Source organism: Psychrobacillus sp. FSL K6-1415 (assembly GCF_038003185.1).
Lineage (GTDB): Bacteria > Bacillota > Bacilli > Bacillales_A > Planococcaceae > Psychrobacillus > Psychrobacillus psychrodurans.
This window is the reverse complement of the sequence record NZ_JBBOOQ010000001.1, coordinates 115,344-230,686: the sequence shown is the minus strand read 5'-3', so window position 1 is coordinate 230,686 and position 115,343 is coordinate 115,344. Positions and strand designations below refer to the sequence as shown.

At 36.1% G+C, this 115,343-nt stretch carries 119 protein-coding genes (1 of these 119 only partly in view); 35 read left to right on the top strand and 84 right to left on the bottom strand.

The genetic code is table 11. The annotated features are described in order from the left end of the window. Positions 1–179 precede the first annotated feature (179 nt). The gene (locus MKY60_RS01155; protein ID WP_093495349.1) at positions 180–758 is read right to left on the bottom strand and encodes a TetR/AcrR family transcriptional regulator; all 579 of its coding nucleotides are present in this window, start codon (positions 756–758) and stop codon (positions 180–182) included. Between the two features lie 144 nt (positions 759–902). Here MKY60_RS01155 and MKY60_RS01150 point away from each other — a divergent pair, with 144 nt between their 5' ends. Beyond that, on the top strand, positions 903–1,661 hold the full coding sequence (locus MKY60_RS01150; protein WP_093495350.1) for an SDR family oxidoreductase: 759 nt from the start codon (positions 903–905) through the stop codon (positions 1,659–1,661). A gap of 269 nt (positions 1,662–1,930) precedes the next feature. Here the strand turns inward: MKY60_RS01150 and MKY60_RS01145 are convergent, their stop codons facing one another. The 4 genes from MKY60_RS01145 to MKY60_RS01130 form a co-directional block, all read right to left on the bottom strand. Next, positions 1,931–2,407 carry a hypothetical protein gene (locus MKY60_RS01145; protein ID WP_340928265.1) on the bottom strand — a complete coding sequence of 159 codons (477 nt, stop codon included), beginning with the start codon at positions 2,405–2,407 and terminating at the stop codon, positions 1,931–1,933. Between the two features lie 96 nt (positions 2,408–2,503). Next, entirely contained in the window at positions 2,504–2,764 is a 261-nt protein-coding gene (locus MKY60_RS01140) for a hypothetical protein (RefSeq protein WP_269922778.1), read from the bottom strand. Positions 2,765–2,832: 68 nt separating this feature from the next. Then, complete coding sequence (locus MKY60_RS01135; RefSeq protein ID WP_269922777.1) at positions 2,833–3,225, bottom strand: hypothetical protein; 393 nt, start codon at positions 3,223–3,225, stop codon at positions 2,833–2,835. 59 nt (positions 3,226–3,284) lie between these two features. Further along, positions 3,285–3,470: a DUF4083 domain-containing protein gene (locus tag MKY60_RS01130; protein WP_269922776.1), complete on the bottom strand. Its 186-nt coding sequence runs from the start codon at positions 3,468–3,470 to the stop codon at positions 3,285–3,287. Between the two features lie 435 nt (positions 3,471–3,905). Between MKY60_RS01130 and MKY60_RS01125 the strand changes: the two genes are divergently transcribed. Then, positions 3,906–5,144 (top strand): IS110 family transposase, encoded by a 1,239-nt coding sequence (locus MKY60_RS01125; RefSeq protein ID WP_269922775.1) that lies wholly within the window; start codon positions 3,906–3,908, stop codon positions 5,142–5,144. 153 nt (positions 5,145–5,297) lie between these two features. On the opposite strand, the gene MKY60_RS01120 is transcribed toward MKY60_RS01125, so the two are convergent. Together MKY60_RS01120 and MKY60_RS01115 are read right to left on the bottom strand one after the other, a co-directional pair. After that, positions 5,298–5,513, bottom strand: a complete 216-nt coding sequence (locus tag MKY60_RS01120; RefSeq protein ID WP_340928264.1) for a hypothetical protein — start codon at positions 5,511–5,513, stop codon at positions 5,298–5,300. A gap of 195 nt (positions 5,514–5,708) precedes the next feature. Further along, on the bottom strand, positions 5,709–6,233 hold the full coding sequence (locus MKY60_RS01115) for a hypothetical protein (RefSeq protein WP_340928263.1): 525 nt from the start codon (positions 6,231–6,233) through the stop codon (positions 5,709–5,711). A gap of 375 nt (positions 6,234–6,608) precedes the next feature. Between MKY60_RS01115 and MKY60_RS01110 the strand changes: the two genes are divergently transcribed. Continuing rightward, positions 6,609–7,832, top strand: coding sequence for an IS110 family transposase (locus MKY60_RS01110; protein ID WP_340765914.1), 1,224 nt, complete (start codon positions 6,609–6,611; stop codon positions 7,830–7,832). 151 nt (positions 7,833–7,983) lie between these two features. On the opposite strand, the gene MKY60_RS01105 is transcribed toward MKY60_RS01110, so the two are convergent. The 5 genes from MKY60_RS01105 to MKY60_RS01085 all read right to left on the bottom strand — a co-directional run bounded on the left by MKY60_RS01105 (position 7,984) and on the right by MKY60_RS01085 (position 12,063). Continuing rightward, entirely contained in the window at positions 7,984–8,403 is a 420-nt protein-coding gene (locus tag MKY60_RS01105) for a hypothetical protein (protein WP_093496829.1), read from the bottom strand. Positions 8,404–8,602: 199 nt separating this feature from the next. Further along, positions 8,603–9,232, bottom strand: coding sequence for a hypothetical protein (locus tag MKY60_RS01100; RefSeq protein ID WP_093496828.1), 630 nt, complete (start codon positions 9,230–9,232; stop codon positions 8,603–8,605). A 225-nt stretch (positions 9,233–9,457) separates the two neighbouring features. Beyond that, positions 9,458–9,952, bottom strand: a complete 495-nt coding sequence (locus MKY60_RS01095) for a hypothetical protein (protein ID WP_093496827.1) — start codon at positions 9,950–9,952, stop codon at positions 9,458–9,460. Between the two features lie 240 nt (positions 9,953–10,192). After that, positions 10,193–10,414, bottom strand: coding sequence for a hypothetical protein (locus tag MKY60_RS01090; RefSeq protein WP_241600675.1), 222 nt, complete (start codon positions 10,412–10,414; stop codon positions 10,193–10,195). 767 nt (positions 10,415–11,181) lie between these two features. Further along, entirely contained in the window at positions 11,182–12,063 is an 882-nt protein-coding gene (locus tag MKY60_RS01085; protein WP_241600673.1) for an AraC family transcriptional regulator, read from the bottom strand. A gap of 252 nt (positions 12,064–12,315) precedes the next feature. Here MKY60_RS01085 and MKY60_RS01080 point away from each other — a divergent pair, with 252 nt between their 5' ends. After that, positions 12,316–12,585 carry an Atu4866 domain-containing protein gene (locus MKY60_RS01080; protein WP_241600672.1) on the top strand — a complete coding sequence of 90 codons (270 nt, stop codon included), beginning with the start codon at positions 12,316–12,318 and terminating at the stop codon, positions 12,583–12,585. Then, complete coding sequence (locus MKY60_RS01075) at positions 12,585–13,316, top strand: SDR family oxidoreductase (RefSeq protein ID WP_241600671.1); 732 nt, start codon at positions 12,585–12,587, stop codon at positions 13,314–13,316. The genes MKY60_RS01080 and MKY60_RS01075 overlap by 1 nt, the downstream gene beginning before the upstream one ends. Positions 13,317–14,514: 1,198 nt before the next feature. Here MKY60_RS01075 and MKY60_RS01070 read toward each other — a convergent pair. The 3 genes from MKY60_RS01070 to MKY60_RS01060 all read right to left on the bottom strand — a co-directional run bounded on the left by MKY60_RS01070 (position 14,515) and on the right by MKY60_RS01060 (position 16,186). Continuing rightward, the gene (locus MKY60_RS01070; RefSeq protein WP_241600670.1) at positions 14,515–15,198 is read right to left on the bottom strand and encodes a hypothetical protein; all 684 of its coding nucleotides are present in this window, start codon (positions 15,196–15,198) and stop codon (positions 14,515–14,517) included. A 267-nt stretch (positions 15,199–15,465) separates the two neighbouring features. Then, positions 15,466–15,654 (bottom strand): hypothetical protein, encoded by a 189-nt coding sequence (locus MKY60_RS01065; protein ID WP_340928260.1) that lies wholly within the window; start codon positions 15,652–15,654, stop codon positions 15,466–15,468. 286 nt (positions 15,655–15,940) lie between these two features. After that, entirely contained in the window at positions 15,941–16,186 is a 246-nt protein-coding gene (locus MKY60_RS01060; protein WP_211894198.1) for a cold-shock protein, read from the bottom strand. A gap of 347 nt (positions 16,187–16,533) precedes the next feature. Between MKY60_RS01060 and MKY60_RS01055 the strand changes: the two genes are divergently transcribed. Continuing rightward, a complete protein-coding gene (locus MKY60_RS01055) occupies positions 16,534–17,772 on the top strand; it encodes an IS110 family transposase (protein ID WP_269922775.1) in 1,239 nt (412 codons plus the stop codon). A gap of 183 nt (positions 17,773–17,955) precedes the next feature. On the opposite strand, the gene MKY60_RS01050 is transcribed toward MKY60_RS01055, so the two are convergent. Further along, positions 17,956–18,336, bottom strand: a complete 381-nt coding sequence (locus MKY60_RS01050) for a hypothetical protein (protein ID WP_340928258.1) — start codon at positions 18,334–18,336, stop codon at positions 17,956–17,958. Between the two features lie 337 nt (positions 18,337–18,673). Here MKY60_RS01050 and MKY60_RS01045 point away from each other — a divergent pair, with 337 nt between their 5' ends. After that, positions 18,674–19,897 (top strand): IS110 family transposase, encoded by a 1,224-nt coding sequence (locus MKY60_RS01045; RefSeq protein WP_269923041.1) that lies wholly within the window; start codon positions 18,674–18,676, stop codon positions 19,895–19,897. Between the two features lie 135 nt (positions 19,898–20,032). Here the strand turns inward: MKY60_RS01045 and MKY60_RS01040 are convergent, their stop codons facing one another. Together MKY60_RS01040 and ltrA (MKY60_RS01035) are read right to left on the bottom strand one after the other, a co-directional pair. Further along, positions 20,033–20,344 carry a hypothetical protein gene (locus tag MKY60_RS01040; protein ID WP_269923042.1) on the bottom strand — a complete coding sequence of 104 codons (312 nt, stop codon included), beginning with the start codon at positions 20,342–20,344 and terminating at the stop codon, positions 20,033–20,035. A gap of 199 nt (positions 20,345–20,543) precedes the next feature. Next, entirely contained in the window at positions 20,544–21,872 is a 1,329-nt protein-coding gene (gene ltrA, locus MKY60_RS01035) for a group II intron reverse transcriptase/maturase (RefSeq protein ID WP_340928248.1), read from the bottom strand. 826 nt (positions 21,873–22,698) lie between these two features. Here ltrA (MKY60_RS01035) and MKY60_RS01030 point away from each other — a divergent pair. Beyond that, on the top strand, positions 22,699–23,934 hold the full coding sequence (locus MKY60_RS01030; RefSeq protein ID WP_340931056.1) for an IS110 family transposase: 1,236 nt from the start codon (positions 22,699–22,701) through the stop codon (positions 23,932–23,934). A gap of 490 nt (positions 23,935–24,424) precedes the next feature. Here the strand turns inward: MKY60_RS01030 and MKY60_RS01025 are convergent, their stop codons facing one another. Continuing rightward, positions 24,425–24,628, bottom strand: coding sequence for a hypothetical protein (locus MKY60_RS01025; protein ID WP_241600669.1), 204 nt, complete (start codon positions 24,626–24,628; stop codon positions 24,425–24,427). Between the two features lie 154 nt (positions 24,629–24,782). On the opposite strand from MKY60_RS01025, the gene MKY60_RS01020 reads away from it, so the two are divergent. The 3 genes from MKY60_RS01020 to MKY60_RS01010 are packed head-to-tail and all read left to right on the top strand — an operon-like array spanning position 24,783 to position 28,474. Then, the gene (locus MKY60_RS01020; RefSeq protein WP_241600668.1) at positions 24,783–26,258 is read left to right on the top strand and encodes a spore germination protein; all 1,476 of its coding nucleotides are present in this window, start codon (positions 24,783–24,785) and stop codon (positions 26,256–26,258) included. A gap of 4 nt (positions 26,259–26,262) precedes the next feature. Further along, on the top strand, positions 26,263–27,405 hold the full coding sequence (locus tag MKY60_RS01015; RefSeq protein WP_340928256.1) for a GerAB/ArcD/ProY family transporter: 1,143 nt from the start codon (positions 26,263–26,265) through the stop codon (positions 27,403–27,405). Further along, complete coding sequence (locus MKY60_RS01010; RefSeq protein ID WP_340928255.1) at positions 27,380–28,474, top strand: Ger(x)C family spore germination protein; 1,095 nt, start codon at positions 27,380–27,382, stop codon at positions 28,472–28,474. Before MKY60_RS01015 ends, MKY60_RS01010 begins: the two co-directional genes overlap by 26 nt. Positions 28,475–29,922: 1,448 nt before the next feature. Here the strand turns inward: MKY60_RS01010 and MKY60_RS01005 are convergent. From MKY60_RS01005 to ltrA (MKY60_RS00985), 5 genes are all read right to left on the bottom strand, one after another. Beyond that, positions 29,923–30,219, bottom strand: coding sequence for a hypothetical protein (locus MKY60_RS01005; RefSeq protein ID WP_269923044.1), 297 nt, complete (start codon positions 30,217–30,219; stop codon positions 29,923–29,925). A gap of 483 nt (positions 30,220–30,702) precedes the next feature. Continuing rightward, positions 30,703–30,900: a hypothetical protein gene (locus tag MKY60_RS01000; RefSeq protein WP_340928252.1), complete on the bottom strand. Its 198-nt coding sequence runs from the start codon at positions 30,898–30,900 to the stop codon at positions 30,703–30,705. 176 nt (positions 30,901–31,076) lie between these two features. Next, positions 31,077–32,030 carry an SDR family NAD(P)-dependent oxidoreductase gene (locus MKY60_RS00995; RefSeq protein ID WP_340928250.1) on the bottom strand — a complete coding sequence of 318 codons (954 nt, stop codon included), beginning with the start codon at positions 32,028–32,030 and terminating at the stop codon, positions 31,077–31,079. A gap of 96 nt (positions 32,031–32,126) precedes the next feature. Then, positions 32,127–32,738 (bottom strand): TetR/AcrR family transcriptional regulator, encoded by a 612-nt coding sequence (locus tag MKY60_RS00990; RefSeq protein ID WP_340928249.1) that lies wholly within the window; start codon positions 32,736–32,738, stop codon positions 32,127–32,129. A gap of 214 nt (positions 32,739–32,952) precedes the next feature. Continuing rightward, positions 32,953–34,281, bottom strand: a complete 1,329-nt coding sequence (gene ltrA, locus MKY60_RS00985; RefSeq protein WP_340928248.1) for a group II intron reverse transcriptase/maturase — start codon at positions 34,279–34,281, stop codon at positions 32,953–32,955. Positions 34,282–35,100: 819 nt separating this feature from the next. Between ltrA (MKY60_RS00985) and MKY60_RS00980 the strand changes: the two genes are divergently transcribed. Then, positions 35,101–36,336, top strand: a complete 1,236-nt coding sequence (locus MKY60_RS00980; RefSeq protein ID WP_340931056.1) for an IS110 family transposase — start codon at positions 35,101–35,103, stop codon at positions 36,334–36,336. A 134-nt stretch (positions 36,337–36,470) separates the two neighbouring features. Here the strand turns inward: MKY60_RS00980 and MKY60_RS00975 are convergent, their stop codons facing one another. Further along, positions 36,471–36,722 (bottom strand): hypothetical protein, encoded by a 252-nt coding sequence (locus tag MKY60_RS00975; protein ID WP_241598222.1) that lies wholly within the window; start codon positions 36,720–36,722, stop codon positions 36,471–36,473. A 559-nt stretch (positions 36,723–37,281) separates the two neighbouring features. Between MKY60_RS00975 and MKY60_RS00970 the strand changes: the two genes are divergently transcribed. Genes MKY60_RS00970 through MKY60_RS00960 form a run of 3 tightly spaced genes read left to right on the top strand, consistent with a single transcriptional unit; the run spans position 37,282 to position 40,170 of the window. Further along, positions 37,282–37,929: a lysoplasmalogenase gene (locus MKY60_RS00970; protein WP_241600399.1), complete on the top strand. Its 648-nt coding sequence runs from the start codon at positions 37,282–37,284 to the stop codon at positions 37,927–37,929. Between the two features lie 36 nt (positions 37,930–37,965). After that, positions 37,966–39,192 (top strand): peptidase T, encoded by a 1,227-nt coding sequence (pepT, locus tag MKY60_RS00965; protein ID WP_241600397.1) that lies wholly within the window; start codon positions 37,966–37,968, stop codon positions 39,190–39,192. 12 nt (positions 39,193–39,204) lie between these two features. Beyond that, complete coding sequence (locus MKY60_RS00960) at positions 39,205–40,170, top strand: DMT family transporter (RefSeq protein ID WP_241600396.1); 966 nt, start codon at positions 39,205–39,207, stop codon at positions 40,168–40,170. Positions 40,171–40,218: 48 nt separating this feature from the next. On the opposite strand, the gene MKY60_RS00955 is transcribed toward MKY60_RS00960, so the two are convergent. Then, positions 40,219–41,415: an NAD(P)-dependent malic enzyme gene (locus MKY60_RS00955; protein ID WP_241600414.1), complete on the bottom strand. Its 1,197-nt coding sequence runs from the start codon at positions 41,413–41,415 to the stop codon at positions 40,219–40,221. A gap of 704 nt (positions 41,416–42,119) precedes the next feature. Here MKY60_RS00955 and MKY60_RS00950 point away from each other — a divergent pair. Both MKY60_RS00950 and MKY60_RS00945 read left to right on the top strand, forming a co-directional pair. Then, on the top strand, positions 42,120–42,812 hold the full coding sequence (locus MKY60_RS00950) for a hypothetical protein (protein ID WP_241600394.1): 693 nt from the start codon (positions 42,120–42,122) through the stop codon (positions 42,810–42,812). A 79-nt stretch (positions 42,813–42,891) separates the two neighbouring features. Beyond that, the gene (locus tag MKY60_RS00945) at positions 42,892–43,203 is read left to right on the top strand and encodes a DUF3243 domain-containing protein (RefSeq protein WP_090570057.1); all 312 of its coding nucleotides are present in this window, start codon (positions 42,892–42,894) and stop codon (positions 43,201–43,203) included. A gap of 302 nt (positions 43,204–43,505) precedes the next feature. Here MKY60_RS00945 and MKY60_RS00940 read toward each other — a convergent pair whose 3' ends face one another. From MKY60_RS00940 to MKY60_RS00925, 5 genes are all read right to left on the bottom strand, one after another. Further along, positions 43,506–43,859, bottom strand: coding sequence for a biotin transporter BioY (locus MKY60_RS00940; protein WP_420877849.1), 354 nt, complete (start codon positions 43,857–43,859; stop codon positions 43,506–43,508). Between the two features lie 5 nt (positions 43,860–43,864). Then, positions 43,865–44,044, bottom strand: a complete 180-nt coding sequence (locus MKY60_RS21150) for a biotin transporter BioY (RefSeq protein WP_420877848.1) — start codon at positions 44,042–44,044, stop codon at positions 43,865–43,867. 163 nt (positions 44,045–44,207) lie between these two features. After that, complete coding sequence (locus MKY60_RS00935; RefSeq protein WP_090570066.1) at positions 44,208–44,594, bottom strand: DnaJ family domain-containing protein; 387 nt, start codon at positions 44,592–44,594, stop codon at positions 44,208–44,210. Positions 44,595–44,683: 89 nt separating this feature from the next. After that, positions 44,684–45,139, bottom strand: coding sequence for a PH domain-containing protein (locus MKY60_RS00930; protein ID WP_340928245.1), 456 nt, complete (start codon positions 45,137–45,139; stop codon positions 44,684–44,686). Positions 45,140–45,151: 12 nt separating this feature from the next. Next, positions 45,152–46,243 carry an AI-2E family transporter gene (locus MKY60_RS00925; RefSeq protein WP_241600392.1) on the bottom strand — a complete coding sequence of 364 codons (1,092 nt, stop codon included), beginning with the start codon at positions 46,241–46,243 and terminating at the stop codon, positions 45,152–45,154. A gap of 134 nt (positions 46,244–46,377) precedes the next feature. On the opposite strand from MKY60_RS00925, the gene MKY60_RS00920 reads away from it, so the two are divergent. Then, positions 46,378–46,632, top strand: coding sequence for an NUDIX domain-containing protein (locus tag MKY60_RS00920; protein WP_340928244.1), 255 nt, complete (start codon positions 46,378–46,380; stop codon positions 46,630–46,632). Between the two features lie 475 nt (positions 46,633–47,107). Here the strand turns inward: MKY60_RS00920 and MKY60_RS00915 are convergent, their stop codons facing one another. Further along, positions 47,108–48,547, bottom strand: coding sequence for a DEAD/DEAH box helicase (locus MKY60_RS00915; protein WP_241600412.1), 1,440 nt, complete (start codon positions 48,545–48,547; stop codon positions 47,108–47,110). Between the two features lie 13 nt (positions 48,548–48,560). Further along, a complete protein-coding gene (locus MKY60_RS00910) occupies positions 48,561–48,860 on the bottom strand; it encodes a cupin domain-containing protein (protein ID WP_241600391.1) in 300 nt (99 codons plus the stop codon). Positions 48,861–49,063: 203 nt separating this feature from the next. Between MKY60_RS00910 and MKY60_RS00905 the strand changes: the two genes are divergently transcribed. After that, positions 49,064–49,285 carry a DUF2187 family protein gene (locus MKY60_RS00905; protein WP_090570704.1) on the top strand — a complete coding sequence of 74 codons (222 nt, stop codon included), beginning with the start codon at positions 49,064–49,066 and terminating at the stop codon, positions 49,283–49,285. On the opposite strand, the gene recQ is transcribed toward MKY60_RS00905, so the two are convergent. Together recQ and MKY60_RS00895 are read right to left on the bottom strand one after the other, a co-directional pair. Then, positions 49,270–51,036: a DNA helicase RecQ gene (gene recQ, locus MKY60_RS00900; RefSeq protein ID WP_093495376.1), complete on the bottom strand. Its 1,767-nt coding sequence runs from the start codon at positions 51,034–51,036 to the stop codon at positions 49,270–49,272. The genes MKY60_RS00905 and recQ overlap by 16 nt on opposite strands. 28 nt (positions 51,037–51,064) lie before the next feature. After that, positions 51,065–51,310 (bottom strand): hypothetical protein, encoded by a 246-nt coding sequence (locus tag MKY60_RS00895; protein ID WP_093495377.1) that lies wholly within the window; start codon positions 51,308–51,310, stop codon positions 51,065–51,067. Between the two features lie 113 nt (positions 51,311–51,423). On the opposite strand from MKY60_RS00895, the gene MKY60_RS00890 reads away from it, so the two are divergent. Further along, on the top strand, positions 51,424–52,614 hold the full coding sequence (locus MKY60_RS00890) for a class I SAM-dependent rRNA methyltransferase (protein WP_241600390.1): 1,191 nt from the start codon (positions 51,424–51,426) through the stop codon (positions 52,612–52,614). Positions 52,615–52,666: 52 nt separating this feature from the next. Here MKY60_RS00890 and MKY60_RS00885 read toward each other — a convergent pair whose 3' ends face one another. The 9 genes from MKY60_RS00885 to MKY60_RS00845 all read right to left on the bottom strand — a co-directional run bounded on the left by MKY60_RS00885 (position 52,667) and on the right by MKY60_RS00845 (position 62,991). Continuing rightward, positions 52,667–53,092, bottom strand: a complete 426-nt coding sequence (locus MKY60_RS00885; protein ID WP_241600389.1) for a GatB/YqeY domain-containing protein — start codon at positions 53,090–53,092, stop codon at positions 52,667–52,669. A gap of 220 nt (positions 53,093–53,312) precedes the next feature. Next, complete coding sequence (locus MKY60_RS00880) at positions 53,313–53,819, bottom strand: ferritin (protein WP_090570689.1); 507 nt, start codon at positions 53,817–53,819, stop codon at positions 53,313–53,315. 151 nt (positions 53,820–53,970) lie between these two features. Next, a complete protein-coding gene (locus MKY60_RS00875; protein ID WP_090570687.1) occupies positions 53,971–54,792 on the bottom strand; it encodes a squalene/phytoene synthase family protein in 822 nt (273 codons plus the stop codon). Between the two features lie 278 nt (positions 54,793–55,070). Then, entirely contained in the window at positions 55,071–56,255 is a 1,185-nt protein-coding gene (locus MKY60_RS00870; RefSeq protein WP_241600388.1) for an MFS transporter, read from the bottom strand. Positions 56,256–56,427: 172 nt separating this feature from the next. Continuing rightward, on the bottom strand, positions 56,428–57,267 hold the full coding sequence (locus MKY60_RS00865; RefSeq protein WP_093495381.1) for a MerR family transcriptional regulator: 840 nt from the start codon (positions 57,265–57,267) through the stop codon (positions 56,428–56,430). Positions 57,268–57,884: 617 nt separating this feature from the next. Further along, entirely contained in the window at positions 57,885–59,543 is a 1,659-nt protein-coding gene (locus tag MKY60_RS00860) for a hypothetical protein (RefSeq protein WP_340928240.1), read from the bottom strand. Between the two features lie 114 nt (positions 59,544–59,657). After that, positions 59,658–60,887 (bottom strand): MFS transporter, encoded by a 1,230-nt coding sequence (locus MKY60_RS00855; protein ID WP_093495383.1) that lies wholly within the window; start codon positions 60,885–60,887, stop codon positions 59,658–59,660. Between the two features lie 287 nt (positions 60,888–61,174). Next, on the bottom strand, positions 61,175–61,864 hold the full coding sequence (locus MKY60_RS00850; protein WP_093495384.1) for a hypothetical protein: 690 nt from the start codon (positions 61,862–61,864) through the stop codon (positions 61,175–61,177). Between the two features lie 14 nt (positions 61,865–61,878). Next, a complete protein-coding gene (locus MKY60_RS00845; protein ID WP_340928238.1) occupies positions 61,879–62,991 on the bottom strand; it encodes a mandelate racemase/muconate lactonizing enzyme family protein in 1,113 nt (370 codons plus the stop codon). Between the two features lie 90 nt (positions 62,992–63,081). On the opposite strand from MKY60_RS00845, the gene MKY60_RS00840 reads away from it, so the two are divergent. Continuing rightward, positions 63,082–64,323, top strand: coding sequence for a transcriptional regulator (locus MKY60_RS00840; protein WP_340928236.1), 1,242 nt, complete (start codon positions 63,082–63,084; stop codon positions 64,321–64,323). An 82-nt stretch (positions 64,324–64,405) separates the two neighbouring features. Here MKY60_RS00840 and nhaC read toward each other — a convergent pair whose 3' ends face one another. From nhaC to MKY60_RS00825, 3 genes are all read right to left on the bottom strand, one after another. Then, complete coding sequence (gene nhaC / locus MKY60_RS00835) at positions 64,406–65,809, bottom strand: Na+/H+ antiporter NhaC (RefSeq protein WP_093495428.1); 1,404 nt, start codon at positions 65,807–65,809, stop codon at positions 64,406–64,408. A 129-nt stretch (positions 65,810–65,938) separates the two neighbouring features. Next, positions 65,939–67,036 (bottom strand): amidohydrolase, encoded by a 1,098-nt coding sequence (locus MKY60_RS00830; RefSeq protein WP_340928235.1) that lies wholly within the window; start codon positions 67,034–67,036, stop codon positions 65,939–65,941. 30 nt (positions 67,037–67,066) lie between these two features. Continuing rightward, positions 67,067–67,261, bottom strand: coding sequence for a YwbE family protein (locus MKY60_RS00825; protein ID WP_093495388.1), 195 nt, complete (start codon positions 67,259–67,261; stop codon positions 67,067–67,069). Positions 67,262–67,400: 139 nt separating this feature from the next. Here MKY60_RS00825 and MKY60_RS00820 point away from each other — a divergent pair, with 139 nt between their 5' ends. Continuing rightward, a complete protein-coding gene (locus MKY60_RS00820) occupies positions 67,401–67,958 on the top strand; it encodes a DUF488 domain-containing protein (protein ID WP_340931055.1) in 558 nt (185 codons plus the stop codon). Positions 67,959–68,053: 95 nt separating this feature from the next. On the opposite strand, the gene MKY60_RS00815 is transcribed toward MKY60_RS00820, so the two are convergent. After that, entirely contained in the window at positions 68,054–69,538 is a 1,485-nt protein-coding gene (locus tag MKY60_RS00815; RefSeq protein ID WP_340928232.1) for a DHA2 family efflux MFS transporter permease subunit, read from the bottom strand. A 163-nt stretch (positions 69,539–69,701) separates the two neighbouring features. On the opposite strand from MKY60_RS00815, the gene MKY60_RS00810 reads away from it, so the two are divergent. Further along, a complete protein-coding gene (locus MKY60_RS00810) occupies positions 69,702–70,583 on the top strand; it encodes a TetR/AcrR family transcriptional regulator (protein ID WP_093495390.1) in 882 nt (293 codons plus the stop codon). A 573-nt stretch (positions 70,584–71,156) separates the two neighbouring features. On the opposite strand, the gene MKY60_RS00805 is transcribed toward MKY60_RS00810, so the two are convergent. Further along, entirely contained in the window at positions 71,157–73,367 is a 2,211-nt protein-coding gene (locus tag MKY60_RS00805) for a YcdB/YcdC domain-containing protein (RefSeq protein ID WP_340928231.1), read from the bottom strand. A 319-nt stretch (positions 73,368–73,686) separates the two neighbouring features. Between MKY60_RS00805 and MKY60_RS00800 the strand changes: the two genes are divergently transcribed. Next, entirely contained in the window at positions 73,687–74,127 is a 441-nt protein-coding gene (locus MKY60_RS00800) for a peptidylprolyl isomerase (protein ID WP_090570652.1), read from the top strand. Positions 74,128–74,622: 495 nt separating this feature from the next. On the opposite strand, the gene MKY60_RS00795 is transcribed toward MKY60_RS00800, so the two are convergent. From MKY60_RS00795 to MKY60_RS00750, 10 genes are all read right to left on the bottom strand, one after another. After that, complete coding sequence (locus MKY60_RS00795; RefSeq protein WP_340928230.1) at positions 74,623–75,729, bottom strand: DUF1648 domain-containing protein; 1,107 nt, start codon at positions 75,727–75,729, stop codon at positions 74,623–74,625. Continuing rightward, positions 75,726–76,115, bottom strand: a complete 390-nt coding sequence (locus MKY60_RS00790) for a GntR family transcriptional regulator (RefSeq protein WP_090570646.1) — start codon at positions 76,113–76,115, stop codon at positions 75,726–75,728. Before MKY60_RS00790 ends, MKY60_RS00795 begins: the two co-directional genes overlap by 4 nt. A gap of 194 nt (positions 76,116–76,309) precedes the next feature. Further along, a complete protein-coding gene (locus MKY60_RS00785) occupies positions 76,310–77,614 on the bottom strand; it encodes a D-serine ammonia-lyase (protein ID WP_340928228.1) in 1,305 nt (434 codons plus the stop codon). Between the two features lie 14 nt (positions 77,615–77,628). Continuing rightward, positions 77,629–78,075 carry a GNAT family N-acetyltransferase gene (locus tag MKY60_RS00780; protein WP_093495394.1) on the bottom strand — a complete coding sequence of 149 codons (447 nt, stop codon included), beginning with the start codon at positions 78,073–78,075 and terminating at the stop codon, positions 77,629–77,631. Between the two features lie 266 nt (positions 78,076–78,341). Beyond that, on the bottom strand, positions 78,342–79,289 hold the full coding sequence (gene trhO / locus MKY60_RS00775) for an oxygen-dependent tRNA uridine(34) hydroxylase TrhO (RefSeq protein WP_090570639.1): 948 nt from the start codon (positions 79,287–79,289) through the stop codon (positions 78,342–78,344). Between the two features lie 233 nt (positions 79,290–79,522). Beyond that, on the bottom strand, positions 79,523–80,575 hold the full coding sequence (cax, locus tag MKY60_RS00770; protein ID WP_241600372.1) for a calcium/proton exchanger: 1,053 nt from the start codon (positions 80,573–80,575) through the stop codon (positions 79,523–79,525). 237 nt (positions 80,576–80,812) lie between these two features. Then, the gene (locus tag MKY60_RS00765) at positions 80,813–82,180 is read right to left on the bottom strand and encodes an ABC transporter substrate-binding protein (RefSeq protein WP_340928225.1); all 1,368 of its coding nucleotides are present in this window, start codon (positions 82,178–82,180) and stop codon (positions 80,813–80,815) included. A 37-nt stretch (positions 82,181–82,217) separates the two neighbouring features. Next, positions 82,218–83,030 carry a carbohydrate ABC transporter permease gene (locus MKY60_RS00760; RefSeq protein ID WP_093495398.1) on the bottom strand — a complete coding sequence of 271 codons (813 nt, stop codon included), beginning with the start codon at positions 83,028–83,030 and terminating at the stop codon, positions 82,218–82,220. Then, complete coding sequence (locus MKY60_RS00755) at positions 83,027–83,938, bottom strand: carbohydrate ABC transporter permease (protein ID WP_090570628.1); 912 nt, start codon at positions 83,936–83,938, stop codon at positions 83,027–83,029. Before MKY60_RS00755 ends, MKY60_RS00760 begins: the two co-directional genes overlap by 4 nt. Further along, entirely contained in the window at positions 83,935–85,065 is a 1,131-nt protein-coding gene (locus tag MKY60_RS00750; protein WP_093495429.1) for a sn-glycerol-3-phosphate ABC transporter ATP-binding protein UgpC, read from the bottom strand. The genes MKY60_RS00755 and MKY60_RS00750 overlap by 4 nt, the downstream gene beginning before the upstream one ends. A gap of 188 nt (positions 85,066–85,253) precedes the next feature. Here MKY60_RS00750 and MKY60_RS00745 point away from each other — a divergent pair, with 188 nt between their 5' ends. After that, positions 85,254–86,120, top strand: a complete 867-nt coding sequence (locus tag MKY60_RS00745; RefSeq protein ID WP_093495399.1) for a glycerophosphodiester phosphodiesterase family protein — start codon at positions 85,254–85,256, stop codon at positions 86,118–86,120. Here MKY60_RS00745 and MKY60_RS00740 read toward each other — a convergent pair. The 4 genes from MKY60_RS00740 to MKY60_RS00725 form a co-directional block, all read right to left on the bottom strand. Beyond that, positions 86,117–86,569, bottom strand: a complete 453-nt coding sequence (locus MKY60_RS00740; protein ID WP_090570619.1) for a YaiI/YqxD family protein — start codon at positions 86,567–86,569, stop codon at positions 86,117–86,119. The genes MKY60_RS00745 and MKY60_RS00740 overlap by 4 nt on opposite strands. 175 nt (positions 86,570–86,744) lie before the next feature. Next, positions 86,745–87,830, bottom strand: coding sequence for an ABC transporter substrate-binding protein (locus MKY60_RS00735; protein WP_090570616.1), 1,086 nt, complete (start codon positions 87,828–87,830; stop codon positions 86,745–86,747). Between the two features lie 11 nt (positions 87,831–87,841). Continuing rightward, complete coding sequence (locus MKY60_RS00730) at positions 87,842–88,621, bottom strand: ABC transporter ATP-binding protein (protein ID WP_093495400.1); 780 nt, start codon at positions 88,619–88,621, stop codon at positions 87,842–87,844. Positions 88,622–88,625: 4 nt separating this feature from the next. Then, complete coding sequence (locus MKY60_RS00725; protein WP_090570610.1) at positions 88,626–89,447, bottom strand: ABC transporter permease; 822 nt, start codon at positions 89,445–89,447, stop codon at positions 88,626–88,628. A 119-nt stretch (positions 89,448–89,566) separates the two neighbouring features. Here MKY60_RS00725 and MKY60_RS00720 point away from each other — a divergent pair, with 119 nt between their 5' ends. Continuing rightward, the gene (locus MKY60_RS00720) at positions 89,567–90,922 is read left to right on the top strand and encodes a M48 family metallopeptidase (protein ID WP_340928224.1); all 1,356 of its coding nucleotides are present in this window, start codon (positions 89,567–89,569) and stop codon (positions 90,920–90,922) included. Between the two features lie 314 nt (positions 90,923–91,236). Here MKY60_RS00720 and MKY60_RS00715 read toward each other — a convergent pair whose 3' ends face one another. The 5 genes from MKY60_RS00715 to MKY60_RS00695 form a co-directional block, all read right to left on the bottom strand. After that, the gene (locus MKY60_RS00715; protein WP_340928222.1) at positions 91,237–91,833 is read right to left on the bottom strand and encodes a GGDEF domain-containing protein; all 597 of its coding nucleotides are present in this window, start codon (positions 91,831–91,833) and stop codon (positions 91,237–91,239) included. Beyond that, positions 91,773–92,789, bottom strand: coding sequence for a histidine kinase N-terminal 7TM domain-containing protein (locus MKY60_RS00710; protein ID WP_340928220.1), 1,017 nt, complete (start codon positions 92,787–92,789; stop codon positions 91,773–91,775). Before MKY60_RS00710 ends, MKY60_RS00715 begins: the two co-directional genes overlap by 61 nt. 184 nt (positions 92,790–92,973) lie before the next feature. Then, positions 92,974–93,495, bottom strand: a complete 522-nt coding sequence (locus tag MKY60_RS00705; RefSeq protein ID WP_340931054.1) for a nucleoside deaminase — start codon at positions 93,493–93,495, stop codon at positions 92,974–92,976. 281 nt (positions 93,496–93,776) lie between these two features. Then, the gene (locus tag MKY60_RS00700) at positions 93,777–96,857 is read right to left on the bottom strand and encodes an SMC family ATPase (protein WP_340928218.1); all 3,081 of its coding nucleotides are present in this window, start codon (positions 96,855–96,857) and stop codon (positions 93,777–93,779) included. Next, the gene (locus tag MKY60_RS00695; RefSeq protein ID WP_340928216.1) at positions 96,854–98,017 is read right to left on the bottom strand and encodes an exonuclease SbcCD subunit D; all 1,164 of its coding nucleotides are present in this window, start codon (positions 98,015–98,017) and stop codon (positions 96,854–96,856) included. The genes MKY60_RS00700 and MKY60_RS00695 overlap by 4 nt, the downstream gene beginning before the upstream one ends. A gap of 132 nt (positions 98,018–98,149) precedes the next feature. Here MKY60_RS00695 and putP point away from each other — a divergent pair, with 132 nt between their 5' ends. Next, positions 98,150–99,637, top strand: coding sequence for a sodium/proline symporter PutP (gene putP, locus MKY60_RS00690; RefSeq protein WP_340928215.1), 1,488 nt, complete (start codon positions 98,150–98,152; stop codon positions 99,635–99,637). A 176-nt stretch (positions 99,638–99,813) separates the two neighbouring features. Here putP and MKY60_RS00685 read toward each other — a convergent pair whose 3' ends face one another. The 6 genes from MKY60_RS00685 to MKY60_RS00660 all read right to left on the bottom strand — a co-directional run bounded on the left by MKY60_RS00685 (position 99,814) and on the right by MKY60_RS00660 (position 102,073). After that, a complete protein-coding gene (locus MKY60_RS00685; RefSeq protein ID WP_340878709.1) occupies positions 99,814–100,002 on the bottom strand; it encodes a helix-turn-helix transcriptional regulator in 189 nt (62 codons plus the stop codon). Between the two features lie 67 nt (positions 100,003–100,069). Continuing rightward, on the bottom strand, positions 100,070–100,336 hold the full coding sequence (locus MKY60_RS00680; RefSeq protein ID WP_340878708.1) for a hypothetical protein: 267 nt from the start codon (positions 100,334–100,336) through the stop codon (positions 100,070–100,072). A 13-nt stretch (positions 100,337–100,349) separates the two neighbouring features. Further along, positions 100,350–100,757 carry a M15 family metallopeptidase gene (locus MKY60_RS00675; protein ID WP_340931052.1) on the bottom strand — a complete coding sequence of 136 codons (408 nt, stop codon included), beginning with the start codon at positions 100,755–100,757 and terminating at the stop codon, positions 100,350–100,352. A gap of 116 nt (positions 100,758–100,873) precedes the next feature. Beyond that, on the bottom strand, positions 100,874–101,152 hold the full coding sequence (locus MKY60_RS00670) for a phage holin (protein WP_340878707.1): 279 nt from the start codon (positions 101,150–101,152) through the stop codon (positions 100,874–100,876). Continuing rightward, positions 101,149–101,694 (bottom strand): phage holin family protein, encoded by a 546-nt coding sequence (locus tag MKY60_RS00665; RefSeq protein WP_340878706.1) that lies wholly within the window; start codon positions 101,692–101,694, stop codon positions 101,149–101,151. The genes MKY60_RS00670 and MKY60_RS00665 overlap by 4 nt, the downstream gene beginning before the upstream one ends. A gap of 91 nt (positions 101,695–101,785) precedes the next feature. Further along, positions 101,786–102,073 carry a hypothetical protein gene (locus MKY60_RS00660; protein ID WP_340878705.1) on the bottom strand — a complete coding sequence of 96 codons (288 nt, stop codon included), beginning with the start codon at positions 102,071–102,073 and terminating at the stop codon, positions 101,786–101,788. Between the two features lie 280 nt (positions 102,074–102,353). On the opposite strand from MKY60_RS00660, the gene MKY60_RS00655 reads away from it, so the two are divergent. Next, a protein-coding gene (locus tag MKY60_RS00655) for an IS3 family transposase (RefSeq protein WP_340878759.1) occupies positions 102,354–103,702 on the top strand; the annotation gives its coding sequence in 2 pieces (ribosomal slippage) (positions 102,354–102,807 and positions 102,807–103,702; 1,350 coding nt in all). A gap of 106 nt (positions 103,703–103,808) precedes the next feature. On the opposite strand, the gene MKY60_RS00650 is transcribed toward MKY60_RS00655, so the two are convergent. The 5 genes from MKY60_RS00650 to MKY60_RS00630 all read right to left on the bottom strand — a co-directional run bounded on the left by MKY60_RS00650 (position 103,809) and on the right by MKY60_RS00630 (position 106,324). Beyond that, positions 103,809–104,462, bottom strand: a complete 654-nt coding sequence (locus MKY60_RS00650; protein WP_340878704.1) for a hypothetical protein — start codon at positions 104,460–104,462, stop codon at positions 103,809–103,811. Positions 104,463–104,498: 36 nt separating this feature from the next. Beyond that, positions 104,499–105,002 (bottom strand): zinc-dependent metalloprotease family protein, encoded by a 504-nt coding sequence (locus MKY60_RS00645; RefSeq protein ID WP_340878703.1) that lies wholly within the window; start codon positions 105,000–105,002, stop codon positions 104,499–104,501. 448 nt (positions 105,003–105,450) lie between these two features. Continuing rightward, entirely contained in the window at positions 105,451–105,819 is a 369-nt protein-coding gene (locus tag MKY60_RS00640) for a hypothetical protein (RefSeq protein ID WP_340878702.1), read from the bottom strand. A gap of 86 nt (positions 105,820–105,905) precedes the next feature. Next, a complete protein-coding gene (locus tag MKY60_RS00635; RefSeq protein ID WP_340878701.1) occupies positions 105,906–106,028 on the bottom strand; it encodes a CD1375 family protein in 123 nt (40 codons plus the stop codon). Continuing rightward, a complete protein-coding gene (locus MKY60_RS00630) occupies positions 106,028–106,324 on the bottom strand; it encodes a hypothetical protein (RefSeq protein ID WP_340928214.1) in 297 nt (98 codons plus the stop codon). Before MKY60_RS00630 ends, MKY60_RS00635 begins: the two co-directional genes overlap by 1 nt. A 123-nt stretch (positions 106,325–106,447) precedes the next feature. Here MKY60_RS00630 and MKY60_RS00625 point away from each other — a divergent pair, with 123 nt between their 5' ends. The 7 genes from MKY60_RS00625 (at position 106,448) to MKY60_RS00595 (ending at position 112,486) form a co-directional block, all read left to right on the top strand. After that, positions 106,448–107,614 (top strand): tyrosine-type recombinase/integrase, encoded by a 1,167-nt coding sequence (locus MKY60_RS00625; RefSeq protein ID WP_340878699.1) that lies wholly within the window; start codon positions 106,448–106,450, stop codon positions 107,612–107,614. 368 nt (positions 107,615–107,982) lie between these two features. Beyond that, entirely contained in the window at positions 107,983–109,035 is a 1,053-nt protein-coding gene (locus MKY60_RS00620) for a fatty acid desaturase (protein WP_093495406.1), read from the top strand. 86 nt (positions 109,036–109,121) lie between these two features. Then, positions 109,122–110,252 (top strand): sensor histidine kinase, encoded by a 1,131-nt coding sequence (locus tag MKY60_RS00615; RefSeq protein WP_093495407.1) that lies wholly within the window; start codon positions 109,122–109,124, stop codon positions 110,250–110,252. 5 nt (positions 110,253–110,257) lie between these two features. Then, positions 110,258–110,857, top strand: coding sequence for a response regulator transcription factor (locus tag MKY60_RS00610; RefSeq protein WP_090570579.1), 600 nt, complete (start codon positions 110,258–110,260; stop codon positions 110,855–110,857). A 105-nt stretch (positions 110,858–110,962) separates the two neighbouring features. Continuing rightward, complete coding sequence (locus tag MKY60_RS00605) at positions 110,963–111,493, top strand: RNA polymerase sigma factor (protein ID WP_340878698.1); 531 nt, start codon at positions 110,963–110,965, stop codon at positions 111,491–111,493. Then, entirely contained in the window at positions 111,493–112,233 is a 741-nt protein-coding gene (locus MKY60_RS00600) for a hypothetical protein (RefSeq protein ID WP_241600365.1), read from the top strand. The genes MKY60_RS00605 and MKY60_RS00600 overlap by 1 nt, the downstream gene beginning before the upstream one ends. 64 nt (positions 112,234–112,297) lie before the next feature. Then, positions 112,298–112,486: a CsbD family protein gene (locus MKY60_RS00595; RefSeq protein ID WP_241600363.1), complete on the top strand. Its 189-nt coding sequence runs from the start codon at positions 112,298–112,300 to the stop codon at positions 112,484–112,486. Positions 112,487–112,533: 47 nt separating this feature from the next. On the opposite strand, the gene MKY60_RS00590 is transcribed toward MKY60_RS00595, so the two are convergent. From MKY60_RS00590 to MKY60_RS00570, 5 genes are all read right to left on the bottom strand, one after another. Then, a complete protein-coding gene (locus MKY60_RS00590) occupies positions 112,534–113,331 on the bottom strand; it encodes a metallophosphoesterase (RefSeq protein ID WP_340878697.1) in 798 nt (265 codons plus the stop codon). Positions 113,332–113,341: 10 nt separating this feature from the next. Further along, positions 113,342–113,968, bottom strand: a complete 627-nt coding sequence (locus MKY60_RS00585) for an NAD(P)-dependent oxidoreductase (protein WP_241600362.1) — start codon at positions 113,966–113,968, stop codon at positions 113,342–113,344. A gap of 183 nt (positions 113,969–114,151) precedes the next feature. Further along, complete coding sequence (locus MKY60_RS00580; protein WP_241600360.1) at positions 114,152–114,424, bottom strand: hypothetical protein; 273 nt, start codon at positions 114,422–114,424, stop codon at positions 114,152–114,154. 89 nt (positions 114,425–114,513) lie between these two features. Further along, positions 114,514–115,218 (bottom strand): CBS domain-containing protein, encoded by a 705-nt coding sequence (locus tag MKY60_RS00575; protein WP_241600358.1) that lies wholly within the window; start codon positions 115,216–115,218, stop codon positions 114,514–114,516. Positions 115,219–115,236: 18 nt separating this feature from the next. After that, positions 115,237–115,343, bottom strand: partial view of an ABC transporter permease gene (locus MKY60_RS00570; RefSeq protein WP_093495413.1) — the 3' portion only. The gene runs 676 nt beyond the window's last position; only the last 107 of its 783 coding nucleotides appear in the window; the start codon falls outside the window, past its right edge; the stop codon is at positions 115,237–115,239.

The window sequence follows — 115,343 nt, the reverse complement described above, 5'->3', positions numbered from 1 at the left end:
CTAATGATGATTCTTCAAAATTTTGATTGTTCATGTGAGGGAATGAAAGGAATTGCATTAGTAGGAGCTAATCAAGTACTCGAGGAAACGGGTATTAATTAGAACACGTTACAATAACTAGTAGCGGTATTAAGAACAAGAACGCATAGATTTCTTGTTCTTTTTTCTAAATATTATCTTTATCTTCCCGTAGTTACATTTAAAGTTTCAACTAAATGTAGATTCATAACATCTACCGATTCTTCAAAGTCATTTCTATACCATTCAATAATTAATCCTATGATTGCATTTGTCATAAAGGAATATACGAATTTTTTAGATTCATCATATTTCCCTATTTTACTATCCTCCATGAAGTTTGAACGAATCGCATCAAAAAACATATAATAGTATGTTGTCGATACATTATCTGATAAAATGATTCGATAAAAATCTTCATACTTTTTGACATGATGAAAAATACGAACTGTTTTTGGATCTAAATTTTTTAAAGCTGAATTTTTTAATTGTAGTGCAGAAATATATTTGTATGGTTCTTTATAGGATTCTTCTAAATCCACGATTACCTCTTCAAAAAATTCCTTAAAAACATCGCCAACTTCTTCATAGTGAAAGTAAAAAGTCCCTCTATTTATACTAGCTTCTCTACACAACTCTGACACTTTGATATCCGTAAGACGTTTATCTTTCAGTAAATGAGTTAAAGCCTGATAGATAGCTTTCTTTGTCTTCACGACTCTTAAATCTTTTGCTCTCAATAATATCTCCCCTTATCGAACACATACATCAAAACATGTTTAATATTGTACAACTATTGTGAAAACTGTTGATTGAATGCGTTTCCATTTTAAATTATACTGTTATTGTACAACTGTATAATAACATATGAGGAGGAAATAATAATGAGATTACAAGACAAAGTAGCTATCGTTACAGGCGCAGCTTCTGGGATGGGAAAAGCAATCGCTGAAGCTTATGCAAAACAAGGTGCAAAGGTCGTTGTTTCCGACTACAATTTGGAAGGTGCAGAAACTGTAGTAGCAGCTATTAAAGCGTCAGGTGGCGAGGCAATTGCTAACCGCACAAACGTAGCAGAACTTGCTGACTTAGAAAACTTATTCGCTGAAACAAAAACAGCATTCGGTAAATTAGATATTTTAGTAAACAATGCAGGTATTATGGATGGAATGGAGCCTGTTGGTGAAATTTCAGATGAAAAATGGGATCGTTTATTCGCAGTAAATACTACTGGTGTTATGCGTGCAATGCGTATCGCAACTAATATCTTCTTAGAACAAGGCCACGGAGTTTTCGTTAATAACATCTCTGCAGGTGGTTTACGTGGAGCTCGTGCTGGTGCAGCGTACACCGCTTCTAAACATGCAGTTACAGGTTTAACTAAAAATACAGCTTATATGTATGCAAACTCAGGAATTCGTTGTAACGGAATTGCTCCAGGTGGCGTAATGACAAATATTCAAGCTTCTATGACTAGCCTTTCTGAATTTGGTATGGGTCGCCAGCAAACTGGTAGCGGGACAATGCCACGTGTTGGTCAACCTGAAGAAATTGCACAACTTGCAGTATTCTTAGGTTCCGACGAGTCAAGTTTTGTTAATGGACAAATTATTGCTGCTGATGCTGGTTGGACTGCTTACTAAGACTTCTTAAAAAGCAAGACAGAATTATATAAATATGAACTTAAATAAACCAGTTACCGATATTCAATCGGTGACTGGTTTTTCTTAACAGATAAGAAAGTATATAAAAATGCGGCATGATTACTAGGTTTACAGAATTTTTGAATAACAATACTGATTTCCGGTTCAGGTGGGGTACAAAAGGCTAAAAGCGCCACCTCGTGTGGCAACGCCTTCGTCACCAACATCCTGTTGGCCTCCGCGGGGTGAGAGATGAACCATCACCGCCCCTACGGGTACGTTGAGTTACAATTTAATTGTTTTTTCGCTTCTTTTATGATGTTTGTAATTAGAGATTCCCTTGTAATTTCCTCTACATTATCACCATATCGATAGTCGTCAATCATTTCGCTAATCTCATACCATACATTTAATTCTTCGCTAACAAATTCTTCACGAACTACCTGATAAATTTCATATGCATAGTTAATTGCATTAGATTCATTATCTATTATTTGTTTTAGCAAATACCGGAAGTAATACTTAGAACACTCAACCTGTGAAGGTTCTTCCATACCTAATTCTCTTACTGCCCTATGAAAATAATCTTCTACCTCAAAAATATTTAGAGTTTCACTTAGGGAAGATAGTATATTTAGGGATGTAGATGTATCACTATTTTCTAACATTTTGATAGCCCAATTAACATAATCAACAGGTTCAACTTTTTTTTCGAATATTTTATAATACAACATTTTAGTTTCCATCACTTACTCCTCTTATTTCTCTCTTCTTATTGAACTACCCTGCGGCGTTAGTACAATAAGAAAAGGCTTTACTCCTTCTTGAAGTAAAGCACACCGTTAGTTGAATAAGAAGATGTAAATTATAAACAGTAAGGAAATCGCTATGATAGATTTAATCCATAATATTTTTTTACTTATGCCAGCTTTCCCTTCAAGATAATTTAAGTAAATCATTGTTAAAGGAAAACCTAACAATGCATATGAAGAATCCCCACCGATGGTTTCAACATATTTATATAATCCTACTACAATAATGAGAAGTCCAAGAGTACCAATGGACATATTAAAATATAAAGTGCCTCTATCGTTTTCTTCCAATTTTTCTCCCTCCGGTTTTATATCTCTATTTACTCCTACTTGAAATAAAGCATCCGTTAGTTGAGTTATTACAATCTAATTTCTTCACCTATACTTATAGCACGAAAAGGATTTCTTTCCTTTGATTTTAACGATTCAATAAAGTCTGAAGTTAAGTCCTCTTTGTTAATAATTATTCTTGTAGAACCAGATACTCCACCGTTTAAAAAAATGGGTTCAATAGATTCTGGATTCTTAAGTCGTTGATAAAAAAAACTGTCTAAAACAATAGTTGCATAACTAAAATCGCCTTTATTGATAGTGAATTGATAGTTAACTTCAATAATAAGTTCCTCATTGTTTTCCTCAATCTCATAGGTGAAACTTTTTACTTCTGCACTCTTATTAGGAAATAAAATCCAAACTAAGCACAATAAAAAAATAACAGATATAATGAAAATTATTACTTTGTTTCTTTTCAAAAATTGACCCCCATTTTATTTTATTAAACCGCCGCTTTAGTTCAATAAGAATAAAGGATTTACTGCTTCTTGAAGTCCATTAACTCTATTATTTTATCCATTTTCTTTTCTATTTCATTAAGTTGATGGTTTTTTGCCTGTTGATTCAAGAGTAATCTCCTTATAAATAAGGTGAACGATACTACAAATAAAACGATAAGCGCCAATACTATAACCTGATAAATCATGTCTCCCACATTAAACATTAAATAATCCCCTTGTATAGAAATGGTCAAGCACAACTTTACATTACCTCTCACATTCCATATTTACTTCATTCTACCATTTTTCATTGTTAATTAGACTCTTTATTAGTCAATCCTTATTGAACTAACCTGCGGCGTTAGTACAATAAGAAAAGGCTTTACTCCTTCTTGAAGTAAAGCACCCGTTCGTAATATAAGGTTAGCCAGATTTTTCTGGTTGACCTTATTCTATTTGGTCTTATTATAACGGTAGTCGGGGTAGAACGTCGCACCCGTGGGACTAGATCCCGTCAGCTAAACTGTTCACCCCCTACTTGTATAAGCATGTTTCAGGCTGGTTGGGACAATGATCCCGTTTAACAAGCGAACCTATGACATTACAAGAAGCCTTAGGGGATACCGACTAATTTTATATTACTAGGAGGAGATTTAGGTATGAACCCAGTTGTGGGTCTTGATGTAGCTAAAGGAGAGAGTCAGGTTCAAGCATTTTTAGATAAAGGCAAACCCTATAGAAAGAACTTTAGTATTCAACATAACTTGGAAGGATTGAAGGGATTTCTTGATTTTCTTCAAGAAATAGAAAAAGCGGCTGGCGGTTATCTACCTTCGGTCGTATTAGAATCAACTGGACACTACCATACTCCAGTTATCCAGTTTTTAGAGGATCAAAACTATGTTTATATAGTGATCAATCCCCTTATTTCCCATAGAGCCAAAAGCTCTAGTTTACGTAAGGTAAAAACGGATGCGATCGATGCTTATCATCTTTGTGAACTTTATTATAAAGAAGAATTAGAACCATATAAAAAGAGAGGAATACAACTATTAAACCTTCGTAATTTAACAAGACAACAAGAAAGTATTGCGGAAATGGCAGCTAAAACCAAGTTACAACTACATTCCTTAATAGATCAGGTATTCCCTGAATTTAGAGGTGTATTTGGAAGTTTATACTCTAAGGTATCATTACTTACCTTACTCGCATTTCCAACATCCGAAAGCGTATTAAGTGTCGATGAAAAAGAATTGACCGAGAAGATATCTTCCCTCTGTAACAGTCGTTCAGAGAAATGGGCAAATGAAAGAGCACAGAAATTAAGAGAGGCCGCTCTTCGAAACCCGTTTCAACATAACCAGTACCAAAGCCATATTTTTAATCTGGAGATGTTAATAAATATTGTTCTGCAATATCAAGAGCATCTATCAAAGCTAGCAAATGAAATAGATTCAATCGCAAAAGAGATAGAAGAATATAAAATACTCCAATCTATCCCGGGAATCGGAGAAAAAATCGCTGCAACGATTATTTCGGAGATTGGAGAGATAGATCGGTTTGACGCCGCCAAAAAACTCGTTGCATTCGCAGGAGTCGATCCTAGTGTTTATTCTTCGGGTAAATTTACTGCATCCATTAACAGAATTACCAAACGGGGTTCCGGTAGACTACGTCACGCCCTGTATATGGCTATTCAAAGTGGTATTCGAGACGCCCGAAAAAAGAAGACAACGGATGAAATCATACCTCGAAATAAAAGACTGAGAGAGTTTTACGACAAGAAACGAGAAGAAGGAAAACCCTTTAGGGTAGCCATTATTGCCTGTGTAAATAAGCTCTTACACTGGATTTACGCCTTACTAAAAAACAGAACAACTTTCCAGGATATAGCTTAGAAACTGGATTTATGTTAATACACCAAAACCTTCCAAAAGTGATTTTGAGGAAGGTTATTTGGCATGTATTTTTTTAGTATATCATGAGGTTATTAATCTTTTTAGTGAAAAATATTGACAAACTATTAGCTGGTTTAGCTTAATAAGAATTTTTTATATTTTACCTTCTTTTAACCATGTCCAAATTCGGTAACTTCCGAAAACTGATACTAAGAAAAGTAAAAGCATAAATATAACGTAAAGTGATAATCTATTGATTTCTTCTAACCCTTCGCTGTTAAGCACTGTCCAAATGGATAATCCAAATAGCATCAAGTAACAAAATACATTAGGAATAATCCATGCGATTCTTAACTTTGTGTTTTTCAAAAATATTCCCCCTCGGACTATATACGAAAGTCAGCATGAATAGATTCCAAATAAGTATTTCCTTCTTGAAGTAAAGCACACCGTTAGTGAAATAAGAAGCATTGCAATTTCATGTACCAATACTTTTCCTATAGTAATTTTTTTTTTTGCGTATCGATACCGTAGACCATAGTTGATACTCGATTACGTCTAAATTCATTTAATTTTCTCTTCATATAATTTATTTAAAGCTATTATTAATATCTCCGCATCCGATTCTTTTTCTTTTTCTGATTTATAGACTTTAATACCCTCTTTTTCTCCATTTACATTTTTAAAACCTTCGATATAACCTACATTGTCATCTTTGGAATTCTCTATAGTCATACCTTCGGTAGTAAAAGCAAACATTTTAAAATCTTTCATACCAAAAAATAAAACAGGATACTCAATGCTTTCGTATAAGTTGATATATTTATCTTTATCAGCTTCGGGAAAAGCTTCAGGGGTAATAATCAAAACGTCAAATTCTTCTTTTATTCCATTCACATCGCTTAAATCCACATGTTTATACTGGACATTTTCTATATTAGGTAATGATTGTTGAGAACCTGCTACCCCTACTTCTATAAAGGGTCCTTGATATATAACCCTTGAACGAGAAATTTCGTTTGAAGCATCAGTATCTGAACATCCGAATAACATGACTAAAGTAGCTAAAAAAAACATTATTTTTTTCAATACTATCAACTCCATTTCTTATTTTGACTATTATATATAAATACCTCTTATTGAACTAACATGCTTCTTTAGTTCAATAAGAAAAAAGGCTTTACTCCTTCTTGAAGTAAAGCACCCGTTAGCCATCCATGTAGCGCAAAATCAGCGCTACACCACAGAGAATGAAAATGTGAAAACCTGGGTATAGGATACTACGGCTGGGAGAGGAAGGTCGATGAACTATGGTGCCATAGAGCCCATCCGTTAGTCTGACTCCAACGACCACGGTGCATCACAGACTGTCGCTCCATTACGGGAAGCACTCATGGGAGATTAATCCTACTCTGGTTATTGCACCAGCCTCCAATACTATTTGCCGTAGAAAGGATGATTACAATGGAAGTAATCATTGAACGTGCTTGTGGAATGGATGTCCATAAGGATTCCATTACTGCTTGTATTATTACCCCAAAAGGAAAGGAGATTCAAACGTTTTCCACTAAAACTGTTTTTCTATTACAGTTAATTGACTGGATTAAGGAGCATGATTGTACTCACGTAGCAATGGAAAGTACAGGTGTATTTTGGAAGCCTATTGTCAACTTGCTAGAAGCCGAGAGCATTGAGTTTTTAGTAGTGAACGCTCAACATATGAAAGCAGTACCAGGTCGTAAGACCGATGTAAAAGATGCAGAATGGATTGCCAAACTTCTTCGTCACGGTCTACTTAAAGCAAGTTTTATTCCAGACCGAAATCAGCGGGAATTAAGAGAGTTAGTTCGATACCGTCGAAGTATTATTGAAGAGCGTGCGAGACAACATAATCGGATTCAAAAGGTTTTAGAAGGAGCGAATATCAAACTCGGTTCCGTTGTCTCCGACATCATGGGTGTTTCGTCTCTTGATATGCTCCGTGCTATCGCCGATGGCGAAAATGATCCTGAGAAATTAGCTAGCTTTGCCCGCCGATCAATGAAGAAGAAAAAGAGTGAACTGGAGCTAGCTCTTCGAGGGTATATCAATCCACATCAACGTCTCATGTTAAAAACCATTCTGGTCCATATAGAATTTCTAACTGAGCAGATTGAGCTATTAAACGAAGAGGTTGCTACTAGGTTATCCTCCCATCAAGAAGATATAGAACGATTGGATTCCATTCCTGGCATCGCCACTCGAATGGCCGAACAAATCTTAGCCGAAGTCGGTACAGATGTGGAGAAGCAATTTCCCAGTTCGGCGCACTTATGTTCCTGGGCAGGATTAGTACCTGGACATAATGAAAGTGCGGGCAAGAGGAAATCAACCAACATGAAAAAAGGAAACAAGTACTTGAAATCGGCATTAATTGAAGCAGCTCATTCTGTTAGAGGATCCAAAACCTACTTGGGAGCCCTGTATAGGCGTACTGCATCAAGAAAGGGTAAAAAGCGTGCAGGGATATCAGTCGCTCATGCCATTTTAAGAATCAGCTATTATCTCCTAACACGCAAAGAAATGTACGTAGACTTAGGGGAAGATTACTTTGACAAACAAAAAGAACAATCGATTGTACGATATTCTGTTCGAAGACTTGAAAACTTAGGTTACAACGTTACAATCACTGAACCAAATGCCTCCTAGTCCAACCCATAATTTAATTCTCATTTAGGCGCTGCACTTTTTTTAAAAATTATTGAGCTGCGTCCGATTTCGTATTGCCTTTTTCTATAAATCGAAGATTTTAATTTTCATGGGAGTTGAATAAGCACTTTCCTTGGTACCCTTTTAGCAATCACTCTCTAGCGGAAGTCAAATCAAATTCAAATTGACCAAAAACATCTTCATACCCTCTTGTCCTAAATAAAAGTTTCCCCTTATTATCAGTTCCGGTTATTTCTAAAATAACTACTACCTTACTTGGTTTATAAGACGGTAAATAAGCAAGACTCTCAACTTCTGCCTCAGTTTTATTAATTGGATAATGTAAGTATAAACTTCTATCATTACCTGTTTCTTTTATTTGATGGCTATAACGACTAGTGGTTTCTCCGGGTTCTAATTGATTGATAGTACCTAAATCCTGATATACCTGATTACCATCAAACGAAAAATAGAAGTTTAAATCCGTTATTACTTGTTTACTTGAATTATAAACTTCAATTGTCACACCATTATCGTATTTTATAAACTCTCCTTGCTTAGCCCATCTCAATAAATTGGAAAATCCGAAATGAGAAATAAAGAAACAATACCGATTATTGTGTATTTCATTATTTTTTTCACTATTTTCTCCCCCTCTCTACAACTAAAGTGCATCATTAATTCAGCATAAAAAGAGCTGTATAATATCAGCCTCTACCCGTTAGCTTAATAAAAAGGGGTGCCAGTATTGTTTAGCCTTATAAGGTTGACTAATTTACTACTTTCCCTTTGACATTCAATATTTTAATTTCATATAAATCAATATGGGATACAGAATTTAGTTCCTTAGAATGTAGGACCTCATTTACTGTCTCTTCAATTTCCATTGCTAACTTATGTGCATCTTTATCTGAACTTTTTATTGATGTATGAATGGTAATGGATTTTTGATAATGAGTACCTATATTTCCAATTACGTCATAATCTTTAAGACCTTCCATTATAATCTTTCCTAAATGGAGAATTTCTTTTTGTTCTTTTTTAAATTCTTCGGGCATCTTAAATAAATCCCATCTCTCAAAAACAACTGTATAATCTTTTAATGTAGAGGTTTTAATTATATTTTTTGCAATCGACTCCATATCCTTTTTTACGGAATTAAAATACTCTTCATCCCCTACAACTTGTATCAACAATTCTTTCTTTGAAGTCGTTTTTATATCAATAACATATTTCTCAGCAAGTTTTTCTTTTACCTCTTTCAATAGTTCTTCTTCTTTAGTAACTAAAGGTTCTTGTTCTTCTATAGAAGAATCAACCTCTAAAGCCTTATTTAACAGGCTAAATGAAGCTATTCCCACTATGAGTATTCCAGCAATAATCAATAATTTTTTTAACATACAATCCCTCCCGTTAAGAAGGTATGTAATAAATCCACCAAAGTAGTCCTCAGAATAAAAAAAATCCTCTCTCTAAGTAACCTGCTGCGGTAGTTTAAGTGTAACATTTCACATTGGACATAAAAATAGACCACCGAAAAAATGATGGTCTTGTTTCACTAAAGCACCCGTTACTTTAATTATATTTCTTAACAAGTTCAATAGTAATTTGGTATTCCAATATTATTAAGTATCAAGTCGTTGTAGGAGAGTAAGAACATTCATTTTACTTTGATAACCAATTAAATTACCAATTTTAAAATCTTTCGATGCTCTTGCTTCATACTCCGCAATCCAATCTCTTTTCCCATCACTATTTGCAGACGTTGCATGCATATCAAAACCTGCCGAAGTACGTCCTGCCAAAATTTGTTTTAAATGGTTAGTAGCACGTCCATAATCAAAAGTTAAAACACCATGTTCTTTAAAAGATATTTCTCCTGCCTCATATAATGTATTGGATATTTCAACAATTTCTTCGAAAGTAGCATTTCGCACATCGTACTTACCCGAAAGCTCTTCCCAAGTATTAGAAGAATTGGCTTGTAGGATTTTCGCTATTTGTTCATTTTCAGTTGATTGGTTAATAGAAAATGTATTAGTTGTATTAAAATCGGTCTTAGAATTTGTATTTTTTGTATATGAAACTGATTGATATGGACTGACTGAATTTATCTTCATACATCTTCACCTCCACAAGTATTGATTAGTATTAATTCTTATTTTATATTGGTATACATCATTATTTTTTTAATAATTCGCAAAATACTCAAGGAATAATTCACTCCTTTTCATTGTTTCTTCGACACTTTATAATTTATTCTTATTAAACTAAACTGCTGCGTTAGTTCAATAAGAAAAATGCTTCACTCCTTCTTGAAGTAAAGCACCTGTTACTTTAAGTACATTCGAAACCGACAGTTATCCATGAAACCACCAACCAACAAGAGATATAGCCCCTACTCCCCAAGCAGTGGCACCACATATCCACCAAATTACAGATTTAGCTTTTGATAAATTTTCCTCGTCTTCCACATTTGCTTTTATAAAAGCGACCTTTCTTTCCATACCTTTTTTCATAGAAACGAGAACAACAAATCCGATTAGCATGAAACCAGTAGTTATCCAGAGTAATAAGTCCATCTTCTATACCTCCTTTTTTATGAATTACTTTCCTTTCAATCTTCTGCTTTACTTTAATACGTTTGAAACAAATAGATGTTCCAATTTTATATAAATTTTCCATTTATAATAAGTGAAAATCTATATTGCTTATTGAACTAAACTGCCGCGTTAGTTTAATAAGAAAAAGGCTTTACTCCTTTTTGAAGTAAAGCATACCTTTAGTTGAATAAGAAAAATAGGTGCTTATTCCACAATTGCGCTCGATTGTCATAAAATAATGGATGTACTTCATTAAGTTCATACGGAGTTACATCTAGAATGATACTTTCATCCTCCTTGTAAGCTCGGGCCAGTAATTTAAACGACGATACACATTTTTGTTCTATGTATGGCCACTCTAGTTAGGTGCTCAATTCAACTTTTTTTATATCTTTTATTTAATTATTTGTTTGTTATTAAAAACACTATTTGCCAGCATCTACAAGCACCGTCAAATCCTTTTACGTCCAGAGATTGGTCTGATTCTGCTATTCCTTTTCTTGAGCAATCTGTAACGATTCCATTTAATTCTTCCACAAAATATAACGAAATCATCGAGTAGGAGGAGAATTTCGAAAGATTGAATAGGTAACTCATTTTTCCTAGATCTCTAATTAGGTATCCAAGCACTTTTTCTTTATATTTTTAAAATAATTTCCTATTTACCTCAATGGGTTCACTTTTCCTATGCCCTTCCACTTACATAGAATAACCCCTTAAGTCTTGACAAACGTGTGCTTCTTTTATTACAACATTTTCCGCAGACGTCGTATATCTTTCATTGGGGACAGGCCAAATTTACGGCTGTATTCCCGGCTGAAATGAGATGGACTTTCATAACCTACCTGAAACGCTGCCTCAGCCGCTTCCAGGTTTTCCGTTAAAAGCAATCGGCGTGCTTCCTGCAACCGAAGCTGTTTCTGAAACTGGATTGGGCTCATACCCGTGACTTCCTTGAAATGGCTGTAGAAGGATGAAGGGCTCATTCTGGCTTCTTTAGCCAATCTGTTTACCATTAATGGCTGTGCAAATTCACGGTTTAACACCCCGATCACCTTTGCAATACGTTGAGCCTGACTCCCTACAAGTGCAAAATGCTTCAAGGAATCATTCTGGTCATTCTGTAGAATCCTGTAAATGATTTCACGTTTGATACCATCGGCAAGGATTGGTATATCCTGTGGATTCTCCAGTAGCCTAGTAAGCCGTAATACCGCTTCAAGAAGTGAATCATTTATTAGGCTGATTACCAGACCTCGTCCCGGAGAGTCATTAGAAATTACTTGTTTCGATGACTGAACGACTTCGAAAATCTGATTCATATCAAGCTGTATATTAACGCATAAATAAGGGTTTTTAGGCGAAGCCTTTATGATCTGTCCCGTAATCGGCAAATGAACGGAAGCCGTCAGATAACTGGCAGAATCGTACTGATAGCTTTCTTCCCCAAGCATGACTAATTTTGATCCCTGGGCCACAACACATATGGAAGGTTCATAAACAGAGTAAACGGGTTCAGAAATCTGGGTGGTACGAACAAATCTCAATCCTGATATAGATGTGTCATGCGTCCCATCCACCGCTACATTTCTCTCGATCAACTCCACTAATTCCTTAATTCGATCCATGAACCATTCCTCTCCTTTCCAGTTACATATATGGTTCTCCTGCTCATTATACTATAATTTATTGGAGTATTAGGCAACAATTGTATATTTTCCGACTACCCCCTCTTTGGTTCAAAAGTTCATAATTAGTTTATGGTTAGACACTTCAATTAGATTGTATGGATTTGATCAAGTTTCTGTTACGTTCTTTGGATCACTTTCTGCCAAGATTTGAGTGCCCCTCCATCTTTTAAATATGAGAGGAGAATATAAATGAAAAAAGAACTTATAAAAAATTCTCATCCCTATGTGGGGATGTGGGTGACCGCGGACGGCTATATTCGGCACGAGCTGCTTCCAAACGACCGTTACGATGAAGCCCGCGGCAACCGCGAAAGCGCATATCAAGGCAGCTATATCGTCAAAGACAATCATATCGAATATGTCGATGATACAGGCTTTACTGCCAATGGTGATTTTATCAATGGGGTTCTTTACCATGCAGGTATGGTGCTATATCTGGAAGAAGGGAGCAAGGAATAATGTCCGAACTTAATGGAAAAGTTGTTGTGATTACAGGGGCAAGCAGCGGAATTGGTGAAACAACAGCCCGACTGCTCGCAAGCCTTGGAGCTCATGTTGTGATCGGGGCAAGACGTGTGGAGAGACTAGAGTCATTGGCATCTGACATTCAAGGGGATGGCGGTTCTGTACTCATTCAACAGCTCGACGTGACAGAACTAGAACAGATGCAGGCAATTATAGGTGCAGCCCAAAGTAGTTTTGGAAGAGTTGACGCTATTATTAACAATGCAGGGGTGATGCCCCTCTCTTCGCTGGACGCACTAAAAATTGAGGAATGGAACCGGATGATTGATGTCAACATACGCGGTGTCCTCCATGGCATTGCCACAGGTCTTCCGGTCATGAAGAAACAAGGTTTTGGACATTTCATCAACATCGCATCCACCGGTGCCTACGAAGTGACCCCGACAGCAGCTGTCTACTGTGCGACCAAATATGCCGTACGTGCAATAACAGATGGATTGCGGCAAGAGACTGTAGGTCTAGGGATACGTGTGACCCTTGTATCGCCAGGAGTAACGGAATCAGAACTAGCTGAGAGCATTACTGACAACCAGGCTAGAGAATTCATGAAGGAATACCGACGTAACGCTCTGCCAACTAAGGCTATTGCCCGTGCGATCGTCTATGCACTTGAACAGCCTGTTCATGTGGATGTAAGTGAACTGGTCATTAAACCTTCAATGTAAATGAAACAAAGAGATATTAGGAATGCAAATAGAAAATTTAGCTTTCTGAGGATTCATCGTTTTTCTGACTCCATTTCATCACAGAGAATAATTGTATGTAGTAAAATACCCTCAAATCCTTACATTACATGGACTTGAGGGTATTCCTTTTCCTAATTATACTTCTTTTAAAGTACATTCATTCATCACTTTAGGTTAGTTACTCCAAAATATGATCCGATTGTTGAACACAAGTTCATTTTATAGGAAAACGTTTAAAGTTTAAATAAACTAACTCCAACCAAGCAATCGCTTCACAAGGTTTGAAAGTGTATGAACACATTTGGTTAATTATACACATCTAGAACCAGTAAGCTTGGTTTTGGGAGTTTTTTAATCATTGAAAGATAACTTTCGAAAAGTATGTTATTCAACTAAACTGCAGCATTAGTTCAATCAGAAAAGTGAACTGTATTATCAGCCCTACATTTTACTAGTCGAGTAGAAGGGAACCTCTCTACCTTACGGTATATTGTGTTCCACCCCCCTCACAGAACCGTGCTTGCGCTATTTACGCACACGGCTCCTCCAAATTATCCTTCACAAAATGGTGATTCTGCTATCCTCAATAGTTTAGTTTACATTTATTATTTCTACCGCTGTGTGTAGTAAATGTGTCCCTAGTGAGAGTGATCATTTGGTAGCAGCCTTTCCTCCATCGGCATTACCCAACTTCATTGGTACTACGCTGCTATCCGACTCCCTACACGGCATTTGGTTTCCTCGCTTATTATCGCTTGTACACCATACTCTTCTATAAGAAGAAAAGACCGGTAGGGCCTCCCGAGTTGCCGTATCATATCGATGTGTGACGTGCCAAGGTCTCTGACTCCAGAGAGGTTTTATCCTTCTTGCCTTTAACGATGGATAAAATATAGCTTTCTGCTGTGCTTAAGGCATCAGCCCTCTCGATTTACTAACATTATGGAGCTCAATCCCTTCAACCAGTTGGCTTTCGGCCCGCCACCTAACTGTCTACGCTTAAAGGCGAATGTTACCATTAGCCCTCCAAGACTCGCTACGAGTGAATGGCTAGTTCTTTCTCGACGGGAATCCCACCCGCTATATGATACGACCTAGGCTCGGCCGCACAAGCACACGTTAGTTGAACAAGAAAACAACAATCTTTAATAGATTATTAAATTTGCAGGACATTTATTTACCTTACTTCATCCATATAACGATTATATAATGAACTACTTTCTTTCACACATCTCAAATATAAATCTCTAACAGTTTCATTAGGACTTAATCTTAAATACGACTCACATTCTAAGATAGAAATTAACGGTTTTATTTTGTTATAAATAACATCTTTGGATAAGATATATAAATAATTATTTAAAATATCTATATATAAACCTTCATTAATTCTGAAATTACACTTTTCTAGTAGTTCTTCATAAAAATGTAGAATATCCCTTGCAAAATATTTGCCGTGATTGTCTTTAACACTATCATCACCATAATAATGTCCAAAAGGAGTTCTCCAACACATTCCATCTATATTTGACCTTGCTATATCACACTTATACCAATTCTTTATTTCATTATATCTTTCATGTGCCAAAACTAAGTATTCTTGTGAAAATATATTAAAACTAATATTTGCTATATAATTGAATATTTCTTCATTATTTTCTTTATCATTTAATTTTGTTATAGAACACCAACATATGTAATTATTATCTACTTTACCAATAATACAAATTGTTCTTTCTTGACTTATATACAATTCAAAATAAACTTCTTTATTACTCAAATCATAATTTGGAATAACTTGATTACTTTCATTGACTAAATTGTAGTTTAGAATTTCAGATTTATTCTTAAAAAGTTCCATACTTCACCTACTCAATTTGTATTTCTAATTAAACTAACCTGCGGCTTTAGTTTAAGTGTAACACTTCACAATGTATTGCTGAAATCTTCTTAATGTTCTGGACGTAAAAATAGACCATCGAAATGATGGCCATAATTTACTAAAGCACCTCGTTAGTCTATTTCGCCAGTGCCATCACATCTATCACATTGCCCACCATATCAGCAAAATCGTAACCACTACCATTACAACTTGGACATTTTTTTTCAATTTTAACTTCCATAATCCCTAACCCTTTCTTAATTTATCTTCTTTTTCATATTGTTTTTCTTCCCATTTATCATAATCCTTGTTAAATCGGTCAAGATTGCCGCCGTCTTTTTCGAAATATTCTTGGAGATCTGGCATTGAATCGTAATCCCAATTACCTTCTTTATCGTCTGGATGATTGGTGTAATTATTTGGATCGTCTAACATAATGATTTCTTCCCCCTTCATTTTTGCTGAAATTGGTATAACATATATATATTTTAACTGGATATAATTGCATGTTCAAGTTCCTCTAATACAAGAAAATTATACTATTATCATTCCCAAAATTTCCACTTTTTTTCCTTTACTATGTCTATAGCAATTTCTCTAAGCGAGTTTTCTTTTCTATATTTTCCGATTTCTTGTTCAACTAAACTGCTTCTTTAGTTCAATAAGAAAAAGGCTTTACTCCTTCTTTAAGTAAAGCGACCGTTAGTTGAACAAGAATTTTTTAGTCAGAGATAATGATTACATTTTCTGCAACTTGCTTTTGGTCAGTAGAATTTGGTTTTTCAACTAAATCAAAGGATACTTTTTGACCTTGTTTAAGGAATCTGAATCCATTCGGAAGTCTTTCTTTATCAGGTAAAATCGAACTAAAATGAACAAAAACATGATTTCCATCCTCACCGTCAAGCATAATCCGACCATACCCCTTTTCTTCTTTAAACCATTTAACAATTCCCTCTCGTTTCATATCTGTTCGACCTCCAATTCATCTTTTTACTCAACTAACCTACTACATTAGTTCAATTAGAAAAAAGGCTTTACTCCTTCTTGAAGTAAAGCACCCGTTCGTAATATAAGGTTAGCCAGATTTTTCTGGTTGACCTTATTCTATTTGGTCTTATTATAACGGTAGTCGGGGTAGAACGTCGCACCCGTGGGACTAGATCCCGTCAGCTAAACTGTTCACCCCCTACTTGTATAAGCATGTTTCAGGCTGGTTGGGACAATGATCCCGTTTAACAAGCGAACCTATGACATTACAAGAAGCCTTAGGGGATACCGACTAATTTTATATTACTAGGAGGAGATTTAGGTATGAACCCAGTTGTGGGTCTTGATGTAGCTAAAGGAGAGAGTCAGGTTCAAGCATTTTTAGATAAAGGCAAACCCTATAGAAAGAACTTTAGTATTCAACATAACTTGGAAGGATTGAAGGGATTTCTTGATTTTCTTCAAGAAATAGAAAAAGCGGCTGGCGGTTATCTACCTTCGGTCGTATTAGAATCAACTGGACACTACCATACTCCAGTTATCCAGTTTTTAGAGGATCAAAACTATGTTTATATAGTGATCAATCCCCTTATTTCCCATAGAGCCAAAAGCTCTAGTTTACGTAAGGTAAAAACGGACGCGATCGATGCTTATCATCTTTGTGAACTTTATTATAAAGAAGAATTAGAACCATATAAAAAGAGAGGAATACAACTATTAAACCTTCGTAATTTAACAAGACAACAAGAAAGTATTGCGGAAATGGCAGCTAAAACCAAGTTACAACTACATTCCTTAATAGATCAGGTATTCCCTGAATTTAGAGGTGTATTTGGAAGTTTATACTCTAAGGTATCATTACTTACCTTACTCGCATTTCCAACATCCGAAAGCGTATTAAGTGTCGATGAAAAAGAATTGACCGAGAAGATATCTTCCCTCTGTAACAGTCGTTCAGAGAAATGGGCAAATGAAAGAGCACAGAAATTAAGAGAGGCCGCTCTTCGAAACCCGTTTCAACATAACCAGTACCAAAGCCATATTTTTAATCTGGAGATGTTAATAAATATTGTTCTGCAATATCAAGAGCATCTATCAAAGCTAGCAAATGAAATAGATTCAATCGCAAAAGAGATAGAAGAATATAAAATACTCCAATCTATCCCCGGAATCGGAGAAAAAATCGCTGCAACGATTATTTCGGAGATTGGAGAGATAGATCGGTTTGACGCCGCCAAAAAACTCGTTGCATTTGCAGGAGTCGATCCTAGTGTTTATTCTTCGGGTAAATTTACTGCATCCATTAACAGAATTACCAAACGGGGTTCCGGTAGACTACGTCACGCCCTGTATATGGCTATTCAAAGTGGTATTCGAGACGCCCGAAAAAAGAAGACAACGGATGAAATCATACCTCGAAATAAAAGACTGAGAGAGTTTTACGACAAGAAACGAGAAGAAGGAAAACCCTTTAGGGTAGCCATTATTGCCTGTGTAAATAAGCTCTTACACTGGATTTACGCCTTACTAAAAAACAGAACAACTTTCCAGGATATAGCTTAGAAACTGGATTTATGTTAATACACCAAAACCTTCCAAAAGTGATTTTGAGGAAGGTTATTTGGCATGTATTTTTTTAGTATATCATGAGGTTATTAATCTTTTTAGTGAAAAATATTGACAAACTATTAGCTGGTTTAGTTTAAGTAGAAGACTTCACAAACTTTGGTTATTCACGCAAACTTGTCATTTCCTTTTGACTTTAAAGGCTTTAGCGAATACATAACCAGTTAATCCTAGTGATGCACTAATAATATAGCATTTATAATTATCTTTTTGTAAGTCTTGTTCGAGTTCTTCCGTGTTACTGTACCAAATCGGCCAAGCATAAAATTTAAAGTTCTCAAATTGTTCTCTGTTCTCTACAAAAAATGTATTCAAATCAGCTTCATCAATATCAAATAAAATACTTCCCGCCATTACATGATGAAAATCATGTGCTAAATAATTCTCGAATGTAACAGTCACAATTTCATCTGTTACTGTTTCGATATCTAAAATTAATTCATTTTCTAGAAAACTTACCGAGTACCCAATTATCACACCATCGTGAATAGATATTGTCATGCCCATCCCCCTAAAACAACGTTGTTTGAAGATTAATGATTATTGTCTATAGCAATTCTCGATCTTTACTAAAGCACCCGTTAGCCATCCATGTAGCGCAAAATCAGCGCTACACCACAGAGAATGAAAATGTGAAAACCTGGGTATAGGATACTACGGCTGGGAGAGGAAGGTCGATGAACTATGGTGCCATAGAGCCCATCCGTTAGTCTGACTCCAACGACCACGGTGCATCACAGACTGTCGCTCCATTACGGGAAGCACTCATGGGAGATTAATCCTACTCTGGTTATTGCACCAGCCTCCAATACTATTTGCCGTAGAAAGGATGATTACAATGGAAGTAATCATTGAACGTGCTTGTGGAATGGATGTCCATAAGGATTCCATTACTGCTTGTATTATTACCCCAAAAGGAAAGGAGATTCAAACGTTTTCCACTAAAACTGTTTTTCTATTACAGTTAATTGACTGGATTAAGGAGCATGATTGTACTCACGTAGCAATGGAAAGTACAGGTGTATTTTGGAAGCCTATTGTCAACTTGCTAGAAGCCGAGAGCATTGAGTTTTTAGTAGTGAACGCTCAACATATGAAAGCAGTACCAGGTCGTAAGACCGATGTAAAAGATGCAGAATGGATTGCCAAACTTCTTCGTCACGGTCTACTTAAAGCAAGTTTTATTCCAGACCGAAATCAGCGGGAATTAAGAGAGTTAGTTCGATACCGTCGAAGTATTATTGAAGAGCGTGCGAGACAACATAATCGGATTCAAAAGGTTTTAGAAGGAGCGAATATCAAACTCGGTTCCGTTGTCTCCGACATCATGGGTGTTTCGTCTCTTGATATGCTCCGTGCTATCGCCGATGGCGAAAATGATCCTGAGAAATTAGCTAGCTTTGCCCGCCGATCAATGAAGAAGAAAAAGAGTGAACTGGAGCTAGCTCTTCGAGGGTATATCAATCCACATCAACGTCTCATGTTAAAAACCATTCTGGTCCATATAGAATTTCTAACTGAGCAGATTGAGCTATTAAACGAAGAGGTTGCTACTAGGTTATCCTCCCATCAAGAAGATATAGAACGATTGGATTCCATTCCTGGCATCGCCACTCGAATGGCCGAACAAATCTTAGCCGAAGTCGGTACAGATGTGGAGAAGCAATTTCCCAGTTCGGCGCACTTATGTTCCTGGGCAGGATTAGTACCTGGACATAATGAAAGTGCGGGCAAGAGGAAATCAACCAACATGAAAAAAGGAAACAAGTACTTGAAATCGGCATTAATTGAAGCAGCTCATTCTGTTAGAGGATCCAAAACCTACTTGGGAGCCCTGTATAAGCGTACTGCATCAAGAAAGGGTAAAAAGCGTGCAGGGATATCAGTCGCTCATGCCATTTTAAGAATCAGCTATTATCTCCTAACACGCAAAGAAATGTACGTAGACTTAGGGGAAGATTACTTTGACAAACAAAAAGAACAATCGATTGTACGATATTCTGTTCGAAGACTTGAAAACTTAGGTTACAACGTTACAATCACTGAACCAAATGCCTCCTAGTCCAACCCATAATTTAATTCTCATTTAGGCGCTGCACTTTTTTTAAAAATTATTGAGCTGCGTCCGATTTCGTATTGCCTTTTTCTATAAATCGAAGATTTTAATTTTCATGGGAGTTGAAGAACTGGTATTATTTTATTCCTCCTCAGCACCATTTGAATACAGTTCTTTATCTACTTGTATCCATACTTTTAGCTCACTTCTTTTTTGGGGATATGTTTCAATATATTGATTGTTATCTTCTAATAATTTTATACCCTTTTTAGTTAAACGAGCAGGATTTAAAGAAAAACTATCATCCACTCTCAGTACTCTTTCAAGAAATCCTTTATGCTCGAGGAAAAGGACGAAATTCTCAAACTCTCTTTGAGTTAACCCATAATCAGATGCACATGGTGTAAAATTTTTCTCGTTGATTTCTTTTAAAACACTGTAACCCACTCTCAACTATTTGAACCCCCTCTATCATTCAATTCACTTACTATTTATCTCTTTTATATAGTCTATTTCATCAACTCTTTAACCATATAGTTATTGAACTAGTCGAGTAGAGGGGAACCTCTCTACCTTACGGTAGATTGTGTTCCTCCCCCCTCACAGAACCGTGCTTGCGCTATTCACGCACACGGCTCCTCCTAGTCATCATTCACAAAATGTAGCTAATCTTCTTTCTTAAATCGTATATATTCACTTTAATTCTTGGTGAAGGTAACGGATATTTATGTAGAAAGAGATTGAATTTATCCCAAGTAAAGGATTTTCTTTGACTTCTTCTGTTGAGCCATTTAAAGAGTAAATATTGAATTTTGTCTCTAAATTGGTGAACACTTGGAGTATTATCTGTGATGCAATAGTAGTTGTAGTAACCTACAAGCGAGCGTTTAAATCTATCCATAATCATATGAATATCTTTATTTCGGTTACTCTTTATCCATTCTTTCGATTCCTTCAGTTTAGCCTGTAGCTTCTTCCTACTTGTTTTCCGTTTCACACGAAAATTTCCTTGTTTACTCTTCCCACAATAGTGTGTGAAACCGAGAAAATCAAAGGTTGCAGGTTTTCTATTCCCCGTTTGTTTTGCATCTTTCTCAGCAAATCTCCCGAAGGGAATAATTTTGGTTTTATCCTCCGCTACTTCTAAGTTAAACTTCTGTAATCTCAGCTTCAATGATTGAAAGAATTCCTGAGCTTCGCTCTTATATTGAAAGCAACAAACATAATCATCGGCATATCTAACTATGTATGCTTGTCCTTTACACTGTTTCCTAACTTCCTTCTCGAACCACAGGTCCAGGACATAATGGAGGTATAGATTGGCAAGTATCGGAGATATGACTCCACCTTGCGGTGTGCCTTTATCTGTCTTGTACTTCTTTCCTTCCTCCATGTATCCACCTTTAAGAAACCTACCAATTATTCTTAGTAAGTTAGGGTCAGCAATTCGCAGTTTTAAGAACTCCATCATCCATATGTGATCAACATTGTCAAAGAACCCTTTGATATCTACATCTACTATATAATTTACTGATTTCTTCTCAATATAATGATTTAATATTTTCAAAGCATCGTGGCAGTTACGATTGGGGCGGAACCCAAAAGAGCAGTCTAGAAAATCATTTTCATAGATCGCATTTAGTATTTTTGTAATGCCTTTCTGTACAATCTTATCTTCATGTTCCGGTATCCCCAACGGTCTTTTCTTGTTGGAGTTAAGCTTGGGAATATACATTCTCCTTACAGGAACAGGATGATAACCTTTACTTTTAAGCCTTCTTACTAAGTCCTCTATATTTCCCTCTAATGTTTCACTATATTGCTCTTTAGTTGTGCCATTAATCCCAGTTGCCTTCTTATTAGGTAATTCATGATGGCATTGAACTAGAGATTGCTTATTTAGTAAATGTGCAAGCGATGTAAATCTCATTCTCGGTTCAGATTTAGCTAATTCTGCTATCCTTAATAGTTTTGTTTCCATTTATTATTCCTACCTCCGTGTGTAGTAAATGTGTCCCTAGTAAGGGTGATAACTTGGTAGCAGCCTTTCCTCCGTCGGCATTACCCAACTTCATTGGTACTACGCTGCTATCCGACTCCCTACAACGGCATTTGGTTTCCTTGCTTATTATCGCTTGTACACCATACTCTTCTATAAGAAGAAAAGACCGGTAGGGTCTCCCGAGTTGCCGTATCATATCCATGTGTGACGTGCCAAGGTCTCTGACCCCAGAGAGGTTTTATCCTTCTTGCCTTTAGCGAAGGATAAAATGTAGCTTTCTACCGCAGTTAAGGCATCAGCCCTCTCGATTTACTAACATTATGGAGCTCAATCCCTTCAACCATTTGGCTTTCGGCCCGCCACCTAACTGTCTACGCTTAAAGGCTAATGTTACCATTAGCCCTCCAAGACTCGCTACGAGTGAATGGCTAGTTCTTTCTCGGCGGGAATCCCACCCGCTATATGATACGACCTAGGCTCGGCCGCACAACTGCTGCATTAGTTCAATAAGAAAAAAGGCTGTCTGCCGTCAGCCTTTTTCTGCTAAAGCACCCGTTCGTATTATAAGGTCAGCCAGATATTTCTGGTTGAACTTTTTTTATATCGATATATGATTGCGGTAGCCGGGGTAGAGCGTAAGCACCCGTGGGGCTAATGATCCCGTCAACTAAACAGTTCACCCCCTACTTGTAGAAACATGATTGAGGCTGGTTGGGACTCTGATCTCGTATAACAAGCGAAGCTATGATACTACATGGAGGAATAGGGGTTACCGGTTAATTGTATGACAAGGAGGAAAATAATGATGAATCCAGTAATTGGTCTGGATGTGGCAAAAGGTGAAAGTCAGGTTCAAGCATTCTTGGATAAAAAACAGCCGTATAAAAAGAGCTTTAAAGTAGCACACACACTCGAAGGACTGACAATTCTTTTAGAGTTTATTAGAGAAATAGAAGAGGCTTCTGGAGAAAGGCCCCCTATTGTTTTGGAATCTACTGGCCATTATCATACACCAGTTGTCCAATTTTTCGAAGACAGAGGGTATTTAATAATCATGGTTAATCCACTCGTTTCGTATCGAGCAAAGAGTTCCAGTTTACGTAAAGTAAAGACGGATATCATTGACGCTCGTCATCTCTGCGAGATGTTTTATAAAGAGGACCTAGAGCCTTGTAAACAACGTGGAATCCGGCTCTTAAATTTACGTAACCTGACTAGACAACATGAAAATATTACAGGTATGTACGTACAAACCAAACTACAATTCCAATCCGTTTTAGATCAAGTATTTCCTGAATACTGTGGAGTTTTTGGAGATCTGTATTCAGATGTATCCTTACTTTCCTTACAAGCATTTCCTACTTCAGAAGCAGTATTGGTAACGAGTGAAGAAACAATCGCCCAAAAAATAAAGGAATTCTGTAAAAGTCGTTCGCAAAAATGGGCGAACAGTCAGTCAGAAAAGTTGAAGGCTGCCGCAGATCGCAACCCGTTTCAGAAAACCTTATACAATAGTCATATCTTAAGCTTGAATATGTATATCAAAATGCTTCTGGAATACAAAAAATATCTATCCGATCTGGAAAAAGAGATAGATGCTTTAGCGAAAAGCATGGAAGAATATAAGATTCTCCAATCTATCCCCGGTATCGGCGAGAAAATCGCGGCAACGATTATTTCGGAGATTGGGGAAATTGATCGGTTTAATCACCCTAAAAAGCTAGTTGCCTTTGCAGGAATTGATCCAAGTATTTTTGAATCTGGTACATTCAAAGGTACTTTGAATCGGATTACCAAAAGAGGTTCTAGTAGACTACGACATTCCTTATATATGGCCGTTAAAAGTGCCATTCGTGATTGTCGCAAGAAGAAAACGACAGATAAACTCATTCCTCGAAATAAGAGGTTACGGGAGTTTTATGATAAGAAACGTGAAGAAGGTAAGCCCTTTAAAGTAGCTGTAATAGCATGTGCAAATAAGCTTTTACATTGGATTTATGCACTTTTAAAAAGCAAATCAAATTTCCAAGATCTGGCCTAGTTCGAAAATATAACTAAAGATCCTAAACCTTTCCAAACATAGAAGTTTGAAAGGTTATTTGGCATGCCCAAATTTAGTATAGCATGAACTTTTTCTATTTTTCATTAATAAATATTGACAAACTATTGGCTGGTTTAGTTGAACAAGGGGTGCCAATATTGTTTAGCCAATATATTGACTAATTTACTAATTTCCTTTTGGCATTCAATACTTTAATTTCATAAGAGTCAATATTAGATACAGAATTTAGTTCCTTAGAATGTAGGATTTCATTCACTGTCTCTTCAATTTCCATTGCTAACTATGTGCATCTTTATCTGAACCTTATATTGAAGTTTGAATGGTAATGGATTTTTGATACTCAGTATTTATATTTCCGAATACGTGTTTATATCTATGTCAACAATGGATTTAATTACATTTTTTGCAATGGAATCAATATCCTTTTTTACTGAATTAAAATATTCTTTATTCTCTTTAACTTTTACCTTCATTCTATTTCCGAGTTCGAACTTACTGTAAATTCCAAATTCCCATATTTATCATAATTTTTTTCAGTTACCGTATTCAATGTAGAAAATTGTAATTCTCGTTCTTTAGTAGATAAAGGTTCTGGTTCATCCTTATTCAACAGGCTAAATGATGCTATTCCCACTATAAGTATCCCATTAATAATCAATATCCTTTTTAACATATAATCCCTCCTGTTAAGAAGGTAAGGGTGTGCCTCTGCATCTTATTAATTTAGTTTCGTATATTTTAAACTTAAAAAGCTAACAATGGAATTAATATGGAATTTTACCGTTCTTCCAAAAATGCTTTTTTACATATAGAAGTGAGGAATGTACATGTTTTGGAAAAAACAATCAAATGAAAATAAGCCTGTTTCTCAATCAAACGCAGAATCAGAAATATCAATAGAGACTCTAAAAAAAGCCCTCGTTCAAATGGATGATGCGGAATTTGTGGAAATCAACATTTCTGAAAATCAAAATGTTGATCTTATCTACGTAAGAACTCTGATTGACCAAGAAAGATTAAATGAAAGCATTCTAAAACCTTTATCTAACTGTTCCAAACAATCCATTCAGGAATGCATTGTTCACTCAACAATAAATTCCATTTCCACTTTTAATGAGGCAAAAAAGCAGCTGTTTAAAGGATCTGTCTTGTTATTTGACTCTTCGTCAAACCTTTGGTTCGCTATCCCTTTAGAAAATCCACTTGGACGTGCAATTGAACCATCCGATACTGAAACCATCCTTTTAGGAGCAAAAGACAGCTTTAGTGAACAGCTAGAACAAAATATTACGCTCATTCGTAGACGTCTTCCAACACATGAACTGAAAACAGAGAAGTTCACCGTTGGTTCTTTAAGTGAGACAAATGTGGTCTTATTGTACATAGAAGGGCTGACCAATCCAGAATTTGTTTCAACCGCCAAAAAGAAGATTTCGGAAATTAATTATGATCTCTTCTTTGAATCTTCTCAAGTAGCTGCATTCATGGAGGAAAATCCAGACAGTATTTTTCCTCAGTTTCAGCAAACTGACCGACCTGATGTTGTTGCTTATTCTCTGGGGTTAGGAAAAATTACGATTTTGGTAGATAATACACCTTTTGCTCTAGTTGCCCCAATTACTATTTTTCATTTGTTCCAATCACCAGAGGATTATATTAATCGATGGGTAGTTGCCAGTTTTTTGCGCACCATGCGATATGTAAGTTTTATTCTATCTATCACATTGATCCCATTCTATGTGGCACTAACAACTCATCACTATCAAATGATTCCTTTACAAACACTTTTCGTCTTGGTGGAGTCAAGGAGCAAGCTTCCGTTCACACCTTTTTGGGAAGCGTTTATCATGTTGATTTTTATTGAAATTATAAAAGAAGCAAGTTTAAGGATGCCAACAAAGACTGGTCAAACGCTTGGGGTTATTGGGGGCATTGTAATTGGTCAAGCAGCAGTTGAGGCTGGTTTGGCAAGTAAGGTGTTAATTGTTATGGTAGGGATTTCAACTATCGGATCCTTTCTTGTTCCTAATTACCTTGTGACAAAGGCGAATTCAATGATTCAACTCATTCTTCTTGTATTTTCTTCGTTTCTTGGGATAGTAGGGATTGTTCTGGCAATGATTATCATTTTAGCACATCTTAATGGCTTGTCTTCACTCAAGCAGCCATATTTATCCCCTGTTACCCCTTTCTATGGAAAAGATTGGCTAGACCTATTCATTCGAGGTCCTTTAGTCAAAATGAAAGAGCGTCCAGCACATCTTAAACCACTGAAGAAGAAGAGATATCAAACTAGGAGATGAACTGATGGAAGCTCTTCAATTATTTAATAAGAATGAAACCTATAACGGGTTCTATGTCATGTTGATGGTAAATCGCCTCCAAATGCTTTACTTTTTTTTGATTATGCCAAGATTTTTAATCCATCCATATATGATTTGGGTGATTATAGTGGTCGGCATATTGTCTCAACTAAACATTCTTCTTTTATCCAAATGGTTTTTAACCCGGTTTTCTAGCGAGGGTTACAACGGATTTGTCCAATTATTCGGAAAAAAACTTGTACGTTTCCTCTCCTTCATCGGTTTGTTCTTTATCCTGCTTAAACTTTTCGTGATTGTGTTAGGATTCTCGGAAATGATACAAATATTTATGTTTCCAGCTACAGATTCAAATTGGCTTATTTTTTTTATAGTGTTGTCTTGTTTGTATGTAGCATGGAAGGGTGTTGAAAAAACTATACGTTTTGTTGTAATTTCATTTTTGTGTACATTTTGGATGTTCTTCTTCTTTGCCTATTTTTTCTTTCCTCCAATAGCTCAACTCAGTGATTTGTATCCGATTATTCCAATGGAATTAAGTTCGGATTCCTGGAAAGGAATATTATTAATTTTATCTTCATTTTCAGGGCCTGAATTTCTGGTATTTTTGGGACCGTGGTTTAAAACAAATAATAAAACATTTCGTTATTTGTCTTATGGGAATGCTCTAACCGTTATAGAGTATGTATCCTTATATTCGGCGTCCTTATTCTATTTTGGTTCCAATTATTTAAGCAAAAGTCCATTTCCAATTGTCACTATGGCCCGTTATTTTCAAAATCCAGTAATTGAACGTATTGATATGGTCATGCTTTCTTTGGAATTATTTAACATCGTCTTTGCGGGATCGATTTTTCTTCTGTTGTTTTATGGAGCATCTAAAATAGCTAATGGGAAAGTGGATAAACCATCCAGTCGAGTAGGCTTTTTATTCAGTGTATTCATTATTTTAATTGGAATGATTCTAATGAATGAATGGATTTGGAAGTCAGATGAAAAGCAGGTTATTTTACTTAATCTTCAAATTTTAGCAGGAAGCTTAAGTTATTTAATGGTTCCGATTATTATTATCGTAGCAATGAAAATAAAGGGGGTTAATAAACATGCCACTACAAAAGAAAATGGCTAAAAATTTTTCAATTTTATTCATTGCATTATGGTTAACTGGATGTGCCCCTTTTACCGAAAACAACATTATTGAAGAGCTTGCTCCAGTCACATTTTTATCACTTAGTAAAGGGGAAGAAGGTAAAATAAAAATCAGTACGATATTGCCTCCTCTAAGCAAAGAAAAAAAGAGTGTAATGACGCAAGAAGTAAGCTTAATGAAGGAGGGATTAATGGATTTTAATTTAAACTTCTACCAGGAAATGAAATCTGGGCAAATGCGAATGCTGATAATTAATGAAGACCTCGGAAAAGAGGGGATTATGTCCGTTATTAATGTGTTATTAAATGATCCGGATATTTCTTTGAGAATTTATTTAGTTATTGTAAAAGGAAATTTTGAAAAATACTTGGAAAATCAATTGGAGAAACAAGAAAATCTTGATTACTCCTTTTACCGAATGCTGAAGCATTATGAGGAAAAAAATCAGGGCGATATTAGTATTGTTAATCTACATGAATTTAAAAATTTGTTATATACTCCTTATTCAGATCCTTTCTTACCTGTATTCAAAATAGAAAGTGACGCAATCAGCTATGAAGGTACAGCCCTGTTTCAAAATGATAAGCTAGTTGAAATAATAACAAATTTTGATGATCGCATCTTCCAGCTGTTAAACAACGGTCACTACTTATCTGTTTTGCCGATCCCAGAATTAAAAGTTGTTCTAGGTCATGTTAGATCTAAAACGAAAGTGGATATTAATAAAAGCTTGTCTACAATGACCTATACCGTGAATATAGACTCAAGAATTGAAGAATACCGGGGAGAAAAGCAAATATTTGAACCAAAGGATTTAGAAGACTTGAAAAAAGAAATCCAATCCAATCTTGAAAAACAAACACAAGAACTAGTAAAAAAGATGCAAGAATTGACTGTAGATCCATTACAGCTAGGCATTCATACATTAAAACCATTTTCAAAATCAATGGATGAAAAAAAATGGATTGAACTATTCATGAAGATGGATATTAAGATTGATTATCAGCTTAATATTGAGCCTTTGACGGATTCAAACGCAAAAAGTTAATTATAATAAAAGAAAAAAGCGCACTCACTTGAGTGGTTAAGTCTTTTTAAAAAACTACAGATTGCTTATTAGAGAATAAAAAAGCGATTTAAATCCCACCTTAAAACCAAATAGAAAATACTATAAATGAAAAATCATTCTCGGTAAAGATTTGAGAAGGACCTTCAACAATAAGATTCCCTTTTACTGCACGTATTTTAAATTCGGCAGAGTTACAAGAAATGACGATCAAATAAGTCACGTCAAATACCTATGTATACATCATAGCTGCTAGATGTCCTGTCGAGCAAGCGAAGCGCAGTAGGAAAGAAGAACAATTTATAATCTAGGAAAAGAGCAATATGTGACAACTATCTTGACAAACACCAAGTTATTGTTTCACTATCTCGATTATTTCCGTATAAGTTACAGTGGCATAATTACTTAGTCGCTCACTTAATTCCTCGCCAAGATTTCTATATTCACTATTGCTTTTTCAGAAAGATTGCAAAATTTCTCTTCCAAACTTTCATAATGAGGTTCTTCACTTTTACTATTTTCTACCGCTAAAAATAATCTCCATATTTACTCGATATAATTTTTTTCTATTTCTGCGTATTCATGAGCTTCAACTTTTTCAAGCATTATCGTCAATCTATTTAAGTAGGTTTGAATATCACAAAAATAATTAAACAAAATTAAGAAATCGTTCCTTTTCTCGTCGTCCGTCGGAAAAATGTATTCTCCATAGGCTGATAAAACAGCATTCCCAATGTCATCGTTAGTTTACAATTCACTACGATTTACTTTAATTTTAATAACTAATTATTCTCCCCTAATTCTGATTTTTAAATTGAAGAAGCAATATCAAAAACTACATACATTTCAGGAATTTCTTAACGTACCACAACAACAACTTCCCGTAGCATAGTGATTTTTCAATAGTTGAGTCGTTGGTTTCTCGAAGAATTAGCTAATCCCTTATTCAACTAAACTGCTTCGTTAGTTTAAGTGTAACATTTCACATTGTATATAAAAATAGACCATCATTTTTGATGGTCTATGGTCATGTTTAACTAAAGCACCCGTTACTTTAAGATTAACATTTCACAAACTTTGATATTTTTAATAATTGTAGATAAAAAACCTACAACATTCCCCAGAATAAATTGGTTTGTGCCGTAAGGAAGAAAATAATTAACCCTATGGAAAGCACTTTGATTATTTGTTTTCGAGACTGATATAGAACAAAAATTGTGGCAATCCAGAGTAGAAACTCCAATATATTTCGGATATCAAAATACCAAAACCCAAATGCGAAAGCCTGTCTTGAAATAATCACAAATATTATAGATGAAATAGAAATAGAAATTATACCTTTCCCTTTTGCATACCAACATATAAGAGCAAAAAGAGGAGAAATACAAGTCATTATAATCCAAATCATCATATAAGATTTAGGAAAAAAACTAGCTACCTACCATACCTATGAAAAACAATAAAACATTTAAAGCAGATTGAACAGGCGATTTACTACACACAGATATCATTACCGCAAGGAAAATCCAAATCCCTATACGAGAAAAAAAGTTACTTAAATCAAACATTTCGAGAAGATAGGGTAAATAATTACTTGGGGTTGTGTCAAGTGCCTTCGAAACAACGCCTAAAATAACCCCTGCGATAAATATTAAAACCGAATATAAAAACTTCTTGGATAGCGATATTCTCGTTGGTCTACGAATCTCATTTAAAAAGTCTACCATATATTCCCTCCCGAAACATTGTTTCTCGGATTTTTACATTAGGTGAATACAATACATATTGTAACTTCTTGTTGAACTAAACTGCCCCGTTAGCCATCCATGAAGCGCAAAATCAGCGCTTCACCACAGAGAATGAAAATGTGAAAATCGGGTATAGGATACTACGGCTGGCGAAGAAGGTCGATCAACTATGGTGCCATTGAGCCCATCCGTTAGTCTGACTCCGACGACCACGGTGCATCACAGACTGTCGCACTCTATACGAGTAGCACTCATGGGAGATTAATCCTACTCTGGTTATTGCACCAGCCTGCCTTTATTCTTACAAGAATGGAGTTGATTCTTGATTTACCTTGCAACTTAATATAACTCCACTCTAAAGGCTCAGCCTTTTTTTAAAAAAGCTATTTCTGAGTCTCTTTTGTTATGCAATTTTGTTGATTTTGAACATTTTTTAATTTTCATGGGAGTTGAAGAAGTGTTTTACTCCTCAATTAACGTTGCAACATCATTTTCTACTTTAAAAATCAAGAAGTCATCATCTTCCTCTACAACTTCTTTTTCATATCTCATTTCTTTGTCGATAAGCATTTCAAAATAGTTTGTTTCCGTATTTAGTTCAAAGACTGGACATTGGTCAAATCTGACATCACCAATATATATTGCCCTAATTTTTTTCATCTAATGTCGTCTCCTTCTTGAAGTAAAGCACCCGTTACTTTAAGTACATTATTTCACAAAGTTCTCCTTTTATAGTTTATTTATAGGAATGCTGCCATATAGCGACATTAAAGAAAACGAATCATATTTTTATAATTATATAATTATCTTTATTCTAAATAACGTTAAGGCTAGTATTAAATATTCTTATTTAGACCAACAATGTTAGAACTCCAAGTCCATAGCTCTTTAGCACGATTAATGTCATAAGATTCCTTTGAAGAAGGTATTTCTTTTGACCCGTCAAAGTATACTCCACTAGTAGAGTATGGCTGATTCAATAGTAAATTGGCAAGATCAGATCCAGATTGTTGCGGGGTTCGTACACTTGAACGAAAGAATCGCATCAATGGTAGTACATTATTCCACATGAATTTAAGTAAAGGATGGTAATCTCTAGATAAACTAGATCCCCTTCCAGGCATCATTCCTGGATTAAATGCTACTACACTAATTAACCGATTGGCTTTCTCAATACGTCGAGCTAGCTCATAGCTAAAGTAAAGATTACATAGCTTTGAGGTTGTATACCGTGTTTGGCCTCTGTTTAATGATGACAGATTTGCTAATGATTCATCTGATTTTTGAGGATTTGCCATAATACTAGGGTGAAGATAAACTGGTGCTGGCATACCTGTTTTCATAAGTGGATCATGGGTATCACTGCTTACCACAAAAATTGATCCTTGATCTTGGATATGATCAAGTAATAATCGTACAAGCAAAAAATGCCCAAGATGATTAACTCCAAATGTCCCTTCTATTCCATCAACCGTAGCTTGAGTTCCATTTACAAATTGAAGACCTGCATTACAAATAATAGAATGCAAAGGTGGAAGATCAGCTTCAATGAATTGATGAACAAAATCATGTATAGATGAAATTGAGGCTAAATCCACTACCATTCCTGAAATATTTTGATTTCCTGTTGTTTGAATTAATTCTTGGGTTGCTAAATTCACTCTCTCTTTATTACGTGAAGCCAAAACGATTTGCCAATCTTTATTAGCCTTTGCAATTACTTTAGCACATTCATACCCTAATCCTGTATTTCCCCCTGTTATTATCACGGTCTTTCTTGCTTTATTCATTTTATTTTCCTCCTTACTAACGTCTATATAAAATACGATACAGTATCGTATCGTATTTTGTCAATAATATAACCTCGCTTTTTGCAAGGTTAAAGTTCAATTATTTTCTTTAATCCCATTAAGCACCATATCAATTCCAGCCCTTAAATGGGGTTGCAGGTCTGCTGAAGATGGCTTGAGTAAGAGTTGATAAATGATAAAACCAATTAAAAATTCGGATATTAGATCTAAATTTACATCCTTACGAATATTCTCTTCCTCAATATACTTTTGAAGCAAATTTGAAATTTCCTTTGTTTTAGGTAGGGAATGGTTTTCCCAATAAGATTCGGAAATCTTGGAATTACTTGATAATGTTGAAATTAGAAGGGAGAGCATTTGTTTACCCAGTGGATTATTCATTTGCTCTGCGAAATTTTGTGAAAGTTCGAATAAGATATCATCTAATTTCCCCTTGATAGAGATATTAAATTCAGGTTTTAACTGTTCCAGTGCGTCAAGGATTAAATCATCTTTACTTTTCCATCGGCGATAAATAGAACTCTTACCTACTTCAGCTTTAGTAGCAATAGTTTCTATACTAATTTTTTCAACACCTACTTCAGCTAGAAGATTAAGTGTTGCTTCAATGATACGCTTATCAACATCAATACTTCTTGGTCTTCCCCGTTGGAATGTTTTTTGAGAATCGCCACTATTAGTATTCACTAGTTTTTACCTTCTTTCATATGGATAATGATAACACATTATACCATAAGATAATTATAGATACTTTCATAGTGAAATGCTTCTCAATACTAAAATTGCTTCTTCAACTAGTCGAGTAGAGGGGAACCTCTCTACCTTACGGTAGATTGTGTTCCTCCCCCCTCACAGAACCGTGCTTGCGCTATTCACGCACACGGCTCCTCCTAGTCATCATTCACAAAATGTAGCTAATCTTCTTTCTTAAATCGTATATATTCACTTTAATTCTTGGTGAAGGTAACGGATATTTATGTAGAAAGAGATTGAATTTATCCCAAGTAAAGGATTTTCTTTGACTTCTTCTGTTGAGCCATTTAAAGAGTAAATATTGAATTTTGTCTCTAAATTGGTGAACACTTGGAGTATTATCTGTGATGCAATAGTAGTTGTAGTAACCTACAAGCGAGCGTTTAAATCTATCCATAATCATATGAATATCTTTATTTCGGTTACTCTTTATCCATTCTTTCGATTCCTTCAGTTTAGCCTGTAGCTTCTTCCTACTTGTTTTCCGTTTCACACGAAAATTTCCTTGTTTACTCTTCCCACAATAGTGTGTGAAACCGAGAAAATCAAAGGTTGCAGGTTTTCTATTCCCCGTTTGTTTTGCATCTTTCTCAGCAAATCTCCCGAAGGGAATAATTTTGGTTTTATCCTCCGCTACTTCTAAGTTAAACTTCTGTAATCTCAGCTTCAATGATTGAAAGAATTCCTGAGCTTCGCTCTTATATTGAAAGCAACAAACATAATCATCGGCATATCTAACTATGTATGCTTGTCCTTTACACTGTTTCCTAACTTCCTTCTCGAACCACAGGTCCAGGACATAATGGAGGTATAGATTGGCAAGTATCGGAGATATGACTCCACCTTGCGGTGTGCCTTTATCTGTCTTGTACTTCTTTCCTTCCTCCATGTATCCACCTTTAAGAAACCTACCAATTATTCTTAGTAAGTTAGGGTCAGCAATTCGCAGTTTTAAGAACTCCATCATCCATATGTGATCAACATTGTCAAAGAACCCTTTGATATCTACATCTACTATATAATTTACTGATTTCTTCTCAATATAATGATTTAATATTTTCAAAGCATCGTGGCAGTTACGATTGGGGCGGAACCCAAAAGAGCAGTCTAGAAAATCATTTTCATAGATCGCATTTAGTATTTTTGTAATGCCTTTCTGTACAATCTTATCTTCATGTTCCGGTATCCCCAACGGTCTTTTCTTGTTGGAGTTAAGCTTGGGAATATACATTCTCCTTACAGGAACAGGATGATAACCTTTACTTTTAAGCCTTCTTACTAAGTCCTCTATATTTCCCTCTAATGTTTCACTATATTGCTCTTTAGTTGTGCCATTAATCCCAGTTGCCTTCTTATTAGGTAATTCATGATGGCATTGAACTAGAGATTGCTTATTTAGTAAATGTGCAAGCGATGTAAATCTCATTCTCGGTTCAGATTTAGCTAATTCTGCTATCCTTAATAGTTTTGTTTCCATTTATTATTCCTACCTCCGTGTGTAGTAAATGTGTCCCTAGTAAGGGTGATAACTTGGTAGCAGCCTTTCCTCCGTCGGCATTACCCAACTTCATTGGTACTACGCTGCTATCCGACTCCCTACAACGGCATTTGGTTTCCTTGCTTATTATCGCTTGTACACCATACTCTTCTATAAGAAGAAAAGACCGGTAGGGTCTCCCGAGTTGCCGTATCATATCCATGTGTGACGTGCCAAGGTCTCTGACCCCAGAGAGGTTTTATCCTTCTTGCCTTTAGCGAAGGATAAAATGTAGCTTTCTACCGCAGTTAAGGCATCAGCCCTCTCGATTTACTAACATTATGGAGCTCAATCCCTTCAACCATTTGGCTTTCGGCCCGCCACCTAACTGTCTACGCTTAAAGGCTAATGTTACCATTAGCCCTCCAAGACTCGCTACGAGTGAATGGCTAGTTCTTTCTCGGCGGGAATCCCACCCGCTATATGATACGACCTAGGCTCGGCCGCACAACTGCTGCGTTAGTTCAATAAGAAAAAAGGCTTTACTCCTTCTGGAAGTAAAGCACCCGTTCGTATTATAAGGTCAGCCAGATATTTCTGGTTGAACTTTTTTTATATCGATATATGATTGCGGTAGCCGGGGTAGAGCGTAAGCACCCGTGGGGCTAATGATCCCGTCAACTAAACAGTTCACCCCCTACTTGTAGAAACATGATTGAGGCTGGTTGGGACTCTGATCTCGTATAACAAGCGAAGCTATGATACTACATGGAGGAATAGGGGTTACCGGTTAATTGTATGACAAGGAGGAAAATAATGATGAATCCAGTAATTGGTCTGGATGTGGCAAAAGGTGAAAGTCAGGTTCAAGCATTCTTGGATAAAAAACAGCCGTATAAAAAGAGCTTTAAAGTAGCACACACACTCGAAGGACTGACAATTCTTTTAGAGTTTATTAGAGAAATAGAAGAGGCTTCTGGAGAAAGGCCCCCTATTGTTTTGGAATCTACTGGCCATTATCATACACCAGTTGTCCAATTTTTCGAAGACAGAGGGTATTTAATAATCATGGTTAATCCACTCGTTTCGTATCGAGCAAAGAGTTCCAGTTTACGTAAAGTAAAGACGGATATCATTGACGCTCGTCATCTCTGCGAGATGTTTTATAAAGAGGACCTAGAGCCTTGTAAACAACGTGGAATCCGGCTCTTAAATTTACGTAACCTGACTAGACAACATGAAAATATTACAGGTATGTACGTACAAACCAAACTACAATTCCAATCCGTTTTAGATCAAGTATTTCCTGAATACTGTGGAGTTTTTGGAGATCTGTATTCAGATGTATCCTTACTTTCCTTACAAGCATTTCCTACTTCAGAAGCAGTATTGGTAACGAGTGAAGAAACAATCGCCCAAAAAATAAAGGAATTCTGTAAAAGTCGTTCGCAAAAATGGGCGAACAGTCAGTCAGAAAAGTTGAAGGCTGCCGCAGATCGCAACCCGTTTCAGAAAACCTTATACAATAGTCATATCTTAAGCTTGAATATGTATATCAAAATGCTTCTGGAATACAAAAAATATCTATCCGATCTGGAAAAAGAGATAGATGCTTTAGCGAAAAGCATGGAAGAATATAAGATTCTCCAATCTATCCCCGGTATCGGCGAGAAAATCGCGGCAACGATTATTTCGGAGATTGGGGAAATTGATCGGTTTAATCACCCTAAAAAGCTAGTTGCCTTTGCAGGAATTGATCCAAGTATTTTTGAATCTGGTACATTCAAAGGTACTTTGAATCGGATTACCAAAAGAGGTTCTAGTAGACTACGACATTCCTTATATATGGCCGTTAAAAGTGCCATTCGTGATTGTCGCAAGAAGAAAACGACAGATAAACTCATTCCTCGAAATAAGAGGTTACGGGAGTTTTATGATAAGAAACGTGAAGAAGGTAAGCCCTTTAAAGTAGCTGTAATAGCATGTGCAAATAAGCTTTTACATTGGATTTATGCACTTTTAAAAAGCAAATCAAATTTCCAAGATCTGGCCTAGTTCGAAAATATAACTAAAGATCCTAAACCTTTCCAAACATAGAAGTTTGAAAGGTTATTTGGCATGCCCAAATTTAGTATAGCATGAACTTTTTCTATTTTTCATTAATAAATATTGACAAACTATTGGCTGGTTTAGTTGACGAGTTTTATTATAATTCCGCATAAAACAGCTACTCCTACAAATGTGAATAGGTAAAGAAAAGGAGAATGAGAATTAACCTTACTAAAAACCACTTCACTTTGAAGTGTCTCTACATTATCCCAAGCACTTTCAAAATCTGGTTTATAATTTCTTGTTTTTATATAACCGACTAACATCATACCGAAAAAATAGACTACATGAATTACAATTGAACTAATAAATGCTTGAAGGAACAACATCATTTAGACACCACCTTTACAACCCCTTATCACCATAATAACCTATATGTCTTGTTCAACTAAACTGCCGCGTTAGTTTAAGTGTAAACCTTCACAAACTTTTTCTCATTTTAACATAAATATCCAGTTAAAGTGAATTTACTATTAACAGATATAGGGTAGGTGTCACCATACCATTTCACTATAAATCAACCTTTACCTTTAACATTGTCTAAAACATAAAACACGTATTTCGGTGGTTTTATACCCAATTATCCGATTATATAAAGTGGATCTAGTTGATTGGAGCGTAGAGCGGCGACTCCAGTGGGAACAGCACGAGCTGAAGACCCTGGACTGAGCAGCGCGAGGGAAGCGGCTGAAGCCGTGCCCACGGAAAGCATCCGCTCGCAGCGGAAATCAACGGCATATCTACATTATTAATTTTAAGGAACGGGCGTCTTTTACCCGGTTTTTCTTTAATTTGAAATTTGACCTGTATTTTAATCATATAAATTTGTAGAATGTGGAGGAAGTTTCACCTCCAGTAACGAATCATAAGAAAAGGGGAGTGTTTGTTTTTATGTGGAGTAAAATTATTGGGTTATTAATAGGAGTTATGGGAATCATTTATATTTTCTTCATACCAGGTGACCCTGTTTCAACGAAGATTCTTTTTAAGCTTATTCCGATGCTGCTTATTATTTTGTTTGCGTTTCTTCAACCCGTCGGAGAATCTAGAAAATATAAGACCCTTATTTTAATCGGTCTTACGGTATGTATGCTTGCTGACGGATTAATATATTGGTTTATAGTCGGACTTATCACATTTTTAATCGGTCATATTTGGTATATCTTTGCATTTAAACAAATTAAACAAACGTCTATTCCGAAATGGGCTATTGTATTACTCCTAGCATATGGGTTCGTAATGGTTATTTGGCTTGCAGGAACTCTTTTGTCACAAGGAGATACAATATTGGCATTTGCAGTCATTATTTATATTGCTGTTATTTTGATGATGGGATGGAATGCTTTTCAAACTGCCAATAAGTTCGCAATTATCGGTGCTATTTTATTTATATTTTCGGATTCTACACTCGCTATCAATAAATTCATAGTAGATGTCCCTTTCTCTGATGCTCTTATTATGATCTCCTATTACGGAGCGCAATTCATGTTTGCTCTTAGTATTCATTATTCCGTATCTCGAAAGAATCTGTTAAAATAAGAAGTAGCTTTTCAAATCGAAAGGAGATTTAATCTCATGAAAGAAACTTTAATCGAGCGTTTAGTACGCTACGCAAAAATAGATACACAATCAGATGCTTCAAGTAAAAACTGCCCATCTACTGAAGGTCAATGGGATTTACTTCATGAGCTTCAAAAAGAATTAGCAAATGTAGGATTAGAGGAAATTACATTAGACGAGAATGGGTATCTTTTCGCAACCTTACCTGCTAATACAGACAAAGATATACCAACTATTGGTTTCTTAGCTCATGTTGATACAGCTACAGATTACACAGGAAAAAATGTTAAGCCCCAGAGAATCGACAGTTATGACGGACAAGATATCACCCTAAATGAACAGACAATCATGACAGTTCAAGACTTCCCTGAATTAAAAAATTATGCTGGTCACACACTTTTAACTACAGACGGAACTACGCTTCTTGGTGCAGACGATAAAGCCGGAATTGCTATCATCATGACCGCAATGGAATATTTCATCCAACATCCAGAAGTAAAACACGGGAAAATTCGTGTTGCGTTCACACCTGACGAAGAAATCGGACGTGGTCCACATAAATTTGATGTGGAAAAATTTGGAGCAAAATTCGCTTATACAATGGATGGTGGCCCTTTAGGAGAATTACAATTTGAAAGCTTTAACGCAGCTGGTGCCAAGGTTATAACGAATGGTAAAAGTGTTCACCCAGGTTCTGCAAAGGACAAAATGGTGAACTCCATTACTATGGCTACAAAATTCCAATCTCATATGCCAATAGATGCTGTTCCTGAAAAAACGGACGGTTATGAAGGTTTTATACATTTGATGAATTTTACTGGAGACACGGAAAAAACAGAGCTTAGTTATATCATTCGGGATCATAATCGTGAAAAGTTCGAAGCAAAAAAACAATTGTTCATAGACACAGCAGAGAAGATTAAAGCAGAGTATGGCGAAAATGCTATAACTGTGGAACTAAACGATCAATATTACAATATGGGTGAAAAAATCACACCTGTAATGGAAATTGTAAATGTAGCAAAAGATGTGATGATTGCACTAGATATCGAACCACTTATTATTCCAGTCCGTGGTGGAACAGATGGCTCTCAGCTTTCCTATATGGGAATGCCTACACCTAACGTATTTACAGGTGGAGAAAACTATCATGGAAAATACGAGTTCATCTCTGTAGATGTCATGGAAAAATCAACCGAGGTAGTAAAAGGGATTATTCAATCGTTTGAAAAACAAGCTTAAGTTGGTGTGAATATGCGTGAAATATTACTAGGAGTTTTAGCTTCTTTGTTTTTTGCTGTTACCTTTATACTTAATCGTTCTATGGAAATATCGGGAGGGAGCTGGATTTGGAGCTCCTCCCTTCGATACTTTTTCATGTTGCCCTTTTTATTCTTCATTGTTTATTATCGAAAAGGTTTATCTACTACTTTCAAAGAAATAAAATCTGCTCCAGCCGCTTGGTTACTATGGAGCTTTGTAGGTTTTGTATTATTTTACGCACCACTCACTTTTGCAGCAGCATATGGACCTGGTTGGTTAATATCTGGTATGTGGCAATTCACGATTGTCGCAGGGGTTCTACTTGCACCATTATTTTTGATGAAAGTAGAAAACAGAGTCATTAAACAAAAAATCCCAGTCGTCTCACTATTTATTTCTCTCCTCATTTTAATAGGTATCATCCTTATACAAATTCCAAATACCGAATCAGTAAATTTGCAAATGTTTATTTTAGGGATTTTACCTGTACTGATTGCAGCATTCGCCTACCCTTTGGGTAATCGTAAAATGATGGGACATTTAAATGGACGTTTAGATACATTTCAGCGCGTTTTAGGAATGACTTTAGCGTCTATGCCAGCTTGGATTTTACTGGCGATTTACGCTGTATTCACTGTAGGCTTACCATCTTCAGGTCAAGTATTTCAATCCTTTATTGTAGCTATTAGCTCGGGAGTTATAGCTACTATATTGTTCTTCATGGCAACCGATCGGGTTCGAGATCATCAAGGTAAATTAGCAGCCGTAGAAGCAACACAGTCAACTGAAATCATTTTCGTTATTATTGGTGAAATGTTCTTATTGCATGTGCCTCTACCAACACCAATTGCTCTTATAGGACTCGGAATTATTATTTTAGGTATGTTCTTGCATAGTTACTACACGAAAATATTAAATGCAAAAGCTCTAACTGTACAAACAAAAACAGGGCAATAGAAAAGATAAAGTGGAGTGCCGTGAAAATTAGCGACACTCCATTTTAAATTAACCCTTTAACACCGGCTGATAAAGTAGAGACACTCCCGAAGAAATTGCTGCTTCACTTACTGCTGCAGCCACTACTTGAACCACTCTCTCATCTAAAGCTCTTGGAATGATGTAGTCATCTCTAAGTTCGTTTTCATCAACTAGCGATGCAATTGCCTCGACAGCAGCTAACTTCATACGCTCATTAATATCCGTTGCTCTTACATCTAGTGCTCCTCTGAATATCCCTGGAAAAGCCAACACATTATTTACTTGGTTTGGATAATCAGAGCGCCCAGTAGCTATCACTCTAACTCCCCATTCTTTTGCAAGTTCATATGAAACTTCCGGAGTAGGATTGGCAAGAGCAAAAATAATGGAGTCGTTATTCATTGATTGAACTAGATCTTTTGTAAGTAGTTTAGCTACGGATACACCGATAAATATATCCGATTTATCCATCGCATCTTTTAGCGAACCAGTTAAACCAAGTGGATTTGTTAAATTTGCGATTGATTGTTTAACAGGATTCATGCCTCGTTCTCGACCTTCATAAATAATTCCTGTTGAATCACACATAATAATATTAGTATATCCTAACTGAAGAAGTACTTTTAGAATTGCCATTCCCGCAGCACCAGCTCCATTAATCACAACTTTGACATTATTATTTGTTTTATTTACTAGTTTCATCGCATTTTTAAGCCCAGCACCTACGACAATCGCTGTCCCGTGTTGATCATCATGAAATACAGGTATATCTAGCTCCATGCGAAGTCGATCTTCTATTTCAAAACAACGTGGAGCCGAGATGTCTTCTAAGTTTATAGCACCAAAAGTTGGACTAAGTGCTTTTACGATCTGGACTATTTCATCTACATTTTTTGTGTCCAAACAAATCGGAAACGCGTCAACTCCAGCAAACCTTTTTAATAATATTGCTTTTCCTTCCATGACAGGTAAAGCAGCTCCTGGCCCAATATCACCGAGTCCTAATACGGCAGTACCATCAGTTACTACAGCAACTAAATTCCCTTTTGCAGTATAATCGTAAATAGTGGATGGATTGTTATGAATTTCAATACACGGTTCTGCAACACCTGGTGAGTAGGCCAAACTTAAATCCTCCATGCTATCCATTGGAACTTTAAAGACAACCTCCATCTTTCCCTTACTTTCACGATGCAATCGTAGCGCTCTTGATTTCAAATCCATCTTCACACCATCCCTTTCATATTTTCCCCTTTGATAAGGATTATTAGAGTTTCCACTCAACAATCTTTATATTCTGAAAATTATAGATATTCTTAAACTGGATGTCAATGGTTAATACTTAGTGAATATCTTCACAAATAAATTCCTATGATTATATTTTATTGGAAAATAAAGTTTAATTTTTAGGTGAGAATCAATAATCAAATTCATAAAAAATATTATATTGTGAAATCCAAACAACGCTAATTTCCGCTTTCGGCGAGCACGGCTTCAATCTCCTCGTAACTACGAAAACATAGCCTCCTGCGGTTACTCGTCGCAAAGACATTGGTCAAACAAATCTTTCTGCGAGCTTTCAGCAAGGGCTGTTCCCGCTAGAGTCGCCGCCTGCCACTCCAATCAACGGGATCATTGCATATTAAGTAAACATTGCATTTTTAAATGAAACAAGTAATTATGAAACTTACTCATGTAAATTTTAATTAAAAATTTGCACAAAAAAATCGGCAACCACTTTTTGGCTACCGACATAGTAATGCACTATCTCAACTTTGAGGGGGTTAAGGTGTGCCTTGCATCAGCTACAATTTGGAGAAAAGTCGCTGTTTAGAATTTCTCAATTAGGAGAAACTTTCTATATGGTAATGATAATCATTTTCAATTAAAAAGTCAACTATTTGTATAAAAAAATGTATACTACATGTATGACAATTTTATCGAATGACCAAATCCAACAACTAAATAACTACAGTGTTTATACTCAGGCTAATGGAACAACGCTTTTTCACGGTAATAACGTTGCTAACGCGCTCCCTACTATTAAGCTAATTTCTTCTGCACCTAATGAAACGGTTGCCGCTTCTTACTTTATGAGAAGAGTTGGCATGTTCATCTCTATGCAGTTTTACATGATGACTATGTATGATGAAATTTGGGATGGCCCGTTAGAACAGCTTCAGTTTTTTGGCACGACTGAATATGGAAATAAAACAATTAGTACATTTATTCCTCTAGAATACTTCCGAGATGTACAAGAAAATCGCGGAGTGGATATTCAGCTTATTTGGGAACTACAATGTTCTCCTATTATTCAACAGCTTCTTTCAGTATGCAGTATTTCTCCTCTTACTCTTTGGGAAAACGTTTTTGGATACTTGCTATGGCATTACTATATGTTTTTTGAAAATCCAGTGTTAGAAGAAAAAGCGAGACATGACTGGTATTTGTTAAAGGATCCATCAATTTGGAAGGCGTTTTCTTCAAAAGAATATTTACAATTTTATTTAAAAGACCAAAATCCTTCAGAGCTCATAAATACAACAGTCAGAACCACTTGTTGCTTTTCAAAGGATATACCTGGATTACAAAAATGTGGTTTTTGCCCACAAATAAAATAATTATATTAAAGAAATTATGCATGTTTGCTCACTCTTTGGACATACCTAAGAAGAGTTCAATAAAAAGGAGTGAGGAAGATTGGGAAACAATATAGATGAACGTGTCGAAGCTAAACTTGAAAGTATTGGTCAAGAAGAAAAAGAAGAAATTCTAAAAAACTTTTCTAGCTTTAAATCGTACTTATCTGGAAAAGTTGCAGCTGGCGAAAAAATGGGACTTAGTGATGAAACCTTAGCTAAAGCTACTGAAAAAGTAGCTGGTTATTTAGCTAACCATGAAGAACCGCGTAATCGAGAAGAACATGTTCTTCAACAATTATGGAAAAGTGGAGACAAAGAACAGCAACAAGCTCTTAGCCATATGCTTTTAAACATGGTTAAAAATGGCTAATACTCGCAAGGATGCAACTGGAAGGTTCCTCGACAATCCCGATGGTGTTCGCACCACCAAGGAAAGTTTGTTTGATATGCATGAGGACATGCAAACGGTGGATGCCCTACCTGTCGAGGATATAAATATTGAGTTTCTAGATGAAAAAGACCACAACCACACAAAAAATCGTTCACTCAGTTCAGAACGATACCCCAAATAAAAAAACGCTTGCTCCATCCACGCAGGAGCAAGTTTTTTTATGCGACGAGCTTTGCGCAGGAGCAAGTCTTTTTTATGCCACGAGCTTCTGTATTCTAACCTTATATAAGTTTTGCTGCTACCAGTCTTGTGCGAATAATAATGCCTATTAGTGAAGCAACAACTGCTTTTGCTAGGTCAGGAAGGACAAATGGTAGCATTCCACCTTTGAAAGCTGCACCCCAAGGAAGTTCAGCAGCTACCTTTAGCCAAATTGAGCCAAGTATTAATATGATAAATACAGCTAATATATTTGCAATAATTGCTTGTATCTTTGAATACTGAAATGTATCTAAATACCAGCCGACAAATAGAGCAGCTGGAATTATAGCTACAAGGTATCGACCTGTTGGTCCAAGTATAATACCAAATCCACCCTTCATTCCAGCAAATACCGGAATTCCAATTCCACCCATTAATACTATACACTTACAGCCAGTGTGCCATACTTCGCTCCTAATATGGTGGCCGTTAGCATTACCGCTATCGTCATTAATGTAAATGGTACTGGTGGCATATTAATCATAATTTGTGCAGCAACCGCTATGATTGCAGCAAACAATGCGGCTACAATCATCATTTTTAAACGATTATTTCTCATAGGTATTCCACCTCATTAATATAAGTGAACTTATTAATATTTTAAGTTAACTCATTTATATTTAGTTAGTAATGTAACTCTCGTCAATATAAATATTTGGGAGATGCTATAACTGGCGTTAAAAATGCATCACACTTCCCTGGGGAGTGTGATGCATTCATTATTACCATCTACTACTAGCATTATCTATTGTTTCTAATCTCACTGTTCCTTTCTGCAAAGGTGGTGGACAAGCTTTATTGTACTCCATTATTTTCTCATTCACTTTTGTCACTCTAAATTGTAAACCTTCTTTTTCACCAACTGTAAATTTTCGAGCAATCTCAGCCAATTCATCTTTTATCTCATGTTGCAGTTTTAACCAGTGGGGTTTAAAGCCTGCATCCTTCGCAATCTTTTGAAAGTGCTGAAAAATATCACCAGAGAAGTACTCTTCTGATATCGGCTTACCTGCTCCCTTTAAATTATCCATACCACCTGTTTTGGTGTACTCCTTTAAAATATCTCCTATCAAATCACTACTTGGCTTATTGAAGCTGTCATTATCCATAGTGCACCTCTCTCATGAATGATTGGTTCCATCTGGGAATGCGCTTGTAAATTATCCTATACGAAAGTGACTGTTGTATATTTGAGCCATCATGCTTTTCCATGATTAATATGTGCTGCTTTTTCTATTAATACTTTTACAAACTGTTCTTGATTGTCCGGGGAAATTATTATACTACCCATTAACGAGTGTTTATAATGAACTTCCAGCGCGTCCTTGGAAGACAAAATACGATATCCAACTAATATATTTGATGTTTTATTTACTTTGGTTATATCCTCATATCGTATTTTGCTACGAAATGGCCCCCCTTTGACATACAAATAATCATCGTAAAATGTGTATTGGATATCTATAAAAATCCAAAGGAGCATACCAGTTATTATTAAAAACATAGCAGTCATTATCCAAATAGCAGGATATTCAGGATTCTTTGTAAAAAACAACTCGTATACTACCGGCCATAACGTTGCAAACGCAATAATTATGAGTGCAACTACTAGCAAAATTATAAATGTCCGGTCCCTTTTTGAACGGAACGTCATAATTTTTTCCTCCTATACCGACTTGGTAGCTGCATCCTTTATGCCTTTCCGGTGCGCATAAATATTTTTTAAAATAACTTTTATCACTGCGTAGGTAGGAATAGCTAGTATAATTCCCCATAATCCAGCGATATTCCCTGCTGCCAAAATAACTGTAATAACCGTTAATGGATGAATATCTAGTGATTTCCCCATAACGTTTGGCGTGATAAAATTACTCTCGATTTGCTGTGCTACTAACATAATAATTGCTACATAAATAGCTAGCTTCGGCTCTTGGATAAGCGCAATAATTATAGCTGGAACAACCGAAATATACGGTCCTAAAAACGGGATAACATTCATCATCATCCCAAAGATTGCTAGTAATAGTGCATATTGCAGATCTATTATAAAATATCCAATCAACAACATCAGTCCAACTAAAAAACTAACAAATAATTGTCCTTGAATATACGAACGTAATGTATCATCAATGTCTGCTAAAGTCTTACGTATCCAAGTCTTTTTCTCGCCTTTAACAAAACCAGATACAAAGGGTGCAAACTTTTCATGATCTTTTAACATATACACAAGGAAAAACGGCACAAGTACAAGCAGGAAAATCCCTTGGAATACATTTTGAATAAATTTAATAAGAAAGGACCCTGCTGAAACAGCTATATCGTTAATCTTTCCTGTCGCATCATTTACTGTAACCTGGAATGTATCCTGAAATTTATCCGGTAAAGAATCTTCTAGAGAAAGCACATTTTTTGTAAACTGTTCTACCTCTTTTACAATCTCCGGCGTGTTTTTAACTAATGTATTCACCTGTTTTGTAAGAGGAGGACCAATTAGGGCATAAAACAGCCACCCAATTAAACCAATTATAACAAACACCGATAGAATGCTTGCCCATCTTGGAAATTTGATAGATTCTAGCAAAGTTAGGAGCGGACGTGATAGATAAAAAAGTACACCACCTATAAGTAAAGGTAAAAATATCGTTTGTCCAATTATCAAAAGTGGTGAAAAAATACCTTTGACTTCCATGAACATACGAATAATAACTAATGTCAGTAGTATAGCTACTCCTGTTTGAAACCATAGTTTCTTTGTCATGTGATGCTCACATCCTCTATTATTAATAACTACTACATGGTACGGTTTTAGCGACTTAAAGTTTCATTTATTACATATCGTACCATTATTAAGGTACACTTTTAAATAAATTGTTATCGGAAGGATGATTTAATATGGAGTACTATAAGCAAATCAGAAAATACGTTGGCCATCAGCCCCTTATATTACCAGGCTCGAATATACTTATATTGAATGCGGAAGGGCAAGTACTACTGCAAGAACGTGAACCAGGCATTTATGGTCTACCTGGCGGATTAATGGAACTAGGCGAAAGTTTCGAGGATACAGCTATACGTGAAGTACTTGAGGAAACTGGACTCCATATAGGAGCACTTCAGCTTTGCAATGTATATTCTGGTCCAGACTAATATATTGAAAATCCAAACGGAGATAAGTTCTACTCAGTTTCTGCAGTTTACAAAACATCTGAATACAGCGGGGATATTTTAGCAGATGAAATTGAATCTCTTAGCCTTCAATTCTTCCCTCCTACTCAATTGCCTGATGGTATTATGGTTAGTTATCGCACGTTTATTGAGGATGCTTTGCTTTAATCTTTACTGTTCCTTAAATTTATCCTTTTAGAAAGCGGAAGTCCCTTTTTGAATTTTACTTGCTCTCATTTATCGTTTATTTGTGTTCAACAGAAGATTACTTGCGATAGTAAAGAAGTTACTTGCTCTATGTCTCTATTTACTTGCGGTCGATTACATTTTACTTGCTAAATGGAGAATTTTACCGTTTTTTCAGTTTACACCTCAGATTGTAACCTCGAATATTTATTAGGTATCAGATCAAACAAGTAAACGGAGAGAGGCTATCCTATGTAGGATAGCCTCTTTTCTATTTATTGGCGATATGAACTTTCAGCAGTTTACCTTTGACTGTTGTATTTCTCATCTTTTTCAATACAAGTGGACCTTTGCCATTTAATATCTCAACATAGGATACGGTGTCTTGAATAGTGATAATTCCTATATCGTCTGCGGAGACTCCTTCGATTTTAGCAATAGTTCCAACAAAATCTACCGCACGGATTTTCTTTTTCTTTCCACCATTGAAATACAGTTTTGTAATATTCATATTTAGTTGCTCACCCTTAGATTTTTTGACCTCGGGTTGCTCCTGCATTTTCTCATCAAATGAAGCACGGCTTTTTACAACATCTTCTTTAATAGGCTCTGATTCTGCAGGAATTTCAAAACCAATAAATGTCTCAATTTCTCTTACAAACTTATCCTCAAATGGAGTTGCCAGCATAATCGATTTACCACTTCGCCCAGCTCGCCCTGTTCTACCTGTACGATGTACATAGCTTTCTTGCTCCAATGGTACATCATAATGAATTACATGTGTAATATCATCAATATCAATCCCACGAGCTGCAACATCAGTCGCAATTAAGTAACGGAACTCTCCTTTACGGAAATCATCCATCACCTCGAAGCGATCTTCCTGCATCATGCCACCATGTATTTTGTCCGCAGTATAACCTTTCTCATCTAATACATCCACAAGCTGCTCTACGCGCTCCTTGGTACGACAGAAGATAATACAACTGTCCGGGTTCTCGACAATTGTTAGCTTTTCAAGTAACGAAAGCTTTAGCTCCTCTACTACAACGTACTTCACATGCTCTATATTTGGAGCATTTTCTTCAGATGCATCAATTTCAATGGATACTGCTTGTTTCATATACTTACTGCTTAATTTTTTTATTTGTTCGGAAAGAGTTGCCGAAAATAACATGGTCGTACGCGTTTTCGGAAGTAATTTAATAATGGACTCCACTTGTTCTAAAAAGCCCATATTTAGCATCTCATCTGCTTCATCAATAACAAGATACTCTATTTTAGATACATCTAATGTCCCTTTTTCTATATGGTCTAATACTCTACCGGGTGTACCTACAATGATATGCGTCTTTTGCTTTAGGGCTAACTTTTGTCTAGCGAAAGGTGATTTACCGTATAAGGCAAGTCCTTTTATACGTTTGTAACGTCCGATATTTGTGATATCCTCTTGAACTTGAACTGCCAATTCTCGTGTAGGCGTTAATACTAGCGCCTGTGGTTTGTTTTCTTCCCAATCTACAAGCTCACATAATGGTGTAGCAAAAGAAGCTGTTTTCCCGCTGCCTGTTTTAGATTTTACTAAAACATCCTGTTTTTCTAAAACAACAGGTATTACTTTTTGTTGCACTTCTGTCGGCTCTGTATAACCTAATTGTTCTATGGCACGCAAAATCTTCTCTTCTAACTTAAACTCTTTAAAATGCACTATGCATAATCTCCTCTTACAAACTAATTTTAGTCACAACTATATCCGAATCTTCTAATGCTTTTAAGGCATGTTTTTCTAATGGTTTCATTTGCAAAATGTTCCCGGTTGTAACAGTATGCTCCGCACCATCCACTGTAAACTGTACTTTTCCTTTTTTTACAACAATCAAAACATTTGCGTTGGCATGATGTTCTTCCATTTTTTTCCCAGCTCGTAATTGAATATTCATCAAGTCAAAATCTTCTGTTTTAAGAACGCTTGTTATTTCCTTCTCTGTATCGTCCAATACATAAGGTGTTTCGACTAAATTCATCTTACATTACTCCCCTTCATACTAGGTCACAAAATTCTCTTTATACCTTATCATATACGTAGTTTCTCCATTATATCGAAAATATTCGACAAGATGCCCTTGTATTCGAGTATTTAAAATCTATTTTTCAGAATTTCAACCTAATCTATGGTATAATTAAACTATCGCTAATCGCGTAATAAAACTAGAAAAGAGGCAGACACATGAGTTTCCAACGACAACCTAAGGAAGTTTCACCCTTTGTGGCAGCTAGGAAAATTGATGAGAAGATCTCTTTCACTCGTAATGATCACGAGGTACAAGGTACTATTTTTAAAATTTTAGAGCAATCGGTAATTGTTGAAATTTCTACCGAAGATGCTAAAAAGATTAATGTTCCTTCGAATCTTACAGTAGTGTCTCATAAAAACTACACGGTAATATAATTGTGAATTTCCTCGAGAAAAGCTTGTCCATATTTTTCTCGTTTATTTTCGCCTATTCCGTGAATTTCTAACAATTGTTCTTCGGTTTGCGGACGCTCTGCACACATATGCTGTAGAGTCTTATCTGAAAAAATAACAAATGGTGGTACACCTGCTTCGTCCGCAATTTTTTTCCGAAGTATCCTTAGTTTTTCAAACAATGGATCATTATTAGCAATTTGCTTTGTTACAGCTACGCCTTTGCGCTCCACTAATCTATTCCCCAGTAGTACTTCTTTTCCTGCATCTGATACATAAATGGTTGGTAAGCTTCCATGATCCACCGAAAGTAATCCTTCCGCAATCATAAACTCCATTAACCCTGACACTTCTTTTAATGATTTACCCTTTAATATGCCATATGTTGATAATTTCGTAAAACCAAAATCGACTACTTTTTTGTTTTGAGAACCAGTCAATACTTGAGCAGTAATTGTCTTGCCAAATCTTTGTCCCATTCGAACAACACATGAAAGAACCATTTGTACTTCCTTTGTTACGTTTTGGACTTCTCTTGAATCTGTACAGTTTCCACAACGACCACATTTTGTAGCGTTTTGCTCTCCAAAATAAGTAACAACAAACTGCTGCAGGCAATTTTCGGTATGGCAATAATCTACCATGCCCTGTAGTTTTTCTAGTTCCTGAGGAATCCGTTCACGATCCAATGCTTGGTCTATTAAAAATCGCTGCGTTTGAACGTCTTGTGATGCATACAAAACGATACATTCACTTGGCAGTCCATCTCGACCTGCTCTTCCAGCTTCCTGATAGTAGCTTTCCATATTTTTCGGCAATTGATAGTGAATCACATAACGGACATTGGATTTATCAATCCCCATCCCAAATGCATTGGTTGCAACCATTACTTGTGCTTCATCTGTTAGAAAACGTTCTTGTTCTTTGTTTCGAAATGCTTCTGGAAGACCTGCATGATATTTAGCAGTCTGGATACCCGCTCTATTTAGCAAATCATATAAAAGGTCTACAGCTTTTCTTGTTGCTGCGTAAATAATTCCAACTTCGTTCGTATTTTTTTTAATAAATTCTTTTAAAAACTTATTTTTATCCTGTCCTAATACGACTGAAAATGCCAGGTTCGATCTTGCGAACCCAGTAATAACTGTATTATCTTCTTGGATTTGCAGTAATCGACATATATCATCACGCACAGCTGGAGTTGCGGTTGCAGTTAGGGCAAGTACCGTTGGTTGCTCTTTAAATACATCCTTTAATCGATGAATAGCACGATAGCTTGGCCGGAAATCATGGCCCCATTGTGAAATACAATGTGCCTCGTCCACTGCTATTAATGGAACCTTAACTTTTTTTAATTGATTTAAAAAAGTAGGAGATTCTAAACGCTCTGGGGCTATATAAAGTAAACGATATTGACCATTTTGTACTTCTTCCATCGTTTCTCTTACTTCTTCTGCAGTTAGCGTACTGTTTATGAAGGTTGCAGGAATACCAGCTTGAATTAGAGTATCTACCTGGTCTTTCATAAGGGAAATCAATGGAGAGATAACAATCGTAGTGCCTTCTAACATCAACGCCGGGATTTGGTAACAAAGAGACTTCCCTCCCCCAGTTGGCATAACACATAAACTAGAGTTCTCATCTAATACATAGTTTATAACAGTTTCTTGACCCTCTCGAAAAGAATCATATCCAAAATAAGTCTGTAATAATTGACGTGCTTTATCTAACACTTAGGTCACTCCTTTAATTAGAAACCCTCTACTTTCTTCTACTGTTTTTCTTCAGTGTCTTATTTACTGTGTTATTAGTTGGTTTAGGGTCGACTTTATCCACATCTGCTCCTAGTAGAAAATAACCGATCACAGAAGATACGATAGCCGCTCCTACAGTAATAAGTAATTTATTTATAAATGTTACTTCTGAATATTCCTCTTGGTTTAGAATAATGGTTGCCAATACTGCCACAACTACCATAATCGGCAGGATTATTTTTGACTTTTTCATAGCAAACTTCCTTCCTCTGCACATGTATAGTATATTGTACCATAAGACTATCAAGGGTTTTTACCCATACGTATGAGATACTATATAAAAAAACATATAAGGATGAATACATGATGCGAAATGAATTAGATATCAAAGTAACTGAAACACTTGCACAAGATTTACAAAAAGGCGTTCCAATTTTAATGAAAGATGGCTTCCACGAAAAAGATTCTCTTGAGGAAGGAAGTATTTTAAAGCTGCAAAACCCATCTGGTAAATTTATCGGAAAAGGGTATGTCGGTAAACAAAATAAAGGCATCGGTTGGCTGTTAACGAAAAATGAAAACGAAAAAATTGATAAATCATTTTTCCAAAAGAAACTCGAGATGGCAATTCAACTTCGTAACGATTTCTACACTAGTACTGATACAACAGCCTTTCGCGTATTTAACGGTGAAGGAGACGGTATCGGTGGTTTAATCATTGACTATTTTGATGGATTCTATTTAATCAGCTGGTATAGTGAAGGAATTTATTCCTTTAAAGATATAATTTTAGAGGCATTAGAAGCTTCAGTTTCTTATAGAGGGGTTTATGAAAAGAAACGATTTGATACAAAAGGACAGTATGTAGAAGACGATGATTTTGTTAAAGGCGAACGCGGAGAATTCCCACTCATCGTTAAAGAAAATGGGCAAAAATTTGCAATTTACTTAAATGACGGGGCGATGGTCGGGGTGTTTTTAGACCAACGTGATGTTCGTAAAACAATTCGAGATAACTATTCAAAAGGAAAAACAGTGCTGAATACATTTTCATATACTGGTGCTTTTTCTGTATTTGCTGCAGCTGGTGGTGCTACGAAAACAACCAGTGTGGATTTAGCCAAACGAAGCTTAAGTAAAACAGCCGAGCAATTTGAAGTTAATGGAATCGATATCGAAGAGCAAGACATAATCGTGATGGATGTATTTGACTACTTTAAATATGCGAAACGTAAGGAACTATCCTTCGATATGGTCATTCTCGACCCACCTAGCTTTGCCCGTTCTAAAAAATATACTTTTAGTTCTGCCAAAGACTACACAAAATTACTTTTGGATGCCATTAATATTACAGAAAAAAACGGTGTTATTGTAGCATCTACTAATAATGCAACCTTTGGGATGAAAAAGTTCAAAACGTTTGTGGAAAAAGCTTTCAAGGAAAGCAATCGAAACTACACAATCGAGGAAGAGTTTTCACTTCCAAACGATTTTAAAACTTCTCCTCTCTTTAAAGAAGGTAATTATTTGAAGGTTTTATTTATACGTGCAAAATAAATGAGTAATAATATAAAAAAACAAAGGAGGACGCACTTGCGCCCTTCTTTGTTTATATCATACTTTTCACTACTTTAGACATCGTTGATCCATCTGCTTTACCAACAAGTAATGGTTTAGCAATTTTCATTGCCTCTCCCATGTTCATACCTTTTGTAACTCCAGCTTCTGTTAAGACTGACACAATTTCATCTTCATTTAATTGTGTTGGTAAGAAGCTAGCAAGTAGTTTTAGTTTTGCATTTTCTTTTTCTATTAAATCCTCACGATTGGCTTCTTTTGCACCTTCTAAAGCTTGATTTGTTTGTTTTACTTCCCTATTTACGATTGCAATTTCTTCTTCTGGTGTAAGGGCAGACCCTTTTTCTTTTTCCGCACTATCGAGTGCAGATTTTAGTATGGTTAATACTCCTTTAGCTAGCACGTCTTTCTCTTTCATGGCGCGTTTTATTTGGTCAAAAACTATCGTTTTCAACATAATTTATACTTCCTCTCTTTTACATTTACTTATTTATTAATGGTATAGATAATAAAACGTTTAGTCTAGAATCTTTTCTCGGTCTTGCTTCTCGGATACCCTAGTCCACCAAAAATAAGAAAAGCTCAAGTGGATGAAGAAAACTTCAGAACACAAGAGCTTTTTAGAAAAGTTATTAACTTATCTCGCATTAACGAGCAGATTGGATCAAAATTATGTATTATGCTTCATCCGGAGTGAAAGTTCTGGATGCTAACTCAGAATCTAGCATAAACATAGCATTGGAATCACTTTCAATACGTTTAATTTTGTTAATCAGCGTGTCAAATGATGCCTCTTCCTCTACTTGCTCATCAATGAACCATTTTAAGAATGCCATCGTTGCATGTTCACGTTCATCTAATGCAATATCAGAGAGATGATAAATACGACGTGTCACTTCTTTTTCATGTTTTAAGGAAGTTTCAAAAACATCTAAAGTCGAAGTAAATTCATTGCGCGGCTCGGCAAATCCATCAATTGTAGCTCGGTAGCCTAAATCACTTAAAAAGTTATAAAACTTCATAGCATGGAAACGTTCTTCTTCTGCCTGAACTAAAAAGAAATTAGCAAATCCATCGTATGCTTCAGCGGTACAATAAGCGGCAGCAGCAAGGTACGTATGTGCAGAATAAAATTCAAAGTTCATTTGATCGTTTAATGCTTCATGTAAATTTTTAGACAACATTGTAAAACTCCTCTCATATTAGCAAGATTGAATTGCACTTTAAGTATACAACTTTATCCATTTTAAAAACAAATAATAAGTGATAATGATTATCATTTAAACAAAGCATTAAGAGAAGTTTCTTCTTTCACTTGGAGTTTTAAGTATACTTTTAAACTTCTGCTTGTACTTCCTCGACAGTTTGCTCTACTTCTGATCGGGTCATTTTTTCCTTCCCGTTCTTTAGTGCTTTCAATGTTTTGTGAGCAAGTGCAAGAGGTAATTTACAGAATAACAATATACTCTTCCGATTAATACTTTTGATGTATTCATCGGCTTGCGCTAAATTGCCTGCTGCGTACTCGAACATATCCGACCGTGTCCATCCTTCTGGGAAGAATTGTACACCTCGCTGACTATCTTCGTCTTTATTTCGCAATATATTTACTGCTTGAAGTCCACGGCCGTATGCAATTGCCAATTCACGGTCCGTTTCAATATCTGCATTCCATTTCCACAAATCCGAAAGCATCACTCCAACAAGACCAGCTACGTAATAGGTATACTCATCGAGATCTTCTTTTGTCTTCACTTGCCAATTTTTACCTACCCATTTAGCCATTCCTTCTGCCATTTCACTAGTATAGGTTTTTACAGTTTCTAATAAGTCAGTAGGACAAATTTCCAGCCAATCTCCTAATCTAAGGGACACAGGAGGAAGTATGTCTTGATAGTCCTCTACCAGTTTCGCATACGCCTGCTTATCAAAATCTGCTAACAAGAGCTTACTTGTGGATAACAGTATTTCTTGTTTATCTTTTGGATCTAATGATTCATGATCTTCAATCTCGTCTATTGCTCGCATGCATAAATAAGCAGAGGCAACCGCTTTTTTTAGTTTGGGTTCTAAAAAGGTGATTGGGATATAAAAAGTTCTACTTGTTTTCTTTAGCATGTCCATCGCTTCTTTTTGTAACGTTGCTACATCATGCACGATTAGTCCCCCGTTTCAATCAATTACGCCTCGGCGTAATTGCGTCCAGAAATTGAATTGAGCTTTGGCCTGCTTGGTTGCAGGTTAGGTAGCCGTTGTCGCATGGAAGCGACCCACATGGGCTAACACCCTTCAAAATCTATGACATCCGCCGGAGGCTTAACTTAAATTCTGCTGATTCAAGTTAAATCTTATACACTCTATTGTATAGGATTTTCACAAAAAGATAAAATGACTACCGTTTATGCGTAAGACAAATAAAATGTACAGCTATGTTGTTATTTTGCTGTTTCCTTAAATACTGTTTTTTGCTCCTTCCAAAATAACGAAATTACAAAGCTAATTGCGAGTATAAACATTGCCAATACATATGGATAATCAATATGAACGTCAAATAAAATCCCTGCAATACTTGGCCCGATGATATTTCCTATACTCGTAAACGTAGAGTTTAGTCCTCCAACAAAGCCCTGCTCATTTCCAGCTATTTTAGATAAATACGTGGTCAGCGCAGGTCTCATTAAGTCGAACAACAAGAAAATCACAAAGGTCACGAGTAATATAGACCAGTAAGCTGAGACCTTAATCATCGCAAAAATGAATATCGTAGATACACCTATACAAATTTGTATCAATCTAATTTCCCCAATTTTTCCTACAAGACGATCAAAGGTAAGTACCTGGAATATTATTCCTAGAACGCCACTTACAGTAATGATTAACGCAATATCCTTTGGCGTGAATCCATATTTATGATCTACAAATAGTGAATAAACTGTTTCAAAAGCAGCTAATCCAAAGCTAGATACTAGAATGATAATCATTGGAATCAAATAAATTGGTTCCAATACTTTTCGAAAACGTGGTTTAGCTACTCCTTCTTTTTCTTCCCGCTCTCTTTCAGGCTCCTTCAAAATAACAAGCGAAAATACTCCTCCTATTAATCCTAGAGCCGCAGCAACAAAGAAAGGAAGTCTAGTTCCATATTCGGCTAAAAAGCCCCCAATTCCTGGTCCGATTATAAACCCAGCACTGATTGCTGCTGCAACATAGCCCATCGCTTTTGGTCGATCTCTTAAAGAGGTAACATCTGCAACAAAAGCCGTCACGGCTGGCATAATGAATGCCGCACTAATACCTCCTAATATTCTAGAAATATATAATACCTTCACATCTTGGCCAAGACCGAAGAGCATTTCCGACACCCCAAATATAAACATACCAATTACAATAATTTTTTTTCGACCAATTGAATCTACCCATTTACCTGCAATTGGAGAAATTAACAATTGTGCGAATGCGAATGCCGCTACTAAATAACCCATTGTAGAACCTTCTAAGCTCATTTCACGCATTAATGTAGGCATTACAGGAATAATTAGTCCCATTCCTAAAAATACAATAAATAAATTTATTAATACAAAATAAATCACCTTATTTAAACCACTTCTTTGTGCAACCATCTTCAAACTCCTTATAATTCTGATTCAGCATATTCAGTCAATTACATAATGTCCACTTTAAGTAAACGGATAATTAAATATGATTTCATATAATTATTCGAATTTTATTTTTAAATAAGTAATTATGAATTTGACTCTAATAATAAAAATAAACCCTATAGTTACTATAGGGTCAAGTAGTTTGAATTGGTATTTTAAGCTCCACTAAGAATTCATCCTCTTTGGAAGCTGTATAATTTATGGGCATCCATATATCATATACAATCGGGTTTACGACTATTTGGTGTTTTTCTATATAGCCGATTAACTTCTGGTAGCATACTTCATATTCATCGTTCTCTAAAACAAAAGAAATGCTAAGATACTCTCCAGCTGGTAATGTGCTAATTTCTACATCTTCGTATTTTTCTTTAAAATCCTTGTCTGTAACAATATATGCAAATAGATAATCATAGTTAATATCGTATAAGAATTCATACCTCTGCAAAGGAAATGCTCCACCATATAACGTATCAAATATACTACCTTCATCCTCTAACACCTTACTTATACGTCCAAATTCTCTATTTGGGATATCATCCACTTTCATATTATCGGTTTTTATCTTCACTATTTTTTGAGCTGGTTCTTTCTTAATTGATATGGTCATCATATTCGGATCCAATGCAAAAGCTTGTATTTGCTCTTTTTTCCTTTGCAGTACCTGCTTCGTCTTCTTAAGCCGTTGAAATTGTTCTTCAATTCTTTTCTCTTGGTTCTCAAGATATACAACTAGCTCTTCTGGCTTTAATGTTAAGGCAGATTGAACTTCCTCTAACGATAACCCAAGATACTTTAATGATTTTATAATATCCAAATAATACAATTGTGTATTACGGTAATATCTATATTGATTACTTGGATTTATCTCAATAGGTTTGAACAAGTTTATCCGGTCATAGTATCGTAAGGTTTGAACGGATATATTACTTAGCTTTGCAACTTCACCTATCGTCAAATAATGAATTTTCAAGTAATCTCCCCGTTTCTTCTCAAGAAATTTCTTGTGTCTATATTTTCATTATATAGCTCTCCCAATACAACCTCTAGTATCAACGGCGTATTCCAATAATATCTGAGTAAAGTGAATTGATTACTAAATAGATAGAAGGATACATAACTTTAGTAGATTGATCAAATGAAGAGTTCGGGATGTATATAGATAAAATAACCGAGAGAAAATAGACCCTGGGACAGAACCCAAAACAGCATTTTTCTCTGTGGGAAAAATGCTGTTTTTTTTGCTGTGCACAAAATTGATTTCCATTCCAGGGACGCTTTCCACGGGCGTTGCCTAAGCCTGTAGTCTAAGGCGTCACGCTATCCCCGTAGGAGTCGCCCCTCCATTCCAATCAATTTCATTAAATATCCATTATTTATTAAATATTTCTCCTTATTCAATAAAATTTCTATTTCTGTCCCAGCCCCTTAACGATACTATACAAAATAGTAGCCTTCTTAATTCAAATTGGATCACTCTTTAAAACCCGACCAATTTCATCTAAGCAATACCTAGTGTTCACCGGAAATTTTTATTTTTCTTCAAAAAATCTACCCCTAAATTACGGGATAGATTTTTTAAATTGTACTCTATTCAATTCCTTGAATTATTACCTCTTTTACCGGCAAGAAAAGTTCTCCTGTATTTAAGAAAGTCACTTGTACTTTATCTCCTTCTTGCATATAAACTGCAAGAGGTGCTACTTCTGAAGATACGATATAGCTTTGTTTGTTATCCAATAGGAACGACACTTGTGTAAAGTCACCTACACGTTCCTTAAAGACACGTACAACTGTACCGGCTATCGACTTCTCTTCAGCATCGGAGCTACCGTCTACGGAGCTTCCTCCACGTTGAATTGCTGTTTTATATAGTTTTAACGCTTCGTTTGGCGTATTGCCATAGACAGAGATCTCTGGATTTGCAGCTGATACTATAAAGTAATTTTGCAGGAATCCATTAGAGTCTAATACTGGTGTTAACCAGCTTGCTTCTCCGTAAAAATTGTACAATACCGGCATTTCGCCAGACCATTTTTTTTCGATAAATTTCTTTTCAATAATTTGCAGTGCTCCTTGAGAGTCCATATAAGAATCCTCTAGGTTTCCTGTGTAGAAAGTAGCTTCACCAGTTCGCCCGTCTGTTAAAGAGTAACCTAGCATCGAATCTACTCCCTCTTTCGGACTCGTAAAGTCTGTAAAGTAATACATTTGTCCGTCTTCACCAAATATTGGACTTACATTCGCTTCGGTTCCTTCATCTGACGGTAATCTCACATCTTTTTTACCAAATAGACTGTTGATGAATCCATGAACGTACTTACCAAAATAGCTATTTTGCAAGCTCACTGTTTCAGGAGATACTGCCCCATCTATAAACGTTGGTACGTCTGCTATTTCATAGGAATCTGTCTGACCTGTAGCTGGATCGACCGCCACGATTCCTTTTACTTCAAATCCATTACGTGCAGAGATGAAGCTACCGTAAGATCTGATGTAATATGGTTTTCCATCCTCGTCAATTTCTAATTGAGGGCCTCCATAGAAAATTTTAGTTGGATGCTTCATACGCATATGTCTTTCTAAGTTTTTATGGAAATAAGAAGATGGTGTATAACTCATTTCAGCCTCTACAAATTTTGGATTATCCGATGAGTCGGTTGCACTCATTGTAAAATAACCCGGTGTAACGTCTCCATTCCACCACTTGAAAAGTCCTGAAAATTCTACTGGAGCAATGTATATATACTCATCTTTTACTTTTTGAATTTGTAAGCTTCCTAATTCATAATAACTCGTATTTGGTACTTGCCCAAAAGCTTTTTTCATCTTATTGCGTGCAAACTTTGGCGGTACACTAGCAGGTGTCTTCGTTTCGTCAAATGCTTCAATTTCAACCTCTTGCTGCATTTCTGCCACTTTGTATTTTTCGTCTGCATTCCAAAAAGACGCTGTTAACATGAAGATAGTCAATACCAGACTTCCTAAAAACAGAATACCTTTTGCTTTTTGCTCTTTACCTTTTGCAAGCACCATCCCTGCTAATGTTGCAATAACTAGTAATGGCCATAACGCTGTCCAATTACGATCTAAGTTCGTTACATAATATATAATCGCAAGTACGATAAAAGTTAAAACCGATAGACCAATGATGGAAGTTACCATGTCTTTTCTTTTAGCTGTCAACGGGACTACTAACAATGCGGTAAGTATCGCTGCAACTGCCGAAATAATAAATACGCTGGTCATTTTCTCAAACCCTCTCTTTTTTCTGTCTAGTTATACTACGGATGAAAAGGAATATGGTTTCATAAATACAACACGAAAACGATAGCATTTTATACTTCAAGCAAAAATAACTAACTAAGCATTTGCTATGACCTTACAATCTTTTTCTTTTACTTTAAAACCTTTTTTCCATGATACAACTACGAAGAACAAAGAAAGTAATAAAATTGCACTTAATACTATGAAACAATAAATGATGAGCTCTGAAGATACCATTTCAGTAAAGAGAGCAAGTAAAAGGATCCTGATTAAAAGACCTAATGTACGAAACAAGCTATCGACCCTCCCTATTATATTATTAGGAATAGAGTCCATTAAGAAAGAGTTTCTAGCAACTCTAGTACTGCTGTTACCTATTGCCAAAAATAACATAAGTGATAGATATACAGGTAAATCTACGAACACGATTAATGATATAGCAATCGTATAAACGAATACTCCCAAGATAATCGTTTTCTCATTTCCTAATTTACTTGATAATGTTGGTACGAAGACCCCTGCAATTATTGCTCCTATTGCATAAATCATCCCTTGAATTCCATAAACACTCGCGTCTGCTTTAAGTACATCCACTAAATAGACAGGGAATAAATAATTCGTTAGCATCACACCAATGAAAGGCATGAAAGAAAATAATAAAAAAATAAACATGGAAGGACGCGTTATCATATATCTAAGTCCTTCGCTTACTTGCGATTTAACGACTTTCCCTGTCTTTTCAATGGATAATCTCACATACGGTAGCTTCAAGTAAAAATAGATGGCAGCGCCGTAAGACATCGTATCCAGTAATAAAATATAGTGTAAATCCCATTTTAACAATAAGATACTAGCTAAAGCACCCGCAATCATACTGGAAAGCTGTCCTTGCACCTCCATCGTTCCGTTTAGTGATTTATATTGGTCCTTCGTAAATATTTCTTGATTTAAAGCAAACATTGTCGGATAAAAAATGGTGTAGTATAAACTACCAATCATATAAATAATCATATAATGCCAAATTTCATATGATAGGCCAAGAAATCCTATGAGGGAAAACATAAACAATAGAGTAAAGCATATGATTTCACTTGTTACTAATAATTTTTTTCGAGATACTTTGTCCACCAAGTTCCCTACAAATGGTGTAAGGATAAAACTTAAAATGGTCATACCAATCGTTATATACCCAAATACCTTATTGCCATTATCACTGGATACAAGCATCCATGGTATCGCAATCATCGTTATTCCCGAACCAATAGAGGAAGCAATATTAGCGAAAATAATGAGGCGGAATCGGGAGTCTTTGTATAGATTTTTCATTTGTAGCACCCCTTAACTTTATCTTATTATTTCACTATAATTGAAAATTCAGCAATTTAGTTCAGTCATTGGTCTTGAGTCTTTCTCATACATTTGACGGAAGAAAAGAACAAAAGCGCAAGTCTCTAAGTAAGCACTGACAACGTTCTTCTGCGACGAACTTTGCGCAGGAGCAAGCGTCAGAGTTGGACGGATAATCACTTGTAAGTAGTTATCCACCTGTAATAGATTTATAATTCCTAAACACTAAAAAACACTCGGTGAATTTAATCACCGAGTGTTTTCGTTTAGATGTATGATCCTTTTCCTTCATAGGTTACATGCCAGTTATTATCTTTTTGTAAAATTGCTGTCCCAATCCAACCATCTGCAATTAGTTGCTGTTGTTTTTCAATCGCATCCATAGGAACTTCTATAAACGTTTCTTCGTTATTACGATCTACATGAATTTTTTTATAAAATACATATCGTAGCATGTCTCCGTATTTCTTCTTTAATGCACCTATTACCATTCCTTGGCTTAGTTTGTCCTTTAAGCTTGCAATGTTAAATGGTGCAACTGTTGCACATACATGTGTATACGGTGAAGCGTCTAGTAGTTCCATGACAATAACCCCGAGTTTCTTTTGCAATCCAAATCCACGGTAATTAGGATGAACATTTGTTATTTCTTGATAAACGACCTTCTCGAGTTGATCTTTTGAAAGACCAATATCATATCCTAAATGTTGATCATCAATTGGTGGTAATGCCAATGCACGGAAGGCGATTAGTTCATTGTCTACAAATGCTCCAATCATTAGGTTACGATCTATCGAATCCTCATATTCTCCTATTGTTAATGGAGATAAGAAATTATCATTTTCCATTGCTCCAAGGACCACATGCTGCAAACGTAAAATGCTATCCAGATGTTCTTGCGTCAATTGACGAACAATATATTCTTTCACACCAAGTTTACCTTTCCATTCTTTCACACAAACACTTCCTCTTATTTTGTTACTTTTGTAGAGAACTTAGTTAACTCTTGTAAAGTTTCTTCATCAATATCAATCCCTAGTCCAGGACGTTCATTTAATTGAATAAATGGTACGTCATAATGTAAATTTCCAACGTCTTTAGAGAATTTTAGAGGACCTGTTAACTCTACACTCGTAAACACTTTTTTAGAAAATGCTACTTGAAATCCTGCTGAAGAACCAATAGAGGATTCCACCATGGAACCGATTTGACACTCGATGCCTGCCATCTCTGCCATATGAGCCAGCTTCATCGCTGGATATATCCCACCACACTTCATCAGTTTAATATTTACTTTATGTGCTGCTTGTTTCTCGATCAACTCTCGCATATCACGTAAGTTTCGCAAGCCTTCGTCCATCATAAGAGGGGTACTTGTCTTAGCTTTTACTTCTACCATACCATTAAAGTCATCTGCGATTACCGGTTGCTCTAGCCAGTCTAATCCCTCTTTTTCCAACTGCCGCATAGCCACAATAGTAGTAGCGCTATTTTTCCAACCTTGATTTACATCTACACGAATAGCAATTTCTTCGCCGACTTTTGCGCGCACTGCTTGAATACGTTTAACATCAACTTGCACGTCTGTCCCGACCTTCATTTTAAAGGAGGAATACCCTTCTTTCATCCTTCTTTCTGCTTCTTCTGCCATGTCAGCTGGCTTTCCTATACTTAATACATGAGTGACAGGGAACTTTTCGTGATAGCGCCCACCTAATAATTGGTACACAGGAACACCAAGTTTTTTCCCTGCCAAATCATAACAAGCAATATCTATCGCTGCTTTTGCTGCAGGTGCCTGGTAAACCGCTTTATTCATTTTCTCATGTAAACGCTCAAACTCCATAGGATTTTCTCCAATAACAGCTGGAGCTAGCGTTTCTTTCAATAATGCATATGTACTTTCCCAAGTCTCACCTGTCACATGCTCATCTGCAACAGCTTCCCCATAACCTACTAAACCCTCATCCGTTGTTATTTTTACAATAATAGATGGCATATCATCATAAGTGTGATAACTTATGATAAAAGGATCTACTAATGGTAAACGGATTGCATAAATATCAATTTCTTTAATTTTCATTTGAATTTCCTACTTTCTTTACATTTTGGATTAAGTTCGTTATAGTTGTCGTTAAATAGTCGTTAAAAAGATAAAAAAAGAGGTGACCATATGTTAACACGTATTGCAGTTCTAGGATCGGCCACTTTCATCGAACGTTTAAGAAGTTTTGAACATGAACTTCCATCCACTCGATTGGATTATTATACATATAATATACCTTTTGATGCAAAGGATATAATACCGACGATAAAACCTTGTGATGCAGTATTTTTTTCAGGTTCATTTCCATTTACTTATGCAAAGGACTCAATCGCAAGGCTACCAATTCCAACTTTTTATTTAAAACAAGATGAAAACGCTATCATGACTACTCTACTTTCACTTAGTCTCACTAACCCAACAGCTGTACATAAGCTTTCCATTGATCTAGTCCATCCAGAGGGTGTAAAAAATGTTTTGGAGGATATCGGATTAACCGATCAAACACCGTTTTTAATGAAAATAGATACCTCTTTCGATCTGGAAGAAATAGTTGCATTCCATACAGTTTTACAAAAGAACGGCGCCACTTTGCTAGCGATTACTAGTATTCATGCAGTGTATCAAAGATTGCGAGACAATGGTTTATCTGTCATTCGAATGATTGATCCGAAAAGCTCCATTATTAAGGCAATAGAGGATACAAAATCTCTTGCCCTTCTATTCAAAAGTCAGTCCGCTAAAATTGCAGTTGGTTATATCCAAACAAATAAAGAGCTTTCCATTGCAGAAGAAAAAGTTAAACAAATTGCAGCCTCTATTCAAGCAAATACCGTAAAAGAAGCCGACAATTTATATACCTTATTTTCAACTCAAGGTGATGTGCAGGAAGCTTTAAACAATAACTTGATTACTTCTTGGATAAACTCCTCTCCCGCGGTTAAAATTGCATTTGGCTATGGAAAAACAGTTTTGGAAGCTACTCAAAATGCAAGGGATGCTTTATCTTATGCAACTGATAATACAGCCTATCTATTAACCGATTCTAAGGAACTGCTTGGACCATATCCATATAGTGATAAGCAAGTGCTTTTAAAAAATGTTGAACCACAGTTTGTGCAAATTGCGAAAGAGACTACATTAAGTCCAGCGAACTTATCTAAAGTCATACAGTTTAGTCGTTCTAGAAAGTCCACAGAGTTTACTGCATATGACTTAGAAGTCTATTTACAAGTTAGTAGACGTACAACTGAACGAATACTAAAAAAACTAGCAGATCATGGATATGCACAAATCATAGGGGAAGAAATGACCTATCAGCAAGGTCGCCCACGCGCTATTTATGAGTTGAACTTTCCAACCTACAATTAGAAGATACGTATCAATAGGACTTATAACAAAAGGGAGTTCCATATGAACTCCCTTTTGTTTTTCAGGCTTGCACATTTCCTTTTTATGCTTCTACAGTTTCTTTATTTAATATCGCTAGTTTTTCAGCCTCAGAGATTTTTTGAATCGTGAAGCCTGTCATTGCATAGATAATTGATATAATTGGTACTATAAAGTTTAATACGGCAAATAATGCATACTCTGCTACTCCTACACCTAATGTCGCTAAAATAAATACTCCACACGTATTCCAAGGAATAAAGACCGAAGTAAGTGTACCTCCATCTTCTAAAGCACGCGAGAGATTTTTAGAATGTAGTCCCATTTTTGTATATGTTTTTGAGAACATTCGAGCTGGCACAACGATAGAAATGTATTGCTCTGAACAAGAGGCATTTGTTGCAATACACGCAACAATTGTTGAAGCAATAAGTGATCCTGCTGTTTTAGCAAACTTTAAAATTTGATCCATAATGGATTGCAGCATTCCGGAGTATTCCAATATACCACCAAATGTCATGGCAACAATCGTCATGGAGACCGTATACATCATCGAATCTAATCCACCACGATTAAATAATTCATCAACCATTGCATTTCCAGTATCGATAACATATCCACTTTGCAAAGCTCCAACTGCCTCTGCAACGCTTCCACCTTGGATGAGTATTTGAGATAAGAAGCCAAATAAAATTCCAACAATCAATGCTGGTATAGCTGGAACTTTAAGTGCTACTAAGACAATTACTGCTAGAGGTATTAACAATAACCATGGAGAAATGACAAAGCTTTGATCTAACATTGATATTGTTTGGTTGATACCCTCTTGGTCAATATTACTTGATTTATATCTGTTTCCTAGGAAGCCATATACACCAAGAGCTATTAGAATTCCTGGTATCGTCGTAAATAACATATGTTTAATATGTACAAAAAGATCTGTTCCTGTTAGTCCTGCTGCAAGGTTTGTTGTATCGGATAATGGGGACATCTTATCTCCAAAGTATGCTCCTGAAATTACGGCTCCAGCGATCATTCCAGCTGGAATTCCCATGCTAAGTCCAATACCCATTCCCGCAACACCGATTGTCCCCATAGTTGACCAAGAACTACCGATTGCAAGTGCAACAATTGCACAAATAATACAAATAGCCACTAAGAAGAAAGCAGGAGTAATAATTTTTAGGCCATAATAGATCATCGTTGCGACAATTCCGCCACCTATCCATGCACCAATGATTAGTCCTACTAAAATAATTATGACTACTGCTGGTAATGCTAGTTTTATACCTTTATACATCATTTCTTCAATTTGAGACCATTTAAATCCATGTTTCCATGCAACAATAGCTGCAACTGTTGTTCCAACGATCAATGGAATATGCGGCCCCTGTTCTAAATAAATAATTGTAATAACCATAGTAATAACCATGAGTAGTAGCGGCATAATCGCCCATATTAAAGACATCTCTTTTTTAGTAACCGCTTTCTTTTCCTGCAAAATATTTCCTCCTTACAACTATAGAGACAATTCTAAATTGACGTTTAATAGTCGTTAATAAAGTAATATTAAATGGAAATCAGATGCTAGTCAATACTATTTCGAAACATTTGTAAGCGTTTTCGATATAACTTTAGCCCCCAAAATTAATGCATCTCTGTTAAAAGTCATATTTGGATGATGCAATCCCGGTGACAAGTCAGCTCCGATACCAATCATTGCTGCCTTCACTTCAGGATGTCTAATTGTATAAAAATGAAAATCATCGCTTCCCGAAGTAATTACTTCATCTGCAAGGTTTTCCATACCTACGGTTTCAATTATTGCAGCTTTAGAAATTGCCGCCGCTTCCTTCGATACTTCAGCACCTGGTGTAATATCTTGAAATTCCCACTCGATTTCTATATTAAATAATTGTTGAATAATATTTAAATCTTTGTCAATGCGATCTTTCAATTGTGATAATATGCTATTCTTTGCTGCTCTTACATCAATTGAAAATGTTGCAATACCAGGAATAATATTAGCATTCTCTCCACCTGCTTGAATTTTTGTTAGCTTTGCAGAATATGATTCGGATGGAGAAAAATACATATTTTTCAGTGCTTGTTGAATGGCAATTACTACGTCAATCGCATTGTTTCCTTGATGTGGTCTAGCTCCATGAGCATCGATTCCTTTTATTTTGCCCTCTACAAATAAAGCCGCTCCATGATGTATAGCTGGTGCTACTTTGCCGAAAGGAAGTTCCTCAATCGGTCGTAAATGCACACCAAAAAGATGTGTTACGTCGTCGAGAGCCCCACGGTCTATCATGGAATTCGCTCCGTTACCTTTTTCTTCTGCTGGTTGAAAGATAAAGCGAATTCGTTTGTTTAATTTCTCATCCTTTAATAGCAATAACGCTCCTAGTACCATAGAGATATTGGCATCATGTCCACAGGAATGATTGGCACGGAACTCTCCATCTACTTCTTGCCAAAGAGCATCAATATCTGCACGTACAGCTATTACTTCTGGCCCTTCTCCGATTTCTGCTAGTAATCCAGTTACATCATCAAATCTTCGATAGGAAATACTTAAACCATCCAATATTTCCGCAAGCTTATTTGTAGTTTCATATTCCTTCCAGCTAACTTCTGGATACTGGTGAAAGTGGTTAAACCACTGTAAAATTTGATTTTCTACTTGCATTTCACTTACACTCCCTTTTTACGCGGTAATTTATCCTATGATTTCACAGACTCGTCCTATTTGTCCATCTGTTAATCGTACTTTTATGCCATGTGGATGAAATGACGAATTCGTTAATAAGTCTTTCACAACTCCTTTTGTTTTCTCCCCTGATCGTTGATCTTTTTTTAATACTATATATACCTCTAATCCAGGTTTTACATCTTTTCTATTTTGACCATTCATTTAGCTTCACCTCTTTTTGTATCGTACCACTTTCATGGTTTGGTTTCAGTATTTTGCTTCATAAATTGTAACTGTAGAATATGTTTGGTCCAACAAAGGAACAGGAATAATAATAGGAAGGATATTCGTGGAGAAAGAGGTGATAAGATTGGAAATATACACAATTGGACATTCTAGCCACACACAGAAATTTTTCGGAAGCATGCTAAAAAAGAATAACATCGAGCTTTTGGCGGATGTAAGGGCATTTCCAGGTAGTAGAAAATGGCCGCAATTTTCAAAGGATGATTTTCCAAAATGGCTTATAAGAGAAGACATTTCATATGAACACCTCTCCAAATTAGGTGGTAGACGTAGAAAGTCTAAAAAAGTTAGTGAAGAAGTGAACGCAGGGTGGAACAACCAATCATTTCATAATTATGCGGATTATACTCTGACGGAAGAGTTCCAAATAGGTATAAATGAACTTTTGGAAAAAGCAGCAAATAAAAAAACTGCCTATTGTTGTTCGGAGCGTCATCCTTCCCGTTGTCATCGTTTGCTTATCAGCAACTTTCTCGTAGCAAACGGGCATGACGTGAAGCATATTATTGACGTAAATGATAATGAAATTGAAATTGTAAATCACGAAGTTGGGATGTGGGGAGCTCCTGCACAAGTTAATGAGGATCGAATTGTAACATACCCTTCTTGTTAATCTACCAAATTAATAGACAAGGGATATGAATAAAAAACAACAAAAATAGGGCTATCCTAGAGTGATTTAATATCACTTACGAGATAGCCCCATGATTAACTTTTCACTTCTTTTTCAATGTCAGCAAGTGCATTTGCGCTTACGTCCACACGTTTTAAGAAGAACGATAATACTAATGCAACACATGTTACAACAGCGGCAACGATGAATGATAGTTGAACACCATGTAATAAGCTTTGTGCCTGTATTTGTTTCATTGCTTCTTCTGTCATGGATGCAGGGTCCATTGATGCAGCTAACTCCTTACCACGAGTAGCCGCAGCACTAGTCATAATCGTAACAAAAATAGCTGTCCCGATTGAACCAATCACTTGTTGCGCTGTATTGTTAACAGCTGTACCATGTGGGTTTAAACGTGTAGGTAATTGGTTTAAACCATTCGTCATAATCGGCATCATAACCATCGACATACCAAACATACGTATTGTGTAAATACCAATAATGTAAGCATAGGAAGATTCAAGATCTAAACCTGCAAGCATGAATGTTGATATAGAGGTAATACCTAAACCAATAACCGCTAAAATTCGGGGTCCAAATTTATCGAATAATTTCCCTGTGATTGGCGACATAACTCCCATAATAATAGCACCAGGTAACATCATTAAACCAGATTCTAAAGGGTCAATACCTCGCACGTCTTGTACGTAGGCAGGCGTTAAAATCATCCCAGAGAATAATGCCGCGGCATTTACCATTGAAATAACAGAACCAAGTGCGAACATTGGATATTTATAAACTCGCAAGTCCAATAATGGTTCCTCTAATTTGAATTGGCGTGTAATGAACAAGAACAATGCAACAGCACCAACTATAATTGTTGTCAAAACAACTGTGTCTCCCCAACCATTTGAACTAGCCATTGAACAACCATATAAAATACCACCAAAACCAATTACAGATAACACAATTGAGAAGTAATCAAGAGATACTTTACGTGTATCCATCACATTTTCAAGTTTCCAAAACGCTAGAATAATGGAAAGAATCGCAAAGGGTAAAATCATCTCAAACAGTACGCGCCAATCGTAGTATTGTACGATATATCCTGATAATGTTGGCCCAATTGCTGGAGCTGTAATCATAACTAAACCGAAAACACCCATAGCTGCACCACGTTTTTCACGTGGGAAGCTAACTAGCATAACATTCATTAACAATGGTCCCATAACTGCCGAACCGGCTGCTTGTACCATACGCCCTGCTAAGAGGAATCCAAAGTTTGGTGCCAGAGCAGCCATTGCTGTACCAATTGTAAATAAAATCATTGATACAATAAATAATGTTCGGTTTTTAAAGCGTGTAATTAAAAATGCTGAAACAGGTATTAACACTCCACTTACTAGCATGTAACCTGTGGCTAACCATTGTACCGTTGAATAGTCTTTGCCAAAATCATCACGAATTGATGGTAATGCTACGTTTAATAATGAGTTATTTAAGAAAGAAACAAAGGCACCGAAAAATAAAATTGCAAGCATTAAATATGGTGGTTTTTTCTCTATCGTCGAAGTATTCATTTGTAATATCTCCTTAGTTTATATATTCCTTTTTTTAGTCACTTGAAAGATTTTATACCAGCAGTCCAATTTTGTCTATAAAAAAGTCTCGTCAGTACAAATAGTGCATTTTGAACAAAAATATGTTGTATAATGATCGTAACAAGTTAAAGAAGGAGTCAATATGAATAAACGTAAAAAAGCAGTGGTCGACCATGCAATATCTTTATTTGTAGAGCAAGGAATCGCTAATACATCGATACAAGATATTTTAGAAAGGGCAAGTATCTCTAAGGGAACCTTTTATAATTATTTTTCATCTAAAAATGATTGTGTAGAAGCAATTTTAGAACAGGCACGCTACGATGCGACATTAATGCGAAGCGGGCAAATGTTAGGTAAGGATGCTAAGGATCGGGATGTATTAGTAGAACAAATTACAGTTTTATTACTAATTAACCAGTCTAGAGGATTAGATATGATTTATGAAGAAATCTTACATTCAGGCGACAAAGAGTTAAAGAAATTAGTACTAAAATCAAGAGTACTTGAGCTACAGTGGTTAGGTCAGCGTTTCATCGAAGTATTTGGGGAAGAAATACGAAGCCATTCATTTGAAGCAGCAGTCATTTATTATGGCATATTACAGCACTTAACATTCACAGGTCGATTAATGAATCAGCAGGATTTTAAGTTTGAAATTGTTATAAAAAACGCATTACGTTATATAGAAAAAATTGTGGAGATGCTCATGCATGAACAGACGAGCGTTTTAAATACAGATGACTTACATAAATTCATAAGTTCATTTGTAGCTATTGAATTGACTCGTAAGGAAGTCGTTGAACAATTAGAACAGTTTAAAAAAAGTAACGATTTCACCAAAAATCAGCAGGAGATTATGGAAGCCGTTACACAGGAGCTTGAGCAACAGCCAATACGAAATATTGTACTAGAATCATTATTACGAACAATGACCAATGAATTTAGCGATAGCGAAATGATACAAGTAGTAAAAGAACTTACTAGTGGGCTTTGGTATTTAATGAAGCAACAGAAATTATAAAGTAATGTTCTTAAATATGTTTTCATTATTTATGCCCATGTACTGAAAAAATTAGAAGTAAATACAGGTGATTTATTTCTGGTAAATTTAGCACATTGGGTCATTATTAAAACTAGTTCTTTTTTATGAAGAGACCACAAACTCCTGGACAGCTTATCTATGTACGCTCTAAGTATTGTTAAGGATGGTTATCGATAGTTAGAAATTTCAAATTTGTATCAATGATGACAGATATAACAAAATTAAAACTCGAAACAAAGCAATTAACCATCCCTAAATTAAATGGCTAGTATACCGGATGATTTTGCGGAAAAACTATTATATTGATTCTAGTGAAGGGGCGATGAAGGTTCATTCCTTCCCGTGCAGAATGCGGACACCTATTCAACTAACTAAAGCTCATTATCATAAAAAGAACTTTTTACACTTTTCCTTCTTTTAACCACTTCCCAATTTAGTTGATTAAAGAAAGTAGCTGTATCCGATTTAGTTTACTTTTCCCATTAAAGTAGAGGGTCGTGACTGTTGTCATAACCCTCTTGTTATAATGTTGATTATTTAATTGGTTGGGATTTAGTAATCGTACCTGAAATCTCTTCCCTTATTGGCGATTTCATATGCTAGGCGGATAGAGGACACTGCTAAATCCGCATAGGTTACTTCTTTTGTTGGATTAAACTGGTTTTTTTCTGCCTTTACTAATCCAAGTGAGTTTGCCAAAACCACGTATCCTGTGTTTTCCACTTTCACTTTTTTGCTGTCTGTAAATTCATTTTTAAAAATATTGTTTTGTTTTGCTGCTTGCTCAAGACCTAGTGCCCGAATATACCATACTGCTAGCTCTTCTTTCGTAATAGGACTATTTACATCAAAGGTCTTCTGGTCAGTTTTCAAAATCCCCGCTTCCACTGCACGCTCAATTGCTTGATAGGAGGCATGTTTAGGGTCAACGTTTGTATAGGATTGTTTTATACTCTCTGAATCTCTATGATTGCTTGTCTCATAAATATACGTTAAGGAATTCATCATAATCTTAATTGCTTCCCCTCTAGACACTGTTGCATCCCCGTTAAAGGTTTTTGGATCATTAACTGTCAATACCTTTGCCTTAATCAAATAGTTCAGCTCTGCAGCTGCAGTTGGATGAGAAACCTCAGGAGTCACTTCCATATTGTACTGGTTAATCCAATTGCCCGAATCGGCTTCTAACACATTAAAGGCAGTTTCATTAAATGTTGGAGAGTATATTAAATTATAATGTTTATTTTCTTTCTTTTGATTTTCTTTCCAATAGCTCATTTTTATACTTAACGCTTTACTCAAAATATCCTCAGCTTCTTTTGTAGAGATTACCCCCTCTAAAGACGGCCACTCCTCAATCTGTGGTCTAACTACATTTAAATTGTCTAAAGAACCATCTTTATGAATATTTACACTAATTTGATCTCCCATAACCATAACTCCATTAACTATTCGAGGGAAGGTTATATAGTAATTGCCCATTGTTTCATCGTGATAACCTTCCTCTAAAGGCATAGCGTATTCATGAAGGTATGAAGGTACCAATTCCTTTAAATACTTAACTGCTTGAGCAATCGCCTCTTCTTTAGAAATTGTGACCTCCTCTTTAGTCTCATCCATTTCGACCAATAAACCATTTTGAGTATTATGATACTGGAGCAGCTCCCCAGTTTTCTTATCAAATTCTAATGTAGACCCACTTCCACTATTACCGTAATTATACATATAGTGAACACTAAATATTTCTTGGCCATTACTGTTTTTTAATTCTTCAACGGATTGAATGCTTAACTTAATTTTGTTTGATTTCACTTGTAATAACTTTTCTGCTGCTTTCTTTGCATCTTCCTTTGTTATCCCATTTTGTTTGGCTGGCAATGCAGTTTCTGTAACCTTTACATATTTCTTTTTATTTGGTTGTTCTACTACAAAGTCTTTACCGTTAAACCACTCACCTGTAATAGCATTTATGCTTAGAACATCAGGCACATAAACCAGCTTCACATCATTTTCACCAGTTTCATAGTTAGTGTTAACTTGATATTGAAGTTTCGCAGTGAGATTTCCTTTAACTTTTTCTAATGCTTCTTTTCGATCTTTTACTTTTTTTACATCTTCAAAAGTAGGAGATTTAGTTATATGTGAACCAGAGAAGCCTACAATTTCTCCGTTTCCGAGAACGGTTACGCTTACACTTTGGTCAGCAATTTCAACATCATCCTTCATACGATTAAAAGAAAAGGAATAACTTATGGGCCTAGTTAAAATTTGCTTTGAATAATTATAGTAATCATTATAATCCTCACCTAGTTTATAATTGCCATCTTTGAGGAATTTCTTAACGAAATCGGTTGCAACTTTTTTTGCTTCCTCTTTAGAGAACTTAGCTGGAAACAACGCGTCTGGAGTGCTAACAGGGTCGTAGTTAAATGATTCTATCTCGAAATCTTCTCCATAAAATCCTATGCTTCCATGAATATCCTTCCCATTTTGCAGCTTATTAAAAAATAAATGATACCTTGTCGTCTCATCACCAGGATACGTATTAGAACTCATATGAAAATCACTAGCATTCACAAAGTCGAAAATCCCAGGAAAAGTAGAACGAAACTTTTTAAGCAAGTCCTCCTTAGTAACAATCTCTCCTGTAGCGGCCACCTGCGCTACAAGTTGCTCTTCTACTGTACTTACTGCACTAGTAGCCGATGAAAACATACCAATTGATAAAACTGATGCTGTTAATATAATTCCTATCTTCTTCAAATCAAATTGCCCCCTTTTACGGTAATAATTATATTGTAAAGCAAATTCTGGAAATTTGGAAATAATATTTTTTAATTATTATAACTATTCTTTGAATTTAGAGACCATATTTAATGAAGTATGGTCTGCATATATTAGTGGTGTTTAACTATTTCTTCTTGTTCAACTTGCCTTTACTTTTATTAGATAAGCATTTGAGAACATTAGGCTCGTTCTTCACAACATTATATAAAATTATTGTACAGTCTCTGTTTTTGGAAAATGCTCCGGGTACATGCTATACTAATGAAGGATTTATACGAAAAAGGAGTGTTTTTAAATGACAAAAAAAGGTTATTTCTTAATGGATTCTGGAGAAAAAATTGAATTTGATTTATTCCCTAATGAGGCACCAAACACAGTAGCAAACTTCGAAGAGTTAGCAAACAGTGGATTTTATAACGGAGTAGTTTTCCATCGCGTAATTCCTGGTTTCGTAAGCCAAGGTGGAGACCCAACTGGTACAGGTATGGGTGGAAGCGGAAAAACAATTAAATGTGAAACTGAAGGAAACCCACACAAACACCAAGCAGGAAGTCTTTCTATGGCGCATGCTGGTAAAGATACAGGTTCTAGCCAATTTTTCATCGTTCACGAGCCACAGCCACATTTAAACGGTGTTCATACTGTTTTTGGACAAGTTACAAGTGGTCTTGAAGTAGCAAAAGCTATGAAAAATGGCGCTAAAATGGAAAAAGTAGAAGTTTTCGACGCTGAATAGAAAAGCGGCAGACTCCGCATTGTAGCGAAAAGAGCTGGAAGACTTGGAGTAAAAGGCACTTTTTGCCTTTTTCCAAGTCTGAAGCGGACGAGATACTGGTGTCTAGAGCTAGACAGTATTAAAAAAAATATCTTTTTTTAAAAAGCAGCTACCCAATAACTTGAGTAGCTGCTTAAGCTTGACGACAAAAATATTTTTATAAACTGCTATGAGTAATAATAAATATCTTTAAAGAGGTTGCTTTATCTAAATAAAAGTATATATAGTAGAAACCTTTAAGGAGTTGTTTATAAGGCAAGGACCACCACGAAGACTCCTGTGGGAACAGCTTGAGCAGAAGACCCCGCAGGAACGCAGTGACGAGGAGGCTGAAGCCAAGCCCACGGAAAGCGAAGTGGTGGTCCTTGCCGATTTTAGTATACAACTCTATGCACCAAAAATTGAGTTTGTCTACAGTCTGAAGCAGCTACCCAATAACTTGGGTAGCTGCTTTTCTTATAATACAATCGATATTCCAACTATAAGAATTAGAGGTACTAGTAAGACAATCCAACTGATAGGATGAGCAAAATTTAACGTCCAACCTACACCAAATCTCTTTTCTACCATAATACTTGGATCATTTTTGTTCATGTAAAATAATCCACCCTTCCAGTATTGGTCGTCGTCAATAGCAATTTTGTTTTCTATGGTTACACTATTTCTTTCAGCTTTTAGTCGTGATCCGCTTTGCCCTACTTTTAGAGCATAAATACCAACAACCGCAAATGTTAATACTAAAAAGCTCAGAGGTAGGGTCCACATGATTATCGGTGATGATATTTCTGGATGAATTGTTTGTAAGTGAAAGTAACCCATCATAAGCGTTATACCAATTGTGATAAAGAGCGCTAATAAACTTGTATATTTTCGAAACGCGAGTTGCTGTGCAAGGGAAGATTTTTTATTGGTCGGATTAATTCGAGCACCTGAAAATTTCATACCTTCACTCACTGAAAGGAACAAAACCTGCATAACTAGTAAAATTAGTGGCAGTGCAATTACACTAAAATATGTTTTTTTGCTAAATGCATCTGCTTCCCCAGTAGGTCCCCAATGAGTAGGAATCATCTCTGGCATTTGATCATATTTCATAAATGTATAAATGATTAACCCTACGGTAACTATCATAGGAATGATAAAGATTACACGAGGTATTAGTTTGAGCTTTTCTTGAAACTTTACATCGACTACTCTCACTTCGCTTTTACCACTTAACCACCTTTGCGTTTCTTTCCTTTTTTTAACCCGAAGGTGCATCATAAAATAATAACCAATGCTCACGAATAACGTTGTAAACTGAACACTTACGCCTGCTAGAGCCAGTGTTTCCTCTGTTGGTTTTTGTGTCGTTCCCCACCACAGATAGCTTATCAATACGATCAAACCAAATGTTAACACAAACGTAGTGTATTTACTTTTCAGCTTCATCACTACCGGATCTTTTACGTGGCTATCCGGTACATACACTCCAAATGCTTCTGTTGGCTTTAAAAACTTTGGTGTAAATGCTTGTAAAACTGTGATAAAAAATAGGATGAATCCAAACAAAACAATAGTCATTCGTTCCCCTCCTCAATATTTTGCACAAGCTTACGTACCATAACCACTAGTTCTTCTTCCGAGAGCTTTAGGACTAACCCCTCTGTTACAAATGGTCGTAGTTGTGCTTCTAATTTATGCTTTTCTTCCTCTGAAGCCTTCGGAATACCATTCGGCTGAATTATTACTCCCGATTTTGCCACTATTTGTATAAACTCTTTTTCCTCTAGATAGTGATAAGCCTTATTTACTGTATGCATATTCATTCCTAAATCGCTCGCAAATGCTCTTACAGATGGTAGCGAGTCACCTGGTTTTAATTCACCTCGTACCATACCCTCCATAAGTTGGTGGGCTAGCTGCAAATAGATGGGGACATCAGAATCAGATTTTATTTCAATAAACATGAAGTCACCCTCCTTAGTTTTTGTTCTATATATAGCATAACACATTTGTTCTATGTATAGTAGAGCAAAATTAAAAAATCCTACTTTTAAATATAAGTAGGATCAGAATATACTTCGTCCCGCATTAACTAGCAGGATTATTAAAATCGCCTCGACTTGTATGTCGTGAGACTCTAACTACAAGGCTTGTAGTTTTATTTCCCAAGAAATTGCTTTCCTTTTTCATAATAAACCTTCATTTCCTGAGAAGGAACCATTCCTCCTCCTGTTGCCCACACAATATGTGTTGCATTTTGTATGGAAACTCCTAGTTTCTTAAGTTGAATTGGTCCTGTCATACCTGCCAATGCAGATGGCTCTAATAGAATATTCTCTGCGTCTGCCAATAAGGCAAGTAGCTCATACATGGTTTGATCACTTATAGTAATACTTCCGCTAATTAGCTGCTCAAGATTTTTACCTACAAATCCAGATGGTCGCCCCACCGCTAATCCGTCCGCATCCGTTTTGTTATCTAGCCCAATATCAGCCACTGATATTTTTTCATGTAGCCCCGTCATTAACCCAAGTAGCATGCAAGGCGAGTTCGTAGGCTCCGCAAAAAAACAATGCACATGATCTCCGAATAAAAGCTTTAGTCCAAATGCAACTCCACCTGGTCCACCACCAACTCCGCAAGGTAAGTATACAAACAATGGGTGTTCGGCGTCGACAATGGTTTGCATTTGTTCCAGTTGAGTTTTCAATCTACTTGCTGCAACGGCATACCCGACAAATAAGTCAACAGAATTTTCGTCGTCGATAAAAAAGCAAGACGAATCCTTTTCCGCTTGTTTTCTGCCTTCCTTTACCGCAATACTATAATCAAAATCGTACTCTACGACTGTTACGCCTTTTGCACGGAGCATATCTTTTTTCCATTGCTTCGCATCACTAGACATATGCACAGTCACTTGAAACCCAAACTTAGCACTGATTATCCCGATGCTAAGTCCTAAATTTCCAGTCGACCCTACTGCAATTGAATAGTTAGAAAAAAATTGTGTGAATTTTTCTGTTGCGAGTAGTGCATAATCATCTGTTATTTTCAATAAATCCTCTTGTATAGCAATTTGCTCTGCAATTTTAAGTACCTCATAGATACCACCACGAGCCTTTATAGATCCTGATATCGGTAAGGCATTATCACATTTTAATAATAATTCTCCATCAAAATCTGTGTGAAAGAATTCCTTTAAGCTGGATTCCATAGTTGGAATTTTTACAAGCGGTGACTCAATAATCCCTTTTGCTTTTGCAGTCTCTGGAAAAGCAATACGCAAATAAGATGCAAAACGATCTAAACGATCGCTTGCATCTTGTACCATTTCAGCAGTAATAAATACGTTTTTCAACGCATCCTCTGAATTTATTTTGTTTGGATTGAACCATATTATTTCTTCCTTGTTTTGCATATTGGAGATTAAGGGAAATCTCCCTTCTAATTGCTGTTTATCCATTAATATAACCCTTTCTACTCTAAGCTCATCACATGAGTGACATCTGGCGAACGCTCGTCAAACAAAAATCCATTTGCACGATAAAATGAATCTGCTTTTGCGGATTCTGTTTTAGTCGTTATTTCTTTAAAGTGTCCTTTGGCATTTTCAGAAACAACCTTTAAGAGTTCACTTCCTACACCTTTCCTACGGTATTCCGGTAAAGTATAAAATCGGTATAGTCGAGCAGAGTTGTCAGCTTCACTAGCGTTATTTCGAAACAAACCGCCAATCGCCACTAGCTCATCTTCATCCCATGCTCCATAGATTGCCTCTCCCTGTTCACTGAAGCGATGCGTTCCGTCCTCATATTCTGATGCTAACCTTGATACGAAACGATAACCTTCTTTTTCACTTTCTTGAATTAGTTTGGATACGTTGACTGCATTCAAATCTGAAATATTTTTCACTTCGATTGACATATACGTTCCTCCATTCTATTTTTGAAAAATGAACTCTTTGTTACTTTCTATACAGGGTGGCGAATCCCCTCTATACGTTTAATATATTTCAATCACCCATTTATTATACTGTGACGTCTTTGTTACAAATAATTAATAGAATAGCTAAACTAACTAAGTTTAACCACTTATTGTTTTAACGAGACTACACTTCATTATAAAGAGTTAACCCCGTTGAAATTCAGCCAAAAAATAAGCCCATGCTAAAAATTAGCATGGGGCGGAACTTATTTTATAGCAGCTAGTCTAGCTTCTACTTCTTCTTCTGATAATTTATGTTCTACGATGTAGCGGTTGCGTGGATGTTCACGGCATTCATCGGAACAGCTTCGTAAATACTTATGTTCGTTTTCTTCTGAGCAAAGAATTTTATCATTACAATCAGGGTTTGCGCAGTTAACATAACGCTCACATGGCTCTCCTGTGAAATGGTCCTTTCCAACAACGACATGCTCTACTTGGTTGATTGGCACAGCTATACGCTCATCAAATACGTACATTTGACCATCCCAAAGCTGGCCGCGCACTTCTGGATCTTTGGCGTAAGTTGCGATTCCGCCGTGTAGTTGACCCACACCTTCAAAACCTTCTCTAACTAACCAACCCGAGAATTTTTCACAACGTATCCCACCAGTACAATAGGTAAGTACTTTTTTACCTTCGAACATTTCTTTGTTCTCTAGCATCCAGTCTGGCAGGTCACGGAAGTTGCGAATTTCTGGACGGATTGCTCCGCGGAAGTGACCTAGGTCAAATTCATAATCATTACGAGCATCAATAACAACCGTATCTTCTGCTTGCATTTGTTCAAAGAACTCTTTTGGAGAAAGGTATTGTCCTGTTATTTCATTTGGATTAATATCATCAGCTAATCCTAAATGTACAATCTCTTTCTTAGGACGAACATGCATTTTCTTGAAGGCATGTCCTTCTGTTTCATCTATTTTATACACCATGTCGGCAAAGCGTTCATCTGCCTTCATCATGTTCATGTATGCGTCAGTTTGTTCTATCGTTCCTGAGCAAGTTCCGTTTATTCCTTCGTCTGATACTAAAATACGCCCTTTTAACCCAAGTTCCTTACATGCAGCAAGATGTTCTTGTGCAAATGTTACTGGATCTTCAATCGGGACATATTTATAGTAAAGTAATACTCTGTATGCATTTGTTTCCATTTTTTACTCCACCTTTTCTAATTTTGTCCACCGTCTAATATACCAAAAAACACGTCTAATGTTAAATAGATTGTTTCTTTTAAAATATACCAGTTTTAAAAACAATTCAGTTTTTTCAAAACTGCTCCCTTACAGTGGATTCGCAACTCTCAATCTATAGTTCAGGTAGCACGCCCGGAGCACAAAGAAAGTCAGTATCCGTCTCTCGGACACTGACTTTTTAACTTGCACTCTTAAAGCAGATAAAATCCAATTCCCATGATCAAATATGCCGCGAAAAGAGTTAATCCTTCAAACCAATTCGATTCCCCATCATTTGAAAGGTTAATGACAAGAAGTGCTGCGGTAACCATCGCCACAAGTTCAGGCCATGTGAAAACGAGCGACATCGGTTCAGGCATAAACAAAGAGACAATTACTAATATCGGCGCTACGAACATGGCAACCTGCAGTGTTGAACCTACTGCAATTTCCACAGATACATCCATTTTGTTTTTAACGGCCATCGTAATGGCTGAAACATGTTCAGCCGCATTACCAACAATCGCTACAATAATGACACCGATAAACAACTCTGTCCATCCAAACTTTTCACCGAGCATTTCAAATGTATGTACTAGTTGTTCAGATACAAAAGCAACTACTACTGTGGCTAACAGTAGTATTAAAATGGACTTACCTTTCGTCCATTCCGGTACTTCTGTTTCCTTTTCAGGTTGGTCAGAGGAAGCGAATACGCCTCGATGCGTAACGAGTTTGAAAAATAGTCCGGCTAGATACAGTGTAATTAATATAATGGCAATTCCAATGCTCAAATACAATGTTTTTTGCGGATTCATACTCATTGAAAATACTTCAGGAATTACAAACGCGATGATCACAGCAAAAATAAGCAAACCTGCATTATATCTGGAATCATGAACACTAAATTTTTGACGTTTAAACTTGATGCCTCCTGCAAAAAATGAAAGTCCAAGTACAAGCAGTAAATTACCGAGAACCGATCCAGTCAGTGAAGCTAGAACGATTCCAACCATTCCAGCCTTCAATGTAAATATAGAAATAATAAGTTCAACTGCGTTTCCAAAGGTAGCATTTAACAATCCGCCAATCCTTGGTCCGCTTACAATCGCCAGGCTTTCCGTTGCCCTCCCTATATACCCTGAGAGCCCAATAATACTTGTGCAGCAAAGAAAGAACATAACCATATCTGACCAATTGAAAAAGGCACCCACTAGAACTAAGGGTACACCCACAAAAACAAGAACTGCAAAGAGTTTATCCAAAAAATCACCTCTTCATTAAAACGACCCTCTCCTGAGTCTCTACTCTATCTTTCCCTTTTCTAATAAATAAGAAACACTACTTCCAATTATTCATTATGAAAAAAATTAAATGCTCTTCCACCGCAACCTTCATAATATGTGTAGTGAATGGAAAAGAGCGATATATAATGAAAGGTACCCGGTACTAATACAATTCAGAATTGTTTTAGTACCGAGTACCTTAATGTGTGTTCTTGTCTATTTTGTTTTATTAGCAATTTCTATTGCACGATTGGTTCCTTCTGCTGCTGTATCTAGTACTTCTTGTGGGTCCATTCCCTGATATAGATTTTCTAATGCCGTTACAATTTGTTGACGGGATTCAGGGAATACAGATATTAAAGCACCTTGTGTTGCGATAGAAGGCTCAGTACTTTGCAATTGATCTACAGTTACTTTTAACTGTGGTGTAACCTCCCATGCATCTTTGACGATTTGTTCGTCGTATGCAGATGGGTTGATCGCAAAGTAACCTGTTTCTAAATGCCATTTTGCTTGAACTTCAGGAGTAGTTAAGTATTTCATAAATTCCCATGCTGCCTCTTGCTCTGCCTCCGCAATTCCTTTAGACATCCATAGTGATGCTCCACCTATAACAACGCCATTACGCTTTACTTCATCTGCGTATGGGATATATGCTGCACCTACTTCAAATGGAGCGTTATCAATAATACCTTTTATACCCGCAGAGGAATCCATATACATTGCAACTTTTCCAGATTGGAATGCTGCACGGATATCATCCCAGTTTGTTCCGAAGTTTCCGAAAGTCCCTGCTTTGTTCATAGTATCTAGGAACCTAAATACATTAAGTCCTTCTGGTCCATTGAAAGTAGCTTTTGTTGCATCTCCTGCACGACCATTTTCTTCATCTACATATAGTCCACCTTGCGTTGCCACTAACTCTTCAAAAAACCATCCGTATGTTAGCATGGAGAAGCCCTTCATATCCTCTGTTTTCAATTTTGCAGCTGCATCAATAACCTCCGAAAACGTTTCTGGGGCTTTTTCTGGATCAAGACCTGCTGCTTTAAATGCATCTTTGTTGTATAGCATTACTGGTGTGGATGAGTTAAACGGCATAGAGTATAACTGATCATCTACTGTGTAGTAATTTAAAATATTTTCTTCAAGTTGAGAAATGTCGTATTTATCTTTATCAATAAATTTCTGAATCGGCTCTACAAAGCCACTATCAATCATATATTTTGTTCCAACTTCAAACACCTGCGTTATGGCAGGGGCATCTTTTGTACCTCCAACACTACGAAGCTTTGTTAATGATTCTTCATATGACCCTTGGAATTCTGCCTGCACTTCGTATTTATCTTGAGATGTATTAAAGTCTGCAACAATTGCATCTAAGGAAACTTGACCTGCTCCAGACATTGCATGCCAAAAAGAAATGACAGTTTTGCCTTCTTCATTGGTTACTACTTCTTTTTCGGTTTCCGCCTCATTACCGTCCGTTTCAGACGAACTACTCTCACTGTTTGTACATGCTACTAAAGCAAAAAGACTAAGTAATAATAAAGCTAATAATGCAAATTTTGATGAGTTCTTCATATTTAAAATACACCTCTTTTTTAGTTTTGAACAACCGTTATTTTAGAGCTCCTTGCGTTAACCCTTTTTGTAATTGCTTTTGACCTAAAAATAATAATAGTAGTGTTGGTATAATAACTACAATTACCCCCGCCATAACCACCCCCCATTCTGTAGCTACTTCTTGCGATTGAAGTTGCTTTAAACCAATTTGGACGGTTCGAACGGAATTATTAGTAGTCACTAGAAGTGGCCATAAATACATATTCCATGTTGTCAAAAACCCATAAGCACCTAATGTAACAAGACTTGTCTTAGAAACAGGCAAAACTACGCGAAAGAAAAATCCAAACTTACTTAGTCCTGCTATTTGTGAAGCCTCATGGAGCTCTTTTGGAATAGTTTTAAAATGCTGTCTCAGTAAAAAAGTACCAAATGCCAAAGCAAAAAACGGTAATGTCATTCCTTGATAAGTATTAATCCAGTCTAGTTTTTGAATGGTGAAGAAGTTAGGAATCATCGTAGCTTCCCACGGAATCATCATTGTTGATATAAATAAGAAAAAGATAAAATCTCTACCCTTAAACGGGATAAATACAAATGCATATGCAGCCAAACTACAAACGACTAACTGACCAAGCATTACACCGAGTGAAACGACAAAACTATTTATCAAATAATTAAATAAAGGAAGTCGCTCAAATACCTTTACATAATTATCTAGACTAAAGGTAGACGGCAGTAACTTTCCGGATAAAATCTCACCGCCAGTCATGAAACTTATCATAAATGCATAAATGATAGGAAAAAACAGGATTAATGAAGTAATAATTAATAAGAAGTAAAGAACTAGCTTTTTCCATAATCTCATTGGTAATGCACCTTCTTTTCCCCAAGCTTAAATTGTAAAATCGTAACGATTAAAATGCATATAAACAAGAACACAGCTTGGGCACTAGCGGTTCCGAATTGATAATTGATAAATGCTTCTTTATATATAGAATATACGATTAAATTGGTAGACTGAGATGGACCACCTTTAGTTAAGATATCGATCTGTCCAAACGTTTGAAATGCATTAATAAGTGAAATCGTAATGATGAAAAACAAAGTTGGAGAGAGCATTGGAATAGTAATTCTCTTTAGCCGATACCAATAACTAGCACCATCAATACGAGCACTTTCATATAAATGCTCATCTATATTTTGCAATCCCCCAAGTATTATCAAGAAGGAAAACCCTGTATTTAGCCATATAGTTGAGAGTGACACTGAAAATAATGCCCAAGTTGGATCTAATAGCCATTCAATTTGTGGCAGATTAAAGATATTTAATAATTTATTGAACATACCAACACTCGGATGAAACAAGAATAGCCAAACTACAGAGGACGCTGCAACCGATATTCCCATTGTCGAAGCGTAGATAGTCCTGAAAATACCGATTCCTCTCAGTTTTTCATTTGCGAGTAACGCTAAAATGAGTGCAATAATAATCCCAGTCGGAACTGTATATAAAACGAATAAGAATGTTGCTTTAATACTGTTAAGGAAGGCATCCGATTCCAGTAAATAAGTATAGTTTTCTAAACCTACGAAAATTGCGGCTTCTCCTGCTTGGTCTGTTAAAAAGAAACTTAAGTAGATGGTCCGAAACATCGGATAAAAAACAAATACAGAAAATAATATAATGGAAGGCAATAAATACAATAATGCGATTCGAGCATTAGAGGAACGTTTCCAATAGCTTATCTTTTTAGGTTTAGATACGACCATCATACAAATACCTCTTTACCAAAAACATGGTTCTCGACATCTGATGGAGTTTTCATAATTTCCTTTGTCTCACTATTGAAGAAACAGAAGGATTCATAATTCATCATTAAAGGAATTTTATCTCCTATTTCTATTTGCCACTGTCCACTCCACTTAACTTGCCAGGATTCCTCATTTAGTAAAAAAGTAAAAATTGTTTCATTTCCTAAAATTTCTACGTTTGAAACTTCCACCACGAATTTGTCTTTTTCCTCAGTCTCTTTGGTTGCTGCTTTTATATGTTCTGGTCTTATCCCTACAATTACTCGCTCGGTTAGAAAGTGTGCATCTACTGTTGGAACTGGAATTAGAATCGAATCATTTAACCTAATCGTACTCGTCAGGTTGTCCCCAACCCCGCTCGCTAGATTCATAGGGGGTGAACCGATAAATGTAGCTACGAAAGGATTAGCTGGGTTGTTATAAATGTCGATAGGCTTTCCTATTTGCTGGATAGATCCTTCATGAAGAATCATTATTCGGTCTCCCATAGTCATTGCTTCTATTTGGTCATGTGTCACATAAATCATAGTAATACCTAAGCGTCTTTGAATTTGTCTTATTTCGGAACGCATATGTGCTCGGAGCTTTGCATCTAAATTAGATAATGGTTCATCCATTAAACAAATAGGTGCTTCGTTAACTATAGCTCGAGCTAACGCCACCCTTTGACGCTGTCCACCTGATAATTCTCTAGGTTTTCGCTTTAAATATTCCGTTAAACCAAGCATTGCTGCCACTTCACTTGTACGTTTAGCTCGCTCTTTTTTATCGATTTTTTTTACATGTAAACCGAATTGAATATTTTCTTCAACCGTTAGGTGAGGGTATAACGCATAATTTTGAAACACCATGGATAAATCTCGTTTACTTGGAGGCAAATCATTTACTTCTGTATCACCAATTTTAAGTGTCCCGCCTGTTATATCTTCTAGTCCCGCAATCATTCGAAGCATGGTACTTTTTCCACAACCAGAAGGACCGACTAGAACAAAAAATTCCCCCGGTTCAATAGTTACGTTAATATTAGAAATAACATTAGATTGCTTATCATACGATTTGGAGATATCAATTAGTTCGACCCTTTTCAAAGACATTTCATCCTCTCTACCATTCATCATATAAGTTTATAGTGACGCCATAGCTAATAAAGGTGGTAAAATTCCAGTAGCTTCATTTTACAAGACATGCCATCAATGTATATAGAAATAACTAATTTTTACATAATATTTACATTTTTACTAAACCTTATAAAATCTTTACAAGAATGGAGTCTCTCATGCGGTTAATATTTTTTATACTAGTAATTTTATGTTTAGTTGCGGGCTGTGATGACCAAGAAAGTAATATACAGCCTCTTTCCAATGAAAAGTTTTTAATTATCGCGCACCGCGGGGCTTCTGCTATTGCACCTGAACATACCATTGTTGCTTACGAAATTGCTCATCAGGCTGATGTCGATTATATTGAAATAGATTTACAAATGACTAAGGATGGAGTCCTTGTTGCCATGCACGATGAAAAAGTGGATCGTACAACGGATGGAACAGGATTTGTAAAGGAGTATACTTTGGAGGAATTAGAACAGTTAAATGCAGGGAAATGGTTTAATGAAGCATTTCCAGGGTTAGCTAATAGAGAGTTTGAACAAGAAGGAGTACCTACTTTAGAGGAAATCTTTCTCCATTTCGGAGATGATGTAAACTACTATATCGAATTGAAGTCTCCTAGTATCTACGAGGGAATGGAAGAAAAGCTATTTACTTTATTAAGAAAATATAATTTAATTCGAGATACAGGGGACTTACCAAAAGTAATTGTGGAGTCGTTTAATGAAGATAGCTTAACAAAGTTTCATGCACTAGAACCGCAGCTTCCTCTGATTCAACTATTTAGTTTCAAAGAGAAAGCTGCTTTATCCCATTCTGATTATAAACGATTACAAACTTATGCTAGTGGAATTGGGGTCAATATAAAATCCGTTGATCAAGACTTTATCCATGATGCACAATTAAATGGATTTAAGGTTCATCTTTTTTCTATTAAAAATGAAATAGAAATGAAAAATGCATACCATCTTGATGCAAATGGGGTTTTCACAGATACCCCCACCCTAGGCGATATTCTTTTGCAAGAAGAAAGTTAGTTTCCAACTTGTAGGGCATGTTCGCATAGTTTACGGAAGCTTGCTTCAAATTTTTCATTGTCTTCTTTTTGGCGTTTTTTTGGTCCCTTCAAACGACCACCAGCCTGTCTAATTTTCTTGGATATATGGCGACTATCTAGAAGCTGGTCAATGTTTTCAGGGGTATACCATCGCCCGTTTTGATCGATAGCAAACCCTTGTTTGGCTAAAACCATCGCAGCTAGACCATAATCTTGCGTCACTACTATGTCACCCTTGTTTACTCTATTCACTAAAACAAAATCTACTGCATCTGCTCCTTTAGATACCATTACTGTATCTGCACCTTCTCTTTGCATATAATGTGCGGTATCACATAGTAATGTTACGTTCATTTTAAACTTTTTCGCCACATGAATAGTCAAATCTACTACTGGACATCCATCTGCATCGACCAAAATACTTACCATCTTACGCACCTCTTTTTAACTTCCTTGCATTCCATTGTATTATACCCAATCGTTTAAAGTACAATGTATTGAGAAAAGCACTTCTAAAGTTTTAAGTCAGCAATCTTACTTTAATAAAAACATTTGTTTATACTTTCTTACTCTTTTGAAAAAAACGTCCAAGATTCTGGACGTTTTACTTTTCATATGCTCCTAATAGTTCTACCGCTTTTTCTGTCATCGATGTATCTACCGCCTTATCAAAGTCTACATCCCCACTTATTGCTCCGTTTTCTTTGTATGCATTATATTGCTTTAATACATCATCTAAAAACATTTTACCATCTGGGTCTAATCCAGTAACATAAACTTTCTCCCAGAGTTCAGAATCTTTTAGCGAAGTATGCTGCTTCATAATATCTATAATCTCGGTTTTATTTTCACCTTTGATAAAGGCATCATTGTAGTCTCGAACACCTTTTAAATAGGCAGCCATAAATCGAAGAGATACATCCTGTTCATCGCTCATAAACTGTGGAGACCCTAAAACCATTGCAATTTGAGACTCTGGCGCATAATCAGTCGCATCTCCAAAGCGCTGATGAAAACCATTTTCAATTCCTTGAGCTATCAAAGGCTCAATCTGTAACGCCGCATCAATAGATCCGTTTTCAATTGCACCCAACATACTTCCGAAATCGGCAAGTAATATAAGCTCCACGTCCTCAGATGTTAGTCCAGCGTGTTTTAGCATTTCCAAATAGATATATTCATCAATCGAGTTTTTAGAGGATATTGCAATTTTTTTGCCTTTAAAATCTTCGTATTCTTTTATTTCATCTACCATATGATTACCAATAACAAATGAGAAATAGGATTTCCCTGGAACATTATGCCCTTTGTCTGCGATAATCTTCACGTCAATTCCTTGTGCAATGGCATTAAAGAACGATGCAGTTGATACCCCTCCTGCGATATCTACATCCCCAGACGCAAGGGCTGGTAACATTTCATCACTATTCGAGAATACTGCAAACTCTACATCTATATTGTAATCCTCAAAGTATCCTTTTTCTTTTGCAATATAAAACCCTGCTCCAGAAGCGGATCCATCCTCTGCAATAATTACCTTCACTTTTTCATCCAGCGGTGCAAGGTCTCCTGAAGGATTGTCTTTACTAACCTCATCGTCCACTCCAGTTGTACCTTCCTTGTCTTTGGAACTACATGCACCTAGTAGAAGTACAACTGATGCTATAATTATAAACCACCATTTTTTCACATATGTCCTCCTTACTTTCTTGACTTTTGCACTTCCTGTTGCAAGTGATTCCAGATTGCTATAAACTGCTCCGCCATTTCTAAATTCGCACGAACTTGTTCCATTGTGCGTGGTCTAGGAAGAGGAACTTTTATTTGATCTACTATTTCTCCTGGTTGAGAGCTCATTAGCACTATGCGGTCACTTAATAGCAAAGCCTCATCAATACTATGCGTTATAAATATCACCGTTTTTTTCGTTTCGGACCAAATAGAAAGTAGTTCCTCCTGTAATATGAATTTGTTTTGTTCATCCAGTGCAGCAAATGGTTCATCCATTAGTAGTATTTCCGGGTCATTTGCAAATGCCCGCGCAATGCTTATTCGTTGTTTCATACCGCCAGAGAGTTCTTTTGGGTATAGCTTCGAAAATTTGGAGAGACCGACTTTTTTCAAGTAATAATTGGTTTGCTTGCGAACAAACTCTTTTGGCAAATGACGCATATTAAGTCCGAACGCAACATTTTCTTCTACTGTTAACCAAGGAATAACTCCCTTTTCTTGAAAAACCATCGATTGTAGTGGCCGAAAATCTGTATCGGATTCTATATAAAATGTACCCGAACTCGGCTGCTCTAGCCCTGCTAGTATTCGCAGTAAAGTTGTTTTCCCACAACCACTCGGGCCAACTATACAGACAAACTCACCTTCTTCTACACTTAACGTAATATTTTGTATAGCTGTTACACTATTGTTTTTCTTGTAAAATACTTTCGTTAGGTCATTAATAGAAATCTTCACTGATTGGTCCATCTATTCACCTCCACGGGACAATTTTTCTTTGTACCCCACGTAAGAAAAGAGAAAACAAAAATCCAAAAAAAGAAATGAGTATTAATCCTACAAACATCTCTTTCAACATAAATGCTTTATAAGAAGTCCAGATTAAATATCCGATACCTGATGTAGCTCCCATCATCTCCGCTGCAACAATCGTAAGAAGTGCAATCGCCTGCCCCATTTGAATGCCTTCTAACATAACCGGCAGTGCTCCTGGAAATGCAATTCTGATAAAGAAATCACTTGGACTTGCTCCATAATTTTTGGCCACATCTAAATGAACTTTTTCAATATTCAACACACCAGCGACAGTATTAATAACCACTGGGAAAAATACACTACCAGCAATGGTAACAACTTTTGAAAAATCCCCAATACCAAAAAGGATGATTATGATTGGAAGTAACGCTAAAGTTGGAATGGGCATAAATGCCATGACAATCGGCGAGATAAAATGACGGATCGGAGCATACAACCCCATGAGTAGTCCAATGATTATTCCTGGTATTACCCCCAATAAAAATCCAGCAGCTATTCTATATAAAGAGACGGAAATATGTGTCCATAGCATGCCACTTGTCATTAACTCAAAAAACGTAGAAACAATTGCAGATGGCGGTGGAAAGAACCGTATATCAAGTACACCTGTGCGTGAACAAATTTCCCACAGTAATAGAATAAAAATAGGTGAAATAATAGTAAGTAATTGCTTTCCGCGTTCTTTTACCTGTCGCTTCTTCCATTCCTGTTGTTCCATTTCGTAGGGATTGTATAGTTTGCCCTCTTTTTCTTCGTGCATTTTTCACCACCTCTTCTAAAAATAATATGACGAAAGAGGAATTTGTGTGAAAGACAGCCCATTTTTAAATTGACTTAAAATGTATCGTTTGGTAACTTTAAAGCAAAAGGAGGAATAATATGACAGATATACAGTTAAGATCGAGTCGCGAAATTCCATATTTTATTTTATCTATTATATTCAGTGTACTCATTTACTTTTTAGCAATCGCTTCAATAATCGGAATAGCTATTTTACTAGCACTTATTTTATTTAGTATTTATGCACTTTACATGTCGTTGGGTCATATCCGTGCAAATGGAATTCGCATTAGTGAAAAGCAATTTCCGGATGTATATGAAAGAATCGTACATATTTCTCAGGAAATGGGTTTAAAAAAGGTGCCAGATGTATTCGTGGTTCACTCAGAAGGGGCATTCAATGCTTTTGCAACCCGTTTTTTAGGAAAACATATGGTAGTTCTCTATTCAGAAGTTTTTGAGCTTGCTAGAGAGCAAGGGAATGCTGAACTCGATTTCATCATTGCTCATGAACTTACACATATAAAACGTAATCACGTTTTAAAAAACACGTTTATCTTGCCAGCACGTTTAGTGCCTTTCCTATCGCAAGCTTATAGTCGTTCCTGTGAGTATACTTGTGACCGACATGCAGCATTCTTTATACTTGATGGGGCTGCTGCAAAACGTGGACTAACCATATTGAGTATTGGAAAACAGCTATATAAAGAGGTTAATGAGGATGCTTACTTAGAACAAATCAATACCGAATCGAATGTATTTATATGGTTGAGTGAAGTACTGTCATCTCACCCGACTACTCCAAAAAGGGTCCAAGCAGTTGGGCATTTCATGCAAGTAGAGGGCACTCCACTTTATTATCCTAATACTTCAAAAATCGCACTTGGTATTGGTGCATTACTAGGTATTTTCATCATTGGATATATAGGAGTCATAGCAGTTATGGTAACTGGTGCAGTAAAGTATGAAAATTTCTTTACAGGTGACTTGTTGCAAGAAGAAGCGTTATCATCTGAGGCTTCCACTACAGAAACTTCCACACTAGAGAGCACTGCACCTTTAACAGAGGAATCACTTAATTTGACTCCACTTATGGATGCAGTTCTAGCTGATGATGAAGAAGCAATTCGTGAGCTTGTGGCTAATGGAGTCAACTTAGAGGAAAGAGATGCAGAAGATACAACTGCTTTACACCATGCCGTTTATTCTGACAATAATGCAATTGCTGAGTTATTATTGATCTCTGGTGCTAACCCAAACACAGAAGATCAATACACTAATGCGTTAACAGCTTCGTTTTATTATGAGAATTACGACATGGCAGCACTACTATATAAATATGGTGCTAATCCTGCTGCCCTTGATCCAGAAGGATATTCAGGCAACAACATAATGGGAGTCAATAGTGATGATGAATTTCTTGATTCACTAAGTGAATTCACTAGTGCTCCATAATTGTAGGCACCAAATTAAAGAGTAATATTATGATATAAACTCATGCCTAAGTAAAAAGCAGGCTCCCGACGATACGTTTCGGGAGTCTGCTCTATTTATATATTGAATCAATTCATAAAAAGATAATTAGTAATAAACTCTGTTGATTTATGCTCCAAAGTACTTTCATGTCGCTACCTAGCGCTTCTGTTAAAAAGTAGGATGCTCATATCGGTTATAGATTTGTAATAACATTTGACTTTAAAAACGCTATTAATATATATACGAAGACAAAAGCATATTTTTAAGAAGTAATTTTAGGTGAGTTGTTCATACTAAACTTGCATATAGATATCATTCGCCTCGTAGACTTCCACACAGTTTCTACCTTTATGTTTTGCAGCATATAAAGCCTGATCGGCTTGTCGAATAAGTTGTTGGACAGAATATCTATCCTCCCCCGCTGACATTTGAACATAGGATACCCCAAAACTTGAAGTTACAAGAATTTCTCTTTCATTAAAGGTCGTAAAACTTTCTTCTATCGCTTGTCGAATTCTATTCGCTCTAGATGTAGCCTCCATTAGAGTGGTTTCTGGCATGCATATAATGAATTCTTCCCCTCCGTAACGCCCCATAAAGTCTGTTACTCGTAATTCTTCCTTAGTAATGCTTGTAATATGGGTCAATACTATATCCCCTGCCTCATGACCAAATGTGTCATTTACCCTTTTAAAATGATCGATGTCAAACAATATAATGGATACAACCCCACCGTCGGCCATTAAGTCATCAAATATCATTTCAGATTTTCTCATAAAGAACGTGCGATTATACAACTGTGTCAAGCCATCTAAACTTGCTAATTGCTTTAACTTTTCTTCCATTCGCACTTTTTCAGTAACATCGACAAAGGTAACAATTTTGCCCACATGTAATCCACTTTTATTCTCAACTTTGGAAAATTAATCCGGAAGTGTGTAACGCCTGATTCTAGAGAACTGGTGTAATCGCACTCCTGCTCCTCTTCTAACATTTCTGCAAGTAAGGGATTTTGAATAAGAACTTCATCAACTGGTTTACCGATATGATTCGAGCTCATAGTAGGGATAACATTTAATACGGCTTTATTGTAGTCAACTATCACCCGATTTTGATTTAACACAATCACGCCTTCCTTCAAACTTTCAAATACACTTTCCCTAGCAATCGGTGCCACATTGAACATCTGTAAGTTTAAAAGGGCCACACCGTGGAACATAAAAGTGACACTTAATGAAACTGGCCCAAGATCAATGCCATTGCTCCAACCCTTTAGATAAAAGTAATTTGCTATGATTGGAGTGAGCAAGCCTGCTACCATCAATAGAATTTGCATACGAAACATAAATAAAGATTTTCGAAATTCCCTTAGCAATATCAGAACGGACATTGTTAAACATACAAACAGGAAAATGGCATGAACATAAAACCATGGACCCCACTCTAAATCTAGTAGTGGCAAAGGCCCATTCTTATCCACCTTTATCGTTCTGTAATAAAAATGATGAAGTTCATTTGTTTGCACCATAAATATTGTAGTGAGGGGAATGACAAAAAGAGCATAATTCCACGTCTTTATTTTATGCCCTACATACTCCATACACATGAATAGGACAAATATTGGTATAAGTGGCATGACGAGATACTCGATACCAAGCCAAAACTTCATTTGTTTTAAGGATGTACTTGCTAATTCAAAGGCATAAGCAAAGGTGAAGATTGATGATAATAATGTAACTACAATGTACGACTTTGCACCAGGAGCATCTTTAGCTTTTACTCGAATGTACAAGCTAAGAAATAAACTTATTGTGCCCGCCAATATAACTATCAGAATATATGACAAGTATATTTCTCCATTCCCAATTATTTCATTTTGTAATACTTATTATATAGTAAATTATTGTCTTATGACTAGATAGCCCCGCAGCGTTGATGGCTACTCACTTCCCGATATCACCAGTTTTATAGTTTTACGAATTAAATGTCCTTGGACATTTACATTTACATTTACATTTACTTCTATAGGATTAATTAATACTTTCTACTTGCGCCTTCTTACGTAGTGAAACCACATTATTAGGATTCGTTGCCCACTTTGTCATTAAATCTAACTGTCTCTTTTTCAAATCTTCCAATGGTTCCTCTAGCATTTCCACCCTTTTAAACTTTTCTAGAAAAACTGAGGAATCTTTTATCTTTTTATATCCCCCGAATCCTTGGTCGTCATTTAGTAGCCAGACCACTCGTTGAATTTTAGCAAACAAAATTCCTCCGGTACACATAGGACAAGGTTCTAATGTGCTATAAAGCGTGAACTTTTTGTTGTTAATTTTAGCATCAAACATTGTGGATCCTGCATTTCGAATTGCTTCTATTTCAGCATGCGCCGTAATATCTTGGCTAGTATGCACTCTATTTCTACCTTTACCAATTACGTTGAAATCCTCATCTACGACAACCGCACCTACCGGATACGTATTCTCCTGAAGTGCTTTCTCCGCCTCTTCCAATGCCAACTCTAACAAGACTCTATCCTGATCCATTTGAATATCTCCTCTATTTGAATCAATTTCATAAAGAATATTATATAGTTAAATCCGAACAACGCTGATTTCCGCTCTAGGCGGACGCTTTTCGCGGGCACGGCTTCAATCTCCTCGTCACTACGAAAACATATGCTCATGCGGGGCTTTCAGCTCGTTTACTGTTCCCGCTGGATTCGCCGCCTACCACTCCAATCAACGGGACCGCTTCTATAAAAAGAATATTAAATTACGATATTAAGTAAACACTCGTAATTTTAAATAAAACAAGTAATTATGAAATTGACTCATTTAAAAACAAATTTTGTTCGACTATAGCCTTCTTTTTGTTTCTCAACTTCTAAAATGGCTGGAATAGCTGCTTTTAGCTCTGCCACATGGGAGATGACACCAATCATACGACCAGACTTTTGTAAGTCGATCAATGTATCAATTGCTTTGTTTAGAGACTCTTCATCGAGAGATCCGAAGCCTTCATCAATGAACATTGTCTCGATACGTATATTCCCTTGGAAGCTTTGGATGACATCTGCCATTCCAAGTGCAAGACATAATGAGGCATTAAACTTCTCGCCGCCTGACAGTGTTTTTACGTCTCGTTTTTGACCCGTATATGCATCATATACATCTAACCCCAGACCACTTTGTTTCCCATGCGTTTCTTGTCTGTCACTTCGTAGCAATTGGAATTGACCACTCGACATATGTTTTAATCGTTCGTTTGCAGCTTGAATAATTTGCTCCAAATACTCAATTTGCACATATCGTTCAAATGATATTTTCAGCTGATTATGTCCTCTCAATATGTCATAAAGGTCCATAATTCGATGAACTTGTCCCTCCAATAGTGTGATTCTTTCACTAGTTGAGGTAATCTTTTCTTCTATTTCTCTTCCTGCTTTTTCATATTCCTTTGTACTATTACATTCTGCTAAAGCTTGCTCATATACTTCTTTTAACTGATGCAACTCTTCCTCGAGAGGTCCCAGATCCACTCTTGTTTTGTTTTCAAGTTGGACTTTTCCTTCTCTTACTTGTTCCGTTACTGTATGAAGCTGTTGTCTATACTCATTACATTGAATTTTCAAGAATGACCGATCCGATTCAGGTAGCTTCGCAGACATATATGCTTCCACAGTTTCAAAGGATGCTTTGTTTAAAGCTTTATAAAACTGCTCTTGAGCTTTTTCTCGTTTTAGTTCAGTTTCTTGTAAAGACACTTTTGAATGCTCAAGTACCAACTGGGCTTTTGTATTTAATTCTTGGGCAATTTTCATCTTGTTTTGTGCTTCTTCCCACGCTTGCTCGTATAGATCTTTTTGTTTCTTCGCCTGAGTGATTTCTATTTTTAAATGCTGTAGGGTTGGTATATAGCTAGGTATTGTATCTAACTTTGATGCATACACAGCTTTTGCTTGCTTTGCTTGGCTACACTTCTCTCTGTATAATGTATCGACATCTAGCTTTTCCTGTTCTAGCTTTTCAACTTTGGCTAAAGAAACTTTATAAGATTGTTTCAATGAAGACAGTGTTTCTTTTTCTAGACGAAGTTGTTGAACTTCTCTTTGCATATCTAGTAGATCCGTTTCTACCTGCTCCACTAATCCAGCATCTACTTCATATTCCTCTAACTGAACGAGTACTTTTTGTATTTGCGCTTCCGCTGTCTCTTTTTTTGCTTTATAGGTTAATAGTGTAGATTCTTCCTTATTAAGTGTTGCCTTCGCTAAGCGAAGCTCACTTTCTTCTACCTTACGCTCTCCTGTAGCAACATGTGAATCTATATGATTCTTACTTCCACATACTGGACAGGGTTCTCCCATTACTAGCTTAGATGCTAGTATACTTGCCTGACTTCCTATCCATTTTTGTTCAATGACATCATATGTTTCTTTACATTGCTCGAACTTGTTTTGCTGTTTTATTTCCTCCGTAATAAGTATATTTAGTTGCTGATCAACCACCTTATATTCCTGCAGCTTACTGTGCTGTGTTTGTAGCAAAGCAAGCTGTTGCCCTTTGTTGTCTAAAGATTCAACACGTTCTTCTAACATCTCTATTTGATGCTTTTGCTGCTTACTAGATTCTTTTTGACCTTGAAGACTTGCAGTAATTATCTCAAGCTGTTGTTCCAACTGTTCGTTATTTTTATCTAAACTTAAAAGCTCAGTTTTTTTAATCTCTAAGTCTTCAAATATAGGTAATAATCCGCTTAAGTGAATAACTGTCTCTATACTTTTGTCACGAATTTCCTTATTTTTAGATTCTTTTATAAAGATAGCTTCTACTTGCTGCAATTTGTCTTCTGCAGCAACCTTTTCTATTTTCGATTTCTCAAATAAATTCTGTTTCCCTTTTACATCTAGCTCAAGCTCATTAAAATAACTTTCGACGGGCTCTATATTGCTTGCAAGGTCAGCAAAATCTAATTGTTGCTGTTTCTGTATGAATTCTTCTTTACGTGCCTCCAGGTCTGCTAGCTGCTGCACCTTTGCTTCTAACTCATTGAAGCGGTCATTTACCATCTTAGATTCATGGTAAGACTTTTGTTTGTTTATATGTTTTTCATACGCTTCTTCACACTTACGTTCGTCTAGTGTGATTTTCTGTTCATAAAAGTTAGTCTCTTCTTTTAATGCTTCCACTAATTGAAAAATATTAAAGTTATCTTCTTCTATTATTTGAAAAAGATTTGACTCTCGCTTTGGAAATGAAGCAATAATTTTTTCCGTGAAATTTTCCTGCGTTAATTGTTCTGATTTAAGTTCCGCCTCTGCAACTACCTTTTTCTCTTTTAGCTTTTCATGAATCATTTTGTATGGTTCTGTTTTAAAAATCTTGCGTAATATTGCTTCTTTGTTTTCTGTCGTAGAGGTTAATAGTTTTCTAAATTCGCCCTGGGGTAACATGACAATCTGACTGAACTGATCTAAAGTCAATCCAATGGTTTCTTCTACCTTTTTATTAATCTCCGATACGATCTGTCGTTCTACAGCTGGTATTTCTCTTGTTCCTTGTATCTCAAAAAATTCGTATCTTTCACCTGTTGCACTTTTATTGCCTGTTTTCACATGAGGTAGCTGTCGCAAAATACGGTAACGTCGATTATGAATCTCAAAAATCAACTCAACAGAAGTATGTGTATCGTCTGTTGCGAAATCGCTTCGCATCATTTTCGTATCGCGGCGATCCTCTCCGCTTCCTGCACCATAAAGTGCGAAACAAATCCCATCAAATATAGTTGTTTTTCCAGCCCCAGTTGCTCCAGAAATCACAAAAAGCTGATTTTCATTTAGCTCTGTAAAATCAATCGTTTCGGTAAGTTTGTATGGTCCAAAGGCACTCATTTTCAGTTGAATTGGTTTCAATTAATTTTTCCTCCTTCCCGCTCTTCCTGTGCTAATAAAGTTAATACTTCTTTAAAAATTTGTTCAGTTTCTTCAGACGCTTCTTTTCCACTGACCTCGGTGTAAAACGAACGAAATAATGTGAATTCATCCTTTTTCGTCCTTCCAACTTCTTGTTCTTTTGACAAACCCATTAATTGGAAATCTTTTCGTTCCACATGCATGGCGTTAGGATAGACTGTTCGTATTTGCTCCATCGGAGATAGAATTGGCGTATCGTCTAATAGTTTTACAAACACATAGTCTTCACTAACTGTTTGTTTTAAAATATCCTGCAGGAATCCCTCTACTGTCCGCATATCCCTAGTAGGTTTAAGTAGTCGTTTTTCCACAGTCGTTTTTCCTTTTTCATCTATCTCCACGATCAAAAAGCCTTTTTTATGGTGTTCCTCCGAAATTGAATATTTCAACGGGGAACCCGAATATCGAATTGTTTCATTTAATACGTAGTGAGCTTGGTGTAAATGTCCTAGAGCTGTGTAATGAAAAGGTTCGAATAAATTTGCATCTACATATTCTGCTCCACCTATAGCTAAAGGTCGTTCAGAATCACTTGTATTTTCCTCTTCTTGACCATGAGGAGTCACGAATGCATGTCCTATAAACACATGCCTTTTCGTTTTGTCCATTGTCTCTTCTATTGATTCTATTATTTTTTTCATGGCCTGGTTATGTGTAATAATTGTCTCTTCTTCCAATAGGTATCGAACTTGCGAAGGATCTGCGTATGGTACAAGGTGGAAATGCACTTCTCCGTATGTATCATTTAAAATGATAGTCTGCATATTTCGACTTAATTGACCCACAATATGTAAGCCTGTTTCTTTCATGAGCTTACTACCAAAGTTCAAGCGACCAGGACTATCATGATTTCCTGCAATCGTTAATAAGGGGGTTTTGCGTTTTAACACAATCTCTGCAAACATTTCATCTAGTAGATGCACTGCTTCCGTTGGGGGGACAGCTCGATCGTATAAATCCCCCGCAATAATCACTGCATCTGGTTTTTCAATATCGATTGCTTCGAGAAATTGTTGTAATACAATGCGTTGATCGTTGGTCATATATACACCTTGCACTAATTTACCAAGATGCCAATCTGCTGTATGGAAAAATTTCAAAGATATACACTCCTTTTTTAAATAGGCTTATTTCATCATTCTAAATTAATAGTAAATTGTGGGTATTGCAAAATATTTAATGCACCTTAAATCTTACCGTGTTATGATAACAATCGGGAGGAGGATGTTAACATGTCTACAGAAACTTATCAACTCGCGGCCATTATTACCTATATGATCGCTATGTTAGCAATTGGCTGGTACTCTTACAAAAAGACTGCCAATTTAACGGATTACATGCTCGGCGGACGCTCACTAGGTCCTGCTGTTACTGCACTTAGTGCGGGAGCTGCAGATATGTCTGGTTGGTTACTAATGGGTTTACCTGGTGCAATTTACTTATCAGGTATGGGTGAAGCTTGGATTGCAATAGGTCTTACAATAGGTGCCTATCTTAACTGGCTTTATGTAGCACCAAGACTTCGTGTATATACAGAAGTATCAAGCAATTCTATTACAATTCCTAGTTATTTAGAAAGTCGTTTAAAGCAATCATCTCGTTTATTACGTGTAGCATCTGGTTTAATTATTTTACTATTTTTCACGTTTTATGTATCCTCTGGAATGGTAGCAGGAGGAGTTTTCTTTGAAAGCTCATTCGGTTTAGACTATCATACAGGACTTTTAGTTGTATCTGCAGTAGTTGTAGCTTATACATTATTTGGAGGATTCCTTGCTGTTAGTTATACAGATTTCCTTCAAGGGCTGCTTATGTTCCTTGCATTAATATGTGTACCAATCTTTGGTGTATTTATGACTGGTGGAATTGGTGAAACAGTGGAATCTATTAAAGCTGTGAACCCAACTCATTTAAGTTTAATCGCTGGTACTACAGCTGCTGGCATTATTTCCTCTATAGCTTGGGGACTTGGTTACTTTGGTCAACCACATATTATCGTTCGCTTTATGGCTATTAGTTCTGTTAAAGAAACTAAACAAGCTCGTAGAATCGGTATTGGTTGGATGATTTTAAGTCTTGTAGGTGCAATTTCAACAGCTCTAGTAGGGGTTGCGTATTACCAACAAAATCCGGATTTAGAACTATCAAGTCCTGAAGCAATATTCATCGCACTAGGACAAGTAGTTTTCCATCCATTTATAGCTGGTTTAGTATTAGCTGCAGTTTTAGCTGCTATTATGAGTACAATTTCTTCTCAGTTAATCGTTACTTCTTCCGCATTAATAGAAGATTTATACAAAGCAATTATTAAAACAGATGCATCTGACAGAACGTACGTCAACTATGGTCGTATCGCTGTATTAGTTGTTTCCATTGCAGCTGCAATTCTTGCTTGGGAACAAAATGAAACAATCTTAGGTCTTGTAGCATTTGCATGGGCAGGCTTTGGTGCAGCATTTGGTCCAGTTATCTTACTAACACTTTACTGGAGAAAAATTACTTCAGCTGGTGCATTAGCAAGTATGGTCGTAGGTGCTGTAGTTGTTGTAGTCTGGGGAACAAATGATGCACTTTCTGGAGCATTATATGAAATCGTCCCTGGTTTTGTACTTGCATTAATCGTTGCAGTTGTAGTCAGCTTAATGACATACAAGCCGAATGCGGAGATTGAAAAAGAATTTGATGAAACATTACGTTTGTTGAAGTCGAGTAAAGAATAAGTTAATCAACATCAAAAGCCAGTAATAGTGCGAATTTGTAAAAGTCACCAACACAATGTAGTTCAATGAATACTTAGTGTTTGGTATTCAAATGGTATTCAATAACTGGGCAAGGGTAATTATTTTATATGTATGCAGCATCTCTATTTTAGAGGTGCTGTTTTTTATATTGATGTTTAAATTTTACTATCCACAGATAGCCACTTATCAATAGCATCTAAATCAAAAATCAGTACTCGACTACTAACACGAATATAAGGAATTTCATTTGTTCTAATTAATTTATCAACTGTGGATCTACTCATTGGACAATTGATTGATTGAAGATATTCTAGTAAAGCTCCTACAGTTCGGATTCTTCTCATGGATTACACCCCCGTTAATATAAGTAGTACTATGATAAAACCGCCTGTCAACGTAGTTTATTTTTGATTACCACTCGTCCATTATTTCTTGCATTACCTTTAAGCTCGGTTCATAGAACCAAAATCGTTTTCCTTTTTCTTTGCGACGTTCTAATAATTTCATTCGAGAATCATGTAGAAATTCTTGTTCATGAAATGTTCTGCTCATACAAGTTCTTTTAGCTATTTCTATAATGTCCCAAGTGAATAAAGTTTGTCGCAAAGATTCATCTAATTTTTCATTAATGTAGTTTCGAATTTCATCTTGCTCCACATTAACTTCTATATTTATCAATTTTCATCACCTCCTATACTAATAATTCTAGTTTGTGTAATATTTTTCCTCTTGGAAATGTTGGACGTTTACCAGCTTTCAATTGAGCGATAGACAATCCCTTGGTAAATTGCAAATGAGGATAGTCTCTAAAACTTGTCCAATCTCCACCCCACTCAAATCCCATAGATTTAGCGATAGCTCCTACCCGTTTCCATTTATCATTGACCGTCCACAATGATTGATTACCGTCGTCACTAACTAAAAAATAATCGATAGCTAGACCATAATTGTGAACGGACGTACCAGGTTTAGCTTTTGATACGATAGATCCACTAGAACCATATTTTTTATTGTTCCAAGTATACGAAGGTCTACCTTGACCATAGATATAGGCTTGTTCCTCATTTGAACGGAATCCAGATGATATTTGAACTAATATACCCTCGTTATAACATCAAGTGAGTAACTCTACAGTGTATTCTTTTAAAGAAGGATGAACATCTCCTAAACGTTTAACAGAACGATCTACAAGAATTTTTTAATGATACAGTCATATTATTTCACCTCTTTAGGTTTGTCATATCGCATTACCTGTTGAGAATCCGAATGACTTCGAGTCGTCGGATCTGTAACAGCATTATATCCTGCATAAATCATAGTCCCCAGTAAAACTGGATTTGAATATGCTTGCACAAATAAATCACCTAATGTCGCCCAAGTAGTAATGTCGGCAAGACTTAAACCTGTGTAAATTAATACTGGCGACAGTATTGCAGACACTAATTGAAATAAAAATACAGGGTTCTTAAAACGTACTTTCCAGTTGATTTTCATTGTGTTTCCTCCTTAGTGTCTGTTTCTTTCTTTAGTATTTCACTTTGTAAAATTTCATTTTCCTTAAGCAATGTGAGTTTATCCAAACGAGCCAATTCAGGATGGCGATCAATACTTATTTCTTTTCCAGTAGGCGCCTTATGAAGTTTTTCTAAAGCATTATAAAGGATTGGTGGAATAGGTAACCCGATTTGTGCGGTATTCTCCAATATCGATATGCATTCATTGACAATGAAAAAACTTGTCACTCCAAGAATTACAAGCCCCTTGCTGTCTTGTCCTGCAGACAAAGCTACATATTCTACAGCTCCAGCCATACCTATAAGGACGAATATGGCTACTTTTTTTATAACACCAGACATTCCCACCATACTGTTCCAACTCTCAGTCATAAAAGACCTCATGACACCTGTTACCATATCTAATAACATTAGAAAAACGAGTACCACAATGGCCTCGTTTACGATTTGTAGCATATACATACCGAAGCTTGCAATTAATGCTCCAATAGATTTAAATCCAGTTATCTGCAAACGTGTCACCCGCTTTCTCTCCTTCCATCATCCTCAGTCCCCCTTCAGATTATGGATAAATAAATAAAAGAGCACCCAATTGGATGCCCTTCAGTGTTGATTATTTTTTAACCATAGATAATATTTTATCTAAAACCTCTATTTTGAATGAAGCATGAGGAACTATTTGTGCTATTTCTCCTTTATATGGGTCACTATGGTTATATGCTGAAACTGTCACTCCACTATTATGCCTCAAGTAATTCATATCCACTTGATCATTTTCAAGTTCGGTGCAAATAGTACGATAAACTACATTTCTTTGCTCAACACTATCAAAACTGTATGATAAGTGTTTGCTCTGTTCACCATCTGCATATTCAATGTTAATCTGATACTCTACTCTCATAGCAGTCACTCCCCTTTTATTCACAATTCGACAAAAGAGGAAGGGAATCCTGCCTAGATATTTAACAATCGTTACGACACATAATGTTCCTAATGCTTAGTAACAATAGCTTTGCCTCAGTGAGACATTTACCGTTGACACTTACCCTCAAGCTGATTATCATTTTTAGGTCCAATGTAAAGCATTATTTACAACTCGAAGTCAAAGAAAAAAAAGAGGGTAGCTATGAAGTGCACCCCAATTGTTAGACACAATCTAACAATTGGAGGTGTATTTTTTTATGTCTAAATTTACATTTGAAGAAAAATTATTTGCAGTACAGAGCTATTTGAACAACGAAGGTGGATATAAGACAATTGCCAAACAAATTGGCACGGTTCAATCAACAGTAGTTAAGTGGGTGATGCTCTACAAGCAACATGGGATAGATGGGCTTATGAAAAGCTATACAAATTATAGTGCAGAGTTTAAACTAAACGTACTAAATTATATGAACGAACATAGGACGTCTTTGTATGAAACTGCTGCCATTTTTAAAATCCTTTCTCCTTATACGATTACAAAATGGAAAAACACACTCGAAAAAGCTGGAGTAGACGCCCTAGAATCAAAAACAAAGGGGCGTCCATCTATGAAAAAAGAAACAAAGAAAGCAACACCAACTGAAGGGTCATTTGAAGCATTACAAGCAGAAAACGAGCGTTTACGCATGGAGAATGCCTATTTAAAAAAGCTGAACGCCTTAGTTCAGGAAAAGGATGCACTACAACGAAAGACAAAGCGCAAGTAGTGTATGAACTAAGGGAAGAATTCGCTGTTAAAAAGCTAATCAAAGTTGCGGGGATAGCACGTAGTACCTACTATTACTGGATAAATACCTTTGGGCGTGGAGATAAGTATGAGGAAGTAAAATCAGTTATCTCTTCGATTTTCCACGAACATAAAGGTAGATACGGATACCGTCGTATTACATTCGAACTGCGCAATCGTGGATATCAAATCAATCACAAAACGGTTCTTCGCTTAATGAAGCAGCTTGGTTTAAAATGCCTTGTGCGCATGAAGAAATATCGTTCGTACAAAGGGCCTGTCGGAAAAATTGCGCCTAATATCTTAAAGCGTGATTTTGTAGCAACGAAGCCGAACGAGAAATGGGTAACGGATGTGACTGAATTTCATTTATTTGGTGAAAAACTCTATCTCTCGCCCATACTTGATTTATTCAATGGCGAAATTATTGCATATAACCTAGAGTCACGACCAGTATATCCACTCGTTTCGAAGATGTTAGACCAAGCTTTGATGCGTTTATACGATGGAGACGCTCCAATTCTCCACTCAGATCAAGGATGGCATTACCAAATGAAACAGTATTCTAAAAGTTTAAAAGCACATGGGATCACGCAAAGTATGTCCCGTAAGGGAAATTGTCTTGATAATGCGGTAATTGAAAACTTCTTTGGGTTACTAAAATCCGAATTACTTTACCTACAAGAGTTTGAAAGTATGGCTCACTTCAAGCAAGAGCTTGAACAATATATTGATTACTATAATCACAAACGAATCAAGACAAAATTAAAAGGTCTGAGCCCGGTACAATACCGGACTCAGACCATAGAAGCGGCTTAACTAAATAAAGTGTCTAACTTTTCGGGTTCACTTCACTATTGCTACTCTCTTTAGTCAGATTACCCTATATTTTCAATACTCATTACTTTAACAAAATGCAAGAAAGTTATTCTAAGCTTGAAGCATATTTTTTTAATGCTTCTTCTCTAATAGAATCTTGTTGAGCCATTCTTGACAATACTTCTTTTGCATAATCAGATTTTGCTTTTTGTAAAGAATTCTTTAAAACGCTAGTTTCATCTTGTAAAGGAACTTTCCCATAATTAACACCCGTCACTAGATAATATGGATCTGTTTCCGATTGTCTTAAAAACAATAAATATTCATTATCTGTTTTCATCAATTCATATCCAGCAATATTATAAGTTACATCCTCTTTTTCATTATATGCTTCATTTTCCAGAATTGTAATTTCTGTTCCTGGGGTAACCGAATTTCCACTTATAACTTTCTCAATTGAAAAATTAGACAGAGTATAAGCTATATCAATTCGACCTTCTTGACTATATTTAATTGTCGGCTCTTCTTGCTTAACCTTTTTACCAATAACAATAATATCTGTTTGACTTTCAACAGTATTTAAATCAGGAAATTCATCCATTTTTGCATCTAAGATTAAGTTCCCATCAAATAAATGATCTGCCATACCATTATCAAATTGTTCATCACTATTAGCCGATTTTTCCTCCTTGTTATCAAAAATTAAAAATCCAACTAAAAAAACACATAACACCCCTGTTATAGCAAGTATTTTTTTCACAATCATGCACCACCTTTTCTATATTTATATACATAATCAATATTTAGCATTAATTCCTGCTTTATCGTCAGATAATGGAGCTGCTATATTATTAAATCCAAATTCTCTCATTACTGCATTGGCATCATTTACAGTTTGAGTATGACGCAAACCAATTGCATGACCAACTTCATGAACTACCGTTTCATTTCTGACAGCAGGAGAAGCATTTTTAAATAATCTATAATAACGAATATCACTTTCACGACTAGTATTATAATAACAAACTCCATAGGTTCCATTGTCCGTATCAACAAATCCTTGATAAATATTTACGGTACCACTGCCAGTATATTCTGAAAGAAATACTTTACCACCCGTATAAGTCCATTTTTCAGCATTCTTAAGATGAGGCAAATAAGCATTAGCTGAAGATAAATTCGTATATTGAGGGTTATAGCCAACGTTTTGATTATTAAGCACGTATGCTTTTGAATTTGTAGGATAAGTTATTATCATTGCTAATACTAAACAACAAAAAAACAGCAAACTTTTTTTCATGTAATCATCCTCCTATCTTTCCAATTTATGTATCTACTTAAAATGTAACCTCATAACCATATTGAGCAAAAGCAGATGGAGCTCCTAAGGAAAACAGTAGTACTGATATTAGTAGTAAACTTGAGAACTTTTTTTCATCGATTAGTTTTCTCCTGTATACTTTTTTGGTCGGCCAACCACCTAAATCATAACACTGTAAACTATCACAATCTATTAAATCAAGTTGTGAAAGTTACTAATAAAAACTATCTTTAAAAGGCATTTTACTTAAACAACTTTCATTTAAAACATGAAATAATAAAGAAGTAAATAAATTTTGAATTGAAGGGATAAAGTGTAAAGAATTTCTCCCCCCAATACTGCTGTCACAAAAATAACGCTAGCTTATGCTGAGTTTTATGTTACGAAGACATAAATAGAGCACCCAAATGGATGCTCCTACTTTTGTTTATTTAATTTTCTTACTCTCTTGGGTAACGACTAATGTCAGTATTAATACGACGCACATTGCAAGTATGTTTATGATAAGATAAATTTTATTCACCAGCAAAAACAAATCTATTTGTGCTATCAAAAAAGTTATTAAGCTCGTAAAAGCAATCACAATGGTAGCTTCTGTGAGTTTGCTTTGTAGTTTTTTATCTTGCGCATAACCAATAGATAATGCGCCAACACCAACAGAGATAGCAACATTTAACTGCGCTAAGGATACTAAGACACCTTTCAATTCTTCTTCAGGAATTGAAAATGCTACATAGATTCCTAACGCCACCATTACCACAACAAGGAATATAAAAATAAATTTGTTTTCTCTCATAAAAAAACTTCCTCTCCGTATTCTATGATATATACGGCAAGAGAATAGAAAAGTTTCATAATTCGACAATAAAAATAACGCTAGCTTTAAGCTGCGTTTTCATCTGCATCTAATAAAGTTTGTACGTCTGATTTCCAACGTGTTGGTACATTTTCAATCGTCCATTGTGGAGGATTTGCAGTTATGAGATTGTAGTAAATTTTAGCCATTATACTTCACCTCCTGTTACTAACATTGCTAATTCAGCTATGGCAACTTGGGTCTCCATCTTATCCTGCTCTGCAGACATGCCTAATTCTGCGACAGCTATCATTAATTCATTCAATTGATCTTCTATGGGGTTAGTTGGAGGTAATGCGTAGTCCGCTAATATTTTGTTAATATGATTTTGCGCCGATTCTTCCATTGTTGCTCCCGGATAAGGAATATTATTTGCCGGTTGTTCAATCCAAGGGACTCCATTATTAAATATAACGTACCCCACTTCTTTATGAGGAATTATCACCAGACGAAAAAACCATGCTGATATTTAATTTATTAAGTATTAGAGCGGTTAGAGAAAGTAAAAAAAATAACTAAGCACTCTCCCTTAATTGCCCTTGCCCGGACATATAAGGAGAGAAACAAAATGACTACTATAAAAAAATACACAAAAAAAGACGGATCTACCGCCTTCATGTTTAATGTCTATCTTGGTACAGATCCTCTTACTGGTAAACCTAAACGTACAACAAGACGTGGATTTTCTTCTATGAAAGAAGCGAAATTAACCCTAGCTAGGCTAGAACTAGATATTGAGGCAAATGGCTTTAAATCGAATGAAAAGATGACTTTTATAGAGGTCTATGAATTGTGGTTAGAGAACTATAGGCATACTGTGAAACTTTCGACCGTTAATACGACAGTAAATATGTTTAAAGTGGCCATACTTCCTAAGTTCGGTTCTCTTTCTATTGAAAAGATTAATACGACTTACTGTCAAAAGGTCATTAATGGATGGTCCAAGCATTATGTTAATTTCAGAACGTATTCGAGTTATGTAAAAATGGTGTTGGATCACGCAACTGTTCTAAAAATCATAGATGATAATCCAATGCGAAAAATTATCAAGCCTAAACCAGTAACAAAAGTGGACAAGGAAGAACAATTGGAGAATTTTTACGATAAGCAACAATTAGAACATTTCTTGAATACCATTAAAAAAAATGAAAACATGAAAGTATATGTTCTATTTAGATTGCTTGCTTTCACTGGAGGAAGAAAAGGTGAGGTACTAGCTTTAACGTGGGATGATATTGATTTCAAAGAAAAGACAATTCGCTTTAATAAAACACTTGCAGCAACTGAAGATTCATTAAAATACCTTCAGACTCCTAAAACTGCTCAGTCTAAACGTGTTATAAGTGTGGATGACAAAACGTTAGCAACACTTGATAAGTGGCGGAAAATGCAAACTAAATTACTTTTGACGTATGGAATTAATACATCCTTTAATCCTAATCAACCTGTTTTAACTTCCACAGATAAAAGATCTACAAACGGTTATCACGTGACCACATATCCCAACCAACAACTAAAAACTTTGATAAAGAAATATGAATTTCCGCACATTACTATCCATGGATTTAGACATACTCATGCTTCTCTTCTATTTGAAGCTGGAGCAAGTATAAAAGATGTGCAAGATCGCATTGGCCATACTGATATAAAAACGACCATGAATGTGTATACGCATGTTACTCAAAAGATGAAAGATAACACTGCTGAGAAGTTCGCTAAATACATCAATTTTTGATATTTGGTATTCAAATTGGTATTCAGTCCATTGTGGAATCTTCAATAAACATTACTGAAATTGAGTTATATCAAGGGTTTTGAATGTTATTATCACACTTGAAAAATTCTATTCGATGAAACATTACGTTTGTTGAAAAAAGATCGTTAATATGTTTATTTAAAAGCTGGCCGAACCTTTGGTCAGCTTTTTTGGCTCGAAAATTGAATAAGAAAGAATATCTAAAAAGACAATAGCCAGTTACTAAAGTAATATAACCTATATGTCCTATATGACACTTGTCATACTTATGACTTGACGTTTATGCCTACTACTAATTTTCGATTTTCCTTATTATTAAGATAATAATTCTTAATAGGAGGAATACAATGAGCAGAGAAAAAACGCTTGAATTACGTAAAAATGTAAAGCCTTTTGAAAACTCGGAGTTAAAAAAGAGTATTGTCCAACTAATTAACACTATTCCACCATTTTTAATTCTATGGTTTTTAGCATATATAAGTTTAGATGTATCTGTTTGGCTAACCGTTGCTTTATCTGTTATCGCTGCTGGGTTTGTCGTTCGTATTTTTATCATCTTTCATGATTGTACACATGGATCTTTCTTTAAAAATAAAAAAGCCAATGATATTACTGGAACTATCACAGGAATCATTACGCTCTTCGCTTATGAAAAATGGAAACGTGAGCATAATATCCACCATGCTACTAGTGGAAATTTAGATAAACGTGGAGTCGGCGATATTTGGATGATGACTGTTGAAGAATATATTGAAGCATCTCCAATGAAGCGACTTTCGTATCGACTATATAGAAATCCTATCGTTATGTTCGGTTTAGGACCGGCGTTACTTTTCTTAGTTAGCAATCGTATTAACCGTAAAGGTGCTCGTGGCAAAGAACGTAACAATACGTATCTCATTAATATTTCAGTAATTGTTATTTATGCATTAATGATTTGGTTAATCGGATGGCAGGCATTTGCGATCATTCAAGGAACTATACTCTTCGTTGCTGGTTCATTAGGAATTTGGTTATTTTATGTTCAGCATCAATTTGAGGATTCTTATTTCGAAGATGAGTCCGAGTGGGATTATGTAAAAGCTGCTATAGAGGGAAGTTCTTATTATAAGTTACCTAGGATTTTACAATGGGTAACTGGAAATATTGGATTCCACCATGTGCACCATCTAAGTCCACGTGTTCCTAACTATAACTTAGAAAAAGCTCATGATTCTACCCCTCCTTTACACAAAGCTACTACAATTAACCTACGTAAGAGTTTGGAGTCTATCCATTTCCGACTATTCGATGAAGACAATAAGAGTTTTGTGAACTTTAAACAGATAAAACACTTATTAAATAATTCTAATCGAGCTGTAAAGTTAGATTCAAAAAACTCAACCTTTGAAAGTAAGTAAAATTCTGCAAAAACCATTCCCAGAATTACCTAGGAATGGTTTTTGCATTATAATGGAGAAAAGTTTAACTAGAAGAGGTGAGATAATTGCCCAAATGGTATCAAATATTTCCCAAATATCCTTGGTTAAGTATTTATGCTTGGATTGTTTTTTGTATCTTTCCATTCTTTTTTATATTTAGATCTACGGGTCCAGTAGAGATTGTTATAGGGTTAGCACTGACGTTATTATTTTTTATTTCCTACCGCCTATCTTTTTCTACTAAAGGCTGGTTATTATATTTTTTCGTTGCTTTAGAAATCTCCATCAGTGTTTGGATGACTTATTTATATGGTTACATATACTTCTCCATTTTCTTATCCTTTTTCATTGGGAATATAAAAAGACGATTGAGCTTCTTTGTTATTTATAGTATTCATTTAGTAGCAACTATTGCGGCCGTTATTATAGGTTTTTTCATCCAAACCGACTTATTTCTCTCTCATCTACCGTTTCTTATAGTTTGTTTAATCGGAGTTATTCTGTTGCCCTTTAATACATATACACGAAATCAGCGTGAAGCACTGGAAGGTCAATTAGAAGAAGCGCAAATCAAAATTTCTCAGTATACTATAGTTGAGGAAAGAGAGCGAATTGCACGAGATTTGCATGACACACTTGGACAAAAGCTCTCCCTTATCGGGCTGAAAAGTGATTTGGCCAGCCGATTGATTGAAAAAAACCCTGAAGCTGCTAAAACTGAAATATTGGATATAAACCAGACGGCACGTTCAGTCTTAAAAGAAGTTCGAGAACTCGTAACAAATATGCGTGGAACAAAACTGGAAGAGGAACTATTCCGGATCAATCAAATCCTAAATGCCGCGCAAATAAAGTGCACCGTTACTGGCTCATCTAAATTAGTGAATACACCTCTACTAGTAGAAAATGTTCTCAGTATGTGTTTAAAAGAAGCAGTAAATAATGTAGTAAAGCATAGTGGCGCTACTTCCTGCTCAATATCCATTAAACAATCGGCGAAGGAAACATTGCTAAAGGTATATGACAATGGTAAAGGATTAGAAGAGAAAAAAAGTCTGTCAAAGGGACATGGTCTTATAGGTATTAAAGAACGACTAGAATTTGTGAATGGAACATTAGACATTCATTCAAAAAACGGTACTACATTGAATATACGTGTTCCTAACGTTATACAACAACCCAGTCAGGAGGAATAATAGACATGATACGAATTGTCATTGCAGAAGATCAGCGAATGGTACTAGGTGCTCTTGGATCGCTACTCGATCTAGAAGAGGATATGAAAGTTGTTGGAAAAGCAAATAATGGTGAAGAAGTATTGAAACTAATTGAACAATTACAACCAGACGTTTGTATTATGGATATTGAGATGCCTATCAAAACTGGATTGGATGCAGCAGAGGAACTAAAAGAAAGTGATTGTAAAGTGATTATCTTAACCACATTCGCAAGGTCTGGTTATTTTGAACGTGCACGTAAAGCGGGCGTTAATGGATACTTATTGAAGGATAGTCCAAGTGAAGAGCTAGCAAATTCTATTCGTGTAATCATGGATGGTCGTCGAATATATGCTCCTGAGCTTGTTGACATGGCTTACGAAGAGGAAAATCCACTTACAGACCGCGAAAGTCAGGTGCTGGGGTTAATCGCAAATGGAAAAAACACTAAAGAAATTGCAAGTGAGCTGTTTATCACAACTGGTACTGTCCGCAACTATATCTCCGTCATTTTAGATAAACTAGACGTTGGAAATCGAATAGAAGCTATTTCTAGATTTAAAGAAAAAGGATGGTTTAAATAATAATGGTACAAGCTTAAAGCAAATTGCTTTGAGCTTTTTTTATTTTGGACTAAACTTTTTGCCAACTCGCAGGGTATATATAGTGAAAGGAGTGAAAAAGCGTACATGAATGATGACATCTTAGAAGGAATTAGAAATGGCAGTCGTGATGCTTTTAAACAGTTCTATGATACGTATGAAAATTACGCGATTCGAACAGCAAAAGCAATTACTAGAAATGATGAACATGCAAAGGATGCCGTGCAAGAAACTTTTATAAGAGTATACCGCAATATATCTTCCTATAATTCCAGTTTATCATTTGATGCATGGTTTTATCGCATTTTAGTAAATGAGTGTTATCGTATCATAAATAAAGAGAAAAAGACCCCCTCAGTGGATACTTCTACAATGGAAGATAATGAACTACTGACTGAGCATTCGAAAGAGAATCTGTCGGACTTGTATAGCGTGATTCAAAATATGGCTGACTTATATCGTATTCCTATATTACTGAAATATATAAAAGGCTTTTCGGAAAAAGAAATTGCTGCTATTTTAAATTTGAATCATAATACTGTGAAATCCAGGCTATTTAATGGGAGAAACTTGTTAAAGACTCAATTAGAGATGATAGAAATGGAGGGAAGCCAATAATGGATCAATTTGATAAGCGAGTAAAAAAAGAGATCTTTGATCATACGGAGGAAACTTCTTCTACATTAAAGGATGAAATTTGGAACCATATAGATCAAGAGCTTTTCCAATCGAAAAGCAGAAGGGATAAAAAAGTGAAAAAGAAATCGAAGGTAATTCCAATTGTTATTGCTGCAGCTGCTGGTGTAATGATTTTGTTTAGCACACAAACGGAATCAGGCAGTGCTTTTATTAAACAAATTAAAGATATATTCGTTCCAGAAAAAGAGATTATTCAAAGTATTGAAGGAAGCGAAGAAGAAACAGATGTAAACCTGCAGGAAGGAAAAGATTCCGAGTACATTATTTATATCGATGAAGAGCGTTATAAGCTTGTGAAAGGCGAAGAATCTGATGTTATCACAACAAAAGAACCACTAGAAGAAAGGTATCCAGAAGTATCAATGGAAATAAAACAATATAAGGACGTTTCCCCTGAGACAATGATATCTGCTCTAAAAACAGAGCTTGCTTCAGAATATACTAAAGTGACGGCAGAATCTGTTACAGAACCATTAGATAGCTTTAAATTACACGGCATTAGCGGATCGGAATGGGATAGCCCTGTTACAAACGTATATGTTATTGATAATTTAAATGGCGGGAGCTTTATCATTACGGAGAAATACTTTTTAGAGGCAGCAGAAGGCCATGGTGCAAGATTCTACGCTATGCTGCAAGAGTTTGAAATAATAGAGTAAGTTTAGATTTCCTCTTCCAGGGTAAATAAAAAGTAGAGTTAATAAATTTGGAGGAGGAATATACATGAGTGGATTATCCGACAAAGTAAAAGGTGCAGTGAACAAAACTAAAGGAGAAGCAAAAGACCAATTTGGTAATGCAACCGACGATCATAAATTGCAAGCAGAGGGTAAAATAGATAAATTAAAAGGTGAAGTTCAAAAAGAAGTTGGAGAAATAAAAGATCGCCACGACCGTAAAAAAGATTATTGATAAAAGCAGGACCGCTGACAATATACTCTATTCAGCGGTCTTTTTATTTACAAGCTTTTTAAGGTTACCACAACGATTTCTGGTGAGTTGAATATTCTTACAGGAATAGCACTATTCCCTAGTCCTCTACTTACAATCATACGTGTAGTATTTTCGCTGTACATTCCCGCTGTATAGCTCGGGAATAGACCCTGTCCTGGTGCAACTAGCCCTCCTAGACCTGGAAGTCGAAACTGTCCTCCATGTGCATGTCCAGAAAAAACAACATCCATTTTGTAATCAACGTAATCTTGAAAGGTCTCTGGCCGATGGGATAGCACGAGAGTGAATAAATCACTCTCCTCAAATTGACTTAAAGCCTCATTCACTAGAATCCCATTAAGAGGATCTTCAATACCAATGATACGAATATCTTCCCCTTTATGCTCAATTATTTGTTCCTCATTAGAAAGTACATTTACCCCTAGTTCAGTTAATGAATTCTTTATATTCTCGATATCATTAGTAGCGATTTCATGATTTCCCGTCACATAATAGATGGGAGCAAGATCCACAATCTGTCTTACCAATTCTAAACTTTGGTCTAAGTTATATCGGTTACTATCTATAAGGTCTCCAGTTATAAAAATAAGCTCCGGGTCTGTTTTTTTTACTTTCTTTACTAGTTTTTCCTGATTATCTCCGAAAGTTGCATCATGTAAGTCAGAAATTTGCAGTATCTTTACTCCATCGAAACTAGTAGGAACTCTATCCGACTCTACGCTAATTTCAGTAGTCTGAATCCAACTATTACTTATGTACAGTAGAATGATAACCGCTACGATAAACATTAAAAATTTCTTCATTTATTTTCTCCTAATATTGTGGACTCATGATTCCTACTCGGTAGCCAATATGTTCATTCTTCAATAGCTCATTTACAGTGAATAAAGCGGTATCTCCTGTTGTGGTTTGTATCGCTTCTGTTGGCAGCTTATCTCTCAGTACAATATATTCTTCTGTTGCTGCTCCAGATGGTAAATATGTCGGACAAACAATTGTCCAATCTAGTGAACTAGCTTTTAATGATTCAAACACTTTATGGTGTTCTTTCGCAGCTGTTGTAGATTTACGCTTAGATTCAGGTGATTGATATCTTAGAAAACCTGGTTCTTCTCTACTATCCAATATTCCTGCAGTACCAATTGTAATAATTCGCTTTAGTTGCCGCTTATGCATAATAGAAATTATATGTGTGATGGAATCTGTTAAGACACTTGTTTTATCGGTGCCGAGTGCACTTATAACTGCATCCACTCCTGCAAGGGTTTCTATTATATCCTCAATATTTCTTGCATCGCCTTGTAGGACGGTTAAACCATCCTGAGGTTGCACTCTTTCAGGATTTCTTACTAATGCGGTAACTTTTATATTTTTTTCTAATAATAACGTGAGAATAGCATTTCCCACACGTCCGGTTGCTCCAAAGAGTGCAACTTTCATCTATGCCATCTCCTTTTTAATGTTTCTTTCTTACTCCAGATGCCATCCTCTCGAGACGCTTCAGACAAACTGATAAGGCACAGGGCACCTTCCGCTTTTCTTAGTATAACATCAAAAAGAGCATTCCTTCTTATACGAAGGAACACTCTTTTATGTCGAACTATGTTATTTCCCAGGAAATAATTAATAATTATTGAAAGATAAAATAAATGCCAATACTGCTCCATAAAAAATAATCATAAGTCCGATACCAATTGCCATCCAAATAAGTGACGCTCGTGCATAATTACGTCTTGGATCAGGATTCCCAAATCCCCAGATGAACAGCATAACAAGATTGACGATTGGTATGATTAGTATAAGCATTGTTATTAACCAATCTCCAACGGACATGTCTTTACTAGTTTTTTCATGGTTCTCATAGCCCTGTTCTTGCACTTTCTCTAAAGAATCCATTATATCCCCCCTTTTCAACTTTCGTTAGGCACTTTAGTGTCTACATTAATATTATGACAGTTTCTAAGAAAAAGACTACCCCATAAGAATTATTCTATCTTCAGTAAACTCATAGGAGTTACAATCCCTATTAATTTATCGCTGGATTTCCCATCTTCTGTAATAAGAAGTGCTTCTAAACGTCTGCCCTTCACTACAGATGACTTAAAAATCTCTACAGCCTCGAAAACGGATGCCTCTGCTTGTATAAAACGATGATTATCTCTAGTACTTTCATGTGCTAGTATTTCCGATAACATCGTTCTTTTTCTCGAAAAGGATTCTGAATCCACTTTTCTAGCCATCCACATAGTAATGCCTACCGGGGTAACAAGTCCTTTAAATGTTTTCCCACTGTATACAGGAAATTGATTGTACTTTTTATCTTTTATAACCTTTAGTGCGTAACTAAGGGAATCTGTCTCTTGAAAAATCGTCACATCTGTCTGGAACATTTGAGCAACTGTAATCGGTTTTGCTAATGCGCTTTCGATTTCTTCCATTTTTGTCACAACTTCATCATGAGGTTCAGCAATAGCAAATTCTAAAGATGTACGATGATGTATTATGGCGTTTCTTAAGTCCCCATACTCCCGTAAATCTGCTTCATATCTTCTAATAATGGCGTTTTTCTTTTTAGCAAAATCAATTAAACGAAAAAATGCCATATGCTCATTTGTACCAATCAGATCCTTCATCAATTGGTCAAGTCGGTTGTAGGATACAATAAATCGATCAGAATTACGAGCCACCATCTAAATCACTACCCATCATTATATTTTTGCTTTAGCTACATTTCTCTTAGCTATATATATGGCTCCTACTATTAACAATACAACCATCATTATTGTTACAGTTAAACTCCATAAATACGGTGTTT

What these genes read in the sequence shown, in the direction of transcription:
- MKY60_RS01150 (WP_093495350.1), top strand. Translation starts at nt 903, where the DNA reads ATGAGATTACAAGACAAAGTAGCTATCGTTACAGGCGCAGCTTCTGGG.
- MKY60_RS01145 (WP_340928265.1), bottom strand. Translation starts at nt 2,407, where the DNA reads ATGGAAACTAAAATGTTGTATTATAAAATATTCGAAAAAAAAGTTGAA.
- MKY60_RS01130 (WP_269922776.1), bottom strand. Translation starts at nt 3,470, where the DNA reads ATGTTTAATGTGGGAGACATGATTTATCAGGTTATAGTATTGGCGCTT.
- MKY60_RS01125 (WP_269922775.1), top strand. Translation starts at nt 3,906, where the DNA reads ATGAACCCAGTTGTGGGTCTTGATGTAGCTAAAGGAGAGAGTCAGGTT.
- MKY60_RS01110 (WP_340765914.1), top strand. Translation starts at nt 6,609, where the DNA reads ATGGAAGTAATCATTGAACGTGCTTGTGGAATGGATGTCCATAAGGAT.
- MKY60_RS01100 (WP_093496828.1), bottom strand. Translation starts at nt 9,232, where the DNA reads ATGTTAAAAAAATTATTGATTATTGCTGGAATACTCATAGTGGGAATA.
- MKY60_RS01095 (WP_093496827.1), bottom strand. Translation starts at nt 9,952, where the DNA reads ATGAAGATAAATTCAGTCAGTCCATATCAATCAGTTTCATATACAAAA.
- MKY60_RS01090 (WP_241600675.1), bottom strand. Translation starts at nt 10,414, where the DNA reads ATGGACTTATTACTCTGGATAACTACTGGTTTCATGCTAATCGGATTT.
- MKY60_RS01085 (WP_241600673.1), bottom strand. Translation starts at nt 12,063, where the DNA reads ATGGATCGAATTAAGGAATTAGTGGAGTTGATCGAGAGAAATGTAGCG.
- MKY60_RS01080 (WP_241600672.1), top strand. Translation starts at nt 12,316, where the DNA reads ATGAAAAAAGAACTTATAAAAAATTCTCATCCCTATGTGGGGATGTGG.
- MKY60_RS01075 (WP_241600671.1), top strand. Translation starts at nt 12,585, where the DNA reads ATGTCCGAACTTAATGGAAAAGTTGTTGTGATTACAGGGGCAAGCAGC.
- MKY60_RS01070 (WP_241600670.1), bottom strand. Translation starts at nt 15,198, where the DNA reads ATGGAACTTTTTAAGAATAAATCTGAAATTCTAAACTACAATTTAGTC.
- MKY60_RS01065 (WP_340928260.1), bottom strand. Translation starts at nt 15,654, where the DNA reads ATGTTAGACGATCCAAATAATTACACCAATCATCCAGACGATAAAGAA.
- MKY60_RS01060 (WP_211894198.1), bottom strand. Translation starts at nt 16,186, where the DNA reads ATGAAACGAGAGGGAATTGTTAAATGGTTTAAAGAAGAAAAGGGGTAT.
- MKY60_RS01055 (WP_269922775.1), top strand. Translation starts at nt 16,534, where the DNA reads ATGAACCCAGTTGTGGGTCTTGATGTAGCTAAAGGAGAGAGTCAGGTT.
- MKY60_RS01050 (WP_340928258.1), bottom strand. Translation starts at nt 18,336, where the DNA reads ATGACAATATCTATTCACGATGGTGTGATAATTGGGTACTCGGTAAGT.
- MKY60_RS01045 (WP_269923041.1), top strand. Translation starts at nt 18,674, where the DNA reads ATGGAAGTAATCATTGAACGTGCTTGTGGAATGGATGTCCATAAGGAT.
- ltrA (WP_340928248.1), bottom strand. Translation starts at nt 21,872, where the DNA reads ATGGAAACAAAACTATTAAGGATAGCAGAATTAGCTAAATCTGAACCG.
- MKY60_RS01030 (WP_340931056.1), top strand. Translation starts at nt 22,699, where the DNA reads ATGAATCCAGTAATTGGTCTGGATGTGGCAAAAGGTGAAAGTCAGGTT.
- MKY60_RS01025 (WP_241600669.1), bottom strand. Translation starts at nt 24,628, where the DNA reads ATGTTAAAAAGGATATTGATTATTAATGGGATACTTATAGTGGGAATA.
- MKY60_RS01020 (WP_241600668.1), top strand. Translation starts at nt 24,783, where the DNA reads ATGTTTTGGAAAAAACAATCAAATGAAAATAAGCCTGTTTCTCAATCA.
- MKY60_RS01015 (WP_340928256.1), top strand. Translation starts at nt 26,263, where the DNA reads ATGGAAGCTCTTCAATTATTTAATAAGAATGAAACCTATAACGGGTTC.
- MKY60_RS01010 (WP_340928255.1), top strand. Translation starts at nt 27,380, where the DNA reads ATGCCACTACAAAAGAAAATGGCTAAAAATTTTTCAATTTTATTCATT.
- MKY60_RS01005 (WP_269923044.1), bottom strand. Translation starts at nt 30,219, where the DNA reads ATGGTAGACTTTTTAAATGAGATTCGTAGACCAACGAGAATATCGCTA.
- MKY60_RS01000 (WP_340928252.1), bottom strand. Translation starts at nt 30,900, where the DNA reads ATGAAAAAAATTAGGGCAATATATATTGGTGATGTCAGATTTGACCAA.
- MKY60_RS00995 (WP_340928250.1), bottom strand. Translation starts at nt 32,030, where the DNA reads ATGAATAAAGCAAGAAAGACCGTGATAATAACAGGGGGAAATACAGGA.
- ltrA (WP_340928248.1), bottom strand. Translation starts at nt 34,281, where the DNA reads ATGGAAACAAAACTATTAAGGATAGCAGAATTAGCTAAATCTGAACCG.
- MKY60_RS00980 (WP_340931056.1), top strand. Translation starts at nt 35,101, where the DNA reads ATGAATCCAGTAATTGGTCTGGATGTGGCAAAAGGTGAAAGTCAGGTT.
- MKY60_RS00975 (WP_241598222.1), bottom strand. Translation starts at nt 36,722, where the DNA reads ATGATGTTGTTCCTTCAAGCATTTATTAGTTCAATTGTAATTCATGTA.
- MKY60_RS00970 (WP_241600399.1), top strand. Translation starts at nt 37,282, where the DNA reads ATGTGGAGTAAAATTATTGGGTTATTAATAGGAGTTATGGGAATCATT.
- pepT (WP_241600397.1), top strand. Translation starts at nt 37,966, where the DNA reads ATGAAAGAAACTTTAATCGAGCGTTTAGTACGCTACGCAAAAATAGAT.
- MKY60_RS00960 (WP_241600396.1), top strand. Translation starts at nt 39,205, where the DNA reads ATGCGTGAAATATTACTAGGAGTTTTAGCTTCTTTGTTTTTTGCTGTT.
- MKY60_RS00955 (WP_241600414.1), bottom strand. Translation starts at nt 41,415, where the DNA reads ATGGATTTGAAATCAAGAGCGCTACGATTGCATCGTGAAAGTAAGGGA.
- MKY60_RS00950 (WP_241600394.1), top strand. Translation starts at nt 42,120, where the DNA reads ATGACAATTTTATCGAATGACCAAATCCAACAACTAAATAACTACAGT.
- MKY60_RS00940 (WP_420877849.1), bottom strand. Translation starts at nt 43,859, where the DNA reads ATGGGTGGAATTGGAATTCCGGTATTTGCTGGAATGAAGGGTGGATTT.
- MKY60_RS21150 (WP_420877848.1), bottom strand. Translation starts at nt 44,044, where the DNA reads ATGAGAAATAATCGTTTAAAAATGATGATTGTAGCCGCATTGTTTGCT.
- MKY60_RS00935 (WP_090570066.1), bottom strand. Translation starts at nt 44,594, where the DNA reads ATGGATAATGACAGCTTCAATAAGCCAAGTAGTGATTTGATAGGAGAT.
- MKY60_RS00930 (WP_340928245.1), bottom strand. Translation starts at nt 45,139, where the DNA reads ATGACGTTCCGTTCAAAAAGGGACCGGACATTTATAATTTTGCTAGTA.
- MKY60_RS00925 (WP_241600392.1), bottom strand. Translation starts at nt 46,243, where the DNA reads ATGACAAAGAAACTATGGTTTCAAACAGGAGTAGCTATACTACTGACA.
- MKY60_RS00920 (WP_340928244.1), top strand. Translation starts at nt 46,378, where the DNA reads ATGGAGTACTATAAGCAAATCAGAAAATACGTTGGCCATCAGCCCCTT.
- MKY60_RS00910 (WP_241600391.1), bottom strand. Translation starts at nt 48,860, where the DNA reads ATGAATTTAGTCGAAACACCTTATGTATTGGACGATACAGAGAAGGAA.
- MKY60_RS00905 (WP_090570704.1), top strand. Translation starts at nt 49,064, where the DNA reads ATGAGTTTCCAACGACAACCTAAGGAAGTTTCACCCTTTGTGGCAGCT.
- MKY60_RS00895 (WP_093495377.1), bottom strand. Translation starts at nt 51,310, where the DNA reads ATGAAAAAGTCAAAAATAATCCTGCCGATTATGGTAGTTGTGGCAGTA.
- MKY60_RS00890 (WP_241600390.1), top strand. Translation starts at nt 51,424, where the DNA reads ATGCGAAATGAATTAGATATCAAAGTAACTGAAACACTTGCACAAGAT.
- MKY60_RS00885 (WP_241600389.1), bottom strand. Translation starts at nt 53,092, where the DNA reads ATGTTGAAAACGATAGTTTTTGACCAAATAAAACGCGCCATGAAAGAG.
- MKY60_RS00880 (WP_090570689.1), bottom strand. Translation starts at nt 53,819, where the DNA reads ATGTTGTCTAAAAATTTACATGAAGCATTAAACGATCAAATGAACTTT.
- MKY60_RS00870 (WP_241600388.1), bottom strand. Translation starts at nt 56,255, where the DNA reads ATGGTTGCACAAAGAAGTGGTTTAAATAAGGTGATTTATTTTGTATTA.
- MKY60_RS00860 (WP_340928240.1), bottom strand. Translation starts at nt 59,543, where the DNA reads ATGACCAGCGTATTTATTATTTCGGCAGTTGCAGCGATACTTACCGCA.
- MKY60_RS00855 (WP_093495383.1), bottom strand. Translation starts at nt 60,887, where the DNA reads ATGAAAAATCTATACAAAGACTCCCGATTCCGCCTCATTATTTTCGCT.
- MKY60_RS00845 (WP_340928238.1), bottom strand. Translation starts at nt 62,991, where the DNA reads ATGAAAATTAAAGAAATTGATATTTATGCAATCCGTTTACCATTAGTA.
- MKY60_RS00840 (WP_340928236.1), top strand. Translation starts at nt 63,082, where the DNA reads ATGTTAACACGTATTGCAGTTCTAGGATCGGCCACTTTCATCGAACGT.
- nhaC (WP_093495428.1), bottom strand. Translation starts at nt 65,809, where the DNA reads ATGTCTTTAATATGGGCGATTATGCCGCTACTACTCATGGTTATTACT.
- MKY60_RS00830 (WP_340928235.1), bottom strand. Translation starts at nt 67,036, where the DNA reads ATGCAAGTAGAAAATCAAATTTTACAGTGGTTTAACCACTTTCACCAG.
- MKY60_RS00825 (WP_093495388.1), bottom strand. Translation starts at nt 67,261, where the DNA reads ATGAATGGTCAAAATAGAAAAGATGTAAAACCTGGATTAGAGGTATAT.
- MKY60_RS00815 (WP_340928232.1), bottom strand. Translation starts at nt 69,538, where the DNA reads ATGAATACTTCGACGATAGAGAAAAAACCACCATATTTAATGCTTGCA.
- MKY60_RS00810 (WP_093495390.1), top strand. Translation starts at nt 69,702, where the DNA reads ATGAATAAACGTAAAAAAGCAGTGGTCGACCATGCAATATCTTTATTT.
- MKY60_RS00800 (WP_090570652.1), top strand. Translation starts at nt 73,687, where the DNA reads ATGACAAAAAAAGGTTATTTCTTAATGGATTCTGGAGAAAAAATTGAA.
- MKY60_RS00795 (WP_340928230.1), bottom strand. Translation starts at nt 75,729, where the DNA reads ATGACTATTGTTTTGTTTGGATTCATCCTATTTTTTATCACAGTTTTA.
- MKY60_RS00790 (WP_090570646.1), bottom strand. Translation starts at nt 76,115, where the DNA reads ATGTTTATTGAAATAAAATCTGATTCTGATGTCCCCATCTATTTGCAG.
- MKY60_RS00785 (WP_340928228.1), bottom strand. Translation starts at nt 77,614, where the DNA reads ATGGATAAACAGCAATTAGAAGGGAGATTTCCCTTAATCTCCAATATG.
- MKY60_RS00780 (WP_093495394.1), bottom strand. Translation starts at nt 78,075, where the DNA reads ATGTCAATCGAAGTGAAAAATATTTCAGATTTGAATGCAGTCAACGTA.
- trhO (WP_090570639.1), bottom strand. Translation starts at nt 79,289, where the DNA reads ATGGAAACAAATGCATACAGAGTATTACTTTACTATAAATATGTCCCG.
- MKY60_RS00765 (WP_340928225.1), bottom strand. Translation starts at nt 82,180, where the DNA reads ATGAAGAACTCATCAAAATTTGCATTATTAGCTTTATTATTACTTAGT.
- MKY60_RS00760 (WP_093495398.1), bottom strand. Translation starts at nt 83,030, where the DNA reads ATGAGATTATGGAAAAAGCTAGTTCTTTACTTCTTATTAATTATTACT.
- MKY60_RS00755 (WP_090570628.1), bottom strand. Translation starts at nt 83,938, where the DNA reads ATGATGGTCGTATCTAAACCTAAAAAGATAAGCTATTGGAAACGTTCC.
- MKY60_RS00745 (WP_093495399.1), top strand. Translation starts at nt 85,254, where the DNA reads ATGCGGTTAATATTTTTTATACTAGTAATTTTATGTTTAGTTGCGGGC.
- MKY60_RS00740 (WP_090570619.1), bottom strand. Translation starts at nt 86,569, where the DNA reads ATGGTAAGTATTTTGGTCGATGCAGATGGATGTCCAGTAGTAGATTTG.
- MKY60_RS00730 (WP_093495400.1), bottom strand. Translation starts at nt 88,621, where the DNA reads ATGGACCAATCAGTGAAGATTTCTATTAATGACCTAACGAAAGTATTT.
- MKY60_RS00725 (WP_090570610.1), bottom strand. Translation starts at nt 89,447, where the DNA reads ATGCACGAAGAAAAAGAGGGCAAACTATACAATCCCTACGAAATGGAA.
- MKY60_RS00720 (WP_340928224.1), top strand. Translation starts at nt 89,567, where the DNA reads ATGACAGATATACAGTTAAGATCGAGTCGCGAAATTCCATATTTTATT.
- putP (WP_340928215.1), top strand. Translation starts at nt 98,150, where the DNA reads ATGTCTACAGAAACTTATCAACTCGCGGCCATTATTACCTATATGATC.
- MKY60_RS00685 (WP_340878709.1), bottom strand. Translation starts at nt 100,002, where the DNA reads ATGAGAAGAATCCGAACTGTAGGAGCTTTACTAGAATATCTTCAATCA.
- MKY60_RS00670 (WP_340878707.1), bottom strand. Translation starts at nt 101,152, where the DNA reads ATGAAAATCAACTGGAAAGTACGTTTTAAGAACCCTGTATTTTTATTT.
- MKY60_RS00660 (WP_340878705.1), bottom strand. Translation starts at nt 102,073, where the DNA reads ATGAGAGTAGAGTATCAGATTAACATTGAATATGCAGATGGTGAACAG.
- MKY60_RS00645 (WP_340878703.1), bottom strand. Translation starts at nt 105,002, where the DNA reads ATGAAAAAAAGTTTGCTGTTTTTTTGTTGTTTAGTATTAGCAATGATA.
- MKY60_RS00640 (WP_340878702.1), bottom strand. Translation starts at nt 105,819, where the DNA reads ATGAGAGAAAACAAATTTATTTTTATATTCCTTGTTGTGGTAATGGTG.
- MKY60_RS00635 (WP_340878701.1), bottom strand. Translation starts at nt 106,028, where the DNA reads ATGGCTAAAATTTACTACAATCTCATAACTGCAAATCCTCCACAATGG.
- MKY60_RS00625 (WP_340878699.1), top strand. Translation starts at nt 106,448, where the DNA reads ATGACTACTATAAAAAAATACACAAAAAAAGACGGATCTACCGCCTTC.
- MKY60_RS00620 (WP_093495406.1), top strand. Translation starts at nt 107,983, where the DNA reads ATGAGCAGAGAAAAAACGCTTGAATTACGTAAAAATGTAAAGCCTTTT.
- MKY60_RS00610 (WP_090570579.1), top strand. Translation starts at nt 110,258, where the DNA reads ATGATACGAATTGTCATTGCAGAAGATCAGCGAATGGTACTAGGTGCT.
- MKY60_RS00605 (WP_340878698.1), top strand. Translation starts at nt 110,963, where the DNA reads ATGAATGATGACATCTTAGAAGGAATTAGAAATGGCAGTCGTGATGCT.
- MKY60_RS00600 (WP_241600365.1), top strand. Translation starts at nt 111,493, where the DNA reads ATGGATCAATTTGATAAGCGAGTAAAAAAAGAGATCTTTGATCATACG.
- MKY60_RS00595 (WP_241600363.1), top strand. Translation starts at nt 112,298, where the DNA reads ATGAGTGGATTATCCGACAAAGTAAAAGGTGCAGTGAACAAAACTAAA.
- MKY60_RS00590 (WP_340878697.1), bottom strand. Translation starts at nt 113,331, where the DNA reads ATGAAGAAATTTTTAATGTTTATCGTAGCGGTTATCATTCTACTGTAC.
- MKY60_RS00585 (WP_241600362.1), bottom strand. Translation starts at nt 113,968, where the DNA reads ATGAAAGTTGCACTCTTTGGAGCAACCGGACGTGTGGGAAATGCTATT.
- MKY60_RS00580 (WP_241600360.1), bottom strand. Translation starts at nt 114,424, where the DNA reads ATGGATTCTTTAGAGAAAGTGCAAGAACAGGGCTATGAGAACCATGAA.
- MKY60_RS00575 (WP_241600358.1), bottom strand. Translation starts at nt 115,218, where the DNA reads ATGGTGGCTCGTAATTCTGATCGATTTATTGTATCCTACAACCGACTT.